The organism is Microvirga flavescens (assembly GCF_003290125.1).
Lineage (GTDB): Bacteria > Pseudomonadota > Alphaproteobacteria > Rhizobiales > Beijerinckiaceae > Microvirga > Microvirga flavescens.
Window position 1 is genome coordinate 400,649 of the sequence record NZ_QMKH01000002.1, and the last position, 111,213, is coordinate 511,861.

Here is a 111,213-nt window from a genome sequence, read left to right on the forward strand (position 1 = left end):
GGTCGGGATCGGCGGCGCGGTGAAGCGCGCGGCGGCCATCGGGCAGGCGGCGGCTGGCGACATAATGGCCGGTCGCGAGGATGTCCGCGCCCAGATCCTTGGCCGTCTCCAGAAGATCCCGGAACTTGATCGAGCGGTTGCACTCGACGCACGGAATCGGCGTCTCGCCATTCAGGTAGCTCTGGGTGAAGCGGTCGATCACCGCCTCGCGGAAGCGGGCCTCGTAATCGAGCACGTAATGCGGAATGCCGATGGCCTCGGCGACGCGGCGGGCATCGTAGATGTCCTGGCCGGCGCAGCAGGCGCCCTTGCGATGAGCGGCTTCGCCCTGATCGTAAAGTTGCAGCGTGATGCCGAGCACGTCATAGCCTTCCCGCTTCAGCAGAGCGGCGACGACGGAGGAATCCACGCCGCCCGACATGGCGACGACGACCCGGGTCTGGGACGGGTCCTTGGGAAGACCGAGGGAGTTGAGCATCATTCCATCCGGAGGCGACGTTCAAGGCGGCGCACAGGAGGGGCCAAATCTGGTACGAACCTCTTTATAGCGATTGCGGCCACGATGTTCCAGATGTGGAGCCCGGCCCAAAAGGGCCTAAAATGGAGAATAAGGCTCTGCCCGAGCCTTCTTTGGACGATGACAATGACATCCGACGAAATCGAGGAACTGGTCGCCGCGCGGGAAAACCTCGTGAAACGCCGAAGGGATATCGCCCGCCAGATCGCGGCGGCTCCCCTGCCCTCCGTCGAGATGGCGGACGAATTGACCCGCATTCTCGAAGCCATCGAGGCGCTCGACCGCGTCCTCACCGATGCCGGGCGGCCTTATATGAGCGAGAGCATCGCCAGCCCCGGGCTGTAAAACTGGCTGATTTCAGCCAAAACAGCTCATCGCCGGTTCGTCCTTTTCAGGGGGCGTTAACCAATGCGGCCAAATCGAGGCTTCTTTGCGAAGGGGTTCCTCGCGTTTAGGAAAACATTAAGCGGCATGTCCTAGCTTGCAGGTCAACGAGGTCGTTGAATTTTTGTGTGAGCGTATCATGACCGAACCCCACCGCCCGAGGGTCAAGTATGTCATCGGGCCCGACGGAAGTCCGCTGACGATTGCAGATCTTCCCCCCTCTTCCACCCGTCGCTGGGTGATCCGCCGCAAGGCCGAAGTGGTCGCCGCCGTGCGCGGAGGGCTGCTGAGCCTGGAGGAAGCCTGCCAGCGCTATACCCTGACCACGGAAGAATTCCTGAGCTGGCAGATGTCCATCGACCAGCACGGGCTCGCCGGGCTGCGCACCACGCGCATCCAGCAATACCGTCAGTAAGCGTCCTTACGGACCTCGATTTCAAAAGCGTCGCCCGAAAGGCGGCGCTTTTCGTTTTGGGGCGAAGGCTCCGGCTGGAGCGCCCGATCTGATTGCACCAGACCGGACGCTCCATATCCTTGTTGCGACGCATTTTCTTTCGACGAAACCGGCATCCACTTCGTCGGAAAATGCCCTAAAGCCTCCCGTTAAGGGAATGCTAACCATGTTGAGGCAAGCCTGTTGTGCGACCAATCCGGGATCGCGCAGCACTCAAAGACAGGCATGGCCGTGGACGCAGTTTCATTCCAACCGACTCCGCATCATCAGCAGCTGCCGATGTCCGGCGGTCACATTCCGGATCTCTTCGATTTCGTCGAGCCGGTGCGGCCCAGCGCCGACCTGATCGGCCAGACCATCGCCGATGTGGAACGCCATCTGATCCTGATGACGCTTGAGCATTGCCTCGGCAACCGGACCCATGCCGCGAGGATCTTAGGCATCTCCGTGCGCACCCTGCGCAACAAGCTCAATGAATACATGAATGCGGGCATCGCCGTGCCGCAGCCGAGCCGGGCTCACTTCGTCGGCTGAAGGTCTCAACGCTTCGACAGCCAGAGGCTCGTTTCGAAAGCGCCCTTCGCCAGCGGCAACCGCGACAGCATGCCCGTTTGAAGCGCGGAATGGAGCGTTTGCGCCGTGAAATGGCTCGCGAAAAGAAGCTCGTAACCACCGCCCTGCAGCAACGCGCCGACGAGAAGCTGCTCGTTATAGGCGCGCCATTCCCATGCCGGAGGATAAGCATCCGGCAGGGTGATGTCGTGCACATGCACCAGAACGCCTGAGGCGAGGCGCGGCAGGACATCGAGAAAAAGGCGGTCCACATCGGTGCCCGGCATGGCGATGTGGCTTGAATCGATGAACAGGATATCGCCCGCCTGAAGCGTCGCGAAAATCGCCGCATCCGCATCCCGCAGCAGATGCGGAAGGTGCTTCACGTTCAGCCGGCTGAGCGTTGCGCGCGGCGCGGGATCGATGCAGGTGATTTCGGTCGGGAGCGCGCCATCGGCCACGGCCTGCGCCATGAAGCGCGTGGAATGGCCGGAACCGATCTCCACGATCCGGCGCGGCTTGACCCGACGCACCAGCGCATAAGCGGCGGCGGCATCGAGCCTTGGGAACCAATCCTGATCGAACCGCGCGGGCGTTTGCCCGCTCGCGATCCGTTCAAGGTCGACGGCATGGCTCTCGATCGCCTCCAGCAGATCGTGAAAGCGCGGCAGTGCCGTCTCGAAGAGCGGACGCAAGGCGGGATAGTCCGCCTCCTTCACGCTATCGGCATAGCGGTAGGGGATGAAGAAGCCCCGGGCCTTCACGCCGAGGAGCGTGGAGAGACCGAACCCGAGCCTTCGCCAGAAAATCCGCATCGGCAGCCTAGATCAGCGGCGGGGTCGGCGGCACCGGGTCATTTTCCGAGCCGCGCTTTCTCCAGGTCTGGGTGAGGCGCGAGCGCTCGAAGATGAGGATCACAACCAGCGAGAGCGCGAAGGGAATGAGCAGGTAGAACAGGCGGAAGACGATGAGAGCGGCAAGGATATCAGCCTGCGGAATATCCGGCATCGCCGCGAGAAACACGAGCTCGAACACGCCAAGCCCGCCCGGAGCGTGGCTGATGAGGGCAGCCGAGAACGAGGCAAGAAACACGGCGAGCACGACCAGGAAGCTCGGCTCCAGATGCGACGGCAGGATGAAGTAGATGATGCCGGCGGCCCCCAGCAATTCGAGCGGCGCGGCGATGAGCTGGCGCACCATGATCCCGGGGCGCGGATATTCGAGCTTTGCCGAGCGGATCGAGAGCGGCGGCAGGTGGAGGATGGACCCCACCACGTAGAGCGCCACGAGCCCGAGGAGAATGCATCCGACGATGCGCGCCGTGAGCGGATTGGCGAGGGTAGGATGCACATGGCCTTCGAGCCGGTGCAGAAGCGTCGGGTCGATGGTGAGGGTCAGGCCGCCGAGCAGGATCGTGCCGAGGCCGAAGGTGAAGGAGCAGAGGGCGACGAGCACGGCGATCTGGGCAGCGCTCAGCCCCTTGGAGGAATAGGCCCGGTAACGCACCAGCGCGCCGGAGAACACCGATGCGCCGATATTGTGGGAAAGCGCATAGGTCGTGAACGACGTAACGGAGACGAAGAGCCAGGAAATGTGCCTGACGCCGAGATGGAGCAGCGCGATCCGGTCATACCAGGCAAGGGCGGCATAGGCGACGAGAGTCGAGAGGCCCGCCAGCACATAACGGTGCGCCGGCACCGCCGTCAGGCTGCCCCAGACGTCATCGAGGGAAATGCCGCGAAGCTCTTTGTAGAGAAGCCACCCGGAGACAACGACCGCCGCAAGCCCGATGAGAGGCCACATATACTCACGCACATTTTTCATCGATGCGGCCAGGCTGCTCCCCCGTTTCTTCTTCTGTGCCCCACAACACCTTGCTCCGCAAGGGGGGACCGGCATTTGCGCTGCGACACAAGGCCCGGCGCGTTCGGGAGGCGCTTTTCATGTGGGGAACGCGCCGGGATCGAGCCCGGCGCGCCCTGGAGGCTGGCCATGTTTCTTTGAAACACGATCAGCCTCAAGTTTCTTTTATTGTCACGTGATCAGGGCGAACAACCGGTGTCCACTTGTTCTGATCATGCTCTAAACGGGATCAGTGCCCGTTCTTCTTCAGCCATTCCTTGAGGAAGGCGATTTCCTTCTCCTGGGCGCCGACGACGTCCTGGGCCAGCTTACGGATCTCCGGATCCTTGCCGTACTGCAGAACGATCTTCGCCATGTCGATGGCGCCCTGGTGATGGGGAATCATGCCGCGCGCGAAGTCCACATCGGCATCGCCCGTATAGGGGATCGCCATGTCCTTGTGCATGCGGGCCTGAGAGGCCTCATAAGCCGCCGTGGAGGGGCTGGCCTTGGCCGCGGACGAAGCCGCCGGCATCGGCATGGTGTGGCCGGAATGGGAACCCGGCGCCTGTGCCTGGGCCGCACCGGCGAGCGCGAGTGCGAAGCCCGCGGCGATGAGCGAGATAGTTTTCATCTGATTGTCCTTGATGATTTTCGTGAAAGTTTTCAGGTTCAACGAAATTCAAACAAGACGCGGCGGCCGTGGCTCAGGCTCCATCGTGCGGGACGAGAACCCGCTCGGGATGACGGGAACAGGCCGAACGAACATCACGGGTTCCACCGCCCGCACATCGGCAACGACGACGCCCGCGCACCACAGGCCGCAGCAGGGCTGGACGACTTGCTGCTTGCCAGCCTCGGCGGGCGCGTGGTCGTGCGCCTCACCCGCAGCGGGATACCCCGTCTCGGCATGATGCGCCGTCGCATTCTGCGGGTGGCAATTCATGGTCATGGAAAGCGCCATCGCGGCATGGGGAAGACCCGCCAGGGCATAGACGAGCGCCAGCACCACCACGAAGGGGTTTGCGCGCCTTCTGCCATTCAGCGGTTTGTTCGTCTGGCCCATTGCCCTTGCCCGGCACTCGTGACATCCGTGAAACACGTTCTCGAATATACTGATGGTCAGATCATGGCAAAAGTGGCGGTCCACCTGAATCTCGACGGCTATACGGACCTGCCACTGGGCAAAGTCGCCTCCATCGTCACCTATCTCGAAATGCGCGAGCGTCCCCGTCTTGCGCGCGCCGCGAAACCCGAGGGGCTTTCCCTCGAGCGCCTCAAGGGCGACGTGGAGCGTTACCGCGCTCTGTTCAACCGTATCGGCGAGCCGTGGCTCTGGTTTGGCCGCGCGGTCATTTCGGACGCCGCGCTTCTCGCCATCATCGGCCATCCGAAGGTCGAGGCCTATGTGCTGACTGATGGCGCGCGGGATCTCGGCCTTCTCGAACTCGATTTCCGGAAAAAAGGCGAGGCCGAACTCGCCTATTTCGGCCTCGTGCCGGAGGCTGTCGGCAAGGGCGTCGGACGCTTCATGATGAGCGAGGCGATCCGGCGCGCCTATGCGAAGGACATCAAGCGTTTCTTCGTGCACACCTGCACGCTGGATTCTCCGAGCGCCCTGCCCTTCTACATCCGCTCCGGCTTCAAGCCTTACAAGCGCGCTGTGGAAGTCGCCGACGACCCGCGCCTTTGCGGCTTCCTGCCCCTCGACGTGGGGCCGCTGGTGCCGATCCTCGGCAAGCCGCAGGTGAAAAAGGCATCCACGAAGAAGGTTGCCGCGAAGAAGGCGGCAACGAAAAAGGCGCGCCCTGCGGCGCGCCTTTCGAAACCCCGATTGAAGACGAAATCGGCTTAAGCCGTGGCGCGCATGGCGCGCGGCTGGCTTGCAAGGCCGATCATGGCCGGATCGCGAACCGCTTCGACGACCCGGTCGGAGGACCGCTCGCGATCCTCCAGGCTCTCTGCCTTCTTCAATTCCTCGAACGCTTCACCCAGCTCCGCCTTGGCATCGTCAAGCTGCGTATGAAGGTTCTGCGCCGACTGGCGCAGGTTGTCCCGGCGCTGAGCAGCCGCACGGGCATAGGTCGGATAGGCAAAGTGAGCCGGGTCGGAAATGCCGGCCTTCTGCTCTTCCGAAGCGATCTCCCGATCCAGTTCGGCCGCCATGCGGTCGAATTCGGCAATCATCATCTCGATCTGAGCGACACGTCGACGCTTTTCGTCGACCTGAAAGCGCTTGAGGCGGATGAGCGTGTCCCGCGACTTCATACTGTACATACTCCACACGTCGCTGCTGCGATGAACCAATGGGTCGCTCAGTTACCCACCGGATCGAGGGCCACCATCGCCGATGGAAGTTGACTCTTTCTTACTGAGCGGGGCCCCTCGCGCTGAAAATTTTCCGCACCCCACCGCCCTTCGTTACCCGGACTTGTCCACAGCCGGGGGCCGATAACCATTCGTTTACCGACTTCGTTAACAGTGTAGCCGTCACGGACGAGGCTTGCGGCAAGCCTCCCCGCGATGAGGGCGAAAGCCCTGCCGGGAAACGGTTTCCCGGCTTTGAGGAGCTAATGGGATGGCACTCTGCGAATCGTCTCGCGGAAGCTTTCAACAACAAGGGTGCGAACTTTGTTCGTTAAGCGCTTGCATGCGCGAATCAGTGTTTGTTAACCATTCTTCATTAGCGTTGCGAATCAGTTCCAAAGGGCTCTCGTCACTGGCCCGGTGGCGAGGCGGCAATCTTGGTGAATCCAAGGCCCAAGGGCTAAAGGCTGGGGAATAAACATGCGCGTACTTCTTATCGAAGACGACAGCGCAACGGCGCAAAGCATCGAGCTGATGCTTAAATCCGAGAATTTCAATATCTATGCGACGGATCTCGGAGAAGAGGGCATCGACCTCGGCAAACTCTATGATTACGACATCATCCTGCTCGACCTGAATCTGCCCGACATGTCGGGATATGAGGTTCTGCGCGGCTTGCGTGTCGCAAAGGTCAAGACGCCGATCCTGATCCTCTCCGGCATGGCCGGCATCGAGGACAAGGTGAAGGGCCTCGGCTTCGGCGCCGACGATTATCTGACGAAGCCGTTCCATAAGGACGAGCTCGTCGCCCGCATCCACGCCATCGTGCGCCGCTCGAAGGGCCACGCGCAGTCGGTCATCACCACCGGCGACCTGATCGTGAACCTCGACACCAAGACCGTCGAAGTGAGCGGTTCGCGCGTTCACCTGACGGGCAAGGAATACCAGATGCTGGAGCTGCTCTCGCTCCGCAAGGGCACCACGCTCACCAAGGAGATGTTCCTCAATCATCTCTACGGCGGCATGGACGAGCCGGAACTGAAGATCATCGACGTGTTCATCTGCAAGCTCCGCAAGAAGCTCGCCAACGCGTCGGAAGGCAAGAACTACATCGAAACCGTCTGGGGCCGCGGCTACGTGCTGCGCGAACCGTCCGAGGCGGACCAGCGCGTCGCCTGATCGGCGACACGATGCGCGATTAAAAAGAGCCCGGCCCGCGCCGGGCTTTTTTGCTTTAGGAGGTTGGAATGCGATCCGCTTTTCTCTCGTGGCAGTTCTGGGCGTTGCTGTCGGCGGCCTTTGCAGCACTGACGGCGATTTTCGCGAAGGTCGGCGTGGAGCAGATCAACTCCGATTTCGCGACCCTCATTCGAACGGCGATCATTTTCCTCGTGCTCGGCGCGATCCTGACCGCGAGCGGCCAATGGCAATCGCTCGGTTCGATCTCGGGGCGGACCTACGTGTTCCTCACCCTGTCCGGCCTTGCCACGGGCGCATCCTGGCTCTGCTATTTCCGCGCGCTGAAACTCGGCGATGCGGCCCGCGTCGCGCCCATCGACAAGTTGAGCGTCGTTCTCGTCGCCGTGTTCGGCGTGATCTTTCTCGGCGAGCGCCTGTCGGCTCCAAACTGGCTCGGCGTTGCGTTGATCGCGACAGGGGCCGTGCTTGTGGCCTATCGGGCCTGATCCGTCACAGCCGCATCAGCACGACGCCGAGCGCGATCACGCCGGCGGCCATGATGCGGCCTGCGCCGACGCGCTCCTTGATGAAGAAAGCCGCGATCAGAATGGCGAAGAGAACGCTGGTTTCACGCAAGGCCGCCACGAGCGCGATGGGCGCCTGCGTGAAGGCCCAGATCACGACCCAGTAGGACACCAGAGCCATCGCCCCCGCCGCGAAGCCGCTGCGCCAGGCAGGAGCGACAGCGGCAAACGCCTGCGGCCCGCGCATGAAGAACACGACGGCGCAGGTGAAAAGCCCATCGATGATGCTGGTCACGAAAATATAGCCGGAAGGCGAACCCGACACGCGCGCACCAAGCCCGTCGACCAACGTATAGCTCGCCGTGCACAAGGCGGTGCCGAGAGCGAAAGCAAAAGCCTTCGGCGGCATGCGCCCCGCCGCTCCGCCCCGCAGCGACATGAGGCATACGCCGAGCCCAATGCAGACGATGGCGAGCGTCTTCAAGGGCGTGAAGTTCTCTCCCAAAATCAGAAGGCTAATGACGGCGACGATGAGCGGAGCCGTTCCTCGCGCAAGCGGATAGACCTGCGAGAGATCGCCATGCCGGTAAGCCTGCATGAGCAGAAGCTTGTAGAGCGTGTGGATCGCCGATGACGCCAGCAGCCACGGCCACGCAGTGAAGGCTGGAAGCGGAAAGAACGGCAGAAGGACAACGGACAACAAGATTTGCGAAAGCACCAGCAGCAGGAGGGTCGAGGTGCGGTCGAGCCCAACCTTGACGACCGCATTCCACCCCGCATGCATCAGCGCCGCCATGAGTACGGCGACGAACACGAACACACTCACCAGAGCCCCCCGACAATAATTTCTCACTATGTGCCCTTGTGTCACTTTGTGCGGGCGCTGATAATCGAGATGTTCTGACAAATGATGTGCCTTTTCCTCACATGACAAGACGTCGCCTTCCCTCCCTGAACGCCCTTGCCGCCTTCGAGGCCGCGGGCCGCCTCGGGCGCATGACGCAGGCGGCGGACGAGCTTTCCGTGACGCACGGAGCCATCTCCCGGCACGTCCGTCATCTGGAGGAGATGCTGGGTATCCGTCTTTTCGAGGGGCCGAAGAATGCCTTACGCCTCACGGAGAGCGGACGGACACTCCTTGCGCATCTCACACAAGGCTTCGAGCGGATCGAGGCGGGCGTTCGCGCCGTTGCGGACGAGGAGGAAGGCGCGCTCGATGTCTCCTGCACGGGCACATTCAGCATGCGCTGGCTCATTCCCCGGCTTCATCGTTTTCAGGCCGCGCATCCCTCCATCGAGGTGCGCCTGTCGGCCTCCTACGCACCGATAGATTTCTCGCGTGAGCGTTATGAGGTAGCGATCCGCCATGCCGATCATCCCTTGCCGGAGGAAGCGATCGTCACCGAATTATTCAAGGAGCACTTCGGCCCGGTGCTGTCGTCAGCCCTTGCGAAGAAGCTTCACTTGAAGCGCATCGAGGATCTGAAGCGCGCGCCACTTCTGCACACCGTCACGCGTCCTGGGGCATGGACGGAATGGGCGACCAGGGTCGGCTGGAAGAGCGCGGATCTGCGCGGCACCGATTACGAGCATTTCTATTACATGCTCGAAGCCGCGACCGGAGGGCTCGGCGCCTGCATCGCGCCCTGGCCGATGGTGATCGACGACATCCGCGCCGGGCGGCTCGTCGCTCCCTTCGGATTCGTGTCGAGCGAATACGCCTATGTTGCGGCGCGACGTCCGCGCCGCAATCGGAAGGCTGAGGTCTTTTGCGAATGGCTCAAGCAGGAGGCCGAGAACACGCCTACGCCATGACGGCGCGGATCGTGACCTCATCGCCGTCGACGCTCAACGCCACCTTCATGCCGGAGGCTCTCGCGATCATGCCGGCATAGTAAGTCTGGATGCCGTGCGCATCGACCGTGCCGGTTTCCGTCTCGCCGGCGAGAAGCCCCTCCGCATGAGGCGGGATGCGGGCATTCATGCCCTTGGACTTCAGCACGAACTCACAAGCCTCGGCATCGCCGGTCACCGCGACGGCAATCGACCCGCCGCGCGGAATGGCGCCCACCGCGATCATGATGAGATTGAGCAGGAGCTTGACGCGGTTCTTCGGGAAGAGAAGGCGCGGCGAACTCCAGGAGAACGAGATCTTGTCGTCCTGGAACATGCCACGTGTCACTTGCTCGGCATCGCCGAGATCGATGGATGCGCCGGCGGAGCCGGCCGCGCCAAAGGCGAGGCGCGCGAACTGGAGACGGGCCGAGGCCTGCTTCGCGCTCTTGCCGATCAGCTCCAGCGCGAAATCGCGCATGGAGGCGTCGTTCTCGTCCTCAAGAACCTCGATTCCATTCACGATGGCTCCGACAGGCGAAATCACATCGTGGCAAACACGCGAGCAGAGAAGAGCAGCGAGATCGAGGGAATCGAGATTGATCGTAGCCATCGGGGCTCCAGTGGGCCGGCTTTCCGGCGAAAACAATGATGCCCTCCGATACTAGGCCTCGCCCGCTTTGAAAAGCCGCAATGGGGATCGACATCGAAGCCGCGAACAGGCACATACAGCCCATGCAACGCGATATCGCCGATACGGATGCGATTGCCTTGGCCCTCGCGCAGATCGCGCTGGAGGCAGGGATCCTCCTGCGCGATATGCAAAAGGGCGCGATTGCCCCGCGCCTGAAGGAAGACGGATCGCCGACCACGGCGGCGGACCTTGCCGCCGAACGGCTTATCATTCAACGCTTGCAAGCACTTTGGCCCGATATTCCCGTGATCGCAGAGGAAACCGCGAGCAAGGCCCGGGCGAACCAGTTGTTCTTCCTTGTCGACCCCCTCGACGGAACGAAGGACTACATCAACGGAACAGACGAGTTCAGCGTCAACATCGCCCTCATCCAAGGGCATCGCCCCACCGCAGCCGCCATTGCCGCGCCGGCGCTGAGCAGGCTCTGGGCGGCGGGCGAGATGGCGCGGGCTGCGACCGTCGAGCCCGATGGCGCGATTCGCTGGCGGCCCATCAAGGCGCGGACCGCCCCGGCGAGCCTGACTGCCCTCGTCAGCCGCCGCCACGGCGACGAGGAGACCGAGGCCTGCCTCTGTTCGCTGGACATCGGCGCGCGCCGCCCCACCTCATCGGCGGTCAAGTTCGGACTGATCGCCGAGGGCGAGGCTGACCTCTACGTGCGCTGCGGCCCGACGATGGAATGGGACACGGCGGCGGGAGACCATATCGTGACCCGGGCCGGCGGCTGCGTCATCGGCCCCGACCATCGCCCTCTCACTTATGGCCATGAAGAGCGAGCCTATCTCAACGGCCCCTTTGCGGCCCTGGGCGATGCGACGCTCGCCCCCAGGCTCCACCTGCCTCTCAAAACCGCCTAAGCGTCATCGCCATCACAATTTCTCCCGGATCGGCCACTAAGCCGCAGTTCACGGAACGGCCCAGCTCCCTGACGTACAGACATTGTTAGGGTTGATGGAGGTATAAGTCCCGCCCAAGTCCGGCATTTCGTGCCGGGAAACCATCACCGGAGCCCTGCTCCGCCATCTCATGCGAGGGAGATTGCCATGCGCTCGCGAACCAAGTTTTTCCTTGCGGCCTCACTTGCCGCCGCTCTGCATGCCCTGCCGCTCTCGGCCGAGGCGCAGACCGTGCAGAGAACCTATGCCAACAATCCTGGCGCTCCCAACAACTACAATTCGAATGAGTTGGTCGAATCCGGCCACCAATTCTTCGGCTCCGCCTCTCGCGGGCTGGCGCTGGCCGTTCAGGATGCCGTGAGCCGCTGGGGCGAGCCGAACGGCTATATTCTCGGGCAGGAGGCTTCCGGAGCGTTCTTCGGCGGCCTGCGCTATGGCGAAGGCAAGCTCTTCACCCGCAATGCAGGTGAGCGCCGCATCTTCTGGCAGGGTCCCTCCCTCGGCTTCGATGTCGGCGGCGATGGCGCGCGCACCATGATGCTCGTCTACAACCTGCAAAACATGGACGCTATCTACCGGCGCTTCGTCGGCATCAACGGCTCCGCCTATCTGATCGGCGGCTTCGGGGTCAGCGCGGCCAAGGCCGACGAAATGGTGGTGGTGCCGATCCGCACCGGCGTCGGCGCCAGGCTCGGCGTCAACATGGGCTACCTGAAGTTCACGACGGAGCCGACCTGGAATCCTTTCTAGGCTGCCCTAAAACAAGCTTTCTGGAGCCGTGTCGCTCTGGAAAGCGTCTGGGCCCGCGACAGGGTGCTTGAGCTTTTCCAATCGAGCACTCTGGGGATTTAAGTCCGCGTGGTCGAAAGCATCATGATCTTCGCGCTGGGGTTCTTTGCAGCAACCCTGATCGCGCTTCTCATCATCCCCGCCATCAATGCCCGCGCGGAGCGGCTGGCGCGCCGCCGGGTCGAGGCCCTCTTCCCTCTTTCAATCCCTGAACTGACCGCCGAAAAGGACCACCTGCGCGCGGAGTTCGCCGTCCTGCAACGGCGTCTCGAACGAAAGGTGGAAGAAGCCCATGCCGTCAAGCACAAGAGCATGGAGGAATTCGGCAGGCATGCGGTGCGCATCAACGCGCTCGAAGCGTCTCTGGCCGAACGCGATGAGACCATCGCGAGGCTCGAAGCCGACCTGAACGAGACCTCGAACCGCCTCGCCGCAACGCAACAGGAGCTTGCGGAGACGCGCGCCATTCTCTCTCAGACGCGCGAGGCGCTGGCGGCCTCGCAGGCCGACCACCAGACCGCGCTGGACAAGATCTCCGTCCTCCAGGGCGAATTGGCGGACGAGAGAAATTCCACGGCCGCCCTCACGAGAAACCTCACGGCAACACAGGATCAACTGGAAACGCAGGAGGTCACCTTCGTCGATCTCGATGCGCGCCACACCGCTTCCTTGAGCGAACTCGACGCGAAGCGCATCACGATCTCCGATCTCGAAACGCGGCTGATGACGCACACAGCGCGCGGCGACGATTTCGAGCACGCCCTGAATGCGCAATACGACGAATTGAAGAGAGAGCGTGAGCGGGCGAAGGAATTGTCGAAGAGCCTGACAGCCGAGCAGGAGCGCGGCACCATCCTGGAACTCCGCATCCGCGATCTCGAGCGGGAATGTGAGCGCAAGGACAGCGAGACAAAAGAACTGACAACCAAGCTTGCCGCCGTCACCGAGCGGACGAATGAACTCGTTCAAGCGGTCATGAAGGCCGAGGAGACGAAACGCTCTCTTGAAGCGGAACGGAAAGCCCTGCAGCGCTCCGCGACATCTCTCCAAAGCGAAATTGCGCGGCAAAAGAAAGCACACTCAACGGAACATCGCTCGATCACGATGCAGCTCGAAGAGGCGAAGGCCGACAAAGCGGCTCTGGAAGACGCGCTTTCCGCGGCACGCGAAGAGCAATCCAAGCTGGATCGGGAGCTTCAAGCGTTGCGCAAGAGCCCAAGAGAAGTTGACATCCACGCCGAGAACGAAGAGCTGCGTCGCAAAATCTCGGAACTAGCGGACCTCATCATGAGAACGGCAGCAAACGAGGCACCGCCGTTCAAGCGAAAAAGCCGGAGCGCCAAGTAAAGCCTGAGCGCCAAGTAAAGTCCGGCGCAAACGTACGTCAGCTGGCGCGCGCCATCGAAAGATAAAGCTCCTGCAAACGGCGCGTCACAGCGCCGGGCTTGCCGTCTCCCACCGGTCGTCCGTCGATCGAAACAATAGGAACGACGAAGTTGGACGCGCTCGTCAGGAAGGCCTCAGCGGCGTTATAGGCCTCATCGATTGTGAAGAGCCGCTCCTCCAGAACGACGCCGGTTTCCTCGGCAAGGCACAGAAGCGACTTGCGCGTGATGCCGGGGAGGATGGCATTCGACAAGGGTCGCACGATGACACGACCCTGCTTCGTCACAATGAAGCCGCTGGACGAGCCTCCCTCTGTCACGAAGCCATCCTCGATCATCCACGCTTCTTGAGCGCCCGCTTCCTTCGCCGCCTGTTTGGCGAGAACCTGCGCGAGGAGCGAAACCGATTTGATGTCGCGCCTCTTCCAGCGCAGATCCGGAACGCTGATGACTGCGATGCCCTTTTCCGCCGCAGGCGAATGAACGATCGACTTTTTCTGCGTGAACATCACGACGGTCGGCGCGCCCTCCTGCGGGAAGAAGAAATCGCGGTCGGCAACGCCGCGCGTGACCTGCAGGTAGAGAAACCCTTCGTCCATATCGTTGCGGTGAACGAGCTCCTGCTCGAAAGCCGCCCATTGCTCGCGCGAATACGGATTGGCGATGCGGATCTCCGATAGGGAGCGCTCCAACCGCGCAAGGTGAAGATCGTTATCGATCACACGCCCGCCAAGAACACCGAACCCCTCATACACGCCGTCCGAAAACAGAAAGCCGCGATCCATGATCGGGATCCTGGCGTCTTCGAGCGGAAGGAATGAACCGTTGAGGAAAACGATGCGGGACATGCGCGCTCCTGATGGAGGAATGATTGGGCCACTGGCCCGACAGAGTGTGTGAGCTACATATCCCGATTGATGCTTCGTCCGAAAGTACGCTCGCTCGATTTTGTGGAGGTTGCGCGATGAAAATCACGACAGCGTTCGCTTTTTCATGCCTCACGGCCTTCGGCGCTCATGCGGCGGCTGCCGATGCCCCACGCAACTGGTTTCGCGATCAGGGTTATGTCGCGCCGCTCAATGGCCGGATCATTGCATGCCACGGCTACGGTTGCGCGCGACGAACCGAAATCGGGGTTGATTCAGATTGGTTCACTCATGTGGCGGGCATCATGCGCGCAGGCAGAACAAGTGCCCAGGCGGAGCGCCTGGCATTGCGCGACGCGGTCAGAATCTACACCGCCCATCTTGCAGCGCAGTTCGGCGGTCCACCGGATGCACCAAGATCACCGCCTTCGTTATCGGGACAGGTCGGGCAGATGGATTGTCTCGATGAAGCAGCCAATACGACGAGCCTGCTGCTATTGCTGCAGGAGCGCGGGCTTCTTGCCTATCATGAAGTCGCGCGCCCGCAATCGCGCGGGTTCTTCATCGACGGACGCTATCCGCACTTCACGGCGGTGATCGTCCAGAAAGAAGGCCATAGCCAGTGGGCCGTCGATCCCTGGACCAGTGCTCCCGGATCGAGGCCGGACCTTCTGCCATTGGAGGATTGGCAGAAGGCCTCTTGAAAATCAGCCCCTGCTTCGGCGGCCCATCACAGAGCCGCACCGAAGCTTGAGGCCGAATGTTACTTGAGGTGCTGCGCGAGATACTTGTTCATCTCGAACATGGTGACCTTCTTCTTGCCGAAGATCGGCTGAAGCTTGTCGTCGGCCAGGATCTCCCGCTTGTTCTCGGGGTTCTGGAGGTTATGCTTCTTGATGTATTCCCACATCTTGCTCACGACTTCGCCGCGCGCGATGGGGTTCGAACCGACGATCACAGCCAGTTCCTTGGAAGGCTGCAGGGGCTTCTGAAGGGCGTTCGGCTTGGCGGAGGCGGCCTTCGTCGCGGCCTTCTTGGGGGCAGCAGTCTTGGCGGCGGTCTTCGCCGCTGGCTTCTTTGCGGCGGTCGTCTTGGTGGCCATGAATTCCTCCAAATGTGGATGGCAAAGGCGCGTTTCGAAAACTCGGCCGTAATACCTTAGCAAGAGCTTCTACGGCTCGGAGACCGAGCCCCTTGGAAAGACTTTCAAGAATCTCGGCGAAGTTGAGCTTATGGCTGCTTCAACGCTCCAGCAAGACCATCCTTTCGACTGTCAAAAGTCTTTCGCGGACATCTTCAAAGCACTTGTGCCCAGCCGAGCGCTGCGCCCCGTGCGCTTCTCCCGAGCGGCGGATCAGGAACCCGCACCCCACCGCCACGCTCATCCGAAGGAAGATTAGAGCGAAGGGGCAAGGTATTGTGCGGAAATACATTGCCTCCACCAATCCCCCCGACAAGAGGGAGGCAAACACCCATCGGCCTGGCGTGAGCGCTCTGAGCCCTTAGGTAGGCCATCGACAGGCTCGAAGCCGGCTTAAGCCACCCGATCAAAGGACATCGCCGCGCCTCTAGCGACCGGTCTTTTCCACAAAAAAGAGGAACATTCCGCAAGGTCATCACCGCTGCCAAAGGCCTCAGAACCTCAAATGGTGAGCCGAGGAGCGTCTATGGACGACAGCCCAATGAAGCGGCGGATCGTCTTTTCTTCGAACGGCTTGGGAATGAAGCAGACCGAACTCAGGTGAGGAGGCAATTCGCTTTGCTGCGAAGCGGAGACGAATGCGAACGGGATCCGCCGCAGCAAAAGCTCCCCGGCAATCGTAAAACTCTTCCCTCCAATAACGTCGACATCCAGGAGCGCGTAGTCGAAGTCATCTTGAAGATGTTCTTGCGCATCGAAAACGGAGTTAAAGCTCCCGACGACTTCGTGGCCGTCATTCTCGACGATCCACTGGAGGTCCAGGGCAATAAAGGGGTCGTCTTCCAAAATCAGGATACGCATCACATTAACTCCAGGAAGTTCAACACAAACGTTCATCGCCCTTCAGATGAGTGGCTTTGCCCTGAGCTTCTGGGCTTTTTCACCCGTGAACATGCAGAGAACGGACGTTTGGCCGGAGAGTTCCACGGCTAACCCGATTTACGCCTATTTGCTTATATCGAGGTTAAAAATTGGTTAACGCGAAGCAAGCTGCTTGTATTCACCTCAACAATAGCCAAGCTTACCGTTTGGAGATCTTATCGGGGGCTGAATCGTCTTGGAGATCTATTGCACGGTAAATGCTGCTTTGAGGTCCGAGTCGAAGCCTTGCAATATTGCCCCGGCCTCCCCATCTCAACGATGAGCCGGCGACCCCGTGTGTCGCTGGATACGGCCAGGATGGTCGAGCGATGACGCCGGATGTACGCGCATCGCTCCCATTGCTGGCCGTTCTCGTTTCTCAGCTACCCTAATGGCGCTTGTGTCTGGGTTCCGGCTCAAGCTCCGCATCATGGCCGCTCAAGGAGGGTTCGTCTCCCCTGAGCGCTTCTTCCACATAATCGCGCCCGCGCTGCGTCATGTCCTGCGCATAGCGCAGCCCCTGCTCGCGGACGTCGTCGGACCATTCGCCGAACGCCTTGTTCTCCCGACGCGTTCTCGGCAGAAGCGTCCCGATCAGAAAACCAGCGGCCAGCCCCACCATGCAGACAACCATCGGATTCTCGCTGGCATAATCCCTGACGCCCCGCGTCATTCGGGCGGAGCGGGAGCGCGCCCGTTCCACACTGTCGTGTCCGCGCTCATAGGCATCCTCGGCCCAGGTGGAAGCCCGACCGTAAGTGTCGTGAGCCCATTCAGAGGCGTGCTCATAGGTTTCGCCCATGCGATCCCTGATCCGCTCTGCCCTTTCACGCAGGGGGTGCTCGACAGCCCCGGCAGCCTGTCTGGCACGACCCGCAACGTTTCTCCCCTCGTGGAGGCTATCCTTACCGCGTTCACCCCGCGCCATGCGTTGAGACTTTCCGCCACTGTTCCTGACACCGGTCATGGATTCTCTCCCTCAAAATGATGCTGATCTTCGTGTGCGTCCTTACGCATCTGCTGCAGCAGGAGCCCAACACCGGCTGTCGCCAACAGAACGGGGACGGGATTGCGCCGGATGACGGAAAGCATGTTCTCGTAGAGCGATGCATATGGCCCCGCCCGCACGATCCCGAGCGCATCATCGACAACGCCGGAGACGGTAAGACGTTTCTGCAACCGGTCGATGGCCTGATCCAGCTTGATACGGCTGCGCTCAATGTCCTCTTCGAGCTCGTCCATTTTCTGCGTCATCCGCCTGCCTTTTCCGAGACAAGCTCGACATCGCGTTTGATGGAGCGTGCGCTTCGCTGCGGCGCGAGCGTGAGCGTTGAGACGACGTGACGCCCGTAAAACCCGAGCACAATCGCAACGGCAGCGAGCGCACCGCCGACGATCAAGGCCGCGATGACTTGCGAGTTGACGATTGTCGCCAACCAATCGACAAGCGCCTTAGTGAACAGCACCAGCGCGGAAACCGCAAAGACCGCCGCCGCGACGATCATCGCAAGACCCGTGAAGAGAAGGCGGATATTGCTGTTCGTCTCGGCGCGAAAGAGTGCGATCTCCTTCAAGGCGAGCCCCCTCGTCTCGCGCACGACGTCCACGAGCAACGTTTGAATGGTCTGCCGATCGCCCGGCATGGCAGGCTCCTCAAGCATGAATTTTTGAACCGGAATTCGTCTTTCGGCGCGGCCTTCGCGCTCGCCCTTCTGTCAGAGTTTTATCAACAGCGGGCGCCGTGCTCTTGAGAAAGCGCGCGACGAAAAATCCAAGGCTCAAGGACAACGTCGCCGTCGCAAGCGGATGCCGCCGTATCGCATCCTCGACATCCTGCACGATCTCCGTGATCGTTTTTTCCTCGATGCTGTCGGCCAGTTGATCGAGCCCCGCAGCGGCGCTCTCCGTAATCGCCTGAATATTGGGTCTGTCGTCGAATGTCTGCGTGGCCTCGCGCAGCGAACGTGCGAAGCCCGATACGGAATGCGCCACATCATCCTTGCGCCCCTCGGCATAGCCGCGCGCTTGTGCGCGGGCGATGTCGGCGAAATGCCATCCCTGCGCTTTCGCTTCCTGCGCGAGATGGCCGACATCGTCCTTCAAGGCATCCCATTCGTCGGCGGGCTTCCGTTCGGCGCTCGAGCGATCCTCTTTGTGGGGAGCGGCGGCCATCGCTTACCTCGTATCGTTGCGACACGGTAACCGATGGAACCGCAGCAGGTTCCGCGCTGCGCAGAAGCGTAACCTTAAACGGGAAATCGATCCTATGACAGCAGAAGGCAGGACTGCTGCGCGGTCTATTTCGCGAAGGGGACGATCCTATTGATCACCGTATCATTGATTTCAGGAGGAGGCGGCGGCACGGGACTTGCGCGTTGGAGAATGGCGAGAGCCTCTTCATCGAAAAGCGGATCGCCGGATCCTTGCGCGATCCGTCCATTCAGAATGCGCCCTTGCCTGTCGATGGAGATGGCCACCAAGGCCCTGCGGGACATCGTTCCGGAAAGACGGTTCGAACTTGCAAAGCGCTTGATGTGCCCTGCCACGCTCTTGCCCCAAGCGGCGACGGCGGCGGAAGCTTCGCTTGTGCCAAGCGCGCTTGCTGCCGCAGTCTCGGCCCGCGCTTCAGATACGGGCGCGGCAGTGCTGGCCGTAGCACTCTCTCGCGCTTTGGGGCGCTTATCCGGTTCGTGTTTCGACTTCGAGCGCTCGACCTTTTTTTCTTTCGGCCTTTCCGGCTCCTCTTTCGGTGCGGATGGCTCAGGAGGTTGAGGCGCAGGCAGGACCACCGAGTTCGGCATTTCCGGCAAGGCCGCTATCTCGGGCGCAGCCGGTGCAGGCGCAGGGGCGGGCTCTGGCTGATCCGCCATCGCCGCAGGGGCACTTTCAACCGAGGGCGGCGCCGGTGCCACGTTCAGCGCGGCGAGTTCCATCATGAGGACAGGTGAAGAACCACGCGCCTCAATCTGCGGGCGCGCCCATGCCAGCGCGGCCCATACCGCGCCAGCATGCAGAGCCGCGACGATCGCGAACGCGCCGCCCCAGCGAAGCGGTGTTAAAGCCGCCAGAGACCGGCGCGGCGCCCCGATCATTGAGGCGAAGCCCCACTCGCATCCTCGAGGCCGACAAGCGCGATCTTGAGATAACCCGCACCGCGCAGAAGGTTCATCACCTTCATCAACTCACCGTATGAGACAGCCTGATCGGAGCGCAGGAAAATGCGCTGTTCGCGATCCCGTTGCGTCTGCGCGTCGAGTGCCTCGCCGAGCCCTTCACGCGAAACGGGTGTCTCGCCCAAGGCAAGAGACAGATCGCTCTTGAGGGTGAGATAAAGCGGCTTGTCGGAGCGCGGTTGTGGCTGCGCGTTCGACGTCGGCAGATCGACGGCCACGTCCACCGTCGACAGCGGCGCGGCGACCATGAAGATGATAAGAAGAACCAGGATCACGTCGATGAACGGCGTGACGTTGATATCGGCGACCTCGCCCAGATCGTCGTCGTGGTTCTCCTGCAGACGAACCGCCACGCGCCTACTCCGCCGGACGGATGTGCGCTGCAGATGCAGGCCGCAAGTTAGAGACGCGAGCTGCTATCGAAGGTCGGTCGAGATCCCGCGACAGATGCTGCAGGATCACGGCCGAACTGTCTGCAAGCGCCGCCCGGTATCCCGCAATAGTGCGCGCGAAAACGTTGTAGACGACGACGGCAGGAATTGCCGCAACAAGCCCGATGGCGGTGGCAAGAAGCGCCTCGGCAATGCCGGGCGCGACCACAGCGAGATTGGTGGTCTGCGCCTTGCTGATGCCGATGAAGGAATTCATGATGCCCCACACCGTTCCGAACAGGCCCACGAAGGGAGCTGTCGAGCCGATGGTCGCGAGCAAGCCCGTGCCGCGCGCCATGCTGCGCCCGGCCTGTACCTCGATCCGCGACAATGCAACGGCGGCACGTTCCTTGATGCCCTCGGAGGGTAGATCCTGAGAGCGGGAAAGTTCCGTGCGTGCGGCGGCGAGCAAAGCGGCAACCGGACCATCGGACAGACTTCCATCGATCCGCCGGCTTGCGTCGGAAAGATCCGCCGCCTGTTGCAGACGTTGCAGCGCACGCGCGGCTTTGCCCTTCGCGACGACAATCTCCAGCCCCTTAGCAAGAGCAATTGTCCATGTGACCAGCGATGCAAAGGCAAGGCCGGCCATGACAGCCTTCACGACGATGTCGGCATTGGCGAACATGGCCCAGGGTGAAAGATCGTGCGGCAGGCTGGCCATCGCCGCCACGGTCCGCTCCTGCGCCACGGCGGAGTGACCAATGCAGACTGCAAGCGCTGCTGCGCCAATAGTCGCCGCGCCGCGCACCGCAGCAGCATGACAGCCTTTTCCTCGATGCAATCCTTCGTGGCGCATATGCCCTGCCTTGAACGCTTTTGCCGGAGGCCGCCACCGGCAACCTCCTTTGTCGTATGAATTCCAGCCGGAGAAGCTGGCTGAATAATCTAACGCCCAGCTTGCAGCCAGGTGCGGCGTATTACAAAGGCGCTTCTCTCGAAGATTGTAAGCACCCACCGATGCCTCTCTATCCTAAAGATAATTATCTCGCAATATCAATGCTTTAGACAAATTCCAAACTACCTGCCGACGTGATCGCTCACCATGCCCAATCCTCGCCTCTCAGGGGAAATGAGGAGATGCGCGAAAGACTCGGGGTGTTGGGGGGCAAAAGCCTCGAGCGGAACAATTGGGGTAAGCCAACGTTCGGCTCAGGCCAAACAGGGGAGGATGTATTGAGAACCGTCAACGCCGATTCCGCAGCCAGCATCGAACAGAATCTGACTCCGACGGAACGGGCCATCTACATCGCGGTGGGTCTGGGCTTGGCCGCGGCGGCAACGAAGCCTCGGCCAAATCCATTTCTGAATGCCGTCGCCCTCGTCGGTGGAACCTATCTCGCCTGGCGTGGCTATAAAGGCAGTTGCCCGATCAAAGGCGTTCTCTTCGATAAGAGTGAAACAAAGCCGAGGCTGACGCGCCAGGATTGAGCGGGCCAGCCTCAATCTCGATTCAAGCTAGATCGCTGAACTCCGGCGGGCAACGAGCCCCCAGATGAAGAGCACGATCACCGCCCCTACAACCGCGCCGATAAGTCCCGCTCCCTCGCCGGCAGAGTACCAGCCCATAGCCTGTCCGAGATAGGTCGCGACAAAAGCGCCAACGATGCCAAGAATGGTGGTCAGGATGAAACCGGATGGTTCCCGATCTCCCGGCATGATGAACTTCGCAATGACGCCTGCAACGAAGCCGATGATGATGGTCCAGATGATGCCCATGACAAGACCCTTTCTAACGCTATCGGCAAGTCAACGCCGATAGGTCAGTCAAGGTTGCAATGGGTCCAACGAACGGAAAAGCCAAGCCAAGATGATTGCTTGGCTATCCCGGGAAACTTTTAAGCCTGGATCACTCGATGCCCATATAGGCTTTCATGGTCAAAAGCTCTTCCTGCAGAACCTTGCGGCGCTGGATTTCGTTTTTGAGCGCGGTGCGAACGAACTGGGTTTGCATCTGCAGCCGGTCTGCATCCAAGGGCGAGGGCTCCCCTGCATTCTCTTGCTCAGACAATGCGGAAAGCACCTGATATTCGCCCGTCTCAAGCTCAAACTCGACCAAGCCGGCCGTTTCAGCGGTGGCAAGGACTGAAGCCTTACGGGAAAGTTCCTGATAAAGGCGCGCCGTCTCCACACGCGTGCTTTCCAGTTCACCCTTGAGCTCAGTCACGCGCCAATCCTGAAGAGTCACAGGCTGCAATTCTGAAATCTTGAGCTTGTCCGCGATACCAGGAGAGGTAACGACGCAACAGCCACGACGCGCGCCAGTTTCGCGTTCAGCAGGCAGCGTGGGGAAGAATATTTTTCCGTCCCGCTTCGCGGCTCCTTTGAGGAGATTAAGCGTCAGAGCCTTGTCAGGGCCATAGTAATCGTAAGAGTAGCCGGGATCGAACGGGACCTCGTAGTCGTCAATCATGACAACTGCTTTTTCGAGATTGTCGAATATGATCTCGAGTTCTTCCGCAAGCGGAAGATCGTCGTACCAATGGGCGTCAAGGTAGATGAAAACGGGCTTGTCGCGCTCGAAGGTTCGAAGCTGCTCCCGCAGGAACGCACGGGAGTCGGACAGGAAAACCGAAACATTCGGGAAGCGGCTGAGCTTCTTCCTTGACTGGAGATAATAGCGCTCCTGCACCTCACAGGTCAGAATAGGCCCGCTGAAGCGCTCGGCCATCCACTCCGTCGTCGTTCCTCTGAAGGTGCCGGTCTCCAAGATCGCCGTAGGCTTCGTCGCCTCGACAACCGCAAGGAAGAGCGCCCGCCGCCCCTCCTGACCGTTGAACCCACCTCCCCAGGACTTCTGCAGTTCAGGATCCGCAAGATCGATCGTCGCCGCAGTATCAAACGCGACATCGCTCAAATCGCTCAAACCCGCCGCCTTAAGTGCTTTTGCAAGCTCTTCGAACCGATCGGCTGCGTCCGCTTGATTCATGATCGGCGAAGGCCATTTCGCGGCATGATCCAATGAGTTAGTCATCAAGTCGTCCTGATAGCGAGTTGTATTGAGGCCGAAGCCGATCAATCTGTTTCAAATTCTACCTGATGGAGTGGCAACCCGACAACGCCCTTCCCAACGTGGCTGCTCTCTACCGTAAAGAAAAGAGCATCGTCGATCCACAGATGATGAACATTTTCGGTCTGGGTGCCCTCGGAAAGAGCCGCGACGAGTGAATACACACCTTGGGGAAGATAAGGCAACTCCAACTCGAAACAGGCTTCGAAGGTCGTTCCCGCGAGGACAGAATAAGGCGCATTACCATAGGCTAGGTGCGTGTTCTCACCAAAGACAACCTGCCCACGTTCGTCTCTAATCTGGAAGCCGACGAGAGCCTGCTCAATATTGATGGTCGTGCTGTAGCGCAGGCGAATTTCGATAACTTGCCCACCATGCATTTCAGCGAGCCGTTGACCGTTCTCGTCGTAGAAGCCGATATCCAACAATTCAGCGTCACCGGTGCCGAACCAGGGCGCGTCTGGATCCAGGGGACCGATGGCTAGCCGGCTGTCGGCCCCGACCTGCTCCAGACGGTCTTTTCGAATATCTGAGGTCGCGGGCACGCTTTTAAGGGTGGCAGTCTGAAACTCTTTTCTCTGATCGCCTTCGCGGGAGATTGCGGCGAGATAGTTGTGACAGACTTCCCGTGCCGGTCCCCGCTCCCTGATCACACCGCGATCAAGCCAGATGGCCTCGTCGCACAACGCCGTGATCGCCGCCGTGTCGTGCGAGACAAACAGCAGCGTCCCGTTCTCCTTGAACTTTCGCACAAAGCGCATGCATTTCTGATTGAACGCCGCGTCCCCCACCGACAGGATCTCGTCGACGATCAAAAGCTCCGCATCCACATGCGCCGCAACAGCGAACGCAAGGCGCGCATACATGCCGCTCGAATAGAGCTTCACAGGCTGGTCGATGAATTCGCCAATCGCCGCGAACTCCAATATCGCCGGCAACCGCTCCTCGATCTCCGAACTGCCAAGACCCAGAACGCTCGCCGCCAAGCGCACGTTCTCACGACCCGTGAATTCCGGATTGAACCCCGCTCCAAGCTCGATCAGCGCCGCTGCCCGGCCTTTGATCTCGACCGTTCCGCGCGTCGGCTCCAGCATGCCGCAAACCAGTTGCAGCAACGTGGACTTGCCGGCCCCATTGCGGCCCAGAATCCCGACCGTCGAACCTTTCGGAACCTCAAGATCAATGTCCTGAATCGCCCAGTGCTCGCGCCCGTACCGAACGCCAAACCGGCCAAGAAGCATCTGCTTGAAGCGGTCCTCCGGACGGTCGTACATCCGGTACGCCTTCCCAACACCGCTCAGACGGATCGCGACTTCAGAGGACATCGCTATCCACCCGCAGAACGGCGGTGTGCCGTGTCTCTTGCGAACAGCGCATTGCCCCAACGATGCTGCGTCATTTCAAGATGCTTGAGACGAAATCCCTTGCCGCGCATGTAGGCGTAAATCTGATCGAGGCTGCAATCGCCTTCGTACAATCCACCTTCATTCACTTCGGTTGAAATCCAATCCACCTTTGAGACGATGTCGTCCGCACCGGCCAGAACTTTCATCTCCGCTCCTTGCACATCGAGAACAAGGACATTGAGCTTCTGAAAGGGGAGATCAGGATTCTTTTTCTGGACATCGGCCAGCAACGTATCGAGACGGCAAGTCGTCAAGGAAACTTGATCAACCCAATGCACCTCAGGATGTTCACTGGAATGCCAGCCGAAATCCAACATGCTTGATGATGCGCCTTCGTTCGAAGACACTTTGAAAGACACGCTCTCGCCATCCTTGTCGGAGCACAGCGCGTTGATTGCCACATGACCTTCCGCACCACCGATGTGCGCCACAAGCCTTTCATAAATTGAAGGCAAGGCCTCGATGTATAGAACCGGGTTCAGCAATGCCCGCTGATAATCCTCAAATTCCTGTCCGCTGTGAGCACCGATATGAATGAGACCTTGAGGCGCGCCGCCAAGATCCTTGATCCATTGAATGGGACTTGTCATGCTGCAACCTCTGAATGAACAGATCTGAATTGAACGGATCGGAGCTTAGTCCCGACGAGTCCAAAAGAGAGCGTCCGATCGATCCGGATGAAACAGGCATCCAACCGCTTGTCCTCGATGGAAATCGTTTGCTCGTTCAAACGAAATGCATAGACGGAAACAGCATAGTCGCCAGGCTGTAGATGCGGCATTTCAAACCTGAACCGAACACGGAACCGGCGGCCGGGAATTGGCGCTTTCGGAACGTTCTCGATCAGCGTCGTATCATCGGAAAAGAGCAATTGGCCAAGCCGGTCCCGCACTTCGAACGCAAAGTGGACATCGTCCGCTGGAGCAAGGACATCGCATCCAATTTGCAAAGCAACGAGATCGCCGCCTTCACAAACGGTCTTTTGCGAACCGGCTTCATCAAGCAACATCACGTCATCAATTCGAACGGATGGATTGGTCACGCAATCGCCGAGACGATTGATTTCAGGAAGCGACGCCATTGGAATAGTTTTCCGGATCGTTTTTTCCGGAATCGGCAACAATGCAATTTCCTTGCGCTGTCCACCCGTCTGAAACTCTTTTCTCTGATCGCCTTCACGGGAGATTGCGGCGAGATAGTTGTGACAGACCTCCCGCGCCGGTCCCCGCTCCCTGATCACACCGCGATCAAGCCAGATGGCCTCGTCGCACAACGCCGTGATCGCCGCCGTATCGTGCGAGACGAACAGCAGCGTCCCGTTCTCCTTGAACTTTCGCACAAAGCGCATGCATTTCTGATTGAACGCCGCGTCCCCCACCGACAGGATCTCGTCGACGATCAAAAGCTCCGCATCCACATGCGCCGCAACAGCGAACGCAAGGCGCGCATACATGCCGCTCGAATAGAGCTTCACCGGCTGGTCGATGAATTCGCCAATTGCCGCGAACTCCAGTATCGCCGGCAACCGCTCCTCGATCTCCGAGCTGCCAAGACCCAGAACGCTCGCCGCCAGGCGCACGTTCTCACGACCCGTGAATTCCGGATTGAACCCTGCACCAAGCTCGATCAGCGCCGCTGCCCGGCCTTTGATCTCGACCGTTCCGCGCGTTGGCTCCAGCATGCCGCAAACCAGTTGCAGCAACGTGGACTTGCCGGCCCCGTTGCGGCCCAGAACCCCGATCGTCGAGCCTTTCGGAATCTCAAGGTCAACGTCCTGAACCGCCCAGTGCTCGCGCCCGTACCGAACGCCAAACCGCCCAAGCAGCATCTGCTTGAAACGATCCTCGGGGCGGTCGTACATCCGGTACGCCTTCCCCACACCGCTCAGACGTATCGCTATCTCAGAGGACATCGGCAAATCCGTGCCGCGTGCGGATAAAGAAAGCATAGCCAAGCCAGGCAATGACAACGCCGATTACAAGATTGAGGCCCCACATCGAGAGACTGGGAACGATTCCATCGAAGAAGAGATCGCGAAAATTCTGGATCGGTGCCGTTACGGGGTTGAGGTAAATGAGCGGCCGATATTTCTCGGGGATCAGCGTGATCGAATAGAACACGGGACCCAGCAGCATCAGGAGATTGGTGATGAACGGGACGACGACGCGAAGATCCCGCAGATACACGCCGGCCGCAGCAAACAACCATCCAAGACCAAGGACGATCAGCACGAGTGGAAGAAGCGCGAGAGGCGCCAGAAGCGACGTGATCGGTGGCACCCCGACGAATACGAAGTAAAACAACAAAAAAATAAGGAATGACAATCCGAGATTGAACAAGGCAACCACGATCTGAATCCAGACCGTCGTCTCCAACGGGAAAGGAACCTTTTTGACGAAGGTCGCGTATTCCAAAATGATCCCTGGCGCGCGCCCGATCACCTCGGCAAAAAAGGTGAAGATGATCAGGCCGCTGAAGATCACCAACGGATAGTTCAACTCCCGCCCAGCCTGCCCCTGCCACCGCAGCCCCAGAACGGTCGAAAACACGAACGCATAGCTGGACATCATGATCAGGGGGATGAGAACGGTCCAGGCACCGCCGAAAATCGACCCTCGGAACCGGGAGTAAATGTCACGCGACGCGAGATTCCCGATCAGAGTCCGATTGTCCCAAAAGGACCGAATGAGAGCCCCGAAACCAATAGGTCCACGCTCACCCGACCTGAATCCAGTGCGACTGACTAATGCCATTGGAGTGCTGTGTCTCTCTCAACGAATAAAGGCGCTTTTGGCCAAAAGCTTAGGCCCCAATAGCGGGTCTCAAAATCAACAGGCACCGAACTTAGAGCGAGCCCCTTTTCAGGGCTAACCATATCAAAACCATGTGCTTTTCTTCGCGCGTGCGGTGCTTTATAGGTCCATGTCGAATTAGAAGCAAGCGACTGTCCTGACAGCCCGCGACTGGCGATTGTGAGGGGGAGCCGCGGGCAACAAAGGGACAATTTTCCTTATACCTTCTCTATTTCGCCGACATCCCCTCCTTGCACGCGCCGCCTGTGCGGACAGATCAAGCGGCCCCTCCCCTCGAACCAGGCAATCGAATGACCAACGACACGATCAAGAACTTTGTCCAGCTCGCCAAGGATCCTGCCAATGAAGAGCAGGTCGCTGCGGCCCTGCAGGAGATCCTCCCGGATTACGTTCGCTGGGTATGGGGACGCGATTCAGTTTACCGTCGTTGGTTCAATCGATGGCAGGCGGCGGGCGTCACCCTCATGCCCAACCATTATTACAGCCCCGTCCCGGACATGACCCAGCTGTCCGACGCCGCGATAACCCGGCGTTCAAGCATGGTCGGCATCGACATGAACGATTCAGGGCAACTCGAGCTGCTCGGCAAGCTCGAGCAATACAAGCAAGAATACATTCAGTTCAACAACAACGCCCCCAACAATGAAGGGCGCTTCTTCTTCAAGAATGGCGTCTTTGAAAAAGTCGACGCTGAAGTTCTTTATTGTATGATTCGGCTATTGAAGCCGAAACGGGTCGTCGAAATCGGATCTGGCTTCAGCACGTTGCTTTCCGCAGCAGCGACAGCCGCCAATAATGCGGAGGGAATTTCCACGGAACTTATCGCGATCGAGCCCTATCCCAATGACATTCTTTTGAATTCATTACCGACCCGGACAACGCTTATTCGCGAACCGGTTGAAAAAGTACCGCTTTCTCTTTTCACCGAACTCGGTGAAAACGATATCGTCTTCATTGACAGCACGCACGTTATTCGGTGCGGGAACGACGTCGACTATGAATACTTTGAGATCCTTCCTCGCCTCAAGCCGGGCGTCGTAATCCACGTTCACGACATCTTCCTGCCCCTGCCCTATCCCAGCAACTGGCTCAAGGATGAGCACATTTTCTGGAACGAACAGTATCTCCTGGCCGCTTTCCTGGCTTTCAATGACAAGTTCAAGGTTCTTTGGGGCGGGTGCCACATGCACCTCAACCACCCTGAGCGCCTGAAGAGCGCTTTCCCTGGCTACTCACCGACCGAGCACCTGCCGGGAAGTTTCTGGATGAAGCGCGTCGGGTAACCCGAGTTATGGCATCGCGATCGACTATCAGATCGCGATGCCGACTTTCTTCTTTATGGCGGAAACCCAGTTCAATCCGCGATGGTGCCAAGCATCAAGCCTGTCAGCGCCGACAACCGGCGACAATGCGATGTGCGTGATTGTCAGCAAAAAGCTGGCGGACATCATATAAGGCGGCCATACGCGGACTGCCCTTCGCACCAGAAGGGTTGATCTGCGCCGCAGTTGATGGGCCAGCAATAAATGTTGGCTCATGGTGAGAAGACGATCGCCATAATGGCGCCTGGCCTTCAGAGACTCCCGCAAACGGCGCGGCCACGGAAGAAATTTCTTGAACCGCTGAAATGTTTCGAATTCCTCCCGATACATTTCGTCCGTTCGGGTAACCGTCTTCGTACCCTGAACGAGGCGAAAGCCGGCAAGCGTCTGATCCAGAACGCGGAATGGAGTGATCCTGGCAACGCGCAGCCAGTATTCATAGTCCATAACCATCTGAAGTTCAGCATTAAAAAGGCCGATTTCGGACATCAGCGATCGGCGCCAGAACGTCGCCTGCTGAGGAATGCAAAACAGCCGCTCCCAGCCCCAGTAGCAAATCAGATCCTGAAAATTGTTATATTTTGCCCGGATAAGCCCGATGGTCTTCGAGTTTTCGTCAATGTAGTCGCAATTGCCGACGACGATCCTTGTCTCCGGCTCATTTTTGAAGACCTCTGCAATCGCAGCCAGCGCCCCTGGGCGATAGACATCATCTGAATTCAGATAAGCGACAATCTCGCCGGAGGACATCAGAACGCCCTTGTTGATGGCGTGCGTCTGCCCCTTGTCCCGCTCCGAGATCCATTTGATCTGCGGGAACCGCCGAAGGACATCCAGGGTCTCGTCCGTCGATCCCCCATCGGCGACTATGACTTCAAGATTAGGATATTTTTGATCGAGGATGGAGCGTATCGTTTCCTCGATATAGGGCCCCTGATTGTACGATGGAACAACCACCGAAATACGAGGGATGCCCGAGGTTCGTGCATTGTCACCCGGAAGCAAAGCTTCAAAATACGAGACATTGTCAGCAAGCAACCGATTGGCGCTGAAGTTGTCGCGAGCGCGATTTCGCATCTCTGACGAGATGCGTTCTAGCCGCGTCTCGTCCGCCATCAGCCGTCGTAACGCCCGAGCAAGATCATCGGCATTTCCATTTTCGAAGCACAACGACGGATCACCGACGAGATCTGTCAGCGCCGTTCTACTGGAAACGACTGGCACGCATCCCATTCGCATCGCCTCAATGGCGACCATACCAAACGACTCAAAGGCCGAAGGCACGACCAAGAGTCGAGCTTTCGCATAAAGGCTTTGCACCTCTGCGTGCGGCAGCTTACCTCGATAGACGACACGATGCGCAAGATGTTCAGGCAGCAGGCGACGGCAGTGCTCCCACGTCGTTTCTCCCGAGGGAGAATCCTGATCCTCTCCAACCACCTCAAAGCGCCAGTCCGGAAATTCATCGGCAATCTGCACAAACGCAGCGACAGCCAGATCTGGGCGCTTGTGGCCCAAAACCAACCGCCCTACGAAAAGGATTATCTTTTCACGATTGGCGCCCACGGACTTCTCGCCCGAGTCATCTTCCCCAAAATTCAGAATCGTCCGGTCGGCTGCCGGCGCATCGAAGTCTTCTTGCACGACATCGTCGATAAACGAAGATGACGCAATCCGAACATCGGCAGAGTGGATAGATTGCTTCTCAAGCGCCCTAACAAATTCAGACGGCGGCCAGGTCACAAGTCCACGCTTGACGAGCGTGTGATAGGCCGTGTGGTAACGCGTTATGGTCTTTGCGCCCGGTAGCCTTGCCACATTGATCAATGCGTTAATGCCGAGATGCTCATGCCCCTCGATGATATCGAAGGGTGCAATCGCATGTCGCTGACGGACAGCCTGGAGCATTGCCGAAGCCAGCCCGAATGCGAAAGCGCCGAGATCCTTATTACCGCCAAGAGCGTCATTGGAACCTGGGCCCACCACATCGTGAGGCGCCAGAATGCGATGAACAGTAACGCCATCCTGCTTCGTTAAAGTCGACCCATTCAGGCTTTGGCAGAAGACCTCCACATCATGCCCCGCCTTCGCAAGATGCCGCGCGAACACGTGGTAGAAAGAGCCAATCCCACCCCAGTCGGTTTCAGGCGGGTACTCCCGTGTGACGAACGCGACACGCATGAAGCGCGATCCCTCCAACTACGCGCCAACCAACCCGCCGGCCTTGCGACGCGTGTCGATGACATACAGAACATTGTTCCCGTCGTTATAGGGCACGACACGCAGGTCGTCCTCCGGGACCCCCAGGCGACGAATGTAGCTGCGCATAAAACCCTGGTTCGCCACGAACCCGTGGTGGGCACAATCCGGAGAGACGCTCAGGTTGAGCAAGTTGTGACGATCGTCTCCACCATTGAAGTGCGGAACGTCGATAATGACCCATCGCCGCGAAATGCGGATCATTTTGTAAATGGCGAACAAAGGAAAGAACAAGTGATCGAGCACCGTGCTCATGAACACGAGATCGTATCGGTCGTTCGGCAATTTAATTTGCTCATGCTCATTTGAGAGCAGGCCTGTCTCCTGACTATCATCGGGATGAAACAGCATGAAGTCGCTCTGCCTGAACTCGACGTTCTTTAGACCGAGCGTATTCGCTGCCCAGCGAGCATTGTCCAACCAGTGAGGCGCGACATCCAAACCAAGAACGGATCGTGCTCCCTTTCTCGCAAACTCAAGCGAGAAAAAGCCGCAATTCGAACCGATCTCAAGACAATCCAATCCTGCCGGATCGGGCATCAGAGGTTGGATCTCATTCCATTTGGGCTGTGGCCTGCGGATTGCTGCTTCCTCAAGCGATATACCGCCGATCACATTATCCCACGCGGCATCGAGCATCGCGTTGTCTGGATCGTCCGTCGTGCTCACACCATGCTCGGGAAACTCGATGCGTTGATACCAGGGGCGTCGCGCCGCAATCTGCTTTTCAAGCTCGTCCTTTGTCAGCATGGGATTCAGTGCTTTCGTTTAAAGTTCAAATTCTGGGAGGACCGCCGGCATCGAAACCGATCTGTCCGTGCGAAATGGGAGTCCGCTCAATGCCGGTGACTTTGAAGCCTCGACCTCAATTTGTGCCGCAATTTGAGAATGACTTTGTTGATCAGCTTACCCTTCAACACATTGAGCTCAGCATCGCGCTGTGCCGAATGCTCCTGAAGCGCTCGAAGCTGCGCGTTGACATCGACCAGCTGTGCGAGAAGCGAATTTCTGTTCGCGTCGACCGCGGCCAGCTCCTCTTCGAGCCTGGCAAGCTTCTCGAGGGCCATCTTGATCGGCTTCGTGCTCGCGATAGGCTCCAGTTGAAGCCGTGCAGCAATCGTACGCACACCGTCATCGTCTGTGGCGAGCGTCTCTGCAGCGGCACAAGACTGCCAGGACGATGCAGAGAGAGCTTGCGCGAAAGCCTGTTCATACGCAGCCGCCTGCCGATTGAGAGTGTCAAGCTTGGCTACTGAAGCCGCTGCCCACCCCATGCGACGCAGGAGCGGTAGATCGCCAACCATCTCAACGATGGCCGACGACATCCCGTCAAGATCGAAGGGTTCGATCAGGCGACCGTTCTGCGCATCAACAACGGTTTCTGGAATCCCTCCAATCCGAAAAGCAATGACCGGCGTGCCGCAAGCCATCGCTTCCAGCATCACATTTGGCTGGTTGTCTTCGATTGAAGGCAGTACGCACAGATCTGCTGCATTGTAGATCTCGCTCAGCCGCCTGTCGTTATCGACCCAACCCAGGTTGATGAAAGGAACGCCGAGTTCTTCGAGATCCCGATCCGACTTGCCAAATGACAGGAAACGAATTTGCCCCGCCCTGACGAGTTCCGAAAATTCAGGATCGGCAAGACAGCGCTGCAGGGTGCCCAGAAGCTGGGCATACCCCTTTCTGCGTTCGGAGTTGTCGTACACGCCGAAGAGGATTGCTCGCGTATTGTCGTCCAGTCCCAACTCCCGGCGCACCTCCTGGCGGCGCGCAACGCGGAAGATGTCGGTTTCGATGGAGTTGCGGATAACTTGCACCGGCTTCTGGAAGACGCCGCTTCCATTCGCCTGCTCGGCAAGCCATGCGGATGGCGAAATCGCATGAACGTTCGGCTTGCCATACCGCTTCCGCTTGGCTTCGAGGCTGTATCGAACGAGACCGAGTTCGTCGGGGCTGACCTGATGGCACGGGTTGCACTGGGCCTCGAATCCCTTGCACCCGGCAGAATAGTGGCATCCACCCGTGAAATGGGCCATGTCATGCAATGTAAAGAGCGTCGGGATCCCCAAATCGATCAGATCCCCTAGACTTTGCGGGGACATCATGAACCCCGTCCAATGAACGTTCAGGATGTCGTACGATCTGAAGACTGGATTGCTTGCAATATCAAATCCGTAAATCTGGGTTGAAAAGCAAGTATTCGATAATGCAGTACGGCGTGCTGTTACATAATCATAATCAAGGAAAGAACTGCCGGCCCGAATAAAATGGGTCTCGTGCACACCGTCGGCAGCCCGTGAGATCTTGATCTCATGGGCGGGATCATGAACGGCTCCCGCGACGAAAACGTCCACCGTGTGGCCCCGCGCGCGGAGGCCCTTCGCCAGCCTCTGCATGGCGCGTGGCGCGCCGCCGGAGGACGCCTCGGTACTCAACATCGCTATGCGCAAGGGGTGTCCTAACGTTTCAATCGCCCTAAAGTCCGGACATAGCGGATCTGTTTTCTCAGATCAATTGCGGCGGTCGTGGCTTAAATAGGTCGACCCTCTCATCCTATATGAAAAAGGAGGCCCCCTTCGGCGTATAGTATTGAGCTCGCCGTGAGACGACCAAGTCGTGCTCTTCGAGCCTGTTTCACCAGTATGAGCTTGAGACTGGAGACCTAGAACTTTGCCTCAGCCCACCGCTGCGCCGACAATTTCGTCATAATTCTCCAGGGCTTCGTCGATGGGGCCGTCGAACATCAAGCGGCCACGCTGGAGAACGAGACCGCGTGTGCAGAATTTCCGCAGAATATCCGGATCGTGGGAGGAAAGCACGACGATGGGTGCGCGCTCGATAAAGCTTTCAAGACGCTTGTTAGCCTTCGCGATGAAGGCGGCATCGCCTGCGCCGATGCCTTCGTCAACCAGGAGAATATCGGCATTGACCGCCGTTGAAACAGCGAAAGCAAGCCGCGCCACCATTCCGGCAGAATACGTGCGGATCGGCATATCAAGGAACTCCCCGAGCTCGGAGAATTCAGCGATCTCGTCCGCCTGCTGCTCGATCTCGGTGCGCGTCAGGCCGAGATAAAGGCCACGCAGCAGGATGTTTTCATAGCCCGTCGAATCCTGGTCCATACCAAATGCGGTGTCGAACAGGGCGGCGACGCGACCCTTCACGTCCATTGTGCCGGAGGCGGGGTGGTAGATCCCGGCCATGGCACGCAGAAGCGTGCTCTTTCCGCTGCCGTTGTGTCCGATCAACGCGATGCGGTCGCCAGGACCGAATTTGAAATTGACGTTGTCGAGGGCTTGGATCTCGACATAGCGCGCTGACTTGCCGGCCACCCGGCCACCTGTCGTCCGTGCGAGAAGCTGGTTCTTGATCGAACGGGCGGACGACGTGAACACCGGATAGCTGACGCAGACATCACGAGCTTCGACTGTAGCCATCTTAAGAACTCCAGAGACGGGCCGAGGATCAAGGCATTTTCCGCAGGCGCCGTTTCAAAGGGCCTGCTGGGGCCGTCTAGATCCAATAGGCGAGTTTGCTGCGGGACCGGGCGTAGACCGTCAAAGCCACGGCCCAACCCACAACCGCCATGCCGATGCAGGCTCCCCAGATCCCGATGGACGGCGACGTGCCCAAAATAGGAATACGAACGACTTCGAGGAGATAGGTGAACGGGTTGATATAAGCGACCCACCGCCGATCTTCGGGCAGGAAACTGATTTGCCAGAAAACGGGGGTCCCGAGGAAAAGCGCCGAAATAAAGGTTTGAATAATAACGGGAATGTCGCGGTATCGCGCACCAAGGGAGCCGAGGAGAATGACCATCCAGACGAGGTTCGCGACAACAAGCACAAGCGCCGGAAACACGAGGAGCGTCGCCCATGCCAGATGGACCTGGGCGAAGATCATGACGAGCACGATCACCGTCGCATTGTGCAGAAGATAGATCGCCTGCTGCCAGATGAGCCGAAAAACGTGCAGCGGCAGCGGCGCGGGGATCTGCTTGATCGTCGCGCTCGACGCGATGAACACGCTGGAGCCATCCACGAGGCAGCTCGAGATGAAGCCCCATATAATAAGGCCGGTCGCGGCAAGCGGCATGAAGGTCGCAATGTCCTGACGGAACAGGCCCGAATAAACGATGGACATGAAGCCGATGATGAAGGCGCTCGCCAGCGTGATCCAGAAGGGCCCGAGAAACGACCGACGATAGCGCTGACGCACATCGTGCCAGCCGAGAAACAGCCAGAGATCTGCCCGCTTCAGACTCTCAAAGAGATCGACGATCTCAGCCTTAAACATCTTTCAAAACAATGCCTTAATGTAATATCGTTTTTCCAAGGACCGCATGACGGAGCGATTGGCCAACAGCCAATACAAGGGGATCGCGTCATGGACACTGGATGAACGACGGGGAAGCACCATTTTCCAGCCGTTCATGATGCCAACAATCAAGGCATTCCCTTCCCCCGGGAGCGATCATAAAATCTCCCTATTCTTGCGGCGGGTTTGGGGCGTCAGGAGTATGGAATGCGGCTTTTGCCCCGACGAGATCCGGTTTCCTTGTCGGCACGCATTCTCGCCTGCCTGCTTCTTTTTGCCGGGAGCGAGGCCAAGGCTTTTGACTTTTTCGGCCTTTTTGGCACGAAAGAACAATCTCCAGCGCCCTCCCAGACTGCCCTGCCCTATAGCCTGATCTTCGAGATCGAAGGGGGCGGGCGGGCCCTCACCAGCCTTCTGCAGGAAGCCTCGAGCCTCTATCGCCTGCGAGACGACGCCCCCGTGGATGGGGATTCCCTCGCCCGCAGGGGGCAGGCGGACCTCGCTCCCCTGCTCGATGCCCTTTGGGGCGCGGGCTTTTACAACGCCACCGTGGAAATCGATGTCGCAGGCGCACGGCTGGCTTTCAACGGCAGCCCCGCCGCCGCGGCAAGCGCCGCCGAGCGATATCGCGGAGCCTCAGTGGTGCCGGTCAAGGTCCGGGCCGTTCCCGGTCCGCTTTTCAGTCTCAGGCGGATCGAGGTGATCGACGCCGGCACGATGCGGCTTTTCTCCCCGGAGGAGCTTCCACCGCAAGCTATCGGGATCAAGCCGAGAGATCCGGCGCGGTCCGCCGATCTCAAGGCGGCCGAAGCCAGCATCCTCGATCATTTCCGGACAACGTCCCACCCTCTGGTGAAGACGGTGGCGTTGCAACCCGTGGTGAACCACGCCACGCAGACGATGGACGTGACTTACGTCATAGCGCCCGGCCCCATCGCCCCCTTCGGCGAGATCGGCGTTTCAGGAACGCAGAACGTTCCTGCCTCCGTCGTCCGCTCATTCGTTTACGTGGAGCCCGGCGATCCCTATTCGCCGAAGGCCATCGCCGATACCCGAAAATCCGTCGCCACCATCCCGGCCCTGGGCTCCGTGCGCATCCGGGAGGCGGATCGGCTCGACAGCCAGGGCCGACTGCCGATCTTCGTCGAGACGACAGAGCGAAAGCCCCGGCTCGTCGGATTGTCGGCCAACTATTCCACCATCGATGGCCCGGCCCTGCGCGCTTATTGGGAACATCGCAACCTCTTCGGCGGCGCGGAGCGGCTGCGTCTTGAATCCGATCTCCTCCTTCTACCGCGCAACGACGGCACACGCATCAAGCGCATCGAGGATCTCGATTGGTCCGACCTCGGCGGGCGCTTTCGCGCCAGCTTCCTCAAGCCCGCGCTTTACGGCTCGCGAAATGACCTTCTCATCGATGGCCTGATCGAGCGTACGAGAACCGGCGGTGACAGGTTCGGCGGTTACACGAGCCGCCTTGCCGATGGCACCGCCGTGATCCGTCATCGCTTCAGCGAGGCGTTCTCGGTTCAGGCGGGCCTGCAACTGCAGAAGGGGCAGACGAGCGACGTGCTTGGCGAGGTCGATTACTTTCTTGTCGGAACGCCCGCATCCCTGACCTACGATTCGACGGATCGGCCCCTCGATCCGACACGCGGCTGGCGCATCACCGCATCGCTCGCGCCCTACCCCGCCTTTCTCGGTTCGACCGTCAACATGTTCGTCGCGAAGGGAACGGCCTCAACCTATTATGCGCTCGACGACGAGGCGCGCTACATTCTCGCGGGCCGCATCGGCCTTGGCTCGATTGCCGGCCCATCCCTCGACGAGATTCCCGCCAACTGGCGCTTCTTTGCGGGCGGCGGCGGATCGGTGCGCGGCTATCGCTACCAGAGCCTCGGCCCGATGGGGCCTTTCGGTTTTGTAGTCGGCGGGCGCAGCCTGTTCGAAGCCTCGCTCGAAGCACGCATCAAGATCACCGACACCATCGGCATCGTTCCCTTCATCGATGCGGGCAATGCCTTCGATGCCGTCGCGCCGTCATTCAACGACAAGCTCTTCGTCTCGGCGGGTCTTGGCTTGCGCTATTACACACCCATCGGCCCGATCCGCCTGGACGTCGCAACACCTCTCAACAGGCGCGAGGGAGACAAGCCTGTCGCGATCTATGTCAGCATAGGGCAGTCATTCTGATGGGCACCCTGCGCCGCATTCTCGCATCGCTTGCAATCCTCGTTCTGATCGTCGGCGCGCTGACGATCTTTGCGGAGACGCCGCGAAGCGACGAGACGGACAAAGGCTATCTCGCCGATTTCATTTCCCGCGCGCTTTCGACGCCGACCTCGCGCGTTTCCATCGGCGCGGTCGACGGCGTGCTCTCGTCCGATTCCACGATCCGCAACATCACCATCGCCGACAGGGACGGTGTCTGGCTGCGACTCGACCAGGCACGCTTCGTCTGGCGGCGCACGGCGCTTCTCTTTCGACGTCTCGAGATCGAGCGGCTGGAGATCGGCAAGCTCGAAATTCTCCGCAAGCCACTCCCCTCGGAGGAGCCTGTTCCCGGCGCGGACCAACCCCTTCTGCCCGAGCTACCGGTGAAGGTCGAAGTCAGGGCTTTCTTGCTGCAGGAACTTGCGCTTGGCGAGCCGATCCTTGGCATCGCCGCGCGCCTTGCCGCATCGGGCGATGCGTCTCTCGGCGATCCATCCGAGGGCCTTCGCCTGAACTTCGAAGCGCACCGTCTCGACGCGCCGGGGCAGGTGAACGCCCGGCTGACTTACGCGCAGCAGGCTCTCGAAATCTCCCTGACACATGACGAGCCCGCAGGCGGCATCCTCGCTCGCGCCCTCAACATTCCCGGCCTTCCGCCTGTCAGGCTAACCCTCGACGGCAAGGGCACGCTCGATATGTTCGACGCGCAACTCGCCTTCACCGCTGGCGACACCATCGGCGCGACGGGAACCGCGCATTTGCGGCGCGACGGTGCGGAGCGACAGCTCGATCTCGACATGAGCGCACAGGTCGAAGGCCTCCTGCCGCAACCTGTCGGACCAGTCTTTGCAGGCACTACGCGTCTGCGCGCGCAGACGCTGTTTGCAGGCGATGGCGGCTTCACCATTCCTGAATTGTCGCTCGTCTCCCAAACCGCGAGGCTCGACGCCACGGGCCACCTCGGCGCGGACAGGACCCTCGATTTCAAGGTCAACGCCCGCGCGATCCCGGGCACACAAGGAAAGACTATTGCCGGCGGCGCCGAGATCGGCTCCTTCACCTTTGACGGAACCGTCACGGGCACATTGTCGGCCCCGCATGTCTCCGGCACGTTGAGCGCACAAAACGCGAGTTTGCCTTCAGGCCGTTTTGCCAAGCTCGATGCGAACTTCTCCGCGATACCGAACGGAGACATTTCCGATCCCGCAACGCGCATCGCCCTTGTTGCGGACCTGAACGCCAGTGGCCTCAATCTTGCGGACGCCGCGCTCGCCAAGGCGGTGGGCGACACGTTGAAACTCTCGGTGCGCGCAAGCGTCTCGCCCGAGCGAACGGCGGATGTCGAGACGGCGCAGATCGCGACACCGACAATGGAAGCGCGTTTTACGGGGCGCGTCGGCTCGGAGGATGCAACCGGCACCCTGCAGGTGAAAGTGCCCGATCTCTCGCGCTTCGGCGATGTCTCTTCTCTCGCGTTGAAAGGGGCGCTTGACCTTCGCGCCGATGTGCGCGGGCTAATGTCGAAAGGTCCCGTCGTCGCAACGCTGAGCGGCAAGGCGACTGGTGTTGGCACGGGTCTCCAGCCTGTCGATGGCCTCATGGGCGGCCAGGTCTCCGTTTCCGGTGGTGTGAGCCTTTTGCGCGGCGGCGGATTCGGCTTCCGCCAGTTCGTTCTCGCCGGCGCACATGCGAGCGCAACGTTTGACGGCGACGTGCGCCCGAGCAAGGTGGATGTCAACGCGACCATCGATCTTCCGGCATTGCAATATGCAGACAAGCGATTGGCAGGCAAAGGACAGGTCCTTGCTCACGCCACCGGCACGCTCAACCGCCCTGATGTCAGCGCTCGCGCCGTTCTCTCCGATGCGAAGGCACTCGGGCGAGCAATCCCCCGCCTTGAACTTGAGACAACGATCAATGACATTTTCGGCAACTTCGATGCCAGAATGACGCTGCGCGGCGAAATCGACCGGAAGCCCGCGAATGGCCGATTGCATGTCGCAAAGAAGGTCGATGGCGGTTGGCTTCTCGACAGCCTCGACATCACTATCGGCTCCGTTCATGCGCGAGGGAACCTGACACGCGATACGAACAGGCTCGTCAACGGACACATTGCCCTTGATGCCAAGGATCTCGACGATCTTTCGCCGCTTGTGCTGTCCCCCCTTTCCGGATCCATCAATGCCGACATTCGGCTCGATGCTGCAAACGGTCGGCAAAATGTCGGCATCGACGCGCAAGGGAAAGGCGTCAGCATCGCCAACATCAAGATCGGGCAATTCGTCGCGAAGGCGATGCTCAGCGCCATTTACGCAAAGCCCATTGTCGATGGCGTCATCTCCATCGATCAGGCGTCCGTCTCTGGCGAAACCTTCTCGCAAGTGAGAATCGACGCGAAAGGTGCGGCAAGCGCGAGTGACATCACTGTAACAGCGCAAGCACGGGGCTTCTCTCTCGATGCACGTGGGCGACTCGTTCCGGCAGATCGCATCCGCTTCGAGATCGCAAGCTTCACCGCTCGCCGCGATGGACGCCGGATCGCCCTTTCACAACCGGCGACGATCACGTTGATCGAGAGCGGCTTGGAAATGCGCGGCTTCATCCTCGCAATCGATGCCGGCCAGCTCTCGCTCGACGGAGTTATCGGCTCCGCGCTCGATTTGAGGATCGATGCCGAAGCCGTTCCTTTGAGCGCAGCGGATATTTTCATGCCGGGCCTCGGGGTGACCGGAACCGTCAACGGGAACGCGCGGGTGACGGGAACGGCGCAAGCTCCTGCAGGCGATTGGCGCATTCGTGTCTCACGCCTCACCCGCGAAGCGGGATTGCCACCCGTCGATATGGCGGCGGAGGGGCGGCTTGCGAACGGGCGAACGACCCTCAACGGCACGCTCGATGCGGGACGCTCCGGAACTTTGCGCATCTCCGGGAGCGCGCCTCTCTCTCAATCCGGGGCACTCGATCTCACGACGCAGGGACGTCTCGATCTCGGCGTAGCAAACACCTTCCTCTCAGCCTCGGGACAGCGCATGTCCGGAAGCGTCGTGCTGGACATGCGCCTATCGGGCACCGTCTCATCGCCGCAAATGGATGGAACGATCACCGTATCGGGTGGCGGTTTTACGGATGCGGAGCAGGGTATCCGGATTCAAAACATTCAAGGCCGTATGATTGCGCACGGCAGCGATGTGACCATCGAGAACCTTTCCGCCAGAACCCCAAACGGTGGCAGCCTGAATGCCAGTGGCCGCATACGGGTCGACCCGCAGGCAGGCTTTCCGGGTGAGATCAGAATTTCAGGGCAACGGGCGCAGCTGGTATCGAGCAATCTCGTCACCGGCACCGCCAATCTCGCCCTCGACATCTCGGGACCGCTCGCGCAACGCCCACGGATCAGCGGAAAGGTCGATGTGATCTCAACCGACATTACCGTGCCTGAGAACCTGCCCGCGACGACGCGTCCGCTCCCCGGAACGAAGCATCTTCATCCGACACCGGAGGCGAAGGCGCGCCTGGCGCTGGCCGCACGCGCAAAGCGCAACGAACGCCGCGCTCGGGCTTTCGATGCCGCCCTCGATCTCACGATCGCTGCGCCAAGCCGGATCTTCGTGCGCGGACGCGGCATCGACGCGGAACTCGGCGGCGACTTGCGCCTGACGGGAACGCTCGCGAACCCTACCGCCACCGGCGCGTTCGATCTGAGGCGCGGGCGCTTGACCGTGCTTGGCCGCAGGCTCGATTTCACGCGCGGGCGTGTGTCGTTGACGGGGAACCTCATTCCGGATCTGGACTTCATGGCCGAAAGCCGCTCCAGCAGCATCACGGCTTATGTCGCTGTCACGGGCCCCGCTGATGCGCCGCAATTCACCTTCACGTCCGACCCCACGCTGCCGCAGGATGAGGTGCTCTCGCAGATTCTGTTTGAGAAACCGTCCGGCAGTCTCTCCGCCGGTCAGGCGCTTCAGCTCGCACAAGCCGCCGCGCAACTCGCGGGCGGCAACAATGTGTTCGAGCAATTGCGGCGTTCGCTCGGGGTGGACAACCTCGATATTTCGGTTGGCGCACAGGGCGGCCCGACGGTCGGCCTTTCACGCGCCATCGGTGACCGCGTGAGCATCGGTGTGAAGGCAGGAGCGAAGCCTGAGGATAGCGGCATTTCGGTCGATATCGACGTGACCCGCCGCATTCGCGTGCAAGGCGGCGTCGGCGCGACGGGAGACACGTCCATCGGCGTCGGCGCAGAGTGGGAATATTAGGCGGACGTCAATTCGCCCGCGCCCGCCCAAAAGAAACGAAGCGCCGATTGTCCCGGCGCTTCGATCATGTGTTAGCGATCAAGGCCCGCGAGAAGCATGTACTTCATCTCGACGAATTCTTCGACACCGTGGCGTGAGCCTTCGCGCCCGATGCCGCTTTCCTTGACGCCACCGAAGGGTGCGACCTCAGTTGCGATCAGACCCGTGTTCACGCCGACCATGCCGTATTCCAGCTCTTCCGCCACACGGAACACGCGGCCAAGATCGCGGGCATAGAAATAGGCCGCGAGGCCAAACTCGGTGGCGTTGGCCTGCGCAATCACATCGGCCTCGTCCTTGAAGCGATAGACCGGCGCCACGGGGCCGAACGTTTCCTCCCGCGTGATGCGCATGGAGGTGTCGACATTGGCAAGCACCGTCGGTTCGAAGAAGCTGCGGCCGAGCGCGTGACGCTTGCCGCCCGTGAGCACTTTCGCACCACGCCCCACTGCATCGGCGATATGCTGCTCGACCTTGTCCACCGCCTTCATGGTGATGAGCGGGCCCTGCACGACACCTTCCTCGACACCGGAGCCGACCTTCATCTGCGACACGCGCTTGGCGAGCTTGTCGACGAAGGCATCGTAAATGCCCTCCTGCGCATAAATGCGGTTGGCACACACACAGGTCTGGCCCATGTTGCGGAACTTGGAGACGATGGCGCCTTCCACCGCCGCATCGATATCCGCATCGTCAAAGACGATGAAGGGTGCGTTGCCGCCAAGCTCGAGGCCCACTTTCTTCACCGTGGACGCTGCCTGCTGCATGAGCAGCTTGCCGACGGCGGTCGAACCAGTAAAGCCGATGAAGCGCACGATGGGATGCTCGGTCATGACCTTGCCGATAGCGGGAGCATCGCCCGTAATCACGTTCAAAACGCCTGCCGGAATGCCAGCGCGCTCGGCAAGAGCAGCGAGGGCCAAAGCCGTCAGCGGCGTCTCAGGTGCGGGCTTGATGACGGCGGTGCAGCCTGCGGCAAGCGCGGGCGAAACCTTACGGGTAATCATCGCCGCCGGGAAATTCCACGGCGTGATCGCGGCGATGACGCCGATGGGCTGGCGCGCCACGACGATGCGCGCGTCGCCGCGATGGCTCGGGATGGTCTCGCCATAAATGCGCTTGGCTTCTTCCGCATAGAACTCCACGAAGGACGCGGCATAATCGACCTCGCCGCGCGCCTCGGCGAGGGGTTTGCCCTGCTCGCTCGTCATGATGAGTGCGATGTCTTCCTTGTTGGCGATGATCAGGTCGAACCAGCGACGCAGGATGTTGCTGCGCTCCTTGGCGGTTTTCTTCGACCAGAGCTTGAACGCCGCCGCAGCGGCCTCGATGGCGCGCGTCGCCTCATCAGCGCCGAAGCGCGGCACGCGCGCGAGAAGTTCGCCCGTCGCCGGGTTCTCGACCGGATCGACCGGCTGGCCCGTCCAGGCGCCATCGATAAGGCAGGCTTCGCGAAGAAGGGTTGGATCGCGCAAGATCATTGTAAACCGCACTGTTTCGAAAAGTGAGAAGCGGCCCGCTTCGTCACGGGCCGCCGGGATTGATCAAATTTATGCCGCGAGCGCCGCCTCGAGCAAGTCGAGCCCCTCGTCGATCACCTTATCGTCAGCGGTCAGCGGCACCAGAATGCGGATGGTGTTGGCATAGACACCACATGAGAGCAGAACCAGGCCCTTCTCATAAGCCGCCGTGGTAATACGCTTCGTCGCCTCCGCATCCGGAATGTCGGTGCCCGGCTCCTTGACGATGTCGAAGGCGACCATGCCACCCGGACCACGGATCGCGGCAATCGGCGTCACGTCATTGCGGCGCTGGATTGCTTCAAGACGCGCCTTGATGCGCTGGCCGATGACGTTGGAGCGCTCGACGAGCTTTTCCTTCTCGAACACGTCGAGCACGGCAAGCGCGGCGGCGCAGGAGAGCGGATTGCCGGCATAGGTTCCGCCAAGTCCGCCCGGCTCCGCCGCGTCCATGATCGCCGCGCGGCCGACGACGCCGGAGAGCGGGAAGCCGCCAGCCAAGCTCTTCGCCACGCAAATCAGATCCGCCGCGACATCGTAATGCTCCATCGCGAACATCTTGCCGGTGCGGCCAAAGCCCGTCTGCACTTCATCGGCCACGAGAACGATGCCGTGCTCGTCGCAGATTTTGCGAAGCGCGCGCATCAGTTCCGCCGGGGCCTGATGGAAGCCGCCCTCGCCCTGCACGGGCTCGACGATGATTGCCGCCACGCGCGAAGGATCGACATCGGCCTTGAAGAGGAAGTTGAGATATTTCAGCGAATCCTCGACCTCGACGCCGAGCTGAGGCACCGGGAACGGCACATGCCAGATCTCCGGCTGAGCGGGGCCGAAGCCCTTCTTGTAGGGCACCACCTTGCCGGTCATGTTCATCGCCATGATCGTGCGTCCATGGAAACCGCCGGTGAAGGCGATGACGCCTGAGCGGCCCGTCGCCGCGCGGGCGATCTTGATCGCGTTCTCCGTGGCCTCCGCGCCAGTCGTGAAGAAGACCGACTTGGCAGGCTCGGAGATCGGCGCAATGGCGTTCAGCCGCTCCGCGAGGGCGATGTAGGATTCATACATCAGCACCTGGAAGCAGGTGTGAGTGAAAAGCTCCATCTGAGCCTTCACCGCCTCCATGACAGCCGGGTTGCGGTGGCCGGTGTTCAACACCGCGATACCGCCCGCAAAGTCCACATAGCGCTTGCCCTCCACGTCCCAAACCTCGGCATTCTCGGCCCGGGCGGCGGAAATGGGGGTGGAGTGGCCGACACCGCGCGGAATGGCGGCCTGGCGGCGGGCAAGAAGCTCTGCATTGGTGGTCATGGATGAAACCCTCGGGGAAATCTATGCCCAGTTTCCCCGGGACAGACCCGCGCAACAATGATCTATTTTGCGCGGGACTGGTGCATGAAATGCACCTATTGGCCTGGCAGGTTCATGACCTCCTTGAACCAGCCCCGCAGCTTCACGACATCCGGATCGTCCCAGCGTGCCTTTGAGGCGATGACGTAATAAGCGCCGAGCTCAATGTCGGTCGCGCCGATCTCCACCAGCCGCCCGGCGGCGAGATCGTCGGCAACGAGCACCTCGTTGGCGATGGCAACACCCTGCCCAAGCCGCGCCGCCTCGATGGTGAGATGCGCGTGCCAGAGGTGCGGCCCATGAAGGTTGGGAACGTCACGCAGGCCCGCTCGCCGCAGCCACACGTGCCATTGCGAGGTGGATTCCTCATGCACCAGCGGCAGCCTCAAAGCCTCTTCGACATTGGAGCTGTCGATATGGTGGCGCGCGAGAAAGGCGGGGCTCGCGACGGGAAAGACACGAGGCCTTGCGAGAATTTCGGCCCGCAACCCATCCGCGATGTGATCGTCTTCGAGATAAGCGATTTCGACGTCCGCCTCGCCCCGCAGCAATTGCGGGCGCGTGAGCGTCGGACGAAGAATAATCTCGCACTCGGGCAGAACGGTTTCGAGATCGGAGAGGCGCGGCATCAGGCGCAAGGTCGCGAGGCCCGGAATACACCAGATTTCGAGGCTGCGCCTCTGCCCACGTTTCAGTTCAGCGGTGGCGCGGGCAATCTGGTCAAAGGCCTGCCGGATCTGGGCATGGTAGCGCGCGCCTTCCTCCGTCAGAACGAGCCCCCGCCCCTGTGGGCGAAAGAGCGTCAGGCCGAGCCGGGCCTCCAGGTTATGAATATGGCGCGAGATAACCGTGTGGCTGACCGCCAATTCCTCGCTCGCCGCGCGCAGGCTCCCGGCCCGCCCGACGGCATCGAAGGCGCGCAGCGCAATCAGGGGCGGCAGACGGCCTGGCATTTCGAGCGGTTCCATTTCGACTGGTACTGGCAGGCTTATACAAGAAACTGCAATATGGTTGTCATAATTTCTGTTCATGGAACATGACGCCCCTCACAGCGCTTTTCAGCGCAACCGGAGTGTCTCGATGACCAAGAAAGCGAAGACCAAGCTGCCCAAGACCGTAGCTGGCGTGAAAATCCCCAAGACCGTTCGCCAGGGCGATTTGTTGGAAGGGCTGCTGAATTCCGATACCGGCCGCAAGGTCCTCGCCGATGCCTTGCTGGCGGCTGCCAACGCGGCGGCGGGCGTGCTCAACAGCCAGCGTCCCAAGGTGAAAAAGATCGCCCAGGCCGCCGAGGACGCGGTGAAGGACGTCATCGTCGTCGCCTCCGGCCTGATCGAAGACGCTCTTCCCAAGAAGAAGGCCCCCAAGGCCAAGAGCACCAAGAAAGCCAAGAAGGCCGAAAAGGCGGCTACACCCAAGGCCGCCAAGAAGCGCGCTAGCAAGAAGGCTCCGGCTGAGGCCAGCACGAAAGCTCCGGCGGCAGTCTGAGGCGCTTTTCGCATCTTTTCGAAAGCCCAAAAAGAAGAAGGGCGGCTTTTTCAAGCCGCCCTTTTCGTTTGCCGAGCTTGCGGGGGATCAGGCGATCTTGCCGCCGCCCTGCTTGGTAACGACGAGAACGGACGGACGCGGGGGCAGGTTGTCCTTGAAGTCCGGCCAGCGGGTCGCCGGCTTGTCGTAGCTCGCGGGAGCGCCTTCTTCCGCCTCGCCGGGATGCTGAACCGCAAGGAAAAGCGTTTCGTCATTCGGCGTGAAGAAGGGGCCGCACATTTCCGCGCCGGCCGGCACGCGGAAGAAGTGCTTTGAGGTGCCGCGCATCTCGCCTTCCGTCTCCAGCGCCCACAGGCCGTCAGCGCGTCCGGTGGCCTTGGCGTTGTTGCCGTCGGTCGCGATCCACAGGCGGCCCTGGCTGTCGACGGCGCAATTGTCCGGCATGCCGAACCAGCCGTTCTTCGTCGTCTCCGACGAGAAAGTGGCGCCCACCGAAGCGACGGAAGGATCGCCGCACTTCACCAGCACTTCCCAGGTGAAGGCCTTGGCAGCATGATCCCCGCCTTCGGGAAGCATCTCGACGATGTGACCGAATGCGTTGTTCGCGCGTGGGTTCGCGGCATCGACCTGATCGTCCTTGCGGCGCGTGTTGTTGGTCAACATCACATAGACGCGGTTCGTCGCCGGGTTCGCCTCGATATCTTCCGGACGGTCCATCTTCGTGGCGCCGAGAAGATCCGCCGCGCGGCGCGTCTCGATCAACACGTCCGCCTGGCTCTTGAAGCCGTTCGCCTCCGTCAACGGACCCTGGCCGTGCACAAGCGGAAGCCACGTGCCGGTGCCGTCGGCGTTGTACTTCGCCACGTAGAGAACGCCGCTGTCGAGCAGGTTGAAGTTGGCGGCGCGGTTGGCGGGATCGACCTTGCCGGCAGTGACGAACTTGTAGACGTAGTCGAAGCGCTCGTCATCACCGAGATACATCACATAGTGACCGTCGCGGCTCACGATGCCGGCAGCGCCCTCGTGCTTCGTGCGGCCGAGCGCCGTGCGCTTCTTCGGCACGGCATTCGCGTCGAAAGGATCAATCTCGACAACCCAGCCGAAGCGGTTGGCCTCGTTCGGCTCCTTCACGATGTCGAAGCGGTCGTAGAACTTGCCCCACGCATAAGCGGGAGAGCCGATACCGTAGCGCTTGTAGTTCTTCGCCTCGGCATGATCGTCGGCGAGCTTGCCCCAAAAATAGCCGTTGAAGTTTTCCTCGCAGCTGAGCCACGTGCCCCAAGGGGTGACGCCGCCGGCGCAATTATTGACCATGCCGTTCACTTTGCGGCCGCTTGCGTCGGCAGTAGTCTTCATGCGGTCATGGCCTGCCGCCGGGCCTGTGATCTCGATCGGCGTCTCGGCGGTGATGCGGCGGTTGTACTTCGAGTCCTTCACCAGCTGCCACTTGCCGTTCTGACGCTTGATCTCGACGACCGCGCCACCATGAGCCGCCATCTCGATATCGACGAGATCCTTGGTCATGCCGGCGAAGTTGACATCCTTCATGTCCTGCACGCCGACGCCGGGGAACATCAGTTCCTCATTGGTGTATTCGTGGTTGACGACGAGGAGGCCGTGGTCGCTCGATCCGTTGAGCGGAATGTAGCCGACGAAGTCGCTGTTGTAGCCGAACTGGCGGCGCTGCTTTTCGGCGCTCTGCGCGGCAGGGTCGAATTCCGGCGCATCGGGGAAGATCGGGTCGCCCCAGCGCAGCAGGATCTGTGCGTCATAACCTTCGGCGACGTGGTGGGTATGATCGACACCCGCTTCGATTTCCTTGAAGTTGAAAGAAGCTCCGCGGCCCTTCGTGGCTACTGGCGGATTCGCCGCAAGCGCGCGGTTTCCAACCGTCGCGGAAATCGCGGCAACGGCAAGCGATCCCTTCAACAAATCACGGCGGTTGAAGCGCGCCGCAATCACCTCGCCCATCGTGAGGTTCTGCGAAGGATTGATGCCCTTGTCGCCGGAATCTTCCAGATCGCTGGCGCGAAGGCGAATTTCATGCTCGTTCATTTCTCTCTCCCTTGAGATGGGAGGAACCCTAGAACGACTCTATGTAAGCTCGGTGACAGTCTCGGCGCAATCGAAGTGCGATATGCCATCCCGCGACAGAATCTCGCCCGTTGCGGATTGCGCCGTGCGGATGTTAGAGAAAAATTGCCTCGCACTTTCGCGCCAAGTAAAGCTCTCGCCATAGGCGCGGCACCGCGAACGCGAAATCTCAAGCGCGGCCAGCGCCGCTTTCTGAAGATCGTTGTCGAGTACGCCGCAACCTGAACCCTCGATCACATCGAGCGGCCCGGTGACGGGAAAGGCGGCGACAGGAAGGCCAGAGGCCAACGCTTCGAGCAGCACGATGCCGAAAGTGTCGGTGAGACTTGGGAACACGAACACATCCGCGGAGGCGTAGATTTCAGCCAAGGCTTCGCCGGTCCGTGCGCCGAGAAAAAGCGCGCTCTTGTACTTCGCCTGCAATTCCTGCCGCGCCGGCCCGTCGCCGACAACGACCTTCGTGCCCGGCAGATCGAGTGAGAGAAACGCCTCGATGTTCTTCTCAACAGCAACGCGGCCCACATAGAGAAAGACCGGACCCGGCACATCGAGTACGCGCGTCTCACGCGGGCGGAAAAGCTCGGTATCGACGCCGCGCGTCCAGCGCCTGATATGCTGGAAGCCCCGCTCCCTCAACTGCCGCTCGAGAGAAGGCGTGCTGACCATCGTAACAGAAGCCGACGCATGGAAGCGCCGCAGAACGCGATAGGTCCAATCCTCAGGAACCGGGACGCGCGCGGAGACGTATTCGGGAAAGCGCGTGTGATAGCTTGTCGTAAACGTCCTTCCCATCCGCAGGCAAGCCTGGCGCGTGGCAAAGCCGATGGGGCCTTCGGTGGCGATATGCACATGAGTCGGTACTTCCTCGCGCAAGACGCGCTCCACCATCCCGGGCAGAACAAGCGACAAGCGAATTTCGCCATAGCCCGGCATAGGCACCGAGCGGAAACGTTGCGGCGTGAGAAAGGAAACCTGCGCATCGAAATGCGGCGCCTGCTGCGCCATGTATTCGAGAGAGCGCACGACCCCGTTGATTTGCGGATGCCACGCATCCGTTGCGATCATCAAGCGCATCAGGCCGCCTGCCTTGTCGGTTGCGACACGAGGGCCCGCACCTGCGACGCCGGAAGAGCTTTTCCGTCGAGCCAGCGGACGATTTCGAGCGTTCCGTCATAATGCTCGACAACCGCTGTGCAGGACTCGACCCAGTCGCCGGTGTTCACATAGCGAATGCCGAACGTGTCATGAAGCGCGGCGTGATGGATGTGACCGCAGATCACGCCATCCACCTCCTGCCGCTTCGCTTCGGAGGAGAGAAAATCCTCGAACTGGCTGATGAAATTGACGGCATTCTTGACCTTTAATTTCGCCCAGGCCGAGAGCGACCAATAAGTCAGACCCATGCGGCGGCGAACGAGATTGAGATAGGTGTTGACGAACAGCGCCGTGGTGTAGGCCCAGTCGCCAAGCAGCGCGAGCCAGCGAGCGTGGCGCACGACGAGATCGAACTGATCGCCGTGGATCACAAGATAACGCTTGCCGTCCGCCGCTTCGTGGATGGCCTGATCGACCAACTCGATTCCGCCGAAATGGCTGCCGATATAATCGCGCATGAACTCGTCATGATTGCCGGGAATGTAGATGAGCCGCGTTCCCTTGCGCACCTTGCGCAGGAGCTTCTGCACCACGTCGTTGTGGGCCTGCGGCCAATACCAGCCCGACCTCAGACGCCAGCCATCGATAATGTCACCGACGAGATAGATGACATCCGCATCGTATTCCTTGAGGAAATCGAGAAGATGCCCCGCTTGGCATCCCTTGGTGCCAAGATGAATGTCGGACAGAAAAAGCGTCCGCACGCGCGTCACTTCAAGATCCTGAAGCACGGAATTACCTCGCTGATCTTTTGCGAGGACTAAAGGCGATTCGCTGCTTCAGTTTGATGACATGAATTTTACATCCATGTGACAGAGGGGGCGCGCAGCTAGGTTGGTGCGAACACCAGCGCGACATCCTTGTCGCTTAAGATGCGGTATTCCCCTGCCTGCAGATCGTCGGGCAGCGTCAGCCCACCGATACGATCGCGATGCAAAGCCGTGACGTGGTTGCCGACGGCAGCGAACATGCGGCGCACCTGATGGTAACGCCCTTCCGTCAGCGTCACGTAAGCGCTCGTCGGAGACAGCGTTTCCATCTGCACCGGCAGGAGCGGCTTGTCCTCGCCTTCGAGCATCAAAGTGCCCGCAGCAAAAATGCCCGCCTCATCACCGCGCAGCGGGCGATCAAGCGTTACGCGGTATCGCTTGGCGACATGATGACGTGGCGAAATCACCTTGTGCAGCAAGGCTCCGTCATCCGTCAGCAAGAGGAGACCGGAGGTTTCCTTGTCGAGCCGACCGATGGTCGAGATCGCCGGATCGCGCCGCCGCCAGCGTTCGGGCAGAAGCCCATAGACAAGCGGCCCCGCCTCCTTGTGCGAGCATGTCACGCCAAGGGGCTTGTGCAGCATCAGCGCCAATCCCGGCGGCGGATCGAGTGGCTCGTCGTCGACGCGCATGCGCTCGGAGAGATCGGGCGTGATGGCGATGCGTTGATCGGCATCCTCGATCTCGACGCCGTCGAGCGTCACCGCGCCCGCGCGGGCCAGTTGCTGGATCTCGCGGCGCGAGCCGTAGCCCAGATTGGCGAGAAGCCTGTCGAGCCGCAAAGTCGTGACGCCCTTGCTCATCTTTGTGCCTCGTAGATCTTGTAACCCTCGGCCTCGACCGTCAGCGTCACGCGCTTGAAATGCTCTTTCAACAACGCCTCGTAAGGCAAATGCCGGTTGGCGACGAGCCAGCAAACGCCGCCCGGACGCAATGCTTCAGCGGCCCTGCGGATGAAGCTTTGTCCCAGGCTCCGATCCTCGGCCCCACCATCATGGAAAGGAGGATTCATCACGACGAAATCGAGGCCCGTCACTTGCGTGCCGGATTTGCGGATGTCGGCCCATGAGACGGACACACGCGGATCATCGAGATTGCGCCGCGCGGCTTCGACGGACCGGCGGTCGATATCGATCGCTGTCAGACGCTGCACCTTGGGCGATGCCAGAACGGCACGCGAAAGATAGCCGATGCCGCACCCAAGATCCGCGCCGTTTCCGGCAAGCTGCGGCAAGTGCCGCACGAGAAGCGCGCTTCCCGGATCGATGCGGTTCCAGCTGAACGCGCCCGGTTGCGTCCACAAGCCGAGCGCCTCATCAAACCGGGGAGCCCCCTCGGCAAGCGCCTCTTCGAGCCCCGTCAGCACCGCCGGGCGTTCACAGGTGCAGATGCGATAATGCCGCCGCGCCGTTTCGCTGACCGTGCAGCCGAAACCGGCGAGCTCCTTCCCGAGTCGCGATCCGCCCTTGTCCTTGGGCGCAAGCACGGTGAACGGCGCGCCGGGAGCCAAGGCCTTCAAGGCAAGGGCGAGCGTGTAACGCCGTTCGACGGTGCCAGGCGGCCCCAGCACGATCATCCCGCCAAGAGTATCCTCGTCGCATTCCTCGAGCTTTTCCGACCTGGGCATAAGCGGCGAGAACTGGATCGCGCCCAAAGGCACGTCCACCAGCTCCCCAGGCGGAACCCCATAGATCCCCTCAGACCGTCCTTGCTCCACCACTCAACCCACGCGCGTTTCGTTGCTCGCGTTCCTATCGCCATGAGGCGCGGAAGGTAAGTCGCATTTTGAGATGCATGGCACGCAGCACACGCGTCGTGACGAGCCTTTGCCCGGCAGATCTTGTAATGTTTTGTTTTGAAGGAAGATGGCGCGCCCGAAAGGATTCGAACCTCTGACCCCCAGATTCGTAGTCTGGTGCTCTATCCAGCTGAGCTACGGGCGCCCTCGGCAGCTGCTTTTTGAGAGGCAGCGTTGTGCGGAGGCCGGTCACTTAGAGCTTTCTGCGGCTCTTGGCAACCCTCTTCGTGCACTCCTTTTCAAACATCGCCCCCCACCGCGTCCCGGTCGGGGATCGTGAAGCGGAACGAGGCGCCAAGGGGCGTATCGGCGAGGGCGACGGTTCCGCCGTGCAAATTCACCAGTTCGGCGGCAATGGCGAGGCCAAGGCCGGTGCCGCCGGCCTGTGTGGAGCTTTGAAAGACCCCGAAAATATTTTCGCGCACGCGCTCGGGCACGCCCGGCCCGTTATCCTCGACGAGGACCTCGACCTCGTGTCCCTGGCGATTCGCCCGCACGGTGATTTTCGGCGGGCCGTCGGTCGCCCCGGCCTGACGCAGGGCCTGCACCGCGTTGCGGATGAGGTTCACGAGGATGCGCGTGAGCTGCTCCCGGTCGGCGTCGATCGTGAGGTCGTCGGGCACGTCGATGGTGAAGGCAATGCCGGCCTCCGGGGCGAGATGGGTGAGATCGGCAAGGTCCTCGACGACGGGCCTTAAGGCGATTCGGTGGCGCTGGGGCAGATGCTCCGTGGCGCGGCCATAGGCCAGCGTCGCCTCGCAGAAGGCGCTCGCCCGGTCGAGGGTCGCCACGAGGCGGGGCGCCACCCTTTGCACGGTGGCGTCGTTCACCCTGTCGAGACGCTCCGTAAGAAGGTGCGCCGTGGTGAGCATGTTGCGCAGTTCATGGTTGATCTTGCTGACCGCGAGGCCGAGTTCGGCAAGCCGCCTCTTCTGGCGCAGTTCGCCAGCGAGGGTGGCCTCCATCTGCGCCAGCGCCTGTTCCGCCACGCCGATCTCGTCCGAGCGGCCGGTGGGCCGGATCACGCGGGCGGCATCCTCCGGACGGCTGGCGAAGGAGGCGATATTGCCCGAGAGCCGCCGCACGGGCCGCACGATCACCCATTGCAAGGCGAAATAAAGCAGGCTCACGATCACGCCGGCGACGATGAGGGAGAGAAGCAGGATCTCCCGCGAGAAATCGAGCATCGCCGAGCGCAAGGGCCGCTCGTCGAAGATCATCTCGACGAAATCGACCCCCATGCCGGGGCCGATGACGCGAATCGGCTTGTCCGCCGGGACGAGCAGGGTTTCAAGAGTATCGCGGCCAAGCTGCACCCAGCTCGATTGGCGCAAGTCCACCGTCTTGCTGACCTCAGGCGGGACGTCTCCGGCGGCCAGAAGCCTTCGCCGGCCGCCGCCGCGCACCGCGACGGCCCGCGCGCCCACGCCTTCGAGAAGGCGCATTTCGAGATCTTCCGAGAGGCTCCCTTCGGGTGCGGCCTCGAGAACGAGAGCCGCGATCTGGGCCGCGGCGAGGCGGTCGTTCAGCCAGTTGATGCGATAGCTCGCGACGGAAGGCAGATAGACCAGCACCACGGCGACCATGACGAACGCCACGGTCAGAACGAGCAGCCGCCCCGAAAGGCCGAAACGGCCCGACAAGCGGTGGATGATGGGGCCAGAGCCTTGCATCCCGATCCTATCCAAAGATCCGCGCCAGGCCGATGAAGCGGCGCACCCAGGGACTCTGCGTGGTGGGCTTCACGAATTCGACCGCCGCCCGCTTCGTCACCTCCGAAAAGGTGGGGTAAGGGAAAACGAGACCGGCGAGGTCGGATATCTTGAGATTATGGGCGATGGCAAGCGTCCAGGGAGAGATCAGCTCGCCCGCATGCGCGCCCACGATAGCACAGCCGAGCACCTGCCCACGCGGCGTGGCGATAGCCTTGATGAAACCCTCGGTCGCGTGCTCCGCCCGGGCCCTGTCGTTCTCGGCCAAGGGCCAGCGGAGAATGCGGATGGTGCGGTAGATGGCCCTCGCCTCCTCCTCCGACAGGCCGACTATCGCCAGTTCGGGATCGGTCTGGATCACGCGCGGTATCGGGATGTTGTCGATACTGACCGGGAGATGAAACAGGGCGTTGCGGAGGACGAGACCCGCCTGATGGTTCGCCACATGGCTCAAATGCCCGGCCCGCGCCGCGCCGCCCGCACAATCGCCAATGGCATAGACTCTGTGGTTCGAGGTCTTGAGGCCGCGATCCACAACGATTCCCGAATCATCGGTTTTGATCCGCGCCGCCTCAAGGCCGAGGCTCTCCGTCACGGGCCGGCGCTCTGTCACGACAAGCAGGTGGCTGCCCGCAATCGAAAGGCCGTCACCCGGATGCAGCAAGAGCCCTCCCCCTGAAACGGCTTCCACCTTCTCCGCACCAGACCCGAGCCGCAGGGTGACCCCATCGGCCTCAAGGGCGCGGGCGATGACCGCCGCCATTTCCGGGTCTTCCTGTGGAAGAATCCGGCTTGCCGCATCGACCAGCGTCACCCGCGCGCCCAGCCGCCGGAAGGCCTGCGCAAACTCCACCGCATACGCGCCCGCACCAAGGACAATCAGGTGCTCCGGGGCCTCCGCGAGGTCGAAGATCGTATCGGTCGTCAAATGCGGCACGCCGTCGAGGCCGGGAATCGTCGGCTCCTCGGGCCGGGAGCCCGTGGCGAGGATGAAATGGCGGGCCTTGATCTCAAAGCCTCCGGCCACGACCGTCGCGGCGTCGATGAAACGGCCCGGCGCGTGGATGACCCGCGCGCCGATCGCCGTGAACCGCTCCGTGGAATTCAACGGCTCGATCCTCTCCACCACACCCCGCACATGCGCCATCACCCTCGAGAAATCCGTTGCCTCGCCTTTCGTCTCAAGGCCGAACCGGGAAGCCTCGCGGATCGCATGAAGGCGGTGGGCCGCGGCAAGCAGGGCCGTTGAGGGCACACAGCCCCGGTTGAGGTAGGCTCCCCCCATCCGGTCCTGCTCGACAAGCACGGCCGACACGCCGAAGGACGCGGCGATGGCCGCGGCGGACAGGCCGCCCGCGCCCGCCCCGATCACGCACAAATCCGGCTTCAGCAATTCGGTCACGACAGCGATCCCCCGTGCGCCTTGGCCCTCTCTTATGTTATGTAGCGCCCGGGAAGGGGTGCGTCACACCCCGCCCGCGGGAAAGAAAAGCGGCGGCGGGCGAGAGCGGCGTTGACTTTGCCGCCCGCTTCCGTCATAAGCCGCGGGCTGACAGCGCTCGTCTCGGGCGCTGATCTTTTTTGCAAACAGTTTCGGGGTTTCCCCCCAAAGAATCCAAGACAGGCGCGGGTCCTGAGAGCTCGGCCTGCCATGTGACCGGAGAAGTGCCGTGAAAAGGACGTATCAACCGAGCAAGCTGGTTCGCAAGCGCCGCCACGGCTTCCGTGCGCGTATGGCGACCAAGGGCGGCCGCAAGGTCATTGCAGCTCGCCGCGCCCACGGTCGCAAGCGCCTTTCGGCGTAAGCGACGGGGAGGCCTGTCCGTGCGCGACCATCGCGCAGAATCGGTCGGGCGCCTGACGAAAAGACCTGACTTCGTCGCGGCGGCCTCTGGCCGCCGCTTTCATACGGAGCGTATGACGGTCCAGGGCCGCCCGCGCGAGGATATCGGCCTTGGCCTGCGTGTCGGGCTGACCGTGACCAAAAGGGTCGGCCACGCCACCGAGCGCAACCGGATCAAGCGGCGACTACGGGCCGCCTGCCGGGTTGCCGGGGCGGAACACGCCGCCGTCAATGCCGATATCGTGGTGATCGGACGCCGCGACATTCTGACCGCTGACTACACGCTCCTCATCGAGGATCTTCAGCGGGCGCTTCGGGTCGTGACGAAACCGAAAGGCCCGCAATCCGGGGACCGTTCCCGGCCCCCCTCCTCCCCACCCACCGACGCTGAACGTCGCGGAAGCACCAATGCGCCAGGACAATAAGAACCTCATCATCGCCATCGCCATGTCGGTGCTGATCCTTCTCGGTTGGCAGTATTTCTACGCCACGCCGCAGGCGGAAAAGCAGCGCCAGGCCCAGCTTGCGCAGCAACAGCAGCAGCAGTCGCAGAGCGCTCAGCCGGGTCAGCCCGCGACGCAGAGCGCCGCTCCGGCAGGCTCCGCTCCCAATGCTGCCGCCGCTCCCGTGGCGGAAAGCCGTGAGGCGGCACTGGCCCGCTCGCCCCGCGTGAAGATTTCGACCCCCGCGATTTCAGGCTCCATCAGCCTGCGCGGTGCGCGCGTCGACGATGTCTCCCTCAACAACTACCGGGAGACGGTGGACCCCAAGAGCCCGAACATCGTGCTCTTCTCGCCCTCCGGCGCGCCGCATGCCTATTACGCGGAATTCGGCTGGGTCGGCGCTGCCGCCGGCGCCCTGCCGGGCCCGGACACGCTCTGGACCGCGGACAAGACCACCCTCACCCCCGACGCGCCTGTGACGCTGACCTGGGACAACGGCCAGGGGCTCGTGTTCCGCCGCGCCATCAGCGTGGACAACAACTTCATGTTCACCCTGAAGGACACGGTGGAGAACCGCGGCAGCGCTCCCGTGACCCTGAACGCCTATGGCCTCGTCTCCCGCCACGGACGGCCCGTAACCCTCGGCTATATGGTGCTGCACGAGGGCCTGATCGGCGTTCTCGGCGATCAGGGCTTGCAGGAAATCACCTACGCCAACCTGGAAAAGGAAAGCCCGCTTCCCGGCCAGGCGGCCATCGGCAAGGCCTGGAGCAGCGTGACCGGCGGCTTTGTCGGCATCACCGACAAGTATTGGGCAGCGACCGTCGTGCCGGATCAGGCGCAGCCCTACCAGGGCTCCTTCACAGTCCGCACCACGCCCGCGAACGTCATCTATCAGGCCAACACTCTCGGTGAGGGCAAGACGATCCAGCCCGGCGCATCGGTTGAAGCAACGCAGCGTCTCTTTGCGGGCGCGAAGGAAGTCGCCGTGGTGGATGGCTACAGCGACAATCTTGGCATCCTGAAATTCGACCGCCTGATCGACTGGGGCTGGTTCTATTTCATCACCAAGCGCCTCTTCATGGTGCTCGACTTCTTCTACAAGCTCGTCGGCAACTTCGGCGTGGCGATCCTCATCGTCACCGTGCTCCTGAAGATCCTGTTCCTGCCGCTCGCCAACAAGTCCTACGCCTCGATGGCGAAGATGAAGGCGGTGCAGCCGGAGATGACCGCGATCCGCGAGCGCTATGCGGACGACCGCGTGAAGCAGCAGCAGGCGCTGATGGAGCTTTACAAGAAGGAGAAGATCAATCCCGTCGCCGGCTGCTGGCCGGTGGCGATCCAGATCCCGGTCTTCTTCGCGCTCTACAAGGTGCTGTTCGTCACCATCGAAATGCGCCACGCGCCGTTCTTCGGCTGGATCCGCGATCTCGCGGCGCCCGATCCGACGACGGTCTTCAACCTGTTCGGGCTCCTGCCTTTCGATCCCGGCACAGTCCCCGGCATCGGTCACTTCCTGCTGCTCGGCGCCTGGCCGCTCATCATGGGCATCACCATGTGGCTGCAGATGAAGATGAACCCCGCTCCGCCGGACCCGGTGCAGCAGAAGGTCTTCGCCTGGATGCCGGTGATTTTCACCTTCATGCTCGGCTCGTTCCCCGCCGGCCTCGTGATCTACTGGGCGTGGAACAACCTGCTCTCGGTGATCCAGCAGGGCTTCATCATGCGCCGCAACGGCGTGAAGGTGGAGCTGTGGGACAACCTGCGCGGCACCTTCAGCCGCAAGGCTCCGGCCAAGAGCTGATACTGGCCAAAAGCATTTTCAAGAAAAGTGGCCTCCACTTTTCGTGAAGAAAATGCGTTCAATCAGAAAGGCAGAGCAAAATTTCGATCCAGAATGATCGAATTTTGCTCGACCGGCGGGGCTTTGTTGCCCCTGCTGGCCCGCCGCCCTAATTAAGCCGTCGCGAGGATCGTCGCGGCGGCTTTTTTCATGAGCAAGGTGCAGCACCAGACGGAAGCGCTTCCCGATCGCGCCAGGATGGCGCGTGAGATCGAGCTCAAGCTTGAATTCGCCCCCCGCGACGTCCGCCGCATTCTGCGCCATTCCATTCTCGCCGCAGCGAAAGCCCTGCCCCATCGGGGTGGGCACCTTCACGCCGTCTATTACGACACGCCCGATCATGCCCTGGAAAAAGCGGGCCTGTCGTTGCGCGTGCGTCAGGAACGGGGACGCTCCGTTCAAACAATCAAGGCAGAACACAAATCTCATTCGCTTGCTCTCGACAGGGCCGAGTGGGAATGCTTGGTCGAGAGCGATGCGTTCGACCCGGCAGCGGCGGCCGGGACGCCTCTTGCGCGCTTTTTATCCGACCCCGCAACGCGTGACAGGATCACGCCGCTCTTCACTGTCGACACTGACCGGCACGCCTTTCTGATCGAGCGCGACTCTTCACAGATCGAAGTCGCCATCGACACGGCAAAGGCCACGGCGGCAGATCGCGCGGAACGCTTTGGCGAAGTCGAGTTGGAATTGAAAGGTGGCGAACCGGGCACTCTCTTTGCCCTCGCGCGTGAACTGGCTGAGACCATTCCGCTGCGTCTCTCGCTCATGACCAAGTCGGAGCGTGCTTACGCGCTTTTAGAGAAGTCCGCGCTCAAACCCGCGCGCGCGGAACGCATCCACCTTCCGCAGCACCAGACGAGCGCGGAAGCCTTCCAGATCGTCGCGCGCTCATGTCTGGCTCAAGCCATTCGCAACGACGCGGTCTTGCGCAAGACCGGTGATCCCGAAGTTCTCCATCAACTGCGTGTCGGGTTGCGCCGCCTGCGCGCCGTGACCTCCATTTTCAAAGGCCTTCTTCGCGACAAGGGAAGCCGTGCGTGCTGCGCGGAACTGCGCTGGATGGCGAAGCGGCTCAACCGCGCGCGCGATATGGATGTGCTGCTCGACAACCTGCATCGATCGCATGCGCCACGAAGCGATGTGCGGACCATCGAAGCGCACCGGCAGAAAGCCTATGATGCCCTGTTCAGAACGCTTGCCAAAGGCCGCTTTGAGAGCTCCTTTCTTGAACTTGCCTCATGGATCGAAACCGGAGCGTGGTTGACGCGCGACAAGCGCAAAGCGCGTGCGGCGCGGCTCGAGCGCGTGGAAGAACGCATCGCGCGCGATCTCTCCCGACGTTGGAAGCGGATCAGGAAAGGGATCACACGCCTCGACGCCCTCGATTTCGATGAGCGCCACAAGCTGCGTATCAGGATCAAGACGTTGCGCTACGGCTCCGAATTTGCCATCGACCTGTTCGATGCACCCGAGATCAGGCGAAAGCGCAAGGCGTTCCTCGCTCAGCTCGAGGCCATGCAGGACGCTCTCGGAGAGATGAACGACCAGGCTGTCGCAGGAATTTTGGCGCCGAAACTGAAAAGCGCACCGAAGGAAACGAAACAGCGGCAGCACAAACTCCTCGGCAAGGCAACGGCGGCAGGCGGGGAACTGTTGAAGAGCGGGCCGTTCTGGCTCCCTATGCCCCGCGGCGCGGATCTAAGCCGCTTGAAGAAAGCCGTTTGACCATCGATAAGGGGGGCATGACCGAAACCGCTCCTGACACCTATCTCGAAATCGGCCGCAAGCTCTTCGCCGGCGAGGCGGACTTCATCTGGGCTGCGACCTCCCTGAAGAACCTGCCGCCCATGAGCAAGGTCGAGATCGCCTTCGCCGGGCGCTCGAATGTCGGAAAATCGAGCCTTATCAACGCCTTGACGGGGCGCAACACGCTGGCACGCACCTCCCACACGCCGGGGCGCACGCAGCAGCTCAACTTCTTCAACATCGGCGACCGCCTCCACCTCGTCGACATGCCTGGCTACGGCTACGCGGCGGTGGAAAAGGAAAAGGTGGCCGCCTGGACGAAGCTCATCCACGAATACCTGCGCGGCCGTGCCAGCCTGGCGCGCGTTTATGTGCTGATCGACTCCCGCCATGGCATCAAGCAGACGGACGAAGCCGTTCTCGAAACCCTCGACAATGCCGCCGTCTCCTACCAGATCGTGCTGACCAAGGCGGATGAACTGAAAAAGGGCGAAATCGAGAAGTGCATCGCCGATACCGCCGCGAAAATCGCCAAGCGAGCGGCGGCCTTCCCCGAAATCATGCCGACCTCGAGCCGCGCCGGCGATGGCATCCCCGAATTGCGGGCAGCCATCGCCCGGATCGTTGCTGAAAGAAGCGGCTCATGAGCTTGTCCGATCGCCTCCTTCTCGCCCTCGCCGCCCTCGCGGGAGTTCTCGGTGTCGGCCTTTCCGCCGCCGCAGCGCATGTAACAGGCGGCGGCAGCCTGCAGATTGCGGCGCAATTCCTGCTTTTCCACGCCCCGGCGCTGCTGGCGCTCGTCGCCCTGGTGAAGGCTGATGCCGTTTCTCCGAGACTGGCCCGCCTTGCCGGCTTCGTGCTCGTGCTCGGCCTTGCCCTGTTTTCCGGCGACCTTGCCAGGCGAGCGCTCGCCGGGGAGGCCCTGGCCCCGATGGCGGCCCCGACCGGCGGTGTTCTTTTGATGGTCGGCTGGGCGCTGCTCGGCCTGTCTCCTTTTCTGCACCGACGCGCCTGAAGTCTTGAGTTTTCAGGGCGGTGCGGCTGAGCTAGAAGGCAGGCCGCTCGCCCGATTCCCGAAGCCGGAGCCTTTTGATGTCCGATACGTCCTCTACCGACCCGCTCCCGAACGTGCATGTGCGCGCGGAGGTTCTCGCTCAGGCTCTGCCGCATATGCAGCGCTATGACCAGCAGGTCGTGGTCATCAAGTACGGCGGCCATGCGATGGGTGACCGCGCGGCGGCCGAGGATTTCGCGGAAGACGTGGTGCTTCTCGAACAATCGGGCATCAAGCCCATCGTCGTGCACGGCGGCGGCCCGCAGATCGGCAAGATGCTCGACAAGCTCGGCATCAAGTCCGAGTTCAAGGCGGGCCTGCGCGTCACCGACGCCGCCACCGTCGAGGTGGTCGAGATGGTGCTGGCGGGCTCCATCAACAAGCAGATCGTGGGCTGGATCGGCGCCGAGGGCGGCAAGGCCGTCGGCCTGTGCGGCAAGGACGGCAACATGGTTACCGCCCGCAAGGTGACCCGCACGACGGTCGATCCGGATTCGAACATCGAAAAGGTGGTCGATCTCGGCTTCGTCGGCGAGCCGGAGCATGTGAACCGCGCTGTGCTCGACCAGGTTCTCAGCGCAGAGCTCATTCCGGTTCTCGCCCCCGTCGCCGTCGGCCAGGATGGCGAGACCTACAACGTCAATGCCGACACCTTCGCAGGCGCCATCGCCGGCGCGATGCAGGCCAAGCGCCTGCTGCTGCTGACGGACGTTCCCGGCGTGCTCGACAAGAACAAGAACCTCATCCCAGACATGACCATCGAGGATTGTCGCCGCCTGATCGCGGACGGCACTATCACCGACGGCATGATCCCGAAGATCGAAACCTGCATCTACGCCCTTGAGCGCGGCGTGGAGGCGGTCGTGATCCTCGACGGCAAGGTGCCGCATGCGGTGCTGCTGGAGCTGTTCACCGACCACGGCGCGGGAACGATGATCCGCCGGGGCTAAGTGTCCCGGCAGGCGTCGCTTGGCGATCCGGCCAACTCTTCCTATATTACCTTCAGTGGGGCCACACTTGGCCCCATTGTCGTCTGTAAGAGTGCTATGAACGCCTTCGAACCCCTCGATCCTGCCAAGCCCGTTTCCGAAACACGGACCTTCGCGCATGTAGATGTCTGGGTCTTCGACCTCGACAACACCCTCTACCCGCACACCTCGCGCATCTGGCCGCAGATCGACGAGCGGATCACGCTCTACATCGCCGACATGTTCGGGCTCGACGGCATGTCGGCCAAGGCGCTGCAGAAGTATTTCTACTACAAATACGGCACGACCCTGCGCGCGCTCATCGACGAGCACGGCATCGACCCGCACCATTTCCTCGATTTCGCGCACGACATCGACCACACCTCGCTCGAAGCGAACCTTAACCTTGGCACTGCCATCGGGAGTTTGCCGGGGCGCAAGCTGATCCTCACCAACGGCTCACGCAAGCATGCGGAGAACGTGGCGAAGAAGCTCGGTATTCTCGACCACTTCGAGGATGTGTTCGACATCGCCGCCGCCGATTTCGTGCCCAAGCCCGAACGGCGCGCTTATGAGAGCTTCCTCGACAAGCATGCCGTCGATCCGGCGCGCGCGGCGATGTTCGAGGACCTCGCGAAGAACCTGATCGTGCCGCGCGAACTTGGCATGATGACAACGCTGGTCGTGCCCAAGACAGTAGACCCCTTCCGCGAGGCCTTTGAGCAGGACGCGGTTCCAGAGCCGTATATCGACTTCATCACGGACGATCTCACGGTCTTCCTGAAGGGCTGCGCTAAGCCCAAGCCCTGACGCACGAATGGAAAGCCGCGAGGAATCGAGCGGAACGGTGAGAGACGAAAGAGCGGCGATCGCCGCCGCTCTTTGTGATGGCTCTCAAGCCGCCTTCGTGTTCACGCTGGTTTTCGCGATGCGGTTGAGTTTCTCGTCAGTGGCCTTTTCCTGATCGAGAATTTGATGCAGCAACGCCGCGCTGTCTTCGCGCCCGAGCCGCCGCGCCCATGCGGCAAGCGTTCCGTAGCGGTTGATCTCGTAGTGCTCGACGGCCTGGGCCGCGGCAATGAGCGCGGCATCGAGAACCTTCTTGTCCTCCACATCGCCCGCGATGTCCTTGGCCTCATGGATGATGCCGTTGATCGCCGGACAGGTCACTTCCTTCGGCTTGTGACCATGCAGGCTGAACACTTTCTCGACGATCTTGATCTGCTCATCCGTCTCAGTGAGGTGCGACTTGAAGGCCTGCTTGAGCTGGGGATCGCTCGCTTTGTCGACCATCTCCGGCAACGCTTTCTTGATCTGATGCTCGGCGTAATAAATGTCCTGCAGCGTATGCACGAAGAGATCGTCCAGAGTTTTGATATCCTTCGAGAAAAGGCCCATTATTTCATTCCTTCGATTGCGGTGGGACGCGCGGCGCAAAGCGCCATCGGCGCGTGACGTGTCGCCTCGACGGGGAATGAACGTCGCGTCGGAAGATCCGTTCCTCTATTGAGGGAACAGCTTCGCTCTTCGCCGCAATATGCTGGAAGGATATCCTATTCGACCGCGCGCAGGCTGCGGCCTTGTGTTTGCAGCAGGTCCGGCCCCTCGGCAGATTCGCCCTTGTCGAACTCGAGCGTTTCGATCCGCCTACCGCGCTTTTCGATCTTGTCCGTCGATGTCTTGATCTGCGCCACGTCTTCCTGCGCTTGACGGAAATGCGTGTCGAGCTTCGAGACGCGCGTCGACAGGCGCTCAACGTCGTCGAGGAGTTTCCTCACTTCGGTCTGGATGACACGCGCCTCTTCGCGGATGCGCGCATCGCGCACGAGCCCCTGCATCACCTGAATAGCCAGCGCGAGAAGGGAAGGCGAAACGATCACGATGTGCGCGCGATGGGCCTTTTGCACCACATCGTCGAAATATTCCGCGAGATCCGCGTAAATCGATTCCGCCGGAACGAACATCAAGGCCACGTCCTGCGTCTCGCCGGGGATGAAGTACTTCTCCGCAATGTCCTTCACATGGGTGAGCATGTCGCCACGAATGCGGGCCGCTGCGCGCGTGCGCGCTTCATCACCGCTCGCATCGCGAAACTGCGTGAAGCTCTCTAGTGGGAACTTCGCGTCGATCACGAGACCGCGCTCATCGCCCGGCAGCCACACCACGCAATCCGGGCGCGTGCGGTTGGACAGCGTGTGCTGAAACGCGAAGGCATCGCTCGGCAGGCCATCGCGGACGATCGCCTCCATGCGGCCCTGCCCGTAGGCGCCGCGCGTCTGCTTGTTGGCCAGAATATCGCGCAGGCCCACGATCTCGCCGGTGAGGTCCGTGAGGTTCTTCTGGGCGACGTCGATGACGGCGAGCCGCTCGTTGAGCTTGGAGAGGTTCTCGCTCTGCTGCTTGGTGGAGGCCTCGAGCCCCTGCCCCAGGCGGTGCTGCATGCCGTCCATGCGCTCCGAGAGTAGGCGGACGAAATCGCTCTGACGGCTGCCGAAGACCTCGGCCATCGTCTGCATGCGGCCCGTCATTTCGGCGTGGATGCGGGCAAGCTCCGCGACCTTGTCGTCCATCTCCCGGGCCCGCTCGGCCGATGTCGCCTCCGCGATTGCCTGCTCCCGCCGCGCCCTGAAAAGAAGTATGGTGAGGGTGAAAAGGAGGATCAGGGCCAGGCCCGCCATTCCAAGGGCGAGTTCAACCCAGGTAACGACCGTGGATCCAAAAGTCAGGACGGGAACATTCATCGGCATACGTCTTTCCGCGATTCGGGCTATACGAACAGATCACGAACGATTTGACCATCCTCAAGCGAAACCTTATCTCCAGCTACCATGACCATCAGACCTCTTGTCATTCTGCCCGATTCCCGCCTGCGCCTCGTTTCCAAGCCCGTGGAGCGCATCACGGACGAGATCCGCACCCTTGCCGACGACATGCTGGAAACCATGTACCACGCCCCCGGCGTGGGCCTGGCCGCCATCCAGATCGGCATCGACCTGCGCGTCGTCACGATGGACGTCTCGAAATCCGAGGCCGAGGGCGAGCGCCAGCCGATGGTGCTGATTAACCCGGAAATCGTCTCCTCCTCCGAGGAGTTGAGCGTTTACGAGGAAGGCTGCCTCTCGATCCCCGAATATTACGAGGAGGTCGAGCGTCCGACCCGGGTGCGCTTCCGCTACATGAATCTTGAAGGCGCAACGGTCGAGCAGGATGCCGATGGCCTTCTGGCAACCTGCGTCCAGCATGAGATCGACCATCTCAACGGCGTCCTGTTCATCGACTACCTGTCGAAGCTCAAGCGCGACCGGGTGATGACCAAGTTCAAGAAGGCCGCAAAACGCGAGGAAAAAACCGCATGAGCCTGCGCGTCGTCTTCATGGGAACGCCCGATTTCGCCGTGCCGACGCTTGCCGAGATCGTCGGCCAGGGGCACGACGTCGTAGCGGTCTACACACGCCCCCCGGCCGCTGCCGGGCGCGGCATGGAGCTCAAGCCCTCCCCCGTTCATGCGCTTGCCGAGCGCTTCGGCCTCAATGTCTTCACGCCGCAGACCCTGCGCACGGAGGAGGCGCGGGAAACCTTCCTCGACCATGAGGCCGATGTCGCCGTCGTCGTCGCCTACGGCATGATCTTGCCGAAGCCCATTCTCGAAGCGCCGCAGCTCGGTTGTCTCAACCTTCACGCCTCGCTGCTTCCGCGCTGGCGCGGCGCCGCGCCGATCCAGCGCGCCATCATGGCCGGAGACCCGGAAACCGGTGTCGCTGTGATGAAGATGGAGCAGGGGCTCGATACCGGCCCCGTCGGCATGGTCGAAAAGGTTGCCATCGGCCCCGACATGAATGCGGGCGAGTTGCACGACAAGCTTATGGTGCTCGGCGCGGACCTGATGGTGCGCGCGCTGGCGGCGCTTTCGCGCGACGGCTTGAACTTCACGCCGCAGCCGGAAATCGGCGTGACTTATGCACACAAGCTCACCAACGACGATGCACGCATCGATTGGAGCCTGCCCGCGCAGGCGGTGCACAACCATGTGCGCGGCCTCTCGCCCTTCCCCGGTGCGTTCTTCAGCGCCGATTTCGGCAAGGGTACCGAGCGGGTGAAGGTGCTGCGTACGGCGCCCGCGGACAAAGCGGGCGATGCCGGCATGCTGCTCGATTCCAACGGCACCATTGCTTGCGGCGAAGGTGCTGTCCGCCTTGTGCAGGTGCAGCGCGCGGGCAAGTCTCCCATGAGTGCGGAAGAGTTCCTCCGCGGCGTTCGCCTGGAAGCGGGTGTGAAGCTCTTATGAGCGTGGCGCTTCGCATCCGACAGGAAGAACCCGCCGACAGGGAGGCGATCCACGCGCTTCATTGTGCGGCTTTCGGGCAGAGTGCGGAAGCGGATCTCGTCGACCGACTGCGCGAGAACGGCGATCTGGTTCTCTCGCTCGTTGCGGTGGATGAGATCGTCGTCGGGCATGTGGCCTTCTCGCCTCTCGCGAATGACGCCGGATTGAAGGCGAGCGCGCTCGCACCCTTAGCGGTTCTGCCGTCCCATCAAAGGAATGGTGTCGGCTCGGCTCTCGCGAAGGAAGGGCTGCGTCTCCTCGCCGAAGAAGGGCATGGTCTCGTCATCGTTCTCGGCGAACCCGCCTATTACGAACGCTTCGGATTCAAACCTGAAACGGCTAGCCGCTTTCTCACGCCTTATGACGGCCCGTATCTTCAAGGCTTGATGCTCTCCACCATCGATCCTCTCCGGCCTGCAACGCTGCATTATGCGCGCGCATTTGCGGGGCTCGCCTGACATGCCGCGCTACAAGCTCGTCGTCGAATACGACGGCACACCTTATTCCGGTTGGCAGCACCAGCAGAACGGGTTGTCGGTTCAGGAAGCCGTCGAGGACGCCATAACCCGCTTCGCCGGACATAATGTGCGGATCCATTGCGCGGGGCGTACCGATGCAGGCGTGCACGCGACCCATCAGGTCGTGCATGTGGATCTCGAAAAGCATTGGCGTTCTGACACCGTTCGCGATGCCACGAATGCGCACCTGAAACCGCAGCCCGTCGCGATCCTCGCTGCGGAGGAAGTGCCGGACACTTTCAACGCGCGCATCTCGGCGGTGAAGCGGCACTACCTGTACCGCATCCTCAATCGCCGCGCGCCGCCAGCCCTCGATGCTGCCCGCGTGTGGCATGTGGCGTGGCGGCTCGATGCCGCGATCATGCACGAGGCAGCGCAGCATCTCATCGGGCGTCACGACTTCACGACATTCCGCGCGGCGGAGTGTCAGGCGAGCGGCCCCGTGCGCACACTCGACCGGCTCGATGTGGAGCGCATCGGCGACGAGATCCGCATCTTCGCCTCCGCGCGCTCGTTCCTGCACCATCAGGTGCGCTCGATGGTCGGCACGCTGGAACGCGCGGGCGCGGGCAAGTGGTCTAGCGATGATGTGAAAGCAGCGCTCGATGCGCGCGAGCGCCAGCGCTGCGGCCCGATGGCTCCCTCGACGGGGCTTTACCTGATTGGGGTCGATTACCCTTAGCCGATCAGGCTCTGCATTATCTCGCCGATGGCGAGGTTGAGCATGAGCCCGAGCAGCACGATGCAGAAGGCGAGACCTGACGACACGCCCAGCGTCGCCCGTGTGGCGAACCATTGCAGGCGGGCGAAGATGATGGCGAAGGCCACGGAAAACAGGCAGGCAAGCGCGGGCGTCGCCCAGCCGATCACCAGAAGCAGCGCCGGAACGGACAGCGCGAGAAGCGCCATGACGCTGATCCAGTTTGTGACAATGACGAAGGGCACGTAGCGATCCGTGCGCCGCAGCTTTCGTGAAAGCCAGATCATCGCGAGCGGAAGAGCAAGAAAGCTCGCCGCGAAACCGAGGGCCACCGCCACATCCAGCCAGATGCTGCCGAAAAGCGCGCGATCCGGCAGCAAAAGCCCAAGCCTCAACCGCTCCATTGCGATGGAAACCACATAAGCCGGAAGCGCCAGCCAGATCGCGGCGAAGGAGCGCCAGAAGCCGCGCTCGCTCATGTCGAAGGCCTTCAGCCCCTCCGTCCGGCTGTGAAGCAGATCAACCGCGCCTTTAAGCGAACGGTTCACTTCATCGGCTGAGAGGATCATCGGCGGCCTCCGACAGGCTCCTCGAACAGAACCGCCCGCGATGAGCACTGGTTCCGTTAAAGACTAGACTTTAGTCTAGTATGTCTGAGCCGGAGGGCCTGTCAGCCCTTGGAGGCGAAATAAGCGTCGAGAACCTTGCGATAAATCGCCGCCAGACAGTCAAGGTCGGCCACGGCCACGCGCTCATCGATCTGGTGCATGGTCTGACCAACGAGGCCGAATTCCACCACTGGGCAATCGTTCACGATGAACCGAGCATCGGACGTGCCGCCGGTGGTGGACAATTTCGGGCGGATGCCGGTTTCCACTGCGATGGCATCGGCGATGAAACCGACGAAATCGTTCGGCGGCGTGAGGAACGCGATGGCGTTGGTCGGCTCGAGGTTGAGCGAATAGCGCACCGTATTGCCCGCCGCCTCGCGCAGACGGCGCGTCAGCTCTTCCTCGAGGCTCTGCGGCGACCACAGGTCGTTGAAGCGGATATTGAAGGTGGCCCGCGCCTCGGCGGGGATGACGTTTGCGGCGGGATTGCCGACATCCACCGTCGTCACTTCGAGATTCGACGCATCGAAATGCGCCGTGCCCTTGTCGAGCGGCTCCTTCAGGAGGCCTTCGAGAAGGCGCATGAGGCCGGGAATGGGGTTTTCTGCGAGATGCGGATAGGCCACATGCCCCTGCTTGCCTTCCACCACCACATGGCCGGTCAGCGAGCCACGACGGCCGATCTTGATCATGTCGCCGAGCCGCTCGGGATTGGTCGGCTCGCCAAGGATGCAATGATCGAACCGCTCGCCCCGCGCCTTGGCCCATTCGAGAAGCTTGACCGTGCCATTGATCGCCGGCCCTTCCTCATCCCCCGTGATGAGGAAGCCGATGGAGCCGGGAAAATCGGGATTGTCCTTCAGGAAGGACAACGCCCCCGCCATCATGCAGGCAATGCCGCCCTTCATGTCGACCGCACCGCGCCCATAAAGCTCGCCGTTATCGATCTCGCCGCTAAACGGTCCATGCCGCCAGCGCGCTTCATCGCCGGGCGGCACCACATCCGTGTGGCCTGCAAAGAGCAGATACGGCGCGCCCGTGCTGAACCGCGCGTAGAGGTTCTCAACATCCGGCGTGCCGGGTTCGGAGAAGACGGGACGATGAACCTCAAACCCCGCTTCGCGCAAAATGCTTTCGATGAAGGAAAGCGCGCCGCCTTCCGCAGGCGTCACGGAGGGGCAGCGCAGGAGGGATTGGGCGAGAGCGAGGGGGGATGTGTCGATCATGTAGCAGGAACTCTAAAGATACTATCCGTTGCTGGCTCCGCTCCATAACGATTACGGCCGACAGAGCCTTGCAAAAAGGCAAGCACAAAAAAGTAAACCAACGCCAGGCCCCAAATTGCCCAAACAAGGAAGGACATTTCAGCTTTAGTGACACCGAAAAGAGCCAGAAGTCCTAACTCCTTACTCATTAGAAGGGTAAATATAACTCCAAATAACGCCCAGAAGCCGCTCCTATCACGATCCTGAAAACGTTTCGCATCCACAGCATAGGCAGGATAGATCATCGCAAGCCCGAAACTCAGCACTGGTATGAAATATTGCTCTTCGAACTTCTCGTGAAGGCTGGAGATAAGCCACGGTGAAATACTGAGCGAAATTAAAACGAGGCTGCTGATCCACCATTGCGCACGTCCAATCCGCCCTTTCGGTGAGAAAAAAAGCCAGAGCATGAAGTCAAAGAATTGCTTCACGGCTTAATCCCGCAACAAGTCATTGATCGCCGTCTTGGCGCGCGTCTGGGCATCGACACGCTTCACGATAACCGCGCAGTAGAGCGACGGGCCGGGCGTGCCGTCGGGCAGCGGCTTGCCGGGGAGCGAGCCGGGGACGACGACGGAGTATGGCGGCACGCGACCGATGAAGACTTCGCCCGTGTTGCGGTCGATGATCTTCGTCGAGGCGGAAATGAAAACGCCCATCGAGAGCACGGAGCCCTCGCCGACGATGACGCCTTCCACCACTTCCGAGCGCGCTCCGATGAAGCAGTTGTCCTCGATGATGACGGGGTTCGCTTGCAGCGGCTCCAGCACGCCGCCGATGCCCACGCCACCGGAGAGGTGAACGTGCTTGCCGATCTGCGCGCAGGAGCCGACCGTGACCCACGTATCGACCATCGTGCCTTCATCGACATAAGCGCCGAGATTGACGAAGGAGGGCATGAGCACGACGTTCGGCGCGACATACGCGCCCCGGCGCACCACGCAGTTCGGCACGGCGCGGAAGCCTGCCTGCTTGAACTCGGCCTCGGACCAGCCATCGAACTTGGAGGGCACCTTGTCCCACCACACGGCATTGCCCGGACCGCCCTTGATGATCCCCATGTCGTTGAGGCGGAAGGACAGGAGCACGGCTTTCTTCAGCCATTGATTGACCTGCCACTCGCCGCCAATCTTCTCCGCCACGCGCGCCTTGCCCGTGTCGAGGAGGTTGAGGGACTGCTCCACGGCCTCGCGCACCGCGCCTTTCGTCGATGGGCTCACATTGGCCCGGTCTTCCCAGGCTGCATCGATTGTCGTGGCGAGATCTGCGAAAGGCATGGGGAAAGCTCAAGCTATGAATGCGGATGCAATCTGATTAGCAAGGTGGCTTGAACCTGTCACCTGAGAGAAGCTAGGCATATCGGCGAAGAAGAGGGCCCGTGATGATCGAGATCAGCGCTTTGCAAGAACATGAAACCGATGCCGCGGTCGCGTTATGGCGAACAGTCAACCTGACGCGTCCCTGGAACGACCCCTATGCCGACATCGATCTTGCCCTCAAATCCCCAATCGCAACCGTTCTTGCCGGACGCAAGAACGGGCAGCTTGTGGCGACAGCCATGATTGGATCGGATGGGCATCGTGCCTGGGTCTATTATCTCGGCATCACCCCTTCTTTGCAGGGACAGGGGCTTGGCCGGAAGATGATGGAGGCCTGTGAAACCTGGGCCAGCGACAAGGGCGTCAGCAAGATCCAGCTGATGGTGCGCAACGATAATCTCGCGGTGAGGGAATTCTACCAATCGCTTGGTTACAAGCCGAGCGACGTGGTCGTGCTGTCGCGTTGGCTCGACGAGAATAGTCAGGAGTTAGAACGTCGTTCGTTGCTTGATCGCGGCTGAGAGCGTGCCTTCATCGAGGTAGTCGAGCTCGCCGCCGACAGGCACGCCATGCGCGAGCTTCGTGACCTTCACCGGCAGATGGCTCAAGAGGTCCGTCACGTAATGCACGGTCGTCTGGCCGTCGACGGTGGCGTTCAGCGCCAGGATGACTTCGGTGACGCCGGGTTCGGAAGCACGCGCGACGAGGGTTTCGAGATTCAAATGCTCCGGACGCACGCCATCGAGCGGCGAGAGAACGCCGCCGAGCACATGATAGCGCGCGCTGATCGCACCGGAGCGCTCCAGCGCCCACAGATCAGACACGTCCTCCACCACCACGAGGATCGCGAGATCGCGGCGGTGGTCGGCGCAGATCGTGCACGGATCAGACGTATCGACATTGCCGCAGGATGCGCACACGACGATACGCTCATTGGCGACGCGCATGGCATCGCTCAACGGATTGAGCAGCGTCTCGCGTTTCTTGATGAGATGAAGTGCCGCGCGTCGCGCCGAACGCGGTCCAAGCCCCGGCAGCCGCGCCAGAAGCTGGATCAGACGTTCGATTTCAGGACCGGCGACGGATTGAGCCATCGAGATCTCAGAACAGCTTCAGGCCCGGCGGCAGGGGCAGGCCCTTGGTGAGCGCGGCCATACGCTCTTCCGTGGCGCGGTCTGCCTTGCCCTTGGCGTCGCTCATGGCGGCAACGATGAGATCTTCCAGGATCTCCTTTTCGTCCGCATTCATCAGCGACGGGTCGATGTTGATCGCACGCAAGGTTCCCTTGGCGGTCACCTTCACGACGACGGCGCCGCCGCCGGCAGTGCCTTCGACTTCGACGTTCTCCAATTCGGCCTGCGCATCCTGAAGTTTCTGCTGCATGGCCTGGGCTTGCTTCATCAATCCCATGATGTCGCGCATGAATTCTACTCCAGTTCGTCGGTATCGGTTTCGCCCGCCGCGTCGATCTCGGCATCGTCCGAGGCTTCATCGCCGGCTTTGTCGGCGCGCTCGACCACGTTCACGATCTGCGCGCCGGGAAACTTGGCGAGCACCGCCTGCACGAGCGGGTGAGAGGCCGCGCCGTCCTTGCGCTCCTTCTCCGCCGCATCTGCCTTTTCTTTCAGCGTCGCCTCGCCATCCTGCGAGGACAACGCGACAACCCAGCGCTGCCCGGTCCATTGCTGCAAGGCCCGCGAGAGATCGTTGGCGATGGCGCGGCTTGCGCCATCGGCGAGGTTGAACTCGATGCGTCCTTCCTCGAACCGCACGAGGCGCACATCCCGCTCGAGCGCGGCTTTCAGCACGATCTCGCGCTTCTCGCCCATGAGCGCGACAACGTCCTCGAAGCGGCGAAGGCGCATGACGGGCGCGCCCTGCGGCGGCTCGGGTCGGGGTTGCGGCATGGCTTGCGATGTTGCGAGCGCGACATTGCCGGAAACAATGGGGCCGCCACCACCGGAAGGCCGCGTCGGCGCAGGCGAAGGCGTGCCGCCTGATGGCAACGGTGTACCGTCCTTCAACGCGCGCAAAGCCTCATCCGGCGTCGGCAGGTCGGCGGCATAGGCAAGGCGCACGAGCACCATCTCGGCGGTCGCCACGGGACGGTTTGAGCTCTGCACTTCGGGCAAACCCTTGAGCAGAATTTGCCAGGTGCGCGAGAGAACGCGCACGGAAAGCTTCGCCGCGAATTCAAGGCCGCGCGTGCGCTCGGCCTCGGAAAGCGCCGGATCCTTCGCCGCCTCCGGAATGAGCTTGAGGCGCGTGACCGTGTGCGTGAAGGCGGCAAGATCGGAGAGGATCATGCCGGGGTCGGCGCCTGCATCGTATTGCGCGCGAAGCCCCGCGAAGGCCGCCGGAATATCGCCGCGCATCACCGCCTCGAACAGGTCGATGACGAGCGTGCGGTCGGCAAGGCCGAGCATGTCGCGCACAGTATCGGCCTTCACGATGCCCGCGCCGTGCGCGATGGCCTGATCGAGCAGCGACAGCGAATCGCGCGCGGAGCCTTCCGCCGCGCGGGCGATGGCGGCGAGCGCCTCCGCTTCGGCCTGCACGCCTTCCGCGTCGCAGATGCGGGAGAGATGCGCCACGAGCTTGTCCGCCTCGATGCGCCGCAGATCGAAACGCTGGCAGCGGGAGAGGATCGTGACCGGGACTTTCCGGATTTCGGTGGTCGCGAAAATGAACTTCGCGTGCGGCGGCGGTTCCTCAAGCGTCTTCAGGAAGGCGTTGAACGCCTTCTCCGAAAGCATGTGAACCTCGTCGATGATGTAGACCTTGTAGCGCGCGGAGACGGGCGAATAGCGGATGCCGTCGATGATCTGACGCACGTCGTCGATGCCGGTGTGGGACGCGGCGTCCATTTCCAGCACGTCCACATGGCGCGATTCCATGATGGAGGCGCAATGCACCCCGAGTTCGGGCATATGGATCGTGGGGGCGCCGGAACCGTCGGCCTTCTGATAATTGAGGCCGCGCGCCAGAATGCGCGCCGTCGTCGTCTTGCCGACGCCGCGAACGCCGGTGAGCATCCAGGCCTGCGGAATGCGGCCGGTCTCGAAGGCGTTGGAGAGGGTGCGCACCATCGCTTCCTGCCCGACCAGATCCTCGAAGGTGCTCGGGCGGTATTTGCGGGCAAGAACGCGATAGGGCGAAGCCGAGGCTTCAGCCGTCGGCGCAGCCGGGAACCCCGGCAGGGCCGGCTCGTCATTCAGGGGCGTGCCGGCTGTGGTTTCGTCCATCGGCTAAAGGCTTTGGAATGATCGTTAGCGCCTAGAAGCGCAGGGTGGGAGGCTGGACGAAGACCCGTTCGGTCTCGTTAGGGCTGCTTCCTTCCGGATCTGACCCGGTTGGCGAGTGAGACGTCCCTCGCCAACCTCCCGAGGCCTATATGAGGTTTTCGGGAGAGGAACGCAAGCAGGGTGGCGGGGCCTTGAGCGTCATCCCGGGGCCGCGCCCGCGGAACCCGGGATCGCCGGGCAAGAATGGCGCTTTATCCGGTTTACGATCCCGGATCGCCTCAAGGGCGTCCGGGATGACGCACTCGGAACGGCTGACACCGCTCGGCAAGCTGGAGTACAAGGCTTCCATGACCTTCCAGCTCGATTCCCGCCTTGAAGCGGACACCATTCCCATCGGCGATCTGTCCCTCTCCTCGGTCCTGCTCCTGAACGACGCCCGGTTTCCCTGGTTCGTGCTGGTGCCTCGCCTTCCCAATGTCAGCGAGATCACGGACCTGTCGGAAGAGGATTATGCCCAATTGGCACGGGAGATCCGCATCGCGACCGGCGTGATGCTGGAGCTGGCGAAGCCCGACAAGGTGAATGTAGGGGCGCTCGGCAACATCGTGACCCAGCTTCATGTGCACGTCATCGGGCGCTTCCGGTCCGATCCGGCCTGGCCGGGTCCCGTCTGGGGCCACGGCTCCCGCACCCCCTACCCCGACCACGCGGCGACGGCACTGATCGAGCGCGCCGCCGCTCTGTTCAAGGCGGCCTGAATGTCCATCGGCTACGCGACAAACCACCTCGTCCGCCACACCGCCGAGGGCGATCCGGAGGCGCTTTCGCGCTTTGCCGCTGATCCAAAGACGGCGATGGTGGTTATCGCGGGCGACCTTCCGGTCCTGCTGGCCGGCACACCCGGTTCGGGCCTCCTCCCGGCCTCGGTGCTGGAGCGCCTGCCGGAACACAAGGAGCAAGTGTTTCTCGGCACGTTCGCCGGCCAGCCGACCGTCGCTACCCTCGCCTCACCCGAAGCCGCCGAGCTTTTCCGTGACGATCCCGCCTTCGTCGTCGCGGACCTGCGCAGCATCGCCGTTCAAGGCCTCGTGCGGCAGGAGGAGCTGGGCCTTCTCGCGACGGCGAAATCCGTGCTCGATTGGCACTCCCGGCATCGCTTCTGCGCCAATTGCGGCGCGGCGACGCATTCCGCGCAAGGTGGTTTCCGGCGCGATTGCGCTTCTTGCGGCACGCAGCATTTTCCGCGCACGGACCCGGTGGTCATCATGCTGATCGAGCACGGCGACAAGTGCCTCCTCGGACGGCAGTCCCGCTTCGCCGAGAAAATGTATTCCTGCCTCGCGGGATTCCTTGAGCCGGGAGAGACCATCGAGGACGCCGTGCGGCGCGAGACGTTCGAAGAAGCGGGCGTTCGCGTCGGCGCGGTGCGCTATGTCGCCTCGCAGCCCTGGCCTTTCCCCTCATCCCTGATGATCGGCTGCATCGGCGAAGCGTTGTCGGACGAAATTGTCATCGACGAAAACGAACTTCAGGACGCGCGCTGGTTCTCCAAGGAAACGGCGCGCCTCATGCTGGACGGAACGCACCCGGATTTCGCCGCCCCCTCCCCCATCGCCATCGCCAACCACCTCCTGAGGACATGGGTCGCGATGTGAGGAAGCATCAGGCGGCGTTCGACGCGAGCGCGAACCGATAGGCCACCTCGATCACGGTCTGCCCGCGTAGTTCAAGGGGCTGCTCAGGGCCGGCTATGCCGCCGAGCGCTTCATAGAAGCGGCGGGCAGACAAATTCTCTTTCAGAGCCCACAAGCCCGCAGCCAGGAATTCCTGCTGCGACAGATGATCCAGAACACCCGTCATAAGACGGCGGCCAATGCCCTGCCGCTTCACCTTGTCGAGAAGATAGATGGCGTAGATCTCGGCATCGGTGTCCAGCGGGACCGCTCCTTTCGACCGCACCGGCCCGCCGCGTGCGAAACCGACGATCCCATCCTCTGCCGTCTCGGCAACTAGAAGCCTCGCTCGCGGATCGGGCTGCGCGAAGGTTGAGCGCCACATCCGCGCACGCTCTTCAACCGACAGGCCCGCAAGCGATTCCGCCGAGAGAAAATCCTTGTAGGATTCCCGCCAGCCTTGGACATGCACGCGGGCGATGCCCTCGACATCCGCCTCCAAAGCCTCGCGAACGACGATTGTCACTCAGCTGCGTCCTTGACCGTCTCCCGGAAGGGCGCGGCCGGATAGACGCCGAGGATGCGCAACTCGCGGGAGAAGAATTCAAGTTCCTCCAGAGCGCGCTTGAGATTGGCGTCCTCCGGATGGCCTTCCACTTCCGCGTAGAACTGGGTCGCCGTGAAATCGCCCTCGACCATGTAGCTTTCGAGCTTCGTCATATTGACGCCGTTCGTCGCGAAGCCGCCGAGCGCCTTGTAGAGCGCCGCCGGAATGTTGCGCACGCGAAAGACGAAACTGGTGACGGTCGGTCCCTTGTCCGCAGGCGCCCATTGCGGCGTCTTGGAGAGGATGACGAAACGCGTGGTGTTGTGCGCCTCGTCCTCCACATCCTCAGCCAAAATCTTCAGGCCATAGATCGAGGCTGCCATGCGCGGGGCAAGAGAGGCCCGCGTTGGGTCCTTCCATTCCGAAACCTCGCGTGCGGAGCCTGCCGTGTCGCCGGCCACATAGGCCTTGAGGCCGAGCTTGCGGATGATCTTGCGGCACTGGCCGAGGGCATGAACGTGGCTGTGCACACTCTTGATGGTGCCGAGATCAGCTCCCGGAATGGCCATGAGCTGGAAGTGGATCGGCAGGAAATGCTCACCGATGATGTGCAGCCCCGACGTCGGCAGGAGGTGGTGGATATCAGCCACGCGGCCCGCGATCGAGTTTTCGATCGGGATCATGGCCAGGCCCGCCTGCCCGTCATTCACGGCGGCGAAGGCGTCCTCGAAAGTCGGGCAGGGAAGAACCTCCCACTCCGGATAGGTCTGCTCGCAGGCGGTATGGGAGTTGGCTCCCGGCTCGCCCTGGAATGAAATGACTTTCTTCATGGCTTCCTCCGAGCCGCGATGATTGCGCGCGCGCGCTCCAGATCGTGAGAAGTGTCGACGCCGAGCGGAACATCGTCGACCAGAATGGCGTCGATCCGCATGCCTGCCTCGAGCGCCCGCAATTGCTCGAGCTTTTCGCGCAGCTCCAGCGGAGACGGCGGCAGGCTGACGAAGCGTTGCAACGCCTTGCGGCGGTACGCATAGAGCCCGATGTGATGGTACAACGGCCCCTCCCCGTAAGGAGCTGTCGCACGCGTAAAGTAGAGAGCGCGGAAGTGTCCGGGGGCGATCTCGCTGCCGACCATCTTGACGACGCTGGGCTCGGTCTTTTCCTCGTCTCGCGTAATCAAGGCGACGAGGGTCGTGATCGCGACGTCAGGGTTCGCCAGAGGTGGGACGGACGCGGCGATCACCCTGGGGTCGATGGTCGGCAGGTCGCCCTGGACGTTCACGACGATATCGTGCCGCCCTTGCGGGTCGATCTTTTCCACAGCCTCGTGAATACGGTCGGAGCCCGAGGCGTGGTCGGCCTTCGTCATGACGGCGACCCCGCCCACAGCCTCGACGGCGGCGGCGATTTCCGGGGTATCGGTTGCCACGACCACGGGGCCGACACCCGCCTCGGTGGCCCTGCGCCAGACATGGACGATCATCGGCTCGCCTTCGATATCGGCCAAAGGCTTGTTCGGCAGGCGCGTCGCCGAAAGGCGCGCGGGGATCAGGACGAGGGGGTTCGACATGTCTGGACGATGGTTAAGGAACGTGCGGCGTCCTTACCAAGGCTGGGCGGCTTTGTCATGGCTTGCTGCTGCAAGATCTGCCCTCCCCTCCCAACCCCGGCAGCCCTCAGTTCCCGCATTTTCACGAGACAAAAGCCAAGCTGCGACCAAGAGACAGACAAAACCCCATTGTCAAACGCCCCTCTCTGTGGCTAAGCAACGCCACTGTCCCGCGCGGGTGTCGCCCGCGCATGTCCAACCTTGCGCTGGTTCCGCCGTGACTGAAAGGCGAGGAGAGCCCATTCCATGAATATCGAGGCCAATAAGATCGCGGGCGCCGTTTTCGGCACGCTTCTCTTCGTGGTTGGCGTGAATGTCATCGCTGGCGGCCTGTTTGCCCCCAAGAAGCCTGCCATTCCGGGCTACGACCTCCCGGCTCCGGAGGCTGGCGCCGAGACCGCGGCCGCCAAGCCGGCTCCCGCCGAGCCGCTGCCGGTTTTGCTCGCCAAGGCTGATCCGGCCAAGGGGCAGAACGCTGCCAAGAAGTGCGCCGCCTGCCACACCTTCGAGAAGGGTGGCGCGAACAAGGTCGGCCCCAACCTCTACGGCCTGGTCGATCGTCAGGTCGCCTCGCATGAGGGCTTCAACTATTCCGGCGCCATGAAGGCCAAGGGCGGAAAGTGGACCTACGCGGATATCGACCACTTCATCCAGAGCCCGAAGGGCTTTGTCTCCGGCACCATCATGGCCTTCGCGGGAGTGGCCCAGGCCCAGGAGCGCGCGGACATCCTCGCTTACCTGCGCACCCTGTCTGACAGCCCGGTTCCGTTCCCGGCGCAGTAAGGCATTTCGCCATCTCGTCATTTTGAAGCCGGGCCCCGTGGCCCGGCTTTTGTTTTTTGGCGGCTATCCCTTACGTTCATCATGAGTGAATCGCGTATGCCCGCTCTCACGGCAGCGTCCGCAAGCCCGGAGAAAAACATCCATGAAACGGCCGAGCCGCAGAGACGTCGTCCTTGGAACCGCGGCCGCCACGGCCTTGAGCGCCATGCCCCGCCACGCCCTCGCCCAGGCGGGTGAAGAGATTGAAACTTACGGCCTCTCCAGCTTCGGCGAACTGCTCTACCCGCAGGATTTCAAGCATTTTTCCTATGTGAACCCCGCCGCGCCCAAGGGCGGGACGCTGGCGATTCAGCTCAAGCAGGGCTCAGGCAACCAGAATTTCGACACCTTCAACACTCTCAACATCTTCGTGCTGAAAGGCGATGGCGCTGCCGGCATAGGGGCGACCTTCGACAGCCTGATGACGGGATCAGGCGACGAGCCCGATTCGGTCTACGGCCTTGTGGCCCGTGGTGTGCGTGTCTCGAAGGACAAGCTCACCTACCGCTTCCTGCTGCGCCCGGAAGCGCGCTTCCATGACGGCTCGAAGCTCACCGCGCGCGATGCGGCCTTTTCCATCAACATCCTGAAGGAGAAGGGCCACCCCATCTACCGGGCGATCCTGAGCGAGGTGATCTCAGTTGAGCCCGAGGCGGATGATGTGCTGCGCGTGCGGCTCTCCGAAAAGCGCAGCCGCGACCTGCACCTCGTCGTGGCGGGCATGCCGATCTTCTCCGAAAAATTCTGGCAGGGCCGCGATTTCGAAGCCGCCACGCTCGATCCGATTCTGGGTTCGGGCGCGTACAAAGTGGGGCATTTCGAGCCGGGCCGTTTCATCGAGATCGAACGGGTTCCGGACTATTGGGCGAAGGATCTGCCCGTGAATGTGGGGCAGAATAATTTCGACCGCATCCGCTACGAATATTTCCGCGACAGGACGGTGGCGTTCGAGGCGTTCAAGAACGGCACCCTGAACTACAACGAGGAATACACATCCCGCATATGGGCGACCGGCTATGATTTTCCCGCCCTCCGCGAAGGGCGCGTGAAGAAGGAAACTCTCGAGGACGGCGGCCCGGTGTCGATCCAGGGTTGGTACTTCAACACCCGCCGCGAAATGTTCAAGGATCCGCGCATCCGCGAAGCCATCGGCCTCGCTTTCGATTTCGAATGGACGAATGCCAACATCATGTTCGGCCTCTACAAGCGGCTGACGTCTTATTTCGAGAACACCGACATGCAGGCCAAGGGTCTTCCCTCGCCGGAAGAACTGGCGCTGCTCGAACCGTTCCGCGACAAGCTCCCGCCGTCTGTTTTCAAAGAGCCATATACGCCGCCTGCTTCAGACGGTTCGGGGCAGGACCGTAAGTTGCTGCGCCGGGCCGACGAATTGCTGCGCGAGGCTGGCTGCAAACGCGAAGGCAACGTGTTGAAGCTGCCGAATGGCCAGCCATTCACCATCGAGTTTCTTGAAAATTCGGCAGCCTTCCAGCCACACACGCAACCCTTTCAAGCCAACCTCAAGAGGCTCGGCATCGAGGCGCAATCGCGCATCGTGGACGCGGCGCAATACCAGCGGCGCATGGACAGTTACGATTTTGACATGGCAAGCCGTGCGCTCAGCGGCGCACTCACGCCCGGGGACGAGTTGCGCGTCATCTACGGCTCCGAAGCGGGTAAGGCGCCGGGATCGCGCAACATCGCCGGCATTGCAGATCCGCCTGTCGATGCGCTGATCGAGCGGATCGCCCGCATCGACAACCGCAAGGATCTCAACATCGCTTGCCGCGCGCTCGACCGCGTGCTGCGCTCGGGCCAATACTGGATTCCCATGTGGTTCAAGAACGCCGACTGGGTCGCCTATTGGGATATCTTCGCCCGCCCAGACAAGCATCCTCGCCTCGGATCTGGCGCGCCAGGCACCTGGTGGTACGATGCCGAAAAGGCCAAGCGGATCGGAAAGGGCTGAGCGTGGCGGACAAAAGCGACTTCGGGTTTGACCGCATGCTCGAATACGGCATGAAATATTCCAGCGCCTTCAGCGCCACACATCCCGGCCGCTTCGGCCGCGCCACCACGGACACTTGATGCTCGCCTACATCCTGCGCCGTATCCTGCTCATGATCCCGACGCTGTTCGGGATCATGCTGATTTCGTTCACCATCGTGCAGTTCGCCCCCGGTGGCCCGGTGGAGCGGATCATCGCTCAATTGCAGGGGCAAAGCGCGAGCGCCACGTCGCGCATTTCCGGCGGCAGTGGGGATGTCTCCGGCGGCGGGCATGTCGGCGCGGAGGCATCGGCCTATCGCGGCGCGCAGGGGCTCGATCCGCAATTCATCAAGCAGCTCGAAGCTCAGTTCGGCTTCGACAAACCGGCGCCGGAGCGGTTTGCGAAAATGCTCTGGGATTATACTCGCTTCGACTTCGGCAAGAGCTATTTCCGCGATGCCTCCGTGCTGGAACTGATCCGGGAGAAGCTTCCGGTTTCGATCACCCTCGGGCTCTGGATGACGATTCTCTCCTACGCCATCTCGATCCCGCTCGGCATCCGCAAGGCCGTACATGACGGCTCGCCTTTCGATGTCTGGACCTCGGCTATCGTCATCATCGGTTACGCAATCCCAGGCTTCCTGTTCGCGATCCTTCTCATCGTGCTCTTTGCGGGCGGATCGTTCTGGCAAATCTTCCCGTTACGCGGGCTGACGTCGGAGAACTGGTCGCAACTTTCGCTCGGCGGCAAGGCGCTCGATTACATCTGGCACATCACGCTGCCCATCGTCGCGATGGCGCTCGGTGCGTTCGCGACCTCGACGCTTCTGACCAAGAACTCGTTCCTCGACGAGATCCGCAAGCAATACGTCCTGACTGCGCGCATGAAGGGCCTGTCGGAGAGACAGGTTCTCTACGGCCACGTTTTCCGCAATGCGATGTTGATCGTCATCGCCGGCTTTCCCGGCGCGTTCATTCACTCTTTCTTCGCAGGCGCGCTTCTCATCGAGACGATCTTTTCCCTCGATGGCCTTGGGTTTCTCTCCTTCGAGTCCATCGTCAACCGCGATTATCCGGTCGTTTTCGCGAACCTCTACATCTTCTCGCTGATCGGCCTCGTGGTGAACCTCATCTCCGATCTCACCTATACCTGGATCGATCCGCGCATCGATTTCGAGACGAGGGAGGCGTGAGATGAACGGGAACGACACACTCGCGCCATCCCTTGCACCGCCCCTGCCGCGCGAGGGCTTGTTACACCTTTCGCCGCTCAACCGGCGACGCTTGAAGAATTTCAAGGCGAACCGTCGCGGCTATTGGTCGTTCTGGCTGTTCGTCGTCATCTTCATCGTCACTCTGTTCGCCGAATTCATCGCCAACGACAGGCCGATCATGGCGTCCTACAAGGGCGAGTGGCTCTTTCCGGTTCTCGTCGATTACCCGGAAGAGAAGTTTGGCGGGTTTCTGGCGCAGACCGATTATCGCGACCCCGTCATCGCAAAGGAGATCACCGCGAACGGCTGGATGATCTGGCCGCCGATCCGCTATTCCTACAACACGCACAATCTCGACCTGCCTGTTCCCGCGCCCTCCCCGCCCACATGGATGCTCACGGAAGCGCAGTGCAAGCCGATGGCGGAGCGGCTCGGCGTCGATGGTTGCCGCGGCCTTGAATGGAACTGGCTCGGCACCGACGATCAGGGACGCGATGTCGTTGCGCGCCTCATCTACGGCTTTCGCATTTCCGTTCTCTTCGGCCTCATCCTCGCCGTCGTCTCGTCCGTGATCGGCATTTTCGCCGGAGCAATCCAGGGCTATTTCGGCGGCTGGACCGATCTTCTCTTTCAGCGCTTCATCGAGGTGTGGACCGCGATCCCCGCGCTTTATCTTCTCATCATCATTTCGGCCATCATCACACCAAGCTTCTTCGTTCTGCTCGGCATTCTGCTGCTCTTCTCGTGGGTCGCCCTCGTGGGCGTGGTGCGGGCCGAGTTCCTGCGCGCGCGCAATTTCGAATATGTGCGCGCCGCGCGCGCGCTTGGTTTGTCGAACGCCGCCATCATGTTCAAGCATCTCCTGCCGAATGCGATGGTCGCGACGCTGACCTTCCTGCCCTTCATCCTCAACGGCTCGATTTCGACCCTGACGTCGCTCGACTTTCTCGGCTTCGGCCTGCCGCCCGGCTCGCCCTCGCTCGGCGAGCTGCTGGCGCAGGGCAAGGCGAACCTGCAAGCTCCCTGGCTTGGTCTCACCGGCTTCTTCGTCATCGCCTTCATGCTGAGCCTCCTGATCTTCACGGGCGAAGCGGTGCGCGATGCTTTCGATCCGAGAAAGACGTTCCGATGATAGAGCCTCTTCTCTCCGTCAAAGACCTCTCCGTCGCCTTCCGGCAAGGCGAAAGGGACACGCTTGCGGTCAACCGCATTTCCTTCGATGTCATGCGCGGCGAGACGGTGGCGCTCGTCGGAGAATCCGGCTCCGGGAAATCCGTTTCCGCGCTCTCCATCCTGAAGCTGCTGCCCTACCCGTCCGCCCATCATCCTTCGGGACAGATCCTGTTCAATGGCGAGGACCTTCTCGCCAAGGATGAGAACGGGATGCGCGACGTGCGCGGCGACGACATCACGATGGTGTTTCAGGAGCCGATGACCTCGCTCAATCCGCTCCACACCATCGAGCGGCAGATCGGCGAGATCCTCACGCTGCATCGCGGCCTCTCTGACAGGCAGGCGCGCGTGCGCACGCTGGAGCTTTTGAACCTCGTCGGCCTGCGCGATGCGGAAAGCCGCCTCTCAGCCTACCCACACCAGCTCTCCGGCGGCCAGCGCCAGCGCGTGATGATCGCCATGGCGCTGGCGAACGAGCCCGATCTTCTAATCGCGGACGAACCGACGACCGCGCTCGACGTGACGGTGCAGGCGCAGATCCTCGCGCTGCTGGCAGACCTCAAGCAGCGGCTCGGCATGGCGATGCTCTTCATTACTCACGATCTCGGCATCGTGCGTAAAGTCGCGGACCGGGTTTGCGTGATGTCGAAGGGCGAGATCGTCGAACAGGGAACGGTTGCGGAGGTGTTCGGCAATCCGCAACATGCCTATACCAAAAAGCTCCTCGCCGCGGAGCCGAAAGGCCGCGCGAACCCTGTTCCGGCCGATGCACCGACGGTGGTCGAGGCCGGGCCCATCAAGGTGTGGTTTCCGATCAAGCGCGGCTTCTTCCGCCGCACTGTCGGGCATGTGAAGGCGGTCGACGGCGTTTCGATCCGCGTGCGCAAGGGCGAGACCGTCGGCGTCGTCGGCGAGTCGGGATCGGGCAAGACCACGCTTGGCCTCGCGATCATGCGGCTCGTTTCCGCGCAAGGCCCCATCGTCTTTCTCGGCAAGCCGCTCAATGGTCTCGGCTCGCGTGACTTGCGTCCGATCCGCAAAAACATGCAGGTCGTTTTTCAGGACCCTTACGGCTCGCTCTCGCCGCGCATGTCGGTGGCCGAGATCGTCGGCGAAGGATTGCTCGTACAGAACAAGAATCTGTCTTATACCGCGCAGCGCGAGATCGTCGCACGCGCGCTTGCCGATGTCGGCCTCGATCCGGCGACGATGGACCGCTATCCGCATGAATTCTCCGGCGGCCAGCGCCAGCGCATCGCCATTGCGCGCGCCATCGTGCTCGAGCCGCAATTCATCATGCTCGATGAGCCGACCTCCGCGCTCGACATGTCGGTGCAGGCGCAGATCGTCGATCTTCTTCGCGATCTCCAGAAGCGACGCGACCTCGCCTACATGTTCATCAGCCATGATCTCAAGGTCGTGCGCGCCCTCGCCAACCATGTGATCGTCATGCAGAACGGCAAAGTGGTCGAGGAAGGTGCGGCGGAAACGATCTTCACCGCTCCCCAGACCGATTACACCCGCGCCCTGTTCGCCGCCGCCTTCAACCTGGAAGCGACAGGCGCGAAAACCGTTCGTGACTAGGCGGATCGACCCATGCCAATAGCCCGTCACGCCCGCGACCCCGACAATCCTAGGGGGCAGCACCCCATCGCCGATATGATGCATCCCGGCTGGATATGATGTATCGCTCGCCTCAACGCTATTTTCGACTTCGAGATGGGGGCGGCCCTCCGGCTTCCGAATCACGCTCTAAAAGGATAAACGCATGTCCCGCGCTCTTGTGATCGTGCTCGATTCCGTCGGCATCGGTGGCGCCGAAGACGCCACCGTTTATGGCGATGCCGGCGCCGACACGATGGGTCACATCGCCGAAGCTTGCGCTGAAGGCCGTGGCAACCACGCCGGTCTGCGGCAAGGCCCCTTGAACCTCCCGCACATGACGGCTCTCGGCCTTGGCCTTGCCTGCGAGGCTTCCACCGGCCGCCTGCCGCCGAACCTCGCGCCGCAGGCCCCCCTGAAAGGCGCGTGGGGCTATGGCGTTGAGACATCCAACGGTAAGGACACGCCCTCCGGCCATTGGGAAATTACGGGCGTCCCCGTCACCTTCGACTGGGGTTATTTCCCCGACACGGTTCCCTCTTTTCCGGCTGAACTGACGAAGGCGCTGATCGAGAAGGCGAAGCTTCCCGGCATCCTTGCGGACAAGCACGCCTCCGGCACGGCCGTCATCGACGAATACGGTGCGGAACACATGCGGACGGGCAAGCCCATCTGCTACACCTCCGTCGACAGCGTTCTGCAGATCGCGGCGCATGAGGAAACGTTCGGCCTGCAAAAACTCTACGACCTCTGCAAGATCGCGCGCGAGCTTTGCGACCCTTACAATATCGGCCGCGTCATCGCCCGCCCCTTCGTCGGCTCGGCAGAGGAAGGCTTCAAGCGCACAGGCAACCGTAAGGACTTTGCGGTCTTTCCGCCCTCGGACACCATTCTCGACACGCTCGTGAAAGCCGGGCGCTCCGTCGTCACCGTCGGCAAGATTGGTGATATTTTCGCCCATCGCAGCACGGGTGAAGAGATCAAGCCGCACGGCAACGACGCCTGCCTTTCCGCCGCCATCGACGCCATGCGCAACCTGCCCGACGGCGGTTTCGTCTTCGCGAACCTTGTCGATTTCGACACCGAGTTCGGCCACCGCCGCGATATTCCCGGTTATGCCGCGGCTTTGGAGGCATTCGACAGGCGTGTTCCGGAAATCGAAGCCGCCTTACGCGCGGGCGACCTCGTCATCATCACCGCCGACCACGGCAACGACCCCTCCTGGAGGGGGACGGACCACACCCGCGAGCACACGCCGATCCTCGCCTTCGGACCCGGGGTCAAGACGGGCGAGATCGGGCGGCGCGAGAGCTTTGCCGATATCGGCGCAACGGTGCTCGCCCATCTGAAGGTCAGCGCCGCTGGCAAGGGCAAAGCCTGGCTTTAAATATGGCGGAGTTGCGCTCTCCGAGCACGCATGACGCCATTGACGGCGCCGTAACTTTGGATCAGTCTCCCTTGGATCGTCGGGAGGCTTTCCGAACGGTCGCTTTCGAGATCATCTGGAAAGTCTTCGCGTCAGGCGTGGAAGATCTTTCATGAACTCGGCCAATCGATCGACCCATATCCGGCTCACGTCCCACCCCGAACCCAACGCGGCGACCACTCGCTTTCCCGTGCACTGGGGCGCGGCAGATCCCAAGGACCGAGGTCCTGTCGTCGGGACGGTCACGAACCCTCACGATCGCAACGTGATCGGCGCGCATGGCGGCTCCTATTCGCTCTACCGCGCGCTCGCCATTTCCGCCCGCGCCATGAACCCGCTGGCGCGGCCCGATCTCCACAACACGCACCCCACGGCCGAGATCGGCCCGCATCCGCAATGGTCGGAAGAGGGCAAGATCGTCTCGCTCGACCCTTGGGGCCATATGGTCGGGCAGATCTACAAGGACGAGATCGCCGGCGGCATCGACATCCGCCCCACCATCGCCATCACCAAGGCCCGCCTCAACATGCCGGAGATCCTCTCCGCGATGGGCGCGAAGCGCCTGAAGGCGGATGGCGGCGTGCTGCACGAGAGCGGCGACATCTCCGTCACCAAGATCGCGGTCGATCCGGTGTGGTATCTCCCCGGTGTCGCGGCCCGCTTCGGATGCTCGGAGGGCGAGCTCCGCCGCACCCTGTTCGAGCAGACCGGCGGCATGTTCCCGGAGCTCGTCACCCGTCCGGACATGAGCGTGTTTCTGCCGCCCATCGGCAACATCACCGTCTACGTCATCGGCGAGGTGTCCAAGCTCGCCGAGCCGAAAACGCGGATCGCCTGCCGCGTGCATGACGAATGCAACGGCTCGGACGTGTTCGGCTCGGACATCTGCACCTGCCGCCCCTATCTCGTGCACGGCATCGAGGAATGCGTGCGCGAGGCGCAAGGCGGTGGTGTCGGCGTCATCGCTTACAACCGCAAGGAAGGCCGTGCGCTGGGCGAGGTCACCAAGTTCCTCGTCTACAACGCACGCAAGCGCCAGGAGGGCGGCGATTCCGCCGCCACCTATTTCGAGCGCACGGAATGCGTCGCCGGCGTTCAGGATGCACGCTTCCAGCAATTGATGCCGGACGTGCTCCACTGGCTCGGCATTCGCCGCATCGACCGGCTCATGTCCATGTCGAACATGAAGTACGACGCCATCACCGGCTCGGGTATCGAAGTGGTGGAGCGCGTGCCGATCCCGGAAGATCTTGTTCCGCCGGATGCACAGGTTGAAATCGAGGCCAAGAAAGCCGCGGGCTACTACACCCCCGAAGGCGCGCCGGATGCTTCCTCACTCGACAAGGTGAAAGGCCGCGATCTCGACCGCTTCTAGGGCAACGAAGCATTCTCGTAAGCCCATCGCTTGCAGAGAATGCTTCGGCTCTTAACCGTTTCATCAAACGTCGCAGGCGAGGCCGGTTGATGGGACGCAAGTTATGGTAAGCCTCTCCGACCAAGAGCATTGACAGAGCACCGGAGTCCTCCGTGAGCGACCAGCAGACCATGTCTTCAGAAGCGATGGCCGCGCGAAAGTTGCTGTCGGCGGCAGCCGTCCACGAGCGGTCCGAGCAGCTTTTCCAGCATGGCCTCGATGGCCGTCTGCGGCATTTCACGATCCATCCCGAGAAACTGGATGCCTGCGCGGACGAAGTGGTGAAGACCATCCGCTCCTCCTACCCCGCGCTCGACATCCCCTTCCATGCGCGCTGGAGACACATTACCGCCGGCGGCTATGATCGCTGGGGCGCAGTCATGGAAACTGCGCAATGGGACGACGCCGCCGCGATGGCCCGCGCGGCTTTCGACCTTGCGATCATCTCGGTTCTTCTCGATGCCGGCGCAGGCTCCATCTGGCGTTATGAGGAAGGGCGGACGGGTGAAACCTTCACCCGCTCCGAGGGGCTTGCCGTCGCAAGCTTCAACATGTTCGCGGGCGGTGCTTTCTCGAGCCACCCGGAGGACCCGTTCCGCGTCGATGAGGACGTGCTTCTCGCGCTGACGCCCGAGGAACTGGCGGAGGGCTTCCAGGTCGGCCCCGACAATCCCATCGTCGGCCATGACGGGCGCATTTCGCTTCTCAACCGGCTTGGCCGCGTCATCGCCACCAATCCCGACATATTCGGCCGCCATGACGATCCGCGCCCAGGCGGCCTGTTCGACGTCATTGCCGCGACGGCGGTGGACGGAGCCATCAAGGCCACGACGATTCTCGAAACGCTGCTCGCCCACCTCGGTGCGATCTGGCCGGGACGCATTTCCCTCGGCGGCATCAATCTCGGCGACACCTGGCGGCACCCTTTGTGCGAAGCGGGCGATGCAAGCAACGGCCTCGTGCCCTTCCACAAGCTGTCGCAATGGCTGTCCTACTCGCTCATCGAGCCGCTGCAATGGGCGGGCTACACCGTCATCGACATCGACGGATTGACGGGCCTGCCGGAATACCGCAACGGCGGCCTCTTCCTCGATTCGGGCGTCATCGCCCTGAAGGACCCGGCGGACGAGAAGCGCTCGCACACTGTCGACTCCACCCTCGTGGTGGAATGGCGCGCCCTCACCGTCGCCCTGCTCGACCGGATCGCCGACCCCATCCGCACGAAGCTGGGTTTAAGCAAATCCGCCTTCCCGCTCGCCAAGATCCTCGAAGGCGGAACCTGGGCGACAGGGCGCAGGCTGGCCCGGGAAAAGCGCGCCGACGGCTCGCCTCCGCTCACCATCATCAGCGACGGGACGGTGTTCTAGAAGCATGATCAGAAGTTAAAACCGGTTGTTCGCCCGGATCATGCGGCAACCAAAAGGACGAGAGGCTGACCGACCGATCAGCCTCTGAAAACAGATCCTGTGCCTCACAGCCGAAAGGGCCTTTCAATCGCTTGATTTCGCATGGTCTTTTTCGGAAAAGCAGATACCACTCCTCCGGGTCGTGCCTGGCATGATCCGACACAACCAATTTCTGAGGGAAAAAGCATGCAGGGCGTCACCGTCGTCGATCATCCGCTCGTCAAGCACAAACTGTCGCTGATGCGGGACAAGAGGCGGTCGACCAAGGGCTTCCGTCAGCTTCTCAACGAGATCGGAATGCTGCTCTGCTATGAGGTGACGCGTGACCTGCCGACGGAATCGGTCGAGATTGAAACGCCTCTCACGACGATGACAGGCACCCAGATCGCCGGCAAGAAGCTCGTTCTGGCTCCCATCCTGCGCGCCGGCGTCGGCTTTCTCGACGGCATGCTCACCCTCGTCCCGGCTGCGCGCGTGGCCCATATCGGCCTCTACCGCGACCCGGAGACCTTGCAGGCCGTGGAATACTACTTCAAGGCCCCGTCCGACCTCGCGGACCGCATGGTGCTGGTGCTCGACCCCATGCTGGCGACAGCGAACTCGGCGGTCGCGGCTATCGAGCGTCTGAAGGAGCGCGGCGCGAAGGACCTGCGTTTCGTCTGCCTGCTCGCCGCCCCCGAGGGTATCGAGAAGCTGCGCGGCGCGCATCCGGACGTGCATATCTGGACGGCCTCCGTCGATGAAAAGCTGAACGACCACGGCTACATCGTGCCCGGCCTCGGCGACGCGGGCGACCGGATGTACGGCACGCGCTGATCCGCATCGCCACAAAACGACAAACGCTTCACTCCGCGAGTTCAAAAATGCCCCATCCCCTGCTTGCCTCCTCCTCGGAAACCGCCCTCCCCATCTGGTTCGTGACCGAGGAGACATGGCCGCAGGCGGGAGGGGCATTGCCCCAACAGGCGCAGGCCTTCGCCAAGGCGCAAGGGTTCACCGGCAAGGCAGGCACGCATTGCCTCGTGCCGGACGGGAACGGAAACCTCGCCGGCGTCTTGTTCGGCCTCGACGGCGCGAAAACCAAGCGTCCCGATCCGTTCCTGCCCGGCAAGCTGGTGACGCTTCTGCCGGATGGCGTCTATCGCTTCGCGAGTGCGCCCCCGTCACCGGCGCTGGCGACCCTCGCCTGGCTTCTCGGCGGCTATTCCTTCAACCGCTATCGCGCCCGCCCGGCGAAGTCCGTTCGCCTCGTTCCGCCGGAGGGCGTGGATGCGCAGGAATTGGCGCGCATTGCCGAGGCTGTCGCTGCCAGCCGCGATCTCATCAGCACGCCGACTTCCGATCTCGGCCCCGACGGCATCGAGGCGGCTGCGCGCAAGATCGCGGAGAAGCACGGCGCGTCGTTCAAGAGCATCGTCGGTGACGATCTCCTCAAGCAGAACTTCCCGATGATCCATGCGGTGGGCCGCGCCTCGGCGATTGCGCCGCGCCTCATCGACTTCACCTGGGGCAAGGCGGGGCATCCGCTCGTCACCCTCGTCGGCAAGGGCGTCGCCTTCGACACCGGCGGGCTCGACATCAAGCCCGCAGCGTCCATGCTGATGATGAAGAAGGACATGGGCGGCGCGGCGGCGACGCTTGCGCTCGCGGACATGATCATGGGTGCGGGCCTCGCGGTACGCCTGCGCGTTCTGATCCCCGCCGTCGAGAATTCGATTTCCGCCAACGCGTTCCGCCCCGGCGACATTCTCAAGAGCCGCAAGGGTACCACCGTCGAGATCGGCAACACCGACGCGGAAGGACGCCTCATCCTGGCCGACGCGCTTGCGCTTGCCGATGAAGAGCAGCCAGACGTGATCGTCGATTTCGCGACATTGACGGGCGCCGCCCGCGTCGCACTCGGCCCCGAGCTTCCGGCGTTCTTCACGGAAGACGACGCCTTTGCGGGCGAGATCGGCAAGGCCGCCGAGAACGCGAACGACCCGGTCTGGCGCATGCCGCTCTGGTCCTCCTATCTCGCCCAGCTCGACTCGAAGATCGCCGACCTCAACAACACCGGCGGTCCGATGGGCGGCTCGATCACGGCGGCGCTTTTCCTGCGCCATTTCGTGAGCGCGGCGAAGGCTTACGTGCATTTCGACATCTTCGCCTGGAACAATGCCGCCAAGCCCGGCCGCCCGGAAGGGGCGGAAGTGCAGGCCGCGCGGGCGATGTACCAGCTCTTCAAGGACCGTTACGGCTCCTGAAGCAGGCCTTAAGCATAGTGGCAGGCCCGGCTTGCGCCGGGCGCCGACCTCAGAATAATACGGCACCGAAACGAATGGTGCTGCCATGCCTGTCGAATTGCGCGCTCTGCAATCCTTGCGGCTCTGGCACGATGTCAATCTCGACCTCGTGCACGAGGGAGCCGACTTGTCGGTGCGGCAGATCGCAATCCTGCTCACCATCTATCTCGAACCGCCCCCGCACACGGTGCGTGGCCTCGCCGCCAAGCTCAACGTCACGAAGCCCGTCATCACCCGCGCCCTCGACAGCATGGGTAAGCTTGACCTTGTGACGCGGCGGCGCGACACCCTCGATAAGCGCAACGTGATCATTCAGCGCACCGTCGCCGGTGCGTTGGCGGTTGAGCGCTTAGGCGATATCATCACTGCTCGCGCCAAGGAGTTGCCCTTATGACCTTCGATCGCCGCATCACGCCCTTCCGGCCCGATCTCGCCGACGAGAGCCTGCGCGGCAAGGTCGAGGCAGAGCGTTTTGCATGCGGAGCGCTCAAGCGCATCATGGCGCATTGCATTTCCCTCCACCGACAGCCCTCCCACGACGCGCCCATCGACACGCAGGCGATCTTCGGTGAAACGGTGCGCGTCTATGACGAGCATGACGGATGGGCATGGGTTCAGCTCCAGAACGACAGCTATGTGGGTTATGTTCCCAGCGCAGTGCTTGGCGCGGCTGATATCGAGCCGACCCACCGCGTCGGCGCAATCCGAACATTCGTCTATCCCGGCCCCAGCTTGAAGCTGCCTCTCAGCGGTCACCTGCCGCTCAACGCGCTGGTGAGTGTTGTGAAACAAGAGGGCGATTATGCGGAATTAGCGACCGGCGGTTTCGTCTTCGCGCCGCACATCGTCGGGCTCGATGCGAAGGAGCCGGACTTCGTGAGCGTCGCCGAACGCTTTCTCCACATTCCCTATCTCTGGGGCGGCAAGTCGAGCCTCGGGCTCGATTGCTCGGGCCTGGCGCAAACGGCACTACGAGCCGCCGGCATCGCCGCCCTGCGCGACAGCGACATGCAGGAGGAGCAGCTCGGAACGCCCGTTGAAATCCGCCCTGATCTCGGCGGTCTGAAGCGCGGCGATCTCGTGTTCTGGAAAGGTCATGTCGGCATGATGCAGGACGAAACCCGCCTGCTTCACGCGACGGGCTTCACCATGACGGTCTATTCGGAATCGCTGCGCGTCGCCGATCAACGCATTCTTTCCTGCGAAGGAAAGCTGATCACGTCGATCAAGCGCCTGCCGTCCCTCGGTGGGTGAGCGGGGAAGACTCCGCTTCACCCTTTCGCGCCGACACGCTCCAGAATAGCAGGCGCGCCCTTAACCGGCACATCGCCGATCTCGTAAGCACGACGCACCTGCACTGCCGCAGCTTCGGCAGCGGCTTCCGTCTGCGCGTGCACGATGGCGAGCGGACGCTGGCCATCGACGCGTTCGCCGACGGTAGCGAGATCCGTCAGGCCCACAGCGTGATCGATCGGATCCTGCGGGCGCGTTCTGCCACCACCAAGCGCTACGACGGCAACGCCCACATCGCGCGTGGCGATGCGCTGCACGATGCCTGCTTCCTGCGCGTGAATCTCGCGGATAATCGGCGCGGCTTTGAGATGCGCGGAGGGCTTCTCCAGAAGATCGCCCGGCCCGCCAAGCGCGACAACCATGCGCTGGAAAACCTCGGCGGCTTTGCCGGATGAAATCGCGTTCTCGATCTTCGCGCGCGCATCGTCGATGTTGCTTGCGAGTTTGCCGAGCACGAGCATTTCCGCGCACAGCTCCACGGTCACTTCGTGGAAGCGCTTCTCACGGCGGCGGCCTGTGAGATAATCGGCGGTGTAGGCGACTTCCACGGCATTGCCGGCGGCGGACGCAAGCGGCTCGTTCATGTCGGTCAGCAGCGCGCTTGTCGGAAGGCCCGCGCCGTTGGCGACGAGAACGAGACTCTCAGCGAGAGCGCGCGCGTCGGCGGGGTTGTCCATGAAGGCGCCAGAGCCGCATTTCACGTCCATCACCAGCCCCTGCAAGCCAGCGGCGAGCTTCTTCGAGAGAATGGACGCGGTGATGAGGTCGATGGATTCGACCGTGCCCGTCACGTCACGAATGGCGTAAAGCCGCTTGTCGGCGGGCGCGAGATCCGCCGTCTGGCCGATGATGGCGCAGCCGATCTCGCGCGTCACGCGCCTGAAGGTTTCGATATCCGGCTGCGACACGTAGCCCGGAATGGAATCGAGCTTGTCGAGCGTACCGCCCGTATGCCCGAGGCCGCGCCCTGAAATCATCGGCACATAGCCGCCGCAGGCCGCGACTGCGGGCGCGAGCGCAAGGCTCACCGTGTCGCCGACGCCGCCGGTCGAATGCTTGTCGAGCACCGGCCCTGGCAGATCCCACTTGAGCACTTCGCCCGAACGCATCATCGCCTGCGTGAGCGCCACGCGCTCTGGCACGGAAAGGCCACGGAAGAAAACCGCCATCGCGAAAGAAGCCGCTTGGCCTTCCGAGACGCGGCCTGTCGTGATGCCTTGCACGAATTCCTGAATCTGCTCGGCAGCGAGCACGCCGCCGTCACGCTTGTGACGGATAATTTCCTGCGGAAGCATGGTCATGTCAGTAAGTGCCTGCGGAAGTCGGGCCCTTGCGGCCCTCGATAGTGGCGATCAAGGCGTCGTAAACGCTACTTGCGCCGATGCGGAATGTCTTCGGGGTCGCCCAACCGGCGCCCATGATACGGTCGGCAAGCGCGAGATAAAGCGCGGCGTCATCAGACGTACGAATGCCGCCGGACGGCTTGAGGCCGACCGGACGGCCCGATGCCTTGATAACATTGAGCATGATCTCCGCCGCTTCCGGCGTTGCGGAAACAGGCGTCTTTCCGGTCGAGGTCTTGATGAAATCGGCACCGGCTTCAATGGAGAGGTGGCTCGCGGTTTCGATCAACGCAGGATCGACGAGCTTGCCCGTTTCCAGAATGACCTTGAGCAGACGTCCCTGATCAACGATGTCGCGGATGGCGGACACCATGTCGGATGCAGTCGCGAGATCACCACGCCGCACGGCCTCGTAGGGCAAAACGAGATCGATCTCGTTCGCGCCGTCGCTCAGCGCCTCCTTCGTGTCTTCCATCACCCGCTCGACATCTTCGCCGCCGGCGGGAAAGTTCACCACCGTCGCGATACGCACGGGCGAACCCCGCAGCACATCCCGCGCGCGAGTCACGAATTGCGGCCACACGCAGACGGCGGCAACAGGGCCACGCGGATCGCGCGCCTTCTGACACAGCACGTCGATGGCGTGATCCGTGCAGTTGTCCGTGAGATCTGTCAGATCGAGACAGCGCAGCGCGCGCTGGGCGGTTTCCACATCAGCCATGAGAGAGCTCCACGACAAATGCGCGAATGAGGCGCTTGAACTTTTCCGAAGCTTCCGCCGCCGTGTCCTTGGTTTCCTGATGCGAGGGCGAAGCGCCCTCGATGCCCGCCGCGAGATTCGTGACGAGGGAAATTGCCATCACGCGCAGGCCGAAGTAACGCCCGAGAATAACCTCGGGAACTGTCGACATGCCGACGAGATCACCGCCGAGAATTTGCACCATCTTGATCTCGGCAGGCGTCTCGAAGCTCGGCCCGGAGAGCCAGGCATAGACACCTTCCGGCAGATCGATGCTGCTGCGCTCTGCGGCCTTCTTCAATGTGCGGCGCAGGCCTTCGTCATACGCGCCGGTGAGCGAGACGAAGCGCCCTTCCGTATGATCGCGCAAAAGCGGATTGCCGCCGGAGAAATTGAGGTGATCGTTGATCGCCACAAGGCTGCCGGGGCGAATGTTCGCGCGCACGGAGCCAGCCGCATTCGTCGCAACGAGAACCGGAATGCCGAGTTCCTTCACGAGCGAAATGGGAAGGCGCATCGCACCCGCATCGCCGGTTTCATAATAATGCGCGCGGCCCTGAAACAGGAGAACGCGCCGCCCTTCGAGACGTCCAGCAACAAGACGGCCCGCATGGCCCGACACACCGCTCTTCGGAAAATGCGGAATGTCCGCATAAGCGAGGCTGACTGCGTCCTCGAGTTCATCGACGAGCGTGCCGAGCCCGGTGCCGAGCACGAACGCGGCGTCGAAATGGCCATCGAACCCGCGGGCGCGAACGAAGGCGGCCGTTTCCTGAACATTCTGTTCCATCGAAATCTCTTAACTTCTAAAGGCTGAGGTTGTCCGGCCCGAACGAGTACGGCAGCAATTCGCCGAGCGTGAAGCTCTTGCGAATGCCCTCGGGGCCCGCGACGTGAATGGGTGTATCGGGAAAAGCAAATTCACGAATGCGCTGGCGGCAACCGCCACACGGCGTGACGAGATGCTCGCCATCGCCCATCACGACAATGGCTGCAATGCGATCTGCGCCACCCGCGATCATTGCCGAAATCGCACCCGCCTCGGCGCAGGAGCCTACCGGGTAGGCCGCGTTCTCCACATTGCACCCAACGAAGACGCGACCATCTGACGTCAGGATTGCCGCGCCCACCTTGAAGCGGGAATACGGCACATAGGCGTTGGCCTGAATGGCCCGTGCGGCTTCGAAAAGCTTGTCGAGCGTGGACATGGCTCAGCGCTCCTTCACATAAGGTGAGCCCGAGGCACGCGGCGGGATCGCCTTTCCGATCACGCCCGCGAGCAGGATAACGGTGAGGAGATAGGGCAGAGCCTGGATCGCTTGAACCGGCACCTCGCCGATACCGGGCAGAGAGACGCCCTGAAGGCGAATGGCAACCGCATCGAGCACGCCGAACAGGAAGCAGGTGAACAGTGCAGGCCAGGCGCGCCACTTGGCGAAGATGAGCGCGGCAAGCGCGATGAAGCCCTTGCCCGCCGTCATGTTTGGCAGGAAGCCCGCAGACTGACCGACGGACAGATACGTTCCTGCCAGACCGCAAAGCACGCCGCAGATGATGACGGCGGCATAACGCAGGCCCGTTACGGAAATGCCCGCCGTGTCCACCGCCGCCGGGTTCTCACCGACCGCGCGCAGACGCAGGCCAAAGCGGGTCTTGCCGAGCACGAACCATGTGACCGGGACGGCGAGCAGTGTCAGGAAAACAGGAGCGGAATGGCCGAGGAAGATTTCGTCGAAACGCGCAGCGCCTTCGAGCGGCGGCGTGCGGCCACCCTGCCCGTACCACGCATTACCGACGATCGCGGTAAGACCGACCGCCAGCATGTTGATGGCGACGCCGGAGACAATCTGGTTGCCGCGTTGGCTAATGGAAGCGAAGCCGTGAATGAGCGCGAAGGCAACGGCTGCACCAGTCCCGGCGAGAAGGCCCACCCACGCCGAACCGGATGCGTGCGCTGCGGCGGCGGCGGCGAAGGCCGCCACGAGCATCTTGCCTTCAAGTCCGATATCGACGACGCCGGAGCGCTCGGACCAGAGGCCGGCAAGGCACGCCGCGAGAAGTGGGATCGACAGCCGCAGGGAGGAGTCGAAAAGGCCTCCGAAAACACTGACGTCCATGTTCAAGCCCTCGCCTGTCTCATCGCCGGCGTCAGCACGCGCGCCACGATCCGACGGAACAGCCCTTCCAGCGCACCCGCGAAAAGAATGATGATGCCGCCGATAACAACCACCATGTCGCGCGTGATCGCAGGGCGTTCAAAGGAAAGCTCAGCACCACCCTGATAGAGAATGCCGAACAGGAGCGACGCGAGGATGATGCCGAGCGGGTGCGCGCGCCCCATGAGCGCGACCGCGATGCCGACGAAGCCGTAACCGGACGTGAATTCGAGCAGCAGGCGATGCTGGTAGCCCATCAGCTCGTTCACCGCGAGGCCGCCCGCCAGCGCGCCGGAGAGAACCATCGCAATCACGATGATGCGCGCGGGCGAGATGCCCGCATAGACCGCCGCCGTCGGATTCGAGCCCACCGTGCGGATGGCGTAGCCGAGGCGCGAACGGTAGATCAGAAGCCAGATCGCATAAGCTGCCGCCAGCGCGAGGAAGAACGTGAGATTGAGCTGCGACGGCGCGACCTCGATGCCGAATACAGCAAGGATTTCATGCACGAACGGAATCTGCGACTGCTCCGGAAACGCGCGCGTCTCCGGGTTCATGTTCGTCGGCTCGCGCAACACGTTGACGAGAAGATAGACGATGAGCACGCTCGCGAGCCAGTTGAACATGATCGTCGTGATCACGATGTGGCTGCCGCGCTTGGCCTGCAGATAGCCGGGGATCGCGCCCCACAAGGCCCCGAACGCCGCCGCGCCTAGAATGCCGAGCGGGATCAGGAGAAAGCCCGGCAGGAAGCTGAAATTGAGCAGCACCAGCGCCGTGCCGAGGCCAGCGAGCGTCGCCTGTCCTTCCGCGCCGATGTTGAACAGGCCCGCATGATAAGCCACCGCGACAGCAAGCCCGGTGAAGATGAAATTCGTCGCGTAGAACAGCGTGAAGCCGAGCCCCTCGCCCGTGCCGAGGCTGCCCTGCAGAAGAAGACGCGTCGCCGTCAGCGGGCTCTCGCCGATACCGACGACGACAAGTCCCGCCACGAGAAAGGCGGCGACGACGGAAACCGCAGGCACGAGGGCCGTATCGGCCCATTTGGGAAGATCGATAGGAGCGCTCACGATTGGCTATCCGGCAAAAACATGTGACCCTGCTCATCGAGCGGGAAGAAAGGATTCCAGGCGACTTCCCACACATGCCCATCGGGATCTGCGAAGTAGCCTGAATAGCCGCCCCAGAACGCATCCTGCAGCGGCTTGAGTTCACGCGCGCCGGCCTTCAGCGCCAATGCGAAAACCTCATCGGCCTCCGCCTTCGAGCGCGCGTTGTAGGCAAGCGTGATGGCGGCGAACCCTGTCGGGCGATCCTCCACATGCGCGTCGTTGGCAAGGTCGGATCTGCCGAACAGGGCAAGCGCGAGGCCGTTCGCCTGAAAGAAGGTGACGCTGGGTTGGCTGGCGCTAGAGGCTTTCCATCCCCAGGCCTCGTAGAAGGCTGTCGCCCGGGCGACATCCGCAACGCCCAGGGTGACGAGTGTCAGTCGTGGTTGCATCAGGCTGCGCGCTCCGTCACACCGGCCATGAGAAGGCCGAGATCCTGTTCATCCGTTTCATGCGCCTTGCGCTCGCCGGTGATCTGGCCGCCGCACATGGTCAGAATGCGGTCCGAGAGATTCATGATCTCTTCAAGCTCGACCGAGACGAGGAGAATGCCGACACCGGCATCGCGCAAAGCGATGAGGCGACGATGAATGAACTCGATCGCACCGATATCCACGCCGCGCGTCGGCTGGCCGACGAGAAGAACCTTGGGGTTACGCTCGATCTCGCGCGCAAGAACGATCTTCTGCTGATTGCCACCGGAGAATTTTGACGATTTCAACCGCGGCGCAGGCGGGCGCACATCGTAAGCTTCCATCTTCGCGGAAAGATCCGCGATCATGCGGCCATGATCGAGCAACGGCCCAGGGCCGAGGCGCGGATCGTCGGTGAAACCAAGCACGGCGCTCTCGAAGGCGGGGAAGGCCGGAACGAGGCCCATGCGCAGTCGATCTTCCGGCACATGGAGCACGCCGAGCTTGCGCATCGCGTGAGGGTTATGCTCCTCGAAGCGAATGTCGCGACCCTCGAAGCGGATCTTGCCGAGCACTTGCTGACGCATGCCGGCAAGCGTTTCCAGCAATTCGCTTTGGCCGTTGCCAGCCACGCCCGCGATGCCGACGATCTCGCCCGCATGGACGGTGAGAGAAGCGTTCGCGACACGCAGCACGCCGCGGTTGTCGATGACAGACAGCCCTTCGACCTCGAGCAGCGGCGCGCCCGGTTCGCGTGCGGATTTTTCGACGTGCAGCAGAACGCGACGACCCACCATCTGCTCCGCCAGCTCGGGAGGCGATGTGTCCTTCGTTTCCAAGCTCGCGACCATCTCGCCACGGCGCATGACGGAAACGCGGTCGGTCACAGCCATGATCTCACGCAGCTTGTGCGTGATGAGAATGATCGTCTTGCCCTGGGCCTTCAGCGCGCGCAGCAGCTCGAAGAGCGCATCAGCCTCCGCCGGCGTCAGCACCGCCGTCGGCTCATCCAGAATGAGAATATCAGCGCCGCGATAAAGGGCTTTCAGAATTTCGACGCGCTGCTGCAAGCCGACAGAGAGTTCGCCGACGGTGGCGTCGAGATCGATCTCGAGGCCATAATCCTGTGCGAGGCGCGCAAGCTCGGCGCGCACTTTCGCTTCGCCGGCGCGCAGCGTGAAGCCGCCTTCCGCGCCAAGCATGACGTTTTCGACGACACTCAGCGGCTCGACCAGCATGAAGTGCTGATGCACCATGCCGATGCCCGCGGAAATCGCATCGTTGGGCGTTGCGATGGAAATGGGTTTTCCGTTGACGCGAATTTCACCGGAATCGGCCTCGTAGAAGCCATAGAGAATCGACATGAGCGTCGACTTGCCCGCGCCGTTCTCACCGACGATGCCGTGAATCGTCCCGCGCTCGACGGTGAGGTTCACGTCCTTGTTGGCGTGAACGGCTCCGAAGCGCTTGTTGACGGCTTTCAGTTCAATGGCGGGAAACATCGAGAACACTCACCACGTCATCCCCGGCGCGCAGCTCGCCTGCCGGTGAATGGAAATGGATTGGGCGACCGCCTCCAAGGAGCGGCCGCCCCTGAACTCTGTCCTGCCGCGCCTGAGGCACGGCAGGCAGCATGACAGCCTGATGCTTATTGCACCGGGCACTTCGAGTCGGACATGTAGTCATGCACCTTGATGGTGCCCGACTTGATGCCTTCGGCAGCCTTGTCGGCGGCGGCCTTCATCTCGGTGGTGATGAGCGACTTGTTGTTGTCGTCGAGCGCCCAGGCCACGCCGTCTTCCTTGAGGCCGAGGACAGAAACGCCCGGCTTGAAGGTGCCCTTCTTCGCCTGATCGAAGGCGTTGTAGGTCGCGACGTCGACGCGCTTCACCATCGAGGTGAGCATCTTGCCCGGGTGCAGGCCGTTCTGGTTCGAATCGACGCCGATGCCGAGCTTGCCTTCCTTGGCCGCCGTACCGAGAACGCCGACGCCGGTTCCGCCAGCCGCGTGGTAGATCACGTCGGCACCGCGGTCGATCTGGCTCTTGGCGAGTTCACCGCCCTTGACGGGGTCGTTCCAAGCCGCGCCGGTGGTGCCGGTCATGTTCTGGAACACTTCGGCGTTGGCCTTGGCGTACTTGGCGCCCTGGACGTAGCCGCAGGCAAACTTGCGGATCAGCGGAATATCCATGCCGCCGACGAAGCCGACCTTGCCGGTCTTGGAGGCCTGAACCGCGAGAAGGCCGACGAGGAAGGAGCCTTCATGCTCCTTGAACACGACGGACTGCACGTTGGGCTTTTCGACGACCGCGTCGATGATGGCGAACTTGGTCTTCGGGAACTCTTCCGCAACCTTCTTCAGCGCCGTTTCCTGGCTGAAACCGACCGCCACGATGGGCGAGAAGCCGTCACGGGCGAAGCGGCGCAGGGCCTGCTCGCGCTGGGCGTCGTTCTGCGGCTCGAAATCGCGATAATCGGTGCCGGTGTCCTTCTTGAACTTTTCAGCACCCGTATGCACGCCCTCATTGAAGGACTTGTCGAACTTGCCGCCGAGATCATAGACGATCGCCGGCTTGAAAGCCTCCTGCGCGAAAGCCGCCGTTGCGGAAAAAGCCACGCCCGCAAGCGCAAGCCCAAGTTTCTTGATTTTCATCAGCACTATTCCCCTGTTTGTTCCCGGTGTTACCCGGTTGCCGAAGAACGATGGCACGGGAAGGGCCATGCGCCAAGCGCCCTGTCAAGCAAACGTGCTACTTGCTCCCAAGAATGGTTGATCGGGACCTATCCAAACCTACGGTCTATCCGGCAAAGCGGAATTCGGTTCTCAATAAAGATCGCCGCGCGCCCTGAACCAGCCCAGTCCACCCTTCGACTGTCATATTCAACGGGGCGGGATCTTGGTCTAAGCTCCGGCCATGTCCTTGTCCGAGCAAGAAGTCGACCGTTATGCCCGCCACCTCGTCCTGCAGGACGTCGGGGGGCCGGGTCAGGCCAAATTGAAGGCTGCGCGGGTCCTCGTCATCGGTGCCGGGGGCCTTGGTGCGCCGGTGCTGCAATATCTCGCTGCGGCAGGCGTCGGCACGCTCGGGATCGTGGACGACGACATGGTTTCACTGTCGAACCTGCAGCGGCAGGTGATTCATGGCACGCCGGATATCGGGCACCTGAAGGCAGAGAGCGCCGCGCAGGCCATTGCGAGATTGAATCCGCATGTCCAGGTGGCAGAGCACGCCCTGCGGCTGACCCCGGAGAATGCTCAGGACCTTATCAGCGCCTACGATCTCGTGGCCGACGGGTCGGATAATTTCGAGACGCGCTATGCCGTTTCGGACGCCTGCTTCCATACCCGCCGCCCCCTGGTGACGGCGGCGCTCGGCCAGTTCGACGGCTCGATCACGACCATCCGCGCCCACGAGCCGGGCCCGGACGGCAAGCCGAATCCCACCTATCGCTGCCTTTTCCCCTCCCCGCCCCCGCCCGGCACGGTCCCCACCTGTGCCGAGGCCGGGGTGCTGGGTGCGCTCGCTGGCGTCATGGGAAGCCTGATGGCGATGGAGGTGATCCGCGAAATCGTCGGCTTCGGCGAAAGCCTCGTCGGGCGCCTGCTCATGGTGGATGCCCGGTCGATGCGGTTCGAAACCGTGCGTTACGGCTGGGATCCGGGGAATCCGTTGAATGGGGTCAATTCAGCCTCGTCCCGGGCGAAGCGCAGCGAAGAGCCGGATTCGTCTGGGAAGCTGCCACCCCATGAATGAGGCTTTCTATGTCTACATTCTGGCGACCCGTAAGGACGGGCCGATTTACATCGGCATCACCGGCAACCTCCACCGGCGGATTTTCGAGCACAAGACACACGCCATTCGCGGTTTCACGGCACGGTACAATGTGGATCGTCTGGTCTACTTCGAAACCTTCGACACGCCCGATGCTGCAATAGCGAGAGAAAAACAGCTTAAGAAATGGCACCGCGCCTGGAAGATTGCGTTGATTGAGCGCGAGAACCCTGAATGGCGCGACTTGGCCGAGGAGTTCATTCCATAAAGAAAAGAAGCCCGTCATCCCGGACGCGGCAAAGCCGCGATCCGGGATCGTATGACACGTTGGGCGTTTTTTTCTAAGAGCGATCCCGGATCTCGCTTCGCTCGTCCGGGATGACGATCTCGTCAACCGCGCAGCGTCGCGCCGGTCTTCTTCGTGACTTCCGCGACGATCTTCTGCGAAACCGCTTCGATCTCCACGTCGGTCAGCGTCTTTTCCGTCGGCTGGAGGGTGACCGCAATCGCAACGGACTTCTTGTCCGGGTCGATGCCGGTGCCCTCGTAGACGTCGAAGACTTCGACGCTGGTGACGAGTTGGCGTTCGGCTCCCTGCACGGCCTTCACGATATCGGCCGCGGCAACCTCACGCGCGACGACGAACGCGAAGTCGCGGGAAAGAGGCTGGAAGTCGGAAAGCACGAGCTTCGGCTTCATCTTCGTGGGCTTGGCCTTCGGCGGCGGCAGCGCATCCAGCGTGATCTCGAAGGCGACAAGAGGCCCCTTGAGATCGAGCGCCTTCAGCACCTTCGGATGCACTTCACCGAAAGCGCCGACGATGTTCTTCGGGCCGAATTGCAGCGTCGCCGAACGTCCCGGATGGAACCATGCCGGTCCGCCAGGCACGACCTGCAGGCCGCCGGTCGGAATGCCGAGCGTGGCGAGGAGCGAGAGCGCATCCTCCTTCGCGTCGAACGCATCAACGGCCACGGCACCGCCGCGCCAATGACGGCCGACACCCTCGGCGCGCGCCGTGCCGCGACGAACGCCGCTCGCCTTGATGGTTTGGCCTTCCGGCTCGTCGGAGGCAAAGCACTGGCCGACCTCGAAGAGGGCGACATCGCCATAGCCGCGATCAGCATTGCGCTGCGCGGCCTTGAGCAGCCCCGGCAGCAGGCTCGGGCGCATGTCGGAGAGATCCGCCGCGATGGGGTTGGCAAGCGCGAGCTTCGCATCGCCGCCGCCGAACAGCACCGCCTCGTCCTTCGCGATGAAGGACCAGGTGACCGCCTCGACAAGTCCGCGCGCTGCAAGCGTGCGCTTGGCAAGGCGCGTGCGCTTCTGGATGAGCGTGAGGATGGGCTTTGCCACCGCCGCCTGAAGGCGCGGCAGCGGCTCCGGCTTGATGCGGTCGACATCCGCGATGCGGATGACTTCCTCCACCAGATCCGCCTTACCCTCGACATCGGGACGCCAGGACGGCGGCGTGACCTTCACCTTCTCGCCTGCGCCTTCGATCTTGAAGCCGAGTTTTTCGAGAATGGTCTTCGATTCAGCCTGCGACACATCGAGGCCGGAAAGGCGGCGCGTCTCGGACCACGGGAATTCGATCACGCGGGTATGATCCGGCACCGTTCCGGACACCACGACCTCGGATGCCTCGCCGCCGCACAGATCGATGACCAGCTGCGTTGCGAGTTCGAGGCCCGGCACCGTGAAGGCCGGATCGACACCGCGCTCGAAACGATAACGCGCATCGGTGATGATACCGAGCTTGCGGCCCGACTGAGCGATGTTCAGCGGGTCCCACAAGGCGGACTCGATCAGCACGTCCGTCGTCGTGTCATCACAGCCCGAGTGCTCACCGCCCATGATGCCGGCGATGGATTCGACGCCCTTGTCGTCGGCAATCACAACGTTGCCCGCATCGAGCCTGTAAGTGCGCCCATCAAGCGCGACGATTTCCTCGCCGCTCTTCGCGCGGCGCACCACGAGATTGCCCGAAACCTTCTTCGCGTCGAAGACATGGAGCGGACGGCCGCGGTCGAAGGTCATGTAGTTGGTGATGTCGACAAGCGCGTTGATCGGACGAAGCCCGATGGAAGCCAGGCGACGCTGCAGCCATTCCGGCGACGGGCCGTTCTTGACGCCGCGCACAAGCCGCAGCGCGAAAGCTGGACACAGCTTTTCGTCCTCGCCGGAAAATTCGCGCTTCACCGAAACGGGGCAAGCGCCCTTGCCCGCAACAGGCTTCACCGCGCCGTTCTTCAACGTGCCGAGCCCGGCCGCCGCGAGATCGCGCGCGATGCCGTAGATCGACGTGCAGTCGGGACGGTTCGGCGTCAGGTTGATCTCGATCACCGGATCATCGAGTCCCGCATAAGCCGCATAAGGCTGGCCGACCGGTGCGTCGGCGGGCAGGTCGAGAATGCCGTCGTGATCGTTGGAGAGATCGAGCTCCGCACCCGAGCACAACATGCCACGGCTCTCGACGCCGCGAATGGTGCCGACGCTGAGCGTGATGTTCTTGCCCGGAACATACGTGCCGGGAGGAGCGAAAACGCTCTTCATGCCCGTGCGCGCGTTCGGCGCGCCGCAGACAACCTGCACCGGCGCACCCTCGCCGGTATCGACCATGCACACGCGCAGGCGATCGGCATTCGGGTGCTGCTCGGCGGAGATCACATAGGCGACCTTGTAAGGAGCAAGCGCCTTCGCCTTGTCCTCCACGCCTTCGACCTCAAGGCCGATCCGCGTGAGCGTTTCCACGATCTCATCGAAAGACGCCGTGGTGTCGAGATGGTCTTTCAACCAGGAAAGAGAGAATTTCATGATCGCTTTCCTTTACGAGCTCAAACCGCCGACAAGCGAGGGAATATCCAGCGGGCGGAAGCCGTAATGGTTCAGCCAGCGCACATCGGCCTCGAAGAAGGGGCGAAGGTCGGGCATGCCGTATTTCAGCATGGCGATACGGTCGATGCCCATGCCCCAGGCGAAGCCCTGGACCTTGTCGGGATCGAGACCGCAATTGCGCAGCACGTTCGGGTGCACCATGCCGCAGCCGAGAATTTCGAGCCAATCGGTGCCCTCGCCGAAGCGGATCTCGCCGCCCTTGCGGGAGCACTGAATGTCGACCTCGGCGGAAGGCTCGGTGAAGGGAAAGAAGGACGGGCGGAAGCGCATCTTCACCTGATCGACTTCGAAGAACGCCTTGCAGAATTCCTCCAGCACCCACTTCATGTGCGCGATGTTGGCGGTCTCGTCGATGACGAGGCCCTCCACCTGGTGGAACATCGGCGTGTGAGTCTGGTCGGAATCGTGACGATACGTGCGGCCCGGAATGACCACGCGGATCGGCGGCTTCTGGGACTGCATGGTTCGGATCTGCACCGGCGAAGTGTGCGTGCGCAGAACCTTGCGCTCGCCCTTCTCGTCGGGAGCGAGGAAGAACGTGTCGTGCATCTCGCGGGCAGGGTGACCGACGGGGAAGTTCAGGGCCGTGAAGTTGAGATAATCCGTCTCGATATCCGGCCCTTCCGCCACATGGAAACCCATGTCGGCGAAGATCGCCGTGATTTCGTCGATGACCTGGCTGATCGGGTGGATGCGCCCGCGCGTCTCAGGCCCCTCCTGCACCGGCAGGGTCACGTCCACGCGCTCGGCGGCAAGGCGCGCCGAAAGGGCGGTGTCGGCCAGGGCCTCCTTCTTCTCACCAATCGCGGTCTGCACCTTGTCGCGCAGGCCGTTGATGAGCGGTCCCTTTTCCTTGCGCTCCTCCGGCGACATGGCGCCGAGGGTCTTGAGGAGTTCGGAGACGGAGCCCTTCTTGCCGAGCGCAGCGACGCGCAAGGCTTCGAGCGCCGGCTCATCCGAGGCGGCGTCAACCTGCTTCAGCAAGTCATTTTCGAGTTGGTTGAGGTCTGTCATCGGTCCCGTGCCAGAATGCGTGCGCTTGAGTGAGACGCGGCGCGGGAACCGTCAAGCCTTCCGAGCCGCAAAAAGTCAAACGACAGCGTATCGACGCTGCCGGTGCGAATGGTCTCGGAGGCTAAAGGCACAATCCGGACAGGGGATCATGCCGTATCAAGATGGAGCCGGCACGACGGGAGGAACCCCGTCGTGCCGAAGCCAGGTTATCCTTAGGCAGCCTGCGCGGGCAGGGAAGCCTTGGCGCGCTCCACATAAGCGGCGAAAGCAGCCGGCTCGTGGATGGCCATTTCGGACAGAACCTTGCGATCGATCTCGATCCCAGCCTTGCCGAGACCGTCGATAAATCGGGAATAGGTCAGGCCGTGCAGGCGGACAGCAGCGTTGAGGCGCTGGATCCAGAGAGCGCGGAAAACGCGCTTCTTGTTCTTACGGTCGCGATAAGCATATTGCATGCTCTTCTCGACCGCCTGCTTGGCGATGCGGATGGTGTTCTTGCGGCGGCCGTAAAAGCCCTTGGCGGCCTTAAAAACCTTCTTGTGCTTGGCGTGGGCGGTAACGCCCCGTTTGACGCGCGACATGGAAAAACTCCTTCAAAATCCGGGATGTGGGAAGAACGCCTTAGCCGTTGGGCAGGAAGAACTTCTTCACGTTGTACGCGTCGCTCTCGAACATGGTGTTCGTGCCGCGCAGGTTGCGGATCTGCTTTTTGGTCCGCTTGATCATCCCGTGGCGCTTGCCGGACTGGGCGTAAACGACCTTACCGGTGCCAGTGATCTTGAAGCGCTTTTTGGCGCCCGACTTCGTCTTCAGCTTGGGCATTTTGCTCTCCTTAAGGCGGGCTTTCCTAGGGCCTAAGCCTTTGAAAACCCTGATATTGCTGCATGAGCAAAACAAACCGCCACGGCAGCCCTGACAGCCGGGCGGTTCGGTTGGAAGGCCGGCTTATGGCAGAAGCCGCCCCAAAAAGCAATGGCCGCCTCCAGCGGGGCGGCCATCGAAAAACCGTTGAAACGCGACCCTTAGCGGGGCGCGAGAACCATGACGACCTGGCGGCCCTCGAAATTCGGCTCCATCTCGACCTTGGCAATCTCACCGACGTCCGCCTTGACGCGCTCGAGAACCTTGAGGCCCAGATCCTGGTGCGCCATTTCACGACCGCGGAAGCGCAAGGTGATCTTGACCTTGTTGCCTTCCTCGAAGAAGCCCTTCATGGCCTTCATCTTCACGCCGTAGTCGTGATCGTCGATGCCCGGACGCAGCTTGATTTCCTTGACCTCGACGGTCTTCTGCTTCTTGCGCGCCTCGGCGGCCTTCTTCTGCTCCAGAAAGCGAAACTTGCCGTAATCGAGAATCTTGCAGACGGGCGGCGTTGCATTCGGGGAGATCTCAACGAGATCAAGCCCAGCGTCCTCTGCAATACGGAGGGCGTCAAAGAACGCCATCACGCCACGGTTCTGGCCGGTATCGTCGATCAGCTGCACTTCGCGAACACCGCGAATGTCTCGGTTGGCGCGCGGCCCCTCTTTCTGGGGGACCGGCAAAGCTCTCATTGGTCTGCGAATGGCTCGTATCTCCTGTTGTGGCTCGGGTCATGGCTGCGGAAGCCGTGAGCTTCCCGATGCGCCGTCACCGATGCCGTGAGTAAAGTGACATTTCGCGCAAATCCGCGTGAAGTCAACTCGCCTTACGTGCGAAACGCCCTTCCAGAAGGGCGGAATAAACATCCAAGGTGCTCGCCACCATGCGCTCGAGCGAAAAGTTGTGCTCCACATGGATGCGCGCGCGGGAGCTCAGGCCCGCCCGTGCCATCGCGCCAAGGCTCAAGGCTTCCCCGATGGCATCGGCAAGCGCGTCCGCATCGCCAGGGGCGATGCGCCAGCCGGTGCGCTCGTAAGGCGGCACCGCAGGCGGCGACAGGACGGTTTCGGGAACCGCGCCGAGATCGGACACGACGACGGGCGTTCCCATCGCCTGCGCCTCGACGGCGGAGCGGCCGAAGGCCTCAGGCTCCGTGGAGGGAACCGTGACCACGGACGCCGCGAGGAAGGCCGCCGGCATGTCGGTGCAATGGCCGACCCGCCGCACGATGCCCTTCAGCGAGCGAGCCTCGATGAGGCTGTCGAGTTCCTTGACATAAGAATCGCGCCCCTGCGGATCTCCGGCAAGGATGAAGGCGGCATCGGACAGGCCCGCGTCGCGCAGCTTCGCGGCAGCCTCGATCAGCACCTTCTGCCCCTTCCAGCCGGTGAGCCGGGCGGCGAGCAGCACGACCCGCTCGTGAGGCGAAACACCCCAGGCCTTGCGCAGCGCCTCGACGCGCTCGGGTGCGACGGCGGCAGGGGAGAACATGCTGAAATCGGTGCCCCGGTGAATCACCCGGATCCGGTCCGTCGCCTGCGGATAGAGCGAGCGGATGAGATCGCCCGTGTAGTACGAATTGGCGATGACCGCGTCCCCGCGCGCCATGACCGAGTTGTAGAGAACCTTGATCGAGGAACGCCCGGCATAGCTGCCGTGGTAGGTGGTGACGAAAGGCAGCTCAAGAGAGTGCGCCGCGCCGAGCGCCACCCAGGCCGGGGCGCGGGAGCGGGCATGGAGGAGGGACACCTTCTCCTTGACGCAGATTCTCGCCAGCTTACGCACGTTGAGTGCCATAGAGAATGGGTTCTTGGTCTTGGCCGGGAACGGAATCCAGATGCCGCCCTTGGCCTGAAGTTCGCCGACGAGGCGTCCGCCCTCGGTCGCCACAAGCGCCCGCGCGCCGACATGGGCGAGCCCTTCGGCAATATCGACACTCGTCCGCTCGGCCCCGCCCGCCTCCAGCTCGGGAATGATCTGGAGAATGGTTCGGCCTGCCAGGGGATGCTGCCTTGAGGATCGGAATGCCGCCCCTCCGGGTCGCGCTGCGAAACTCACCGGTGTAAGAGCCTCTTGTTCGGAATCATTCAGCAAACATCGCTTCTAAGCGGTTGAGGATGGGTTAACCATGCCGCACATGATTACAGTCGGTCACGGAGCGGAAGAACGCCAGATCGCCGTACTGCGTCACGAAGGCCGAAACCCGCCGGTGATCTGGCTCGGCGGCTTCAAGTCCGACATGCGCGCCACCAAGGCGGAGGCGGTGAATGCCTGGGCGGAGAAAGCCGGTCGCGCCTTCATCCGCTTTGACTATAGCGGACACGGAGAATCCAGCGGCAATTTCGAGGAAGGAACGATTTCCGGCTGGCTCGCGGACGCGCTGGCCGTGATCGAAACCTTCGCCGGCACGCGCCCGATCCTCGTCGGATCGTCGATGGGCGGCTGGATTTCCCTCCTCGCGACCCGCCATCTCATCGAGAAGCGGCCCGATCTTGCCCCGGCGGGCCTCGTCCTGATCGCCCCTGCCGTCGATTTCACCGAGCGGCTGATGTGGGATCGCTTTCCTGAGGATATCAAGCGCGCGGTCAACGAAACCGGGGTCTATTACCGCCCGTCCACCTATTCGCCCGATCCCTACCCCATCACGCGCGCCCTCATCGAGGACGGACGCAAGCACCTCCTGTTCGGGGGACCGATTCGCACCGGCTGCCCGGTGACGATTCTGCAAGGCATGAAGGACCCGGACGTGCCGTGGAAGCATGCCCTCGAACTGGTGGAGCACCTGCCGGGCGACAGCGCCACCCTGACACTGATCAAGGACGGCGACCATAGGCTTTCGACGCCGGAAGACCTGGAACGCCTGACCGCCGCCATCGAGGCGATTGCTTAAGGGGAAGAGTGCTTAGAGCACCTTCAGCCCCATCTCGGCCAGAAGGTCGCCAGCCTGGATGCGCGAGATCGTTGCGCCCTTGACCTTGCGTGCATCGTTGAGACGAAGGCCCCCAAGGTCAGCGCCACGCAGGTCGGCTCCTTCGAAACGGGCGTCCACGAGATGGGACTCGCGCAGGCTGGATTCCTCGAAGACCGCCTCACGGAAGTCGCATTTGGCAAGGTCCGCGAGGCTGAAATCCACGCGGTGGATTCTAGCTTTCCGGAATGAGAAGCCGGGCAAGCGGGCCGCCGAGAGGGTCGTTTCCCTGAAGGACGTGCCTGTCGATTTCGTCTGGCTCAAATCGGCTCCGGTGAGCTTGCAGCCGTTGAACGCTGTTTGCGAGAGAGACGCACCGACGAAGATCGCATTGTTGAAATCGCTCGACTGGAACACCGCCTCGGTGAGGATGGCGGCCGTAAAGTTGGCGAAGCCACCTCGACATCCCTCGAAAGCGGCGTTTTCAAGCGTCGCGCTCGTCAGGTTCGCTCGCTTGAGAACGCAGCCCTCGAATCGCCAATCCGCCATGTCGAGATTCGACAGGTCGGCTCCATCGAGATCGCAATTCACTAGTAGGGCGGGCACAGAGGCGGCCGCGAGAGTCGCTAATTCCGCCCGCGACGGCAAACCCCCTTCGATCCTGGTGCGGTTGGGGGTGACCGGGGAAGCAAGGATCATGAAGCCGCCAAGGGGTTCGTCGAGCAACAGGTCGTTGCGTTAAATCGCGGGAAAATCCGTTCCGCACGCCGCCCTTGGGCGGCATGCTGAGCGGTTTCGCGTTTAGTGCAGGCTCACCGTTTTGAGATCGTGCGCCCAGGCGTTCGCCACGGCGGCGTCGCGGGTGTCGGTGAGCACGATGGGCGCGCCGCTGGCGGAAACGAGCGCGAAGAGCTGCAGGCCGGGCTGGATCTTCGGTGCATCCGGGAAAACCTTGGCGATGTCGTCCGAGCGCATAGGCTTCACGTAAGCCATCTGCCCCTCGCCCAGATGGGCGAAATCCGGCGCATCAAAGTCGATATGGATATTGTCGTTCAAAGGAACCTCCTTCGCGGAACGCATTACACTTCGTCCGATGTCACAATGTTGATCTTGCGGATGATGCGCTCCGGCTCGGGCCGGACCAGATCGATCGAAAGAAGGCCATTGGAAAGATCCGCGCCCATGACCTCCATGCCATCGACGAGGAGGAAGGTGCGCTGGAACTGGCGGGCGGCAATGCCGCGGTGCAGGAAATGCCTGGCTTTGTCGTCGGTCTGACGTCCGCGGATGACGAGCTGGTTTTCCTCCAGGGTCACCTCCAGCTGATCCCGGGTGAACCCGGCAACGGCCAGCGTGATCCGAAGGCGTTCCGGATCATCCACCGTGCGCGCAAGGCGCTCGATGTTGTAGGGCGGATATCCATCGCTCGCGGCCTTAGCGACCCGGTCGAGCGCTTGCTCGATTTCATCGAAACCCAGCAGATACGGATGCCCAAAGGGCGACTGACGCGACATATTCGAAGCCCACTGTAGAAAGGCACTTCGGTTGAGTTTGAGCCCGCTCCTGCGGCACTCAGGCGAACCCTCAAGGGCCCGCTTGCCTCAATATGGAGGCGGCGCCCGCCCCTATCAAGACCTTGACGGGGACAGGCTTAACAAGCTGATTTTCCTAAAGAATCGCAAGGCGTAAGCCGGTCACACCCGCTCACGCCACCAGGCGATCTGCTCGGCGACGCGGACCGGTGAGGTTCCGCCGAAGCTTTGGCGCGAGCGCACGGAATTCTCGACGCTCAGCACTTCGAAGATGCCCGGATAGGTGCGCGGCTCGACCGCCTGCATGACGTCGAGCGGCAACTCCTCCAGAGAGACGCCCCGCTTCTCGGCCTCGGAGACGATACGCCCGGTGATGTGGTGGGCGTCGCGGAACGGGATGTTGAGGCTGCGCACCAGCCAATCGGCGAGATCGGTCGCCGTCGAGAAGCCGGCTCCTGCGACGGCGGCCATGCGCTCCTTCACCGGCTCGATATCCTCGATCATGCCCGTCATGGCGGCGAGCACGATCTCGATGCTGTCGGCAGCGTCGAAGACCTGCTCCTTGTCCTCCTGCATGTCCTTCGAATAGGTCAGCGGCAGGCCTTTCATCATGGTGAGAACCGAGGTCAGCGAGCCGAAGATGCGGCCGGATTTGCCGCGCACCAGTTCCGCCGCGTCCGGGTTGCGCTTCTGCGGCATCATGCTCGACCCCGTCGTCCAG

The 111,213-nt window shown here is 61.9% G+C and carries 115 protein-coding genes, 1 tRNA gene, 1 other RNA gene and 1 pseudogene (2 of these 118 only partly in view); 46 read left to right on the forward strand and 72 right to left on the reverse strand.

Annotated elements, in window-relative coordinates; all coding sequences use genetic code 11:
* Window positions 1-478 carry the start of a tRNA 2-thiouridine(34) synthase MnmA gene (gene mnmA / locus DQW91_RS06660; RefSeq protein WP_112662795.1) on the reverse strand. The gene continues 677 nt to the left of window position 1, outside the view, so 478 of the gene's 1,155 nt are visible here — the first part of the coding sequence; it begins with the start codon at window positions 476-478; the stop codon falls past the left edge of the window.
* A 165-nt stretch (window positions 479-643) separates the two neighbouring features.
* Here mnmA and DQW91_RS06665 point away from each other — a divergent pair, with 165 nt between their 5' ends.
* From DQW91_RS06665 to DQW91_RS16990, 3 genes and pseudogenes are all read left to right on the forward strand, one after another.
* A complete protein-coding gene (locus DQW91_RS06665) occupies window positions 644-862 on the forward strand; it encodes a hypothetical protein (protein WP_112662796.1) in 219 nt (72 codons plus the stop codon).
* A 178-nt stretch (window positions 863-1,040) separates the two neighbouring features.
* On the forward strand, window positions 1,041-1,316 hold the full coding sequence (sciP, locus tag DQW91_RS06670; RefSeq protein ID WP_009763782.1) for a CtrA inhibitor SciP: 276 nt from the start codon (window positions 1,041-1,043) through the stop codon (window positions 1,314-1,316).
* Between the two features lie 381 nt (window positions 1,317-1,697).
* Window positions 1,698-1,889, forward strand: a pseudogene (locus DQW91_RS16990) (helix-turn-helix domain-containing protein); the annotation flags it as partial.
* Between the two features lie 5 nt (window positions 1,890-1,894).
* On the opposite strand, the gene DQW91_RS06680 reads toward DQW91_RS16990, so the two are convergent.
* From DQW91_RS06680 to DQW91_RS06695, 4 genes are all read right to left on the reverse strand, one after another.
* Window positions 1,895-2,722, reverse strand: a complete 828-nt coding sequence (locus DQW91_RS06680) for a class I SAM-dependent methyltransferase (protein ID WP_112662798.1) — start codon at window positions 2,720-2,722, stop codon at window positions 1,895-1,897.
* A 7-nt stretch (window positions 2,723-2,729) separates the two neighbouring features.
* Window positions 2,730-3,731: a lysylphosphatidylglycerol synthase domain-containing protein gene (locus DQW91_RS06685; protein WP_112662799.1), complete on the reverse strand. Its 1,002-nt coding sequence runs from the start codon at window positions 3,729-3,731 to the stop codon at window positions 2,730-2,732.
* Window positions 3,732-3,999: 268 nt separating this feature from the next.
* Window positions 4,000-4,383 carry a CopM family metallochaperone gene (gene copM / locus DQW91_RS06690; RefSeq protein ID WP_112662949.1) on the reverse strand — a complete coding sequence of 128 codons (384 nt, stop codon included), beginning with the start codon at window positions 4,381-4,383 and terminating at the stop codon, window positions 4,000-4,002.
* Window positions 4,384-4,431: 48 nt separating this feature from the next.
* A complete protein-coding gene (locus DQW91_RS06695) occupies window positions 4,432-4,815 on the reverse strand; it encodes a hypothetical protein (RefSeq protein ID WP_112662800.1) in 384 nt (127 codons plus the stop codon).
* Window positions 4,816-4,842: 27 nt separating this feature from the next.
* Here DQW91_RS06695 and DQW91_RS06700 point away from each other — a divergent pair, with 27 nt between their 5' ends.
* Complete coding sequence (locus DQW91_RS06700) at window positions 4,843-5,604, forward strand: GNAT family N-acetyltransferase (RefSeq protein ID WP_342633212.1); 762 nt, start codon at window positions 4,843-4,845, stop codon at window positions 5,602-5,604.
* On the opposite strand, the gene fliJ is transcribed toward DQW91_RS06700, so the two are convergent.
* The gene (gene fliJ, locus DQW91_RS06705; protein WP_112662801.1) at window positions 5,601-6,017 is read right to left on the reverse strand and encodes a flagellar export protein FliJ; all 417 of its coding nucleotides are present in this window, start codon (window positions 6,015-6,017) and stop codon (window positions 5,601-5,603) included. The two genes, DQW91_RS06700 and fliJ, sit on opposite strands and share 4 nt — an antisense overlap.
* Window positions 6,018-6,536: 519 nt before the next feature.
* On the opposite strand from fliJ, the gene ctrA reads away from it, so the two are divergent.
* Both ctrA and DQW91_RS06715 read left to right on the forward strand, forming a co-directional pair.
* Window positions 6,537-7,235: a response regulator transcription factor CtrA gene (ctrA, locus tag DQW91_RS06710; protein WP_112662802.1), complete on the forward strand. Its 699-nt coding sequence runs from the start codon at window positions 6,537-6,539 to the stop codon at window positions 7,233-7,235.
* Between the two features lie 68 nt (window positions 7,236-7,303).
* Entirely contained in the window at window positions 7,304-7,741 is a 438-nt protein-coding gene (locus DQW91_RS06715; protein ID WP_112662803.1) for an EamA family transporter, read from the forward strand.
* A 4-nt stretch (window positions 7,742-7,745) separates the two neighbouring features.
* Here DQW91_RS06715 and DQW91_RS06720 read toward each other — a convergent pair whose 3' ends face one another.
* A complete protein-coding gene (locus DQW91_RS06720) occupies window positions 7,746-8,585 on the reverse strand; it encodes an EamA family transporter (protein ID WP_112662804.1) in 840 nt (279 codons plus the stop codon).
* A gap of 101 nt (window positions 8,586-8,686) precedes the next feature.
* Here DQW91_RS06720 and DQW91_RS06725 point away from each other — a divergent pair, with 101 nt between their 5' ends.
* Entirely contained in the window at window positions 8,687-9,574 is an 888-nt protein-coding gene (locus DQW91_RS06725; RefSeq protein ID WP_112662805.1) for a LysR substrate-binding domain-containing protein, read from the forward strand.
* Here DQW91_RS06725 and chpT read toward each other — a convergent pair.
* Complete coding sequence (gene chpT / locus DQW91_RS06730; protein WP_112662806.1) at window positions 9,564-10,205, reverse strand: histidine phosphotransferase ChpT; 642 nt, start codon at window positions 10,203-10,205, stop codon at window positions 9,564-9,566. The genes DQW91_RS06725 and chpT overlap by 11 nt on opposite strands.
* 122 nt (window positions 10,206-10,327) lie before the next feature.
* Here chpT and DQW91_RS06735 point away from each other — a divergent pair, with 122 nt between their 5' ends.
* The 3 genes from DQW91_RS06735 to DQW91_RS06745 all read left to right on the forward strand — a co-directional run bounded on the left by DQW91_RS06735 (window position 10,328) and on the right by DQW91_RS06745 (window position 13,318).
* The gene (locus DQW91_RS06735; RefSeq protein WP_112662951.1) at window positions 10,328-11,143 is read left to right on the forward strand and encodes a 3'(2'),5'-bisphosphate nucleotidase CysQ family protein; all 816 of its coding nucleotides are present in this window, start codon (window positions 10,328-10,330) and stop codon (window positions 11,141-11,143) included.
* Window positions 11,144-11,329: 186 nt separating this feature from the next.
* Window positions 11,330-11,932, forward strand: a complete 603-nt coding sequence (locus tag DQW91_RS06740) for a DUF1134 domain-containing protein (protein ID WP_112662807.1) — start codon at window positions 11,330-11,332, stop codon at window positions 11,930-11,932.
* Window positions 11,933-12,040: 108 nt separating this feature from the next.
* Window positions 12,041-13,318: a coiled-coil domain-containing protein gene (locus DQW91_RS06745; RefSeq protein WP_112662808.1), complete on the forward strand. Its 1,278-nt coding sequence runs from the start codon at window positions 12,041-12,043 to the stop codon at window positions 13,316-13,318.
* A gap of 37 nt (window positions 13,319-13,355) precedes the next feature.
* Here DQW91_RS06745 and DQW91_RS06750 read toward each other — a convergent pair whose 3' ends face one another.
* Window positions 13,356-14,204 carry a D-amino-acid transaminase gene (locus tag DQW91_RS06750; RefSeq protein ID WP_112662809.1) on the reverse strand — a complete coding sequence of 283 codons (849 nt, stop codon included), beginning with the start codon at window positions 14,202-14,204 and terminating at the stop codon, window positions 13,356-13,358.
* Between the two features lie 116 nt (window positions 14,205-14,320).
* Here DQW91_RS06750 and DQW91_RS06755 point away from each other — a divergent pair, with 116 nt between their 5' ends.
* A complete protein-coding gene (locus tag DQW91_RS06755) occupies window positions 14,321-14,926 on the forward strand; it encodes a hypothetical protein (RefSeq protein ID WP_112662810.1) in 606 nt (201 codons plus the stop codon).
* 59 nt (window positions 14,927-14,985) lie between these two features.
* Here the strand turns inward: DQW91_RS06755 and DQW91_RS06760 are convergent, their stop codons facing one another.
* From DQW91_RS06760 to exbB, 9 genes are all read right to left on the reverse strand, one after another.
* The gene (locus DQW91_RS06760) at window positions 14,986-15,324 is read right to left on the reverse strand and encodes an SWIB/MDM2 domain-containing protein (RefSeq protein WP_112662952.1); all 339 of its coding nucleotides are present in this window, start codon (window positions 15,322-15,324) and stop codon (window positions 14,986-14,988) included.
* A 540-nt stretch (window positions 15,325-15,864) separates the two neighbouring features.
* The gene (locus tag DQW91_RS06770) at window positions 15,865-16,224 is read right to left on the reverse strand and encodes a response regulator (protein ID WP_157961361.1); all 360 of its coding nucleotides are present in this window, start codon (window positions 16,222-16,224) and stop codon (window positions 15,865-15,867) included.
* A gap of 448 nt (window positions 16,225-16,672) precedes the next feature.
* Window positions 16,673-17,251 carry a hypothetical protein gene (locus DQW91_RS06775; protein ID WP_157961362.1) on the reverse strand — a complete coding sequence of 193 codons (579 nt, stop codon included), beginning with the start codon at window positions 17,249-17,251 and terminating at the stop codon, window positions 16,673-16,675.
* Complete coding sequence (locus DQW91_RS06780; RefSeq protein WP_112662814.1) at window positions 17,248-17,538, reverse strand: DUF3618 domain-containing protein; 291 nt, start codon at window positions 17,536-17,538, stop codon at window positions 17,248-17,250. Before DQW91_RS06780 ends, DQW91_RS06775 begins: the two co-directional genes overlap by 4 nt.
* On the reverse strand, window positions 17,535-17,927 hold the full coding sequence (locus DQW91_RS06785) for a phage holin family protein (protein ID WP_112662953.1): 393 nt from the start codon (window positions 17,925-17,927) through the stop codon (window positions 17,535-17,537). Before DQW91_RS06785 ends, DQW91_RS06780 begins: the two co-directional genes overlap by 4 nt.
* A 10-nt stretch (window positions 17,928-17,937) precedes the next feature.
* The gene (locus DQW91_RS06790) at window positions 17,938-18,456 is read right to left on the reverse strand and encodes a hypothetical protein (RefSeq protein WP_112662815.1); all 519 of its coding nucleotides are present in this window, start codon (window positions 18,454-18,456) and stop codon (window positions 17,938-17,940) included.
* A gap of 125 nt (window positions 18,457-18,581) precedes the next feature.
* Window positions 18,582-19,376, reverse strand: a complete 795-nt coding sequence (locus DQW91_RS06795) for an energy transducer TonB (RefSeq protein WP_112662816.1) — start codon at window positions 19,374-19,376, stop codon at window positions 18,582-18,584.
* Window positions 19,373-19,810, reverse strand: coding sequence for a TonB system transport protein ExbD (exbD, locus tag DQW91_RS06800; protein ID WP_112662817.1), 438 nt, complete (start codon window positions 19,808-19,810; stop codon window positions 19,373-19,375). The genes DQW91_RS06795 and exbD overlap by 4 nt, the downstream gene beginning before the upstream one ends.
* Before the next feature lie 4 nt (window positions 19,811-19,814).
* Window positions 19,815-20,687, reverse strand: coding sequence for a tonB-system energizer ExbB (gene exbB, locus DQW91_RS06805; protein ID WP_112662818.1), 873 nt, complete (start codon window positions 20,685-20,687; stop codon window positions 19,815-19,817).
* Window positions 20,688-20,968: 281 nt separating this feature from the next.
* Here exbB and DQW91_RS06810 point away from each other — a divergent pair, with 281 nt between their 5' ends.
* Entirely contained in the window at window positions 20,969-21,319 is a 351-nt protein-coding gene (locus tag DQW91_RS06810) for a YgaP-like transmembrane domain (RefSeq protein ID WP_112662819.1), read from the forward strand.
* Window positions 21,320-21,346: 27 nt separating this feature from the next.
* Here the strand turns inward: DQW91_RS06810 and DQW91_RS06815 are convergent, their stop codons facing one another.
* The 6 genes from DQW91_RS06815 to DQW91_RS06840 all read right to left on the reverse strand — a co-directional run bounded on the left by DQW91_RS06815 (window position 21,347) and on the right by DQW91_RS06840 (window position 27,057).
* Window positions 21,347-21,607 (reverse strand): GlsB/YeaQ/YmgE family stress response membrane protein, encoded by a 261-nt coding sequence (locus DQW91_RS06815; protein WP_112662820.1) that lies wholly within the window; start codon window positions 21,605-21,607, stop codon window positions 21,347-21,349.
* Between the two features lie 130 nt (window positions 21,608-21,737).
* Window positions 21,738-22,862 carry an O-methyltransferase gene (locus tag DQW91_RS06820; protein WP_157961363.1) on the reverse strand — a complete coding sequence of 375 codons (1,125 nt, stop codon included), beginning with the start codon at window positions 22,860-22,862 and terminating at the stop codon, window positions 21,738-21,740.
* 41 nt (window positions 22,863-22,903) lie between these two features.
* Complete coding sequence (locus DQW91_RS06825) at window positions 22,904-24,223, reverse strand: ABC transporter ATP-binding protein (RefSeq protein WP_112662822.1); 1,320 nt, start codon at window positions 24,221-24,223, stop codon at window positions 22,904-22,906.
* A gap of 2 nt (window positions 24,224-24,225) precedes the next feature.
* The gene (locus tag DQW91_RS06830; RefSeq protein WP_112662823.1) at window positions 24,226-24,894 is read right to left on the reverse strand and encodes an FkbM family methyltransferase; all 669 of its coding nucleotides are present in this window, start codon (window positions 24,892-24,894) and stop codon (window positions 24,226-24,228) included.
* Window positions 24,891-26,165 carry an ABC transporter ATP-binding protein gene (locus DQW91_RS06835; protein ID WP_245410929.1) on the reverse strand — a complete coding sequence of 425 codons (1,275 nt, stop codon included), beginning with the start codon at window positions 26,163-26,165 and terminating at the stop codon, window positions 24,891-24,893. Before DQW91_RS06835 ends, DQW91_RS06830 begins: the two co-directional genes overlap by 4 nt.
* A 40-nt stretch (window positions 26,166-26,205) precedes the next feature.
* Window positions 26,206-27,057, reverse strand: coding sequence for an ABC transporter permease (locus tag DQW91_RS06840; RefSeq protein ID WP_112662825.1), 852 nt, complete (start codon window positions 27,055-27,057; stop codon window positions 26,206-26,208).
* Window positions 27,058-27,407: 350 nt separating this feature from the next.
* Here DQW91_RS06840 and DQW91_RS06845 point away from each other — a divergent pair, with 350 nt between their 5' ends.
* Complete coding sequence (locus DQW91_RS06845) at window positions 27,408-28,400, forward strand: class I SAM-dependent methyltransferase (protein WP_112662826.1); 993 nt, start codon at window positions 27,408-27,410, stop codon at window positions 28,398-28,400.
* 27 nt (window positions 28,401-28,427) lie between these two features.
* On the opposite strand, the gene DQW91_RS06850 is transcribed toward DQW91_RS06845, so the two are convergent.
* From DQW91_RS06850 to DQW91_RS06870, 5 genes are all read right to left on the reverse strand, one after another.
* Window positions 28,428-30,620 carry a glycosyltransferase gene (locus DQW91_RS06850; protein ID WP_112662827.1) on the reverse strand — a complete coding sequence of 731 codons (2,193 nt, stop codon included), beginning with the start codon at window positions 30,618-30,620 and terminating at the stop codon, window positions 28,428-28,430.
* A gap of 18 nt (window positions 30,621-30,638) precedes the next feature.
* Window positions 30,639-31,448 (reverse strand): class I SAM-dependent methyltransferase, encoded by an 810-nt coding sequence (locus DQW91_RS06855; RefSeq protein WP_112662828.1) that lies wholly within the window; start codon window positions 31,446-31,448, stop codon window positions 30,639-30,641.
* An 86-nt stretch (window positions 31,449-31,534) separates the two neighbouring features.
* Complete coding sequence (locus DQW91_RS06860; RefSeq protein WP_112662829.1) at window positions 31,535-33,139, reverse strand: glycosyltransferase; 1,605 nt, start codon at window positions 33,137-33,139, stop codon at window positions 31,535-31,537.
* Between the two features lie 237 nt (window positions 33,140-33,376).
* A complete protein-coding gene (locus tag DQW91_RS06865; RefSeq protein ID WP_112662830.1) occupies window positions 33,377-34,138 on the reverse strand; it encodes an ABC transporter ATP-binding protein in 762 nt (253 codons plus the stop codon).
* Window positions 34,139-34,214: 76 nt separating this feature from the next.
* Window positions 34,215-35,000, reverse strand: coding sequence for an ABC transporter permease (locus DQW91_RS06870; protein ID WP_112662831.1), 786 nt, complete (start codon window positions 34,998-35,000; stop codon window positions 34,215-34,217).
* Window positions 35,001-35,228: 228 nt separating this feature from the next.
* Between DQW91_RS06870 and DQW91_RS06875 the strand changes: the two genes are divergently transcribed.
* A complete protein-coding gene (locus tag DQW91_RS06875) occupies window positions 35,229-37,214 on the forward strand; it encodes an autotransporter assembly complex protein TamA (RefSeq protein WP_112662832.1) in 1,986 nt (661 codons plus the stop codon).
* Window positions 37,214-41,491 (forward strand): translocation/assembly module TamB domain-containing protein, encoded by a 4,278-nt coding sequence (locus DQW91_RS06880; protein ID WP_112662833.1) that lies wholly within the window; start codon window positions 37,214-37,216, stop codon window positions 41,489-41,491. Before DQW91_RS06875 ends, DQW91_RS06880 begins: the two co-directional genes overlap by 1 nt.
* 71 nt (window positions 41,492-41,562) lie before the next feature.
* Here the strand turns inward: DQW91_RS06880 and DQW91_RS06885 are convergent, their stop codons facing one another.
* The 3 genes from DQW91_RS06885 to DQW91_RS06895 all read right to left on the reverse strand — a co-directional run bounded on the left by DQW91_RS06885 (window position 41,563) and on the right by DQW91_RS06895 (window position 45,350).
* A complete protein-coding gene (locus tag DQW91_RS06885; RefSeq protein ID WP_112662834.1) occupies window positions 41,563-43,011 on the reverse strand; it encodes an NAD-dependent succinate-semialdehyde dehydrogenase in 1,449 nt (482 codons plus the stop codon).
* Window positions 43,012-43,080: 69 nt separating this feature from the next.
* A complete protein-coding gene (gene gabT, locus DQW91_RS06890) occupies window positions 43,081-44,358 on the reverse strand; it encodes a 4-aminobutyrate--2-oxoglutarate transaminase (RefSeq protein ID WP_112662835.1) in 1,278 nt (425 codons plus the stop codon).
* Between the two features lie 95 nt (window positions 44,359-44,453).
* Window positions 44,454-45,350: a LysR substrate-binding domain-containing protein gene (locus tag DQW91_RS06895; RefSeq protein WP_112662954.1), complete on the reverse strand. Its 897-nt coding sequence runs from the start codon at window positions 45,348-45,350 to the stop codon at window positions 44,454-44,456.
* 127 nt (window positions 45,351-45,477) lie between these two features.
* On the opposite strand from DQW91_RS06895, the gene DQW91_RS06900 reads away from it, so the two are divergent.
* On the forward strand, window positions 45,478-45,885 hold the full coding sequence (locus tag DQW91_RS06900; protein WP_157961364.1) for a hypothetical protein: 408 nt from the start codon (window positions 45,478-45,480) through the stop codon (window positions 45,883-45,885).
* An 87-nt stretch (window positions 45,886-45,972) separates the two neighbouring features.
* Here DQW91_RS06900 and DQW91_RS06905 read toward each other — a convergent pair whose 3' ends face one another.
* The 8 genes from DQW91_RS06905 to DQW91_RS06940 all read right to left on the reverse strand — a co-directional run bounded on the left by DQW91_RS06905 (window position 45,973) and on the right by DQW91_RS06940 (window position 54,816).
* Window positions 45,973-47,940 carry a PhoX family protein gene (locus DQW91_RS06905; protein ID WP_112662837.1) on the reverse strand — a complete coding sequence of 656 codons (1,968 nt, stop codon included), beginning with the start codon at window positions 47,938-47,940 and terminating at the stop codon, window positions 45,973-45,975.
* A gap of 39 nt (window positions 47,941-47,979) precedes the next feature.
* Window positions 47,980-49,053: a glycosyltransferase family 4 protein gene (locus DQW91_RS06910; RefSeq protein ID WP_112662838.1), complete on the reverse strand. Its 1,074-nt coding sequence runs from the start codon at window positions 49,051-49,053 to the stop codon at window positions 47,980-47,982.
* A complete protein-coding gene (locus DQW91_RS06915; protein ID WP_112662839.1) occupies window positions 49,053-49,865 on the reverse strand; it encodes a UDP-2,3-diacylglucosamine diphosphatase in 813 nt (270 codons plus the stop codon). Before DQW91_RS06915 ends, DQW91_RS06910 begins: the two co-directional genes overlap by 1 nt.
* Before the next feature lie 98 nt (window positions 49,866-49,963).
* Window positions 49,964-50,707 carry a pseudouridine synthase gene (locus DQW91_RS06920; protein ID WP_112662840.1) on the reverse strand — a complete coding sequence of 248 codons (744 nt, stop codon included), beginning with the start codon at window positions 50,705-50,707 and terminating at the stop codon, window positions 49,964-49,966.
* The gene (locus tag DQW91_RS06925) at window positions 50,704-51,570 is read right to left on the reverse strand and encodes a class I SAM-dependent methyltransferase (protein ID WP_245410931.1); all 867 of its coding nucleotides are present in this window, start codon (window positions 51,568-51,570) and stop codon (window positions 50,704-50,706) included. The genes DQW91_RS06920 and DQW91_RS06925 overlap by 4 nt, the downstream gene beginning before the upstream one ends.
* 200 nt (window positions 51,571-51,770) lie before the next feature.
* A tRNA-Arg gene (locus DQW91_RS06930) sits at window positions 51,771-51,847 on the reverse strand.
* A gap of 94 nt (window positions 51,848-51,941) precedes the next feature.
* Window positions 51,942-53,375 carry a sensor histidine kinase gene (locus tag DQW91_RS06935; protein ID WP_112662841.1) on the reverse strand — a complete coding sequence of 478 codons (1,434 nt, stop codon included), beginning with the start codon at window positions 53,373-53,375 and terminating at the stop codon, window positions 51,942-51,944.
* A gap of 7 nt (window positions 53,376-53,382) precedes the next feature.
* Window positions 53,383-54,816 carry a dihydrolipoyl dehydrogenase family protein gene (locus tag DQW91_RS06940; RefSeq protein WP_245410932.1) on the reverse strand — a complete coding sequence of 478 codons (1,434 nt, stop codon included), beginning with the start codon at window positions 54,814-54,816 and terminating at the stop codon, window positions 53,383-53,385.
* A gap of 268 nt (window positions 54,817-55,084) precedes the next feature.
* Between DQW91_RS06940 and rpmH the strand changes: the two genes are divergently transcribed.
* The 8 genes from rpmH (at window position 55,085) to DQW91_RS06980 (ending at window position 62,124) form a co-directional block, all read left to right on the forward strand.
* Window positions 55,085-55,219 (forward strand): 50S ribosomal protein L34, encoded by a 135-nt coding sequence (gene rpmH / locus DQW91_RS06945; RefSeq protein WP_027314822.1) that lies wholly within the window; start codon window positions 55,085-55,087, stop codon window positions 55,217-55,219.
* Window positions 55,220-55,238: 19 nt separating this feature from the next.
* Window positions 55,239-55,682 carry a ribonuclease P protein component gene (gene rnpA, locus DQW91_RS06950; RefSeq protein WP_112662842.1) on the forward strand — a complete coding sequence of 148 codons (444 nt, stop codon included), beginning with the start codon at window positions 55,239-55,241 and terminating at the stop codon, window positions 55,680-55,682.
* Window positions 55,666-57,504, forward strand: coding sequence for a membrane protein insertase YidC (gene yidC, locus DQW91_RS06955; RefSeq protein WP_112662843.1), 1,839 nt, complete (start codon window positions 55,666-55,668; stop codon window positions 57,502-57,504). The genes rnpA and yidC overlap by 17 nt, the downstream gene beginning before the upstream one ends.
* 189 nt (window positions 57,505-57,693) lie before the next feature.
* Entirely contained in the window at window positions 57,694-59,271 is a 1,578-nt protein-coding gene (locus DQW91_RS06960) for a CYTH and CHAD domain-containing protein (RefSeq protein ID WP_112662844.1), read from the forward strand.
* A 17-nt stretch (window positions 59,272-59,288) separates the two neighbouring features.
* Complete coding sequence (yihA, locus tag DQW91_RS06965) at window positions 59,289-59,939, forward strand: ribosome biogenesis GTP-binding protein YihA/YsxC (RefSeq protein ID WP_112662957.1); 651 nt, start codon at window positions 59,289-59,291, stop codon at window positions 59,937-59,939.
* On the forward strand, window positions 59,936-60,307 hold the full coding sequence (locus tag DQW91_RS06970; RefSeq protein ID WP_112662845.1) for a DUF423 domain-containing protein: 372 nt from the start codon (window positions 59,936-59,938) through the stop codon (window positions 60,305-60,307). The genes yihA and DQW91_RS06970 overlap by 4 nt, the downstream gene beginning before the upstream one ends.
* A 77-nt stretch (window positions 60,308-60,384) precedes the next feature.
* Window positions 60,385-61,296 (forward strand): acetylglutamate kinase, encoded by a 912-nt coding sequence (gene argB, locus DQW91_RS06975; RefSeq protein WP_112662846.1) that lies wholly within the window; start codon window positions 60,385-60,387, stop codon window positions 61,294-61,296.
* Window positions 61,297-61,392: 96 nt separating this feature from the next.
* On the forward strand, window positions 61,393-62,124 hold the full coding sequence (locus DQW91_RS06980; RefSeq protein ID WP_112662847.1) for a pyrimidine 5'-nucleotidase: 732 nt from the start codon (window positions 61,393-61,395) through the stop codon (window positions 62,122-62,124).
* Window positions 62,125-62,208: 84 nt separating this feature from the next.
* Here DQW91_RS06980 and DQW91_RS06985 read toward each other — a convergent pair whose 3' ends face one another.
* Together DQW91_RS06985 and DQW91_RS06990 are read right to left on the reverse strand one after the other, a co-directional pair.
* Complete coding sequence (locus DQW91_RS06985) at window positions 62,209-62,712, reverse strand: YciE/YciF ferroxidase family protein (protein ID WP_112662848.1); 504 nt, start codon at window positions 62,710-62,712, stop codon at window positions 62,209-62,211.
* Between the two features lie 155 nt (window positions 62,713-62,867).
* Window positions 62,868-64,055, reverse strand: coding sequence for a DNA recombination protein RmuC (locus DQW91_RS06990; RefSeq protein ID WP_112662958.1), 1,188 nt, complete (start codon window positions 64,053-64,055; stop codon window positions 62,868-62,870).
* A gap of 87 nt (window positions 64,056-64,142) precedes the next feature.
* Here DQW91_RS06990 and def point away from each other — a divergent pair, with 87 nt between their 5' ends.
* The 4 genes from def to truA are packed head-to-tail and all read left to right on the forward strand — an operon-like array spanning window position 64,143 to window position 66,838.
* Window positions 64,143-64,670: a peptide deformylase gene (gene def, locus DQW91_RS06995; RefSeq protein WP_112662849.1), complete on the forward strand. Its 528-nt coding sequence runs from the start codon at window positions 64,143-64,145 to the stop codon at window positions 64,668-64,670.
* Complete coding sequence (fmt, locus tag DQW91_RS07000) at window positions 64,667-65,599, forward strand: methionyl-tRNA formyltransferase (RefSeq protein ID WP_112662850.1); 933 nt, start codon at window positions 64,667-64,669, stop codon at window positions 65,597-65,599. Before def ends, fmt begins: the two co-directional genes overlap by 4 nt.
* Window positions 65,596-66,096, forward strand: coding sequence for a GNAT family N-acetyltransferase (locus DQW91_RS07005; RefSeq protein WP_112662851.1), 501 nt, complete (start codon window positions 65,596-65,598; stop codon window positions 66,094-66,096). The genes fmt and DQW91_RS07005 overlap by 4 nt, the downstream gene beginning before the upstream one ends.
* Before the next feature lies 1 nt (window position 66,097).
* Window positions 66,098-66,838 (forward strand): tRNA pseudouridine(38-40) synthase TruA, encoded by a 741-nt coding sequence (gene truA / locus DQW91_RS07010; protein WP_112662959.1) that lies wholly within the window; start codon window positions 66,098-66,100, stop codon window positions 66,836-66,838.
* On the opposite strand, the gene DQW91_RS07015 is transcribed toward truA, so the two are convergent.
* The 4 genes from DQW91_RS07015 to dapD form a co-directional block, all read right to left on the reverse strand.
* The gene (locus tag DQW91_RS07015) at window positions 66,835-67,425 is read right to left on the reverse strand and encodes a hypothetical protein (RefSeq protein ID WP_112662852.1); all 591 of its coding nucleotides are present in this window, start codon (window positions 67,423-67,425) and stop codon (window positions 66,835-66,837) included. The two genes, truA and DQW91_RS07015, sit on opposite strands and share 4 nt — an antisense overlap.
* Before the next feature lie 101 nt (window positions 67,426-67,526).
* Window positions 67,527-68,693: a succinyl-diaminopimelate desuccinylase gene (gene dapE / locus DQW91_RS07020; protein WP_112662853.1), complete on the reverse strand. Its 1,167-nt coding sequence runs from the start codon at window positions 68,691-68,693 to the stop codon at window positions 67,527-67,529.
* The gene (locus DQW91_RS07025; protein WP_112662854.1) at window positions 68,690-69,163 is read right to left on the reverse strand and encodes a DUF805 domain-containing protein; all 474 of its coding nucleotides are present in this window, start codon (window positions 69,161-69,163) and stop codon (window positions 68,690-68,692) included. Before DQW91_RS07025 ends, dapE begins: the two co-directional genes overlap by 4 nt.
* 3 nt (window positions 69,164-69,166) lie before the next feature.
* Entirely contained in the window at window positions 69,167-70,009 is an 843-nt protein-coding gene (gene dapD, locus DQW91_RS07030) for a 2,3,4,5-tetrahydropyridine-2,6-dicarboxylate N-succinyltransferase (protein ID WP_112662855.1), read from the reverse strand.
* Window positions 70,010-70,113: 104 nt separating this feature from the next.
* On the opposite strand from dapD, the gene DQW91_RS07035 reads away from it, so the two are divergent.
* Window positions 70,114-70,572: a GNAT family acetyltransferase gene (locus DQW91_RS07035; RefSeq protein WP_112662856.1), complete on the forward strand. Its 459-nt coding sequence runs from the start codon at window positions 70,114-70,116 to the stop codon at window positions 70,570-70,572.
* Here the strand turns inward: DQW91_RS07035 and recR are convergent.
* The 4 genes from recR to ffs all read right to left on the reverse strand — a co-directional run bounded on the left by recR (window position 70,540) and on the right by ffs (window position 73,436).
* The gene (gene recR / locus DQW91_RS07040; protein WP_112662857.1) at window positions 70,540-71,145 is read right to left on the reverse strand and encodes a recombination mediator RecR; all 606 of its coding nucleotides are present in this window, start codon (window positions 71,143-71,145) and stop codon (window positions 70,540-70,542) included. The genes DQW91_RS07035 and recR overlap by 33 nt on opposite strands.
* Window positions 71,146-71,152: 7 nt before the next feature.
* Window positions 71,153-71,473 carry a YbaB/EbfC family nucleoid-associated protein gene (locus tag DQW91_RS07045; RefSeq protein WP_112662858.1) on the reverse strand — a complete coding sequence of 107 codons (321 nt, stop codon included), beginning with the start codon at window positions 71,471-71,473 and terminating at the stop codon, window positions 71,153-71,155.
* 5 nt (window positions 71,474-71,478) lie between these two features.
* Window positions 71,479-73,296, reverse strand: a complete 1,818-nt coding sequence (locus DQW91_RS07050) for a DNA polymerase III subunit gamma/tau (protein ID WP_112662859.1) — start codon at window positions 73,294-73,296, stop codon at window positions 71,479-71,481.
* Between the two features lie 43 nt (window positions 73,297-73,339).
* An RNA gene (gene ffs / locus DQW91_RS07055) (signal recognition particle sRNA small type) lies at window positions 73,340-73,436 on the reverse strand.
* Between the two features lie 207 nt (window positions 73,437-73,643).
* Between ffs and DQW91_RS07060 the strand changes: the two genes are divergently transcribed.
* Together DQW91_RS07060 and nudC are read left to right on the forward strand one after the other, a co-directional pair.
* Entirely contained in the window at window positions 73,644-74,054 is a 411-nt protein-coding gene (locus DQW91_RS07060; RefSeq protein WP_112662960.1) for an HIT domain-containing protein, read from the forward strand.
* Window positions 74,055-74,951, forward strand: coding sequence for an NAD(+) diphosphatase (gene nudC / locus DQW91_RS07065; protein ID WP_112662860.1), 897 nt, complete (start codon window positions 74,055-74,057; stop codon window positions 74,949-74,951).
* Window positions 74,952-74,958: 7 nt separating this feature from the next.
* Here nudC and DQW91_RS07070 read toward each other — a convergent pair whose 3' ends face one another.
* From DQW91_RS07070 to DQW91_RS07080, 3 genes are read right to left on the reverse strand one after another with little or no spacing between them, the layout of a single operon-like run.
* Window positions 74,959-75,495: a GNAT family N-acetyltransferase gene (locus DQW91_RS07070; RefSeq protein ID WP_112662861.1), complete on the reverse strand. Its 537-nt coding sequence runs from the start codon at window positions 75,493-75,495 to the stop codon at window positions 74,959-74,961.
* The gene (locus DQW91_RS07075) at window positions 75,492-76,346 is read right to left on the reverse strand and encodes a prephenate dehydratase (protein WP_112662862.1); all 855 of its coding nucleotides are present in this window, start codon (window positions 76,344-76,346) and stop codon (window positions 75,492-75,494) included. The genes DQW91_RS07070 and DQW91_RS07075 overlap by 4 nt, the downstream gene beginning before the upstream one ends.
* Window positions 76,343-77,086: a 3-deoxy-manno-octulosonate cytidylyltransferase gene (locus DQW91_RS07080; protein WP_112662863.1), complete on the reverse strand. Its 744-nt coding sequence runs from the start codon at window positions 77,084-77,086 to the stop codon at window positions 76,343-76,345. The genes DQW91_RS07075 and DQW91_RS07080 overlap by 4 nt, the downstream gene beginning before the upstream one ends.
* Before the next feature lie 285 nt (window positions 77,087-77,371).
* On the opposite strand from DQW91_RS07080, the gene DQW91_RS07085 reads away from it, so the two are divergent.
* The 12 genes from DQW91_RS07085 (at window position 77,372) to DQW91_RS07140 (ending at window position 91,710) form a co-directional block, all read left to right on the forward strand.
* Window positions 77,372-77,908, forward strand: coding sequence for a c-type cytochrome (locus DQW91_RS07085; RefSeq protein ID WP_112662864.1), 537 nt, complete (start codon window positions 77,372-77,374; stop codon window positions 77,906-77,908).
* A gap of 142 nt (window positions 77,909-78,050) precedes the next feature.
* A complete protein-coding gene (locus tag DQW91_RS07090) occupies window positions 78,051-79,916 on the forward strand; it encodes an extracellular solute-binding protein (RefSeq protein WP_112662865.1) in 1,866 nt (621 codons plus the stop codon).
* Between the two features lie 118 nt (window positions 79,917-80,034).
* The gene (locus tag DQW91_RS07095) at window positions 80,035-81,129 is read left to right on the forward strand and encodes a microcin C ABC transporter permease YejB (RefSeq protein ID WP_112662866.1); all 1,095 of its coding nucleotides are present in this window, start codon (window positions 80,035-80,037) and stop codon (window positions 81,127-81,129) included.
* Between the two features lies 1 nt (window position 81,130).
* Window positions 81,131-82,282 carry an ABC transporter permease gene (locus tag DQW91_RS07100; RefSeq protein WP_112662867.1) on the forward strand — a complete coding sequence of 384 codons (1,152 nt, stop codon included), beginning with the start codon at window positions 81,131-81,133 and terminating at the stop codon, window positions 82,280-82,282.
* Entirely contained in the window at window positions 82,279-83,907 is a 1,629-nt protein-coding gene (locus DQW91_RS07105) for an ABC transporter ATP-binding protein (protein ID WP_112662868.1), read from the forward strand. Before DQW91_RS07100 ends, DQW91_RS07105 begins: the two co-directional genes overlap by 4 nt.
* Window positions 83,908-84,091: 184 nt before the next feature.
* Window positions 84,092-85,312: a phosphopentomutase gene (locus tag DQW91_RS07110; protein WP_112662869.1), complete on the forward strand. Its 1,221-nt coding sequence runs from the start codon at window positions 84,092-84,094 to the stop codon at window positions 85,310-85,312.
* A gap of 151 nt (window positions 85,313-85,463) precedes the next feature.
* Window positions 85,464-86,726, forward strand: coding sequence for a GTP cyclohydrolase II (locus tag DQW91_RS07115; protein ID WP_112662870.1), 1,263 nt, complete (start codon window positions 85,464-85,466; stop codon window positions 86,724-86,726).
* A 170-nt stretch (window positions 86,727-86,896) separates the two neighbouring features.
* Window positions 86,897-88,132: a URC4/urg3 family protein gene (locus tag DQW91_RS07120; protein ID WP_112662961.1), complete on the forward strand. Its 1,236-nt coding sequence runs from the start codon at window positions 86,897-86,899 to the stop codon at window positions 88,130-88,132.
* Window positions 88,133-88,357: 225 nt separating this feature from the next.
* Complete coding sequence (upp, locus tag DQW91_RS07125) at window positions 88,358-88,987, forward strand: uracil phosphoribosyltransferase (protein ID WP_112662871.1); 630 nt, start codon at window positions 88,358-88,360, stop codon at window positions 88,985-88,987.
* A gap of 47 nt (window positions 88,988-89,034) precedes the next feature.
* On the forward strand, window positions 89,035-90,417 hold the full coding sequence (locus DQW91_RS07130; protein ID WP_112662872.1) for a leucyl aminopeptidase family protein: 1,383 nt from the start codon (window positions 89,035-89,037) through the stop codon (window positions 90,415-90,417).
* A gap of 85 nt (window positions 90,418-90,502) precedes the next feature.
* Window positions 90,503-90,850: a MarR family transcriptional regulator gene (locus DQW91_RS07135; protein WP_112662873.1), complete on the forward strand. Its 348-nt coding sequence runs from the start codon at window positions 90,503-90,505 to the stop codon at window positions 90,848-90,850.
* Window positions 90,847-91,710 carry a C40 family peptidase gene (locus DQW91_RS07140; RefSeq protein WP_112662874.1) on the forward strand — a complete coding sequence of 288 codons (864 nt, stop codon included), beginning with the start codon at window positions 90,847-90,849 and terminating at the stop codon, window positions 91,708-91,710. Before DQW91_RS07135 ends, DQW91_RS07140 begins: the two co-directional genes overlap by 4 nt.
* Before the next feature lie 17 nt (window positions 91,711-91,727).
* Here DQW91_RS07140 and deoA read toward each other — a convergent pair whose 3' ends face one another.
* The 9 genes from deoA to DQW91_RS07185 all read right to left on the reverse strand — a co-directional run bounded on the left by deoA (window position 91,728) and on the right by DQW91_RS07185 (window position 100,156).
* Window positions 91,728-93,050, reverse strand: coding sequence for a thymidine phosphorylase (gene deoA / locus DQW91_RS07145; protein WP_112662875.1), 1,323 nt, complete (start codon window positions 93,048-93,050; stop codon window positions 91,728-91,730).
* Between the two features lies 1 nt (window position 93,051).
* Window positions 93,052-93,813 (reverse strand): deoxyribose-phosphate aldolase, encoded by a 762-nt coding sequence (deoC, locus tag DQW91_RS07150; RefSeq protein ID WP_112662876.1) that lies wholly within the window; start codon window positions 93,811-93,813, stop codon window positions 93,052-93,054.
* Window positions 93,806-94,621 carry a purine-nucleoside phosphorylase gene (locus DQW91_RS07155; protein ID WP_112662877.1) on the reverse strand — a complete coding sequence of 272 codons (816 nt, stop codon included), beginning with the start codon at window positions 94,619-94,621 and terminating at the stop codon, window positions 93,806-93,808. Before DQW91_RS07155 ends, deoC begins: the two co-directional genes overlap by 8 nt.
* A 16-nt stretch (window positions 94,622-94,637) precedes the next feature.
* Entirely contained in the window at window positions 94,638-95,039 is a 402-nt protein-coding gene (locus DQW91_RS07160; protein ID WP_112662878.1) for a cytidine deaminase, read from the reverse strand.
* A gap of 3 nt (window positions 95,040-95,042) precedes the next feature.
* A complete protein-coding gene (locus tag DQW91_RS07165; RefSeq protein WP_112662879.1) occupies window positions 95,043-95,948 on the reverse strand; it encodes an ABC transporter permease in 906 nt (301 codons plus the stop codon).
* A gap of 2 nt (window positions 95,949-95,950) precedes the next feature.
* A complete protein-coding gene (locus DQW91_RS07170) occupies window positions 95,951-97,057 on the reverse strand; it encodes an ABC transporter permease (RefSeq protein ID WP_112662880.1) in 1,107 nt (368 codons plus the stop codon).
* Complete coding sequence (locus tag DQW91_RS07175) at window positions 97,054-97,488, reverse strand: VOC family protein (RefSeq protein WP_112662881.1); 435 nt, start codon at window positions 97,486-97,488, stop codon at window positions 97,054-97,056. Before DQW91_RS07175 ends, DQW91_RS07170 begins: the two co-directional genes overlap by 4 nt.
* Window positions 97,488-99,011, reverse strand: a complete 1,524-nt coding sequence (locus tag DQW91_RS07180) for an ABC transporter ATP-binding protein (RefSeq protein ID WP_112662882.1) — start codon at window positions 99,009-99,011, stop codon at window positions 97,488-97,490. The genes DQW91_RS07175 and DQW91_RS07180 overlap by 1 nt, the downstream gene beginning before the upstream one ends.
* Before the next feature lie 146 nt (window positions 99,012-99,157).
* Window positions 99,158-100,156 (reverse strand): BMP family lipoprotein, encoded by a 999-nt coding sequence (locus DQW91_RS07185; protein ID WP_198411813.1) that lies wholly within the window; start codon window positions 100,154-100,156, stop codon window positions 99,158-99,160.
* 268 nt (window positions 100,157-100,424) lie between these two features.
* On the opposite strand from DQW91_RS07185, the gene DQW91_RS07190 reads away from it, so the two are divergent.
* Entirely contained in the window at window positions 100,425-101,264 is an 840-nt protein-coding gene (locus tag DQW91_RS07190) for a HesA/MoeB/ThiF family protein (RefSeq protein ID WP_112662884.1), read from the forward strand.
* A complete protein-coding gene (locus DQW91_RS07195; protein WP_112662885.1) occupies window positions 101,257-101,550 on the forward strand; it encodes a GIY-YIG nuclease family protein in 294 nt (97 codons plus the stop codon). Before DQW91_RS07190 ends, DQW91_RS07195 begins: the two co-directional genes overlap by 8 nt.
* Window positions 101,551-101,672: 122 nt before the next feature.
* Here the strand turns inward: DQW91_RS07195 and pheT are convergent, their stop codons facing one another.
* From pheT to DQW91_RS07225, 6 genes are all read right to left on the reverse strand, one after another.
* Window positions 101,673-104,096: a phenylalanine--tRNA ligase subunit beta gene (gene pheT / locus DQW91_RS07200; protein ID WP_112662886.1), complete on the reverse strand. Its 2,424-nt coding sequence runs from the start codon at window positions 104,094-104,096 to the stop codon at window positions 101,673-101,675.
* A gap of 12 nt (window positions 104,097-104,108) precedes the next feature.
* A complete protein-coding gene (gene pheS / locus DQW91_RS07205; protein WP_112662887.1) occupies window positions 104,109-105,191 on the reverse strand; it encodes a phenylalanine--tRNA ligase subunit alpha in 1,083 nt (360 codons plus the stop codon).
* 212 nt (window positions 105,192-105,403) lie between these two features.
* Window positions 105,404-105,772 (reverse strand): 50S ribosomal protein L20, encoded by a 369-nt coding sequence (gene rplT / locus DQW91_RS07210; RefSeq protein WP_112662888.1) that lies wholly within the window; start codon window positions 105,770-105,772, stop codon window positions 105,404-105,406.
* A gap of 40 nt (window positions 105,773-105,812) precedes the next feature.
* Complete coding sequence (rpmI, locus tag DQW91_RS07215) at window positions 105,813-106,013, reverse strand: 50S ribosomal protein L35 (RefSeq protein ID WP_112662889.1); 201 nt, start codon at window positions 106,011-106,013, stop codon at window positions 105,813-105,815.
* A gap of 200 nt (window positions 106,014-106,213) precedes the next feature.
* Window positions 106,214-106,735 carry a translation initiation factor IF-3 gene (infC, locus tag DQW91_RS07220; RefSeq protein ID WP_425373380.1) on the reverse strand — a complete coding sequence of 174 codons (522 nt, stop codon included), beginning with the start codon at window positions 106,733-106,735 and terminating at the stop codon, window positions 106,214-106,216.
* A gap of 133 nt (window positions 106,736-106,868) precedes the next feature.
* On the reverse strand, window positions 106,869-108,110 hold the full coding sequence (locus DQW91_RS07225; protein ID WP_112662962.1) for a glycosyltransferase family 4 protein: 1,242 nt from the start codon (window positions 108,108-108,110) through the stop codon (window positions 106,869-106,871).
* A 70-nt stretch (window positions 108,111-108,180) separates the two neighbouring features.
* Between DQW91_RS07225 and DQW91_RS07230 the strand changes: the two genes are divergently transcribed.
* Entirely contained in the window at window positions 108,181-108,942 is a 762-nt protein-coding gene (locus DQW91_RS07230; protein ID WP_112662891.1) for an alpha/beta hydrolase, read from the forward strand.
* Between the two features lie 12 nt (window positions 108,943-108,954).
* Here DQW91_RS07230 and DQW91_RS07235 read toward each other — a convergent pair whose 3' ends face one another.
* From DQW91_RS07235 to argH, 4 genes are all read right to left on the reverse strand, one after another.
* A complete protein-coding gene (locus DQW91_RS07235; protein ID WP_245410933.1) occupies window positions 108,955-109,686 on the reverse strand; it encodes a pentapeptide repeat-containing protein in 732 nt (243 codons plus the stop codon).
* Between the two features lie 75 nt (window positions 109,687-109,761).
* Window positions 109,762-110,016 carry a BQ00720 family protein gene (locus tag DQW91_RS07240; protein WP_281024012.1) on the reverse strand — a complete coding sequence of 85 codons (255 nt, stop codon included), beginning with the start codon at window positions 110,014-110,016 and terminating at the stop codon, window positions 109,762-109,764.
* A 23-nt stretch (window positions 110,017-110,039) separates the two neighbouring features.
* On the reverse strand, window positions 110,040-110,474 hold the full coding sequence (locus DQW91_RS07245) for an Hsp20 family protein (RefSeq protein WP_112662893.1): 435 nt from the start codon (window positions 110,472-110,474) through the stop codon (window positions 110,040-110,042).
* Window positions 110,475-110,654: 180 nt separating this feature from the next.
* Window positions 110,655-111,213 carry the 3' end of an argininosuccinate lyase gene (argH, locus tag DQW91_RS07250; RefSeq protein WP_112662964.1) on the reverse strand. The gene runs 806 nt beyond the window's last position, so 559 of the gene's 1,365 nt are visible here — the last part of the coding sequence; its start codon lies beyond the right edge, outside the window — the gene reads right to left on this strand; its stop codon occupies window positions 110,655-110,657.

Excerpts from the sequence above, each read along its gene's own strand:
- DQW91_RS06665 (WP_112662796.1), top strand. The coding sequence starts at position 644 with ATGACATCCGACGAAATCGAGGAACTGGTCGCCGCGCGGGAAAACCTC.
- sciP (WP_009763782.1), top strand. The coding sequence starts at position 1,041 with ATGACCGAACCCCACCGCCCGAGGGTCAAGTATGTCATCGGGCCCGAC.
- DQW91_RS06680 (WP_112662798.1), bottom strand. The coding sequence starts at position 2,722 with ATGCGGATTTTCTGGCGAAGGCTCGGGTTCGGTCTCTCCACGCTCCTC.
- DQW91_RS06685 (WP_112662799.1), bottom strand. The coding sequence starts at position 3,731 with ATGAAAAATGTGCGTGAGTATATGTGGCCTCTCATCGGGCTTGCGGCG.
- copM (WP_112662949.1), bottom strand. The coding sequence starts at position 4,383 with ATGAAAACTATCTCGCTCATCGCCGCGGGCTTCGCACTCGCGCTCGCC.
- DQW91_RS06695 (WP_112662800.1), bottom strand. The coding sequence starts at position 4,815 with ATGGGCCAGACGAACAAACCGCTGAATGGCAGAAGGCGCGCAAACCCC.
- fliJ (WP_112662801.1), bottom strand. The coding sequence starts at position 6,017 with ATGAAGTCGCGGGACACGCTCATCCGCCTCAAGCGCTTTCAGGTCGAC.
- ctrA (WP_112662802.1), top strand. The coding sequence starts at position 6,537 with ATGCGCGTACTTCTTATCGAAGACGACAGCGCAACGGCGCAAAGCATC.
- DQW91_RS06715 (WP_112662803.1), top strand. The coding sequence starts at position 7,304 with ATGCGATCCGCTTTTCTCTCGTGGCAGTTCTGGGCGTTGCTGTCGGCG.
- DQW91_RS06725 (WP_112662805.1), top strand. The coding sequence starts at position 8,687 with ATGACAAGACGTCGCCTTCCCTCCCTGAACGCCCTTGCCGCCTTCGAG.
- chpT (WP_112662806.1), bottom strand. The coding sequence starts at position 10,205 with ATGGCTACGATCAATCTCGATTCCCTCGATCTCGCTGCTCTTCTCTGC.
- DQW91_RS06735 (WP_112662951.1), top strand. The coding sequence starts at position 10,328 with ATGCAACGCGATATCGCCGATACGGATGCGATTGCCTTGGCCCTCGCG.
- DQW91_RS06740 (WP_112662807.1), top strand. The coding sequence starts at position 11,330 with ATGCGCTCGCGAACCAAGTTTTTCCTTGCGGCCTCACTTGCCGCCGCT.
- DQW91_RS06750 (WP_112662809.1), bottom strand. The coding sequence starts at position 14,204 with ATGTCCCGCATCGTTTTCCTCAACGGTTCATTCCTTCCGCTCGAAGAC.
- DQW91_RS06755 (WP_112662810.1), top strand. The coding sequence starts at position 14,321 with ATGAAAATCACGACAGCGTTCGCTTTTTCATGCCTCACGGCCTTCGGC.
- DQW91_RS06760 (WP_112662952.1), bottom strand. The coding sequence starts at position 15,324 with ATGGCCACCAAGACGACCGCCGCAAAGAAGCCAGCGGCGAAGACCGCC.
- DQW91_RS06770 (WP_157961361.1), bottom strand. The coding sequence starts at position 16,224 with ATGCGTATCCTGATTTTGGAAGACGACCCCTTTATTGCCCTGGACCTC.
- DQW91_RS06775 (WP_157961362.1), bottom strand. The coding sequence starts at position 17,251 with ATGACCGGTGTCAGGAACAGTGGCGGAAAGTCTCAACGCATGGCGCGG.
- DQW91_RS06780 (WP_112662814.1), bottom strand. The coding sequence starts at position 17,538 with ATGACGCAGAAAATGGACGAGCTCGAAGAGGACATTGAGCGCAGCCGT.
- DQW91_RS06785 (WP_112662953.1), bottom strand. The coding sequence starts at position 17,927 with ATGCCGGGCGATCGGCAGACCATTCAAACGTTGCTCGTGGACGTCGTG.
- DQW91_RS06790 (WP_112662815.1), bottom strand. The coding sequence starts at position 18,456 with ATGGCCGCCGCTCCCCACAAAGAGGATCGCTCGAGCGCCGAACGGAAG.
- DQW91_RS06795 (WP_112662816.1), bottom strand. The coding sequence starts at position 19,376 with ATGATCGGGGCGCCGCGCCGGTCTCTGGCGGCTTTAACACCGCTTCGC.
- exbB (WP_112662818.1), bottom strand. The coding sequence starts at position 20,687 with ATGCGCCACGAAGGATTGCATCGAGGAAAAGGCTGTCATGCTGCTGCG.
- DQW91_RS06810 (WP_112662819.1), top strand. The coding sequence starts at position 20,969 with ATGCGCGAAAGACTCGGGGTGTTGGGGGGCAAAAGCCTCGAGCGGAAC.
- DQW91_RS06815 (WP_112662820.1), bottom strand. The coding sequence starts at position 21,607 with ATGGGCATCATCTGGACCATCATCATCGGCTTCGTTGCAGGCGTCATT.
- DQW91_RS06820 (WP_157961363.1), bottom strand. The coding sequence starts at position 22,862 with ATGACTAACTCATTGGATCATGCCGCGAAATGGCCTTCGCCGATCATG.
- DQW91_RS06825 (WP_112662822.1), bottom strand. The coding sequence starts at position 24,223 with ATGTCCTCTGAAGTCGCGATCCGTCTGAGCGGTGTTGGGAAGGCGTAC.
- DQW91_RS06830 (WP_112662823.1), bottom strand. The coding sequence starts at position 24,894 with ATGACAAGTCCCATTCAATGGATCAAGGATCTTGGCGGCGCGCCTCAA.
- DQW91_RS06835 (WP_245410929.1), bottom strand. The coding sequence starts at position 26,165 with ATGTACGACCGCCCCGAGGATCGTTTCAAGCAGATGCTGCTTGGGCGG.
- DQW91_RS06840 (WP_112662825.1), bottom strand. The coding sequence starts at position 27,057 with ATGGCATTAGTCAGTCGCACTGGATTCAGGTCGGGTGAGCGTGGACCT.
- DQW91_RS06845 (WP_112662826.1), top strand. The coding sequence starts at position 27,408 with ATGACCAACGACACGATCAAGAACTTTGTCCAGCTCGCCAAGGATCCT.
- DQW91_RS06850 (WP_112662827.1), bottom strand. The coding sequence starts at position 30,620 with ATGCGTGTCGCGTTCGTCACACGGGAGTACCCGCCTGAAACCGACTGG.
- DQW91_RS06855 (WP_112662828.1), bottom strand. The coding sequence starts at position 31,448 with ATGCTGACAAAGGACGAGCTTGAAAAGCAGATTGCGGCGCGACGCCCC.
- DQW91_RS06860 (WP_112662829.1), bottom strand. The coding sequence starts at position 33,139 with ATGTTGAGTACCGAGGCGTCCTCCGGCGGCGCGCCACGCGCCATGCAG.
- DQW91_RS06865 (WP_112662830.1), bottom strand. The coding sequence starts at position 34,138 with ATGGCTACAGTCGAAGCTCGTGATGTCTGCGTCAGCTATCCGGTGTTC.
- DQW91_RS06870 (WP_112662831.1), bottom strand. The coding sequence starts at position 35,000 with ATGTTTAAGGCTGAGATCGTCGATCTCTTTGAGAGTCTGAAGCGGGCA.
- DQW91_RS06875 (WP_112662832.1), top strand. The coding sequence starts at position 35,229 with ATGCGGCTTTTGCCCCGACGAGATCCGGTTTCCTTGTCGGCACGCATT.
- DQW91_RS06880 (WP_112662833.1), top strand. The coding sequence starts at position 37,214 with ATGGGCACCCTGCGCCGCATTCTCGCATCGCTTGCAATCCTCGTTCTG.
- DQW91_RS06885 (WP_112662834.1), bottom strand. The coding sequence starts at position 43,011 with ATGATCTTGCGCGATCCAACCCTTCTTCGCGAAGCCTGCCTTATCGAT.
- gabT (WP_112662835.1), bottom strand. The coding sequence starts at position 44,358 with ATGACCACCAATGCAGAGCTTCTTGCCCGCCGCCAGGCCGCCATTCCG.
- DQW91_RS06895 (WP_112662954.1), bottom strand. The coding sequence starts at position 45,350 with ATGCCAGGCCGTCTGCCGCCCCTGATTGCGCTGCGCGCCTTCGATGCC.
- DQW91_RS06900 (WP_157961364.1), top strand. The coding sequence starts at position 45,478 with ATGACCAAGAAAGCGAAGACCAAGCTGCCCAAGACCGTAGCTGGCGTG.
- DQW91_RS06905 (WP_112662837.1), bottom strand. The coding sequence starts at position 47,940 with ATGAACGAGCATGAAATTCGCCTTCGCGCCAGCGATCTGGAAGATTCC.
- DQW91_RS06910 (WP_112662838.1), bottom strand. The coding sequence starts at position 49,053 with ATGCGCTTGATGATCGCAACGGATGCGTGGCATCCGCAAATCAACGGG.
- DQW91_RS06920 (WP_112662840.1), bottom strand. The coding sequence starts at position 50,707 with ATGAGCAAGGGCGTCACGACTTTGCGGCTCGACAGGCTTCTCGCCAAT.
- DQW91_RS06935 (WP_112662841.1), bottom strand. The coding sequence starts at position 53,375 with ATGCAAGGCTCTGGCCCCATCATCCACCGCTTGTCGGGCCGTTTCGGC.
- yidC (WP_112662843.1), top strand. The coding sequence starts at position 55,666 with ATGCGCCAGGACAATAAGAACCTCATCATCGCCATCGCCATGTCGGTG.
- DQW91_RS06960 (WP_112662844.1), top strand. The coding sequence starts at position 57,694 with ATGAGCAAGGTGCAGCACCAGACGGAAGCGCTTCCCGATCGCGCCAGG.
- yihA (WP_112662957.1), top strand. The coding sequence starts at position 59,289 with ATGACCGAAACCGCTCCTGACACCTATCTCGAAATCGGCCGCAAGCTC.
- DQW91_RS06970 (WP_112662845.1), top strand. The coding sequence starts at position 59,936 with ATGAGCTTGTCCGATCGCCTCCTTCTCGCCCTCGCCGCCCTCGCGGGA.
- argB (WP_112662846.1), top strand. The coding sequence starts at position 60,385 with ATGTCCGATACGTCCTCTACCGACCCGCTCCCGAACGTGCATGTGCGC.
- DQW91_RS06980 (WP_112662847.1), top strand. The coding sequence starts at position 61,393 with ATGAACGCCTTCGAACCCCTCGATCCTGCCAAGCCCGTTTCCGAAACA.
- DQW91_RS06985 (WP_112662848.1), bottom strand. The coding sequence starts at position 62,712 with ATGGGCCTTTTCTCGAAGGATATCAAAACTCTGGACGATCTCTTCGTG.
- DQW91_RS06990 (WP_112662958.1), bottom strand. The coding sequence starts at position 64,055 with ATGAATGTTCCCGTCCTGACTTTTGGATCCACGGTCGTTACCTGGGTT.
- def (WP_112662849.1), top strand. The coding sequence starts at position 64,143 with ATGACCATCAGACCTCTTGTCATTCTGCCCGATTCCCGCCTGCGCCTC.
- fmt (WP_112662850.1), top strand. The coding sequence starts at position 64,667 with ATGAGCCTGCGCGTCGTCTTCATGGGAACGCCCGATTTCGCCGTGCCG.
- DQW91_RS07005 (WP_112662851.1), top strand. The coding sequence starts at position 65,596 with ATGAGCGTGGCGCTTCGCATCCGACAGGAAGAACCCGCCGACAGGGAG.
- truA (WP_112662959.1), top strand. The coding sequence starts at position 66,098 with ATGCCGCGCTACAAGCTCGTCGTCGAATACGACGGCACACCTTATTCC.
- DQW91_RS07015 (WP_112662852.1), bottom strand. The coding sequence starts at position 67,425 with ATGATCCTCTCAGCCGATGAAGTGAACCGTTCGCTTAAAGGCGCGGTT.
- dapE (WP_112662853.1), bottom strand. The coding sequence starts at position 68,693 with ATGATCGACACATCCCCCCTCGCTCTCGCCCAATCCCTCCTGCGCTGC.
- dapD (WP_112662855.1), bottom strand. The coding sequence starts at position 70,009 with ATGCCTTTCGCAGATCTCGCCACGACAATCGATGCAGCCTGGGAAGAC.
- DQW91_RS07035 (WP_112662856.1), top strand. The coding sequence starts at position 70,114 with ATGATCGAGATCAGCGCTTTGCAAGAACATGAAACCGATGCCGCGGTC.
- recR (WP_112662857.1), bottom strand. The coding sequence starts at position 71,145 with ATGGCTCAATCCGTCGCCGGTCCTGAAATCGAACGTCTGATCCAGCTT.
- DQW91_RS07045 (WP_112662858.1), bottom strand. The coding sequence starts at position 71,473 with ATGCGCGACATCATGGGATTGATGAAGCAAGCCCAGGCCATGCAGCAG.
- DQW91_RS07050 (WP_112662859.1), bottom strand. The coding sequence starts at position 73,296 with ATGGACGAAACCACAGCCGGCACGCCCCTGAATGACGAGCCGGCCCTG.
- DQW91_RS07060 (WP_112662960.1), top strand. The coding sequence starts at position 73,644 with ATGACCTTCCAGCTCGATTCCCGCCTTGAAGCGGACACCATTCCCATC.
- nudC (WP_112662860.1), top strand. The coding sequence starts at position 74,055 with ATGTCCATCGGCTACGCGACAAACCACCTCGTCCGCCACACCGCCGAG.
- DQW91_RS07075 (WP_112662862.1), bottom strand. The coding sequence starts at position 76,346 with ATGAAGAAAGTCATTTCATTCCAGGGCGAGCCGGGAGCCAACTCCCAT.
- DQW91_RS07080 (WP_112662863.1), bottom strand. The coding sequence starts at position 77,086 with ATGTCGAACCCCCTCGTCCTGATCCCCGCGCGCCTTTCGGCGACGCGC.
- DQW91_RS07085 (WP_112662864.1), top strand. The coding sequence starts at position 77,372 with ATGAATATCGAGGCCAATAAGATCGCGGGCGCCGTTTTCGGCACGCTT.
- DQW91_RS07090 (WP_112662865.1), top strand. The coding sequence starts at position 78,051 with ATGAAACGGCCGAGCCGCAGAGACGTCGTCCTTGGAACCGCGGCCGCC.
- DQW91_RS07095 (WP_112662866.1), top strand. The coding sequence starts at position 80,035 with ATGCTCGCCTACATCCTGCGCCGTATCCTGCTCATGATCCCGACGCTG.
- DQW91_RS07100 (WP_112662867.1), top strand. The coding sequence starts at position 81,131 with ATGAACGGGAACGACACACTCGCGCCATCCCTTGCACCGCCCCTGCCG.
- DQW91_RS07105 (WP_112662868.1), top strand. The coding sequence starts at position 82,279 with ATGATAGAGCCTCTTCTCTCCGTCAAAGACCTCTCCGTCGCCTTCCGG.
- DQW91_RS07110 (WP_112662869.1), top strand. The coding sequence starts at position 84,092 with ATGTCCCGCGCTCTTGTGATCGTGCTCGATTCCGTCGGCATCGGTGGC.
- DQW91_RS07115 (WP_112662870.1), top strand. The coding sequence starts at position 85,464 with ATGAACTCGGCCAATCGATCGACCCATATCCGGCTCACGTCCCACCCC.
- DQW91_RS07120 (WP_112662961.1), top strand. The coding sequence starts at position 86,897 with ATGTCTTCAGAAGCGATGGCCGCGCGAAAGTTGCTGTCGGCGGCAGCC.
- upp (WP_112662871.1), top strand. The coding sequence starts at position 88,358 with ATGCAGGGCGTCACCGTCGTCGATCATCCGCTCGTCAAGCACAAACTG.
- DQW91_RS07130 (WP_112662872.1), top strand. The coding sequence starts at position 89,035 with ATGCCCCATCCCCTGCTTGCCTCCTCCTCGGAAACCGCCCTCCCCATC.
- DQW91_RS07135 (WP_112662873.1), top strand. The coding sequence starts at position 90,503 with ATGCCTGTCGAATTGCGCGCTCTGCAATCCTTGCGGCTCTGGCACGAT.
- DQW91_RS07140 (WP_112662874.1), top strand. The coding sequence starts at position 90,847 with ATGACCTTCGATCGCCGCATCACGCCCTTCCGGCCCGATCTCGCCGAC.
- deoA (WP_112662875.1), bottom strand. The coding sequence starts at position 93,050 with ATGACCATGCTTCCGCAGGAAATTATCCGTCACAAGCGTGACGGCGGC.
- deoC (WP_112662876.1), bottom strand. The coding sequence starts at position 93,813 with ATGGCTGATGTGGAAACCGCCCAGCGCGCGCTGCGCTGTCTCGATCTG.
- DQW91_RS07155 (WP_112662877.1), bottom strand. The coding sequence starts at position 94,621 with ATGGAACAGAATGTTCAGGAAACGGCCGCCTTCGTTCGCGCCCGCGGG.
- DQW91_RS07160 (WP_112662878.1), bottom strand. The coding sequence starts at position 95,039 with ATGTCCACGCTCGACAAGCTTTTCGAAGCCGCACGGGCCATTCAGGCC.
- DQW91_RS07165 (WP_112662879.1), bottom strand. The coding sequence starts at position 95,948 with ATGGACGTCAGTGTTTTCGGAGGCCTTTTCGACTCCTCCCTGCGGCTG.
- DQW91_RS07175 (WP_112662881.1), bottom strand. The coding sequence starts at position 97,488 with ATGCAACCACGACTGACACTCGTCACCCTGGGCGTTGCGGATGTCGCC.
- DQW91_RS07180 (WP_112662882.1), bottom strand. The coding sequence starts at position 99,011 with ATGTTTCCCGCCATTGAACTGAAAGCCGTCAACAAGCGCTTCGGAGCC.
- DQW91_RS07190 (WP_112662884.1), top strand. The coding sequence starts at position 100,425 with ATGTCCTTGTCCGAGCAAGAAGTCGACCGTTATGCCCGCCACCTCGTC.
- DQW91_RS07195 (WP_112662885.1), top strand. The coding sequence starts at position 101,257 with ATGAATGAGGCTTTCTATGTCTACATTCTGGCGACCCGTAAGGACGGG.
- pheT (WP_112662886.1), bottom strand. The coding sequence starts at position 104,096 with ATGAAATTCTCTCTTTCCTGGTTGAAAGACCATCTCGACACCACGGCG.
- pheS (WP_112662887.1), bottom strand. The coding sequence starts at position 105,191 with ATGACAGACCTCAACCAACTCGAAAATGACTTGCTGAAGCAGGTTGAC.
- rplT (WP_112662888.1), bottom strand. The coding sequence starts at position 105,772 with ATGTCGCGCGTCAAACGGGGCGTTACCGCCCACGCCAAGCACAAGAAG.
- rpmI (WP_112662889.1), bottom strand. The coding sequence starts at position 106,013 with ATGCCCAAGCTGAAGACGAAGTCGGGCGCCAAAAAGCGCTTCAAGATC.
- DQW91_RS07230 (WP_112662891.1), top strand. The coding sequence starts at position 108,181 with ATGCCGCACATGATTACAGTCGGTCACGGAGCGGAAGAACGCCAGATC.
- DQW91_RS07245 (WP_112662893.1), bottom strand. The coding sequence starts at position 110,474 with ATGTCGCGTCAGTCGCCCTTTGGGCATCCGTATCTGCTGGGTTTCGAT.